Consider the following 111,449-nt stretch of genomic DNA (forward strand, 5'->3'; position numbering starts at 1 on the left):
TGCTGGTCCGCAACGCGGGCACCGTGCTCGACCACTCCACGATCTACGACCGCATCTGGGGCTACGACTTCGGTCCCGGCTCCAAGAACCTCGCCGTCTACGTCGGCTACCTGCGCCGCAAGCTCGACCAGCCGGGCGCCCCGCAGCTGATCCAGACCGTGCGCGGCGTGGGTTACGTGCTGCGGGCGGACTGAGTGGGCGCCTCCCCGCTCGGGCGCCGGCCCCGGCTGCTGTCGCTGCGGACGACGTTCGCGGTGTCCTTCGCGACGATCACCGCCGTGGTCACGGTCCTCGTCGGAGGGCTGTCCTACAACGCGGCGGCCCGGCTGGTCCGGGTGGACCAGGAGTCCGTCTTCGAACAGGCCGCGCGGGACCTGCGGGCCGAGGTGCGGCGGCTGCGGCTGTCGCCGGGCGACTTCTCCTCCTCCGCGCCCGGCCACGACATCGTGCGCCCCGCCCGCACCGACGTACAGGTCCTCGGGCCGGACGGCGCCGTCCTGGACCCGGCCGAGCCGCGGCTGCCGGTGACCGGCGCCGACCGGCGGGCCGCCGGAGCCGCCGAGGCCGGGCGGGTGGTCCAGCACGACGACGTCGACGTCGGCCCCGACGTCTTCCGGGTGGCGACCGTCTCCCTCGGCGGCGGCCGGGGCGCCGTGCAGGTGGCGCAGGAGTTCAGCGACACCGAGGACCTGCTGCGGGCCCTGCAGCGGCGGACGCTGGTCCTGATGGCGGCGGTGGTGCTCGCCGCGGGCCTGTTCGGCTGGTGGCTGGCCCGGCGCATCACCCGGCGTCTGGTGGTCCTCACCTCCGCCGCCGAGAACGTCGCCCGCACCCGCCGGCTCGGCGTCCCGGTCCCGGTCACCGGACCCGACGAGGTGGGGCGCCTCGGCCGCGCCTTCGACCTGATGCTGGGCCGCCTCGCCCAGTCGGAGGAGGACCAGCGGCGCCTGGTGCGGGACGCGGGGCACGAGCTGCGGACGCCGCTGACCTCGCTGCGGACCAACATCTCGCTGCTGCGCCGGATCGACGAACTCCCGCCCGCCGCCCGGGAGGAACTCGTCGCCGACCTGGGGCAGGAGGCCCGCGAGCTGACCGACCTGGTCAACGAACTGGTCGAGCTGGCGGCCGGCCAGTCCGCGGGCGAGCCCCCGCAGCCGGTCGACCTGGCGGACCTCGCGTACGACGTGGCGGCGCTGGCCCGGCGCCGCACCGGCCGCGAGATCGGCGTACGCGTCTGCGGCGAGACCGCGACCGACGCCCGGCCCGCCATGCTGACCCGCGCGCTCTCCAACTTGGTCGAGAACGCCGCGAAGTTCGACCCCGACGGCACCGGTCCCATCGAGGTGGCCGTCGCCGGACCCGCCCGGCCGGGCCCGATCCGTGTCGAGGTCCTCGACCGCGGCCCCGGTATCTCCGACGCCGACCTGACCCGCGTCTTCGACCGCTTCTACCGCGCCGCCGACGCCCGCTCCCGCCCCGGCTCGGGCCTCGGCCTGTCCATCGTGCGCGAGGTCGCCCTGGCCCACGGGGGCGCCCCGTTCGCGTACCGGCGGGACGGCGGCGGCTCGGTGATCGGCTTCACGGTGGTCCCGGCGCCGGCGGGTGGCGCGGAGGACGCGGCGGGGGGAGCGGACCGGCACTCGTAGGCCCACCGGGCACCCGTAGGCCCACTGCGCCGGAAGCGCTTCGGAAGCGGATCGTCGCTGGTGCCGGAAGCGGGTGCGCTGGTGCGCTGAGCCCATGTCGACGTCACCGGTGGCCGTGGGCCCCACCGCTGTCGCCGGCGCCGGCACCGGTGTCGCGGGTCCCGGTGCCGGCGCCGACGTCGGTGCTGGTGCCCGGCCGCGGAGAGGTGCGCAGAAAGGTGCCGAGGGCGGACAGGTCGGTGCGTTCGAGGTCGGCCGGGCGGATCACGACGCGCAGTTCGGGAGCGGTGGCGGGCTCCCGGCGGCAGTGCGCGGCGAAGCTTTCGACGATCATGAACAGCAGCTGGGTGCGGTCGAGTTCGACGATCCGGGCGAGCCCGGAGCCGATCAGGGGGATCGCGACCGGCTTGTACATGCCGTACCGGGCGACGGCCGGCCAGAGGGTGTCCAGGCTCGCCCGCAGGTCGGCCGGTCCCGAGCGGGCGACGAGGTCGTTGCCGAGCCGGGAGTAGGCCACGGCGAAGACCCGGCGGCCGTCCACCGTGAGCGGCACGGTGGTGCCGAGCGGATAGCGGACCCGGCGGCCGCGCGGCTTGTCCTGGGCCCGCTCCGTGCGCAGCGGTGTGAGCGCCCGCAGCCCGGCCTGGATCCGGTCGTCGAGGAGCTTGCGCTCGCCGCCGAACAGCCGCTGCACCAGCTGCCCCTGCACGCTGTCCCGGCTGATCACCAGGTCCTGTTCGGTGGCGGTGTCGAAGGTGTCGGTGAACCCGACCACCAGATTGGCGTCCTCCTGGTCGAAGAGGTCGCCGCGCACCACGACCAGGTCTCCGGCGCCGGGGAAGGGCTGACGCAGCAGTTCCTGCCCGTGCCGCTCCCGCAGCCGGGCCCGCAGCGAGCCGAGCAGCTCGGCGACGTCCGTGTCGTCCGGCCGCTCCCGGGCCATCTGCTGCGCGACCGGCAGGGCGAGGTCGTGCCGGCCCAGGTCCATCCGGCTGCGGATCAGCTGGCGTCGGGCCGTCTCGCGCAGCGCGAGCAGCCGGCGGACCAGCGGCCGGGCGAAGTCCTCGTCGCCCGCCTCGGCCAGGGGACGGCCGCGGACCAGGGCCAGCGCCGCCGCGAGCCGGTCGGCGGCCGACGCGGGCGCCGCGAGCAGCGCCGAGTTGACCAGGTCGGTGAACTCCGCGCAGTCCAGCTGCTCGGGCGTGAGCACCAGCCGGTACGCGGTCTCGGGGGCCGGTGCGGCCAGCAGCTGCTCGGTGCGCAGCACCCGGGCGCCGTCACCGGTCTGGGCGGGGTCGAGGGCGCGGCGCAGTTCGAGGACGCGCTTCTGCACCTCGTTGCGGTGCCGCCCGGACTGGTGCGGCTGCTCGCCGTTGACCGCCCACACGTCGCGGTGCAGCGTGCGGACCGGTACGGACTCTCCCTCCGCCGCCACCAGCCGGACCAGCAGCCGTGTCGTCAACGGCGTCAACCGGGCTGCTTCGCCGTCGACTTCGAGACCCGCCGGGCCCAGGACGCTCACACGGATGCGCGCCATACAAGTGGTCTCCACTCGTTTCGCCCTCTTCCGCCGAGTGGTCACGGGGGAGGTTTCGGCAGCGTATCAATTGTCCGTTTGGGGGAGCTGTGGATTCGGGCGGTTCGGGCGGTTCGGGTGGCGCACTGGACCGGGTGGACCTGACGGAGGCGGCGGCGGGCAAGGGTCGGCCCCCGGGACGCGTTCCGACGTGCGGGACGCGTCCCGGGGGCCGCCTGCGCCGGTCCCCCGAACGGCGCGCGGATCCGCCGGGCTACGGCCGGCGGTGGTAGGCGGACAGGTGCTGGAACGGGTAGGTGTGGCGCCAGTCCGAACCGGTGTCGTTGACCGTGCAGCCCGCCAGCTTCAGCCGTTCCACGATCTTGCCGAGCGCCGTCCCGGAGCCGTCGAAGCGGATGACGTTGCGCCCCGCGATGTCGGCGATCGGCCGCAGGCCGCCCACCTCGACGATCAGGGTGCGCTCGGGGTACGCCATCAGCACCATGCCCAGCTCGATCAGCACGTTCGGGCGCGGCTGGCACACGGGCCGGGTCTCGTACTCCGGCTCGTTGTGGCCCCGCAGGTCCCGGTGGAGGCTGACGACGTCGTCCGGGGTGAGCAGTACGAGCGCCGCCTGGGCCTGCGCCGGGGCGCCGGCGACCACGTCACCGAGAAAGGGGGACGCGTGGCCGGTCGCTCTGACCAGGTCCTCCCACTCCTTGGGGCGCAGGTCGAGCCGGCGCAGCAACTCGAACATCTCCCGCCGCACCTGGTCGTCCCGGCCGTGCACGACGAAGACGCTCCGGGCCCGTTCGGCGTCCGAGGGCATCGGCACCGCGCCGCGCCGGAGTCCGTCGGCGTACGGCTGCCCGGACGGTGCGGCGTGGACCGGGGAGCCGTCGCCGAAGGTCTGGGTGCCGCCGTTGCCGACGCTCTGATTGCCCCCGAAGTTGTTGGTGCTGCCCTGGCCGAAGTCGTTGCCTTGGAACTTCTGGGCGCTCATGCCGGTCGTGCCTCCCTGGTGATGCCGGAGTTGTTGCCGAAGGTCTGGGTGCCGTTGTTGCCGACGCTCTGGTTGCCGCCGAAGTTGTTGGTGCTGTTGGCCCCGAAGTTCTGCTGGAGGATGTTGGTCTGGTTCGCGTCGTGCTCGCGGGTGTCGACGTCGTGGTCGCGCAGGAAGTCACCGACGATCTGGAGCAGGTGGCGCTCGATGATCTGGATGTACTTGATCGCGTCCGTCTCCTGGAAGAAGTGGTGGAAGTCGTTGCCGGGCGCCAGTTCGCGGACGCTGGTGAGCGCGCCGCAGTCCACGGAGGTGAGCGCGTAGCGGCCGAGCCGGAACTCGCTGGTGTCGTTGGGCTGGCGCACCAGGGTCCGTACGGTGTCGGTGCCGAAGCGGCTGGGCAGCCGCTCGCGCAGCGGGTTGAAGACCAGCCGCAGCAGTTCGCCGGGCGCGCTGCGGGTCACGTCCCAGGCGATGCGCACCATCAGCCGGCCGTCGATGGTGGCGGGCAGCCGGTCGGCGAGGTGGAAGCTCTCCGGCACGGGTCCGAGTACGTAGGTGTAGAACTCGGTGTGCAGGGTGCTGCCCTTGATGTCGAAGCCGATGAACACCGAGGTGACCAGCTCCTGTTGCCAGGCGCCGATGCGGATGCACAGGTACTCGCGCCGGGCGTCGTAGTCCTCCCGCCAGTGCTCGTCGCCGTCGTCGGGGTCGGGCGCGTCCAGGAGTACGGCGACGGAGTCGCTGCCCTCGGCCGTCCGGACCGCCTTGGTGAACCTGCGCCGGTCGACGGAGAGCAGCTGGATCCGGTCGCTGGGCGCGGGCTTGTCGCGCAGCTCGGCGAGCATCTGCTCGCTGACGCGCCCGGTGATGTCCTCGACGGTGAACGGGATGATCGGCTTGCGCTCGGCCGGGGCGTGGTCTCCCGCGCCGTCCACCGGGCCGTGCTGGGCGGGGAAGTGCCCGTTGAGCAGGCCGCCCGGGCCGGTGAGCACACCGTTGCGGGACATCGGGGCGCCCAGCAGCAGCTCGGCGTTGGCCCAGCGGCGGATGGAGCTTCCGGCGCCGACGAACGGCTTGTAGCCGCCGTAGTAGACCGTGTCGGAGGCCTGCTGCCGGTTGATCTTGCCGACCAGCTCCGGGGTGAAGCGCGAGGTCATCGGGTAGGCGCCGTCGAATCCCGGGCGGTCTGCCACCGCCGGCGCGAGGTTCTCGGCGAGGGTCTGGAGGATGGCCAGGCGGCGCAGGAACATCGTGGCCCAGGCGACCCAGAAGAACAGCAGCGCCGCACCGAGGCCGCTCAGCACCCCCGTGACGAGCAGCAGCAGGACGACGGCGGTGCCCGCGCCGAGGGCCGCCAGCTGGTTGCGGCGCAGGTTGTGGGCGGCGAGGGCGTGCGCGAGCACGGGCGCGGCGTCGTAGCCGTAGGAGGGGGCCACCATCCGGTAGGAGTGGGTCAGCAGCTCCCGGATCACCGCCTTGCGGTAGACGGGGTCGAGGTAGGTGCCGGCGCAGAGCAGGCGGGTGACGTTGCTGGTCGCGTCCGGGGGCGGCGGGGCGGCGTGGGTGGTCATGGTCCTCAGTTCCCTTCCCGCATGTCCGCGGCGGTGATGACGCCGTCGCTCACCGTGTAGGTGCCCTCGAAGGTGGCCGACGTGCCGTCGGTGTCCCAGGCCACGACGGTGACCGACACCTCGTCGCCGGTCGTCGAGTTCACGGTGACGTCGTCGCGGTCGGTCGTCTCGAAGCCGGCGACGAAGTGGTCGTAGTCCGGGTCGAGGTTCTTGCCGCCCAGCTCCCAGGCGGTCGCGAAGTCGCGGTTGTTGATGGCCTCGAAGTACGCGGTCACCGTCGCCTCCGGCCCGTCCTCGCCGGTGAGCGCGGGGTCCTCGGAGGGGTCGTCCGTCGGGTCGTCGGTGGCGGTGCCGTCCGTGCCGTCGTCGTAGGTGCCGTCGTCGTAGGTGCCGTCGCCGTAGGGGTCGTACGGGTCGTCGGTCGTGCCGTCGCCCCACGGGTCGGTGCCGGCGCCGGTCGTGCCGCCGGAGCCGTCGGGGCTGGTGCCGTCGTCGTACGTGCCGTCGTCGTAGGTGTCGCTGTCGGAGGTCCCGTCGTCCGAGGTGTCGGAACCCCAGTCGGGCAGTGCTCCGCTGCCGTAGAAGTCGTCGGTGGCGGGGGCCCCGTCGTCGCGGCCGGTCGTGGCGAGCACGACGGCCAGCACGACTATGAGGACGAACGGGATCGCGATGACGGTCAGGGCCTGGTTGCGTACCTGGCCGGGCGTGAGTGCGAGTCCCGGTGCCGGGTAGGAACCACGGGCGCCGGGCGGAACGCGGGTATTACTCATCTGTCACCTCATTGCCGCCGGTATCCGGACGGGCGGATACGGCACGCGCCCCGAGTGGGCCGATGTGCCTTGTGCATCGACCGATCCGATCAGGGGCGGCGCTTCCGGATCCAGATTTCTGGCGTTCCGATGCGCTTCCGATCGGCTTCCGGTATGGGGCACGCGGGCGCTCCGACCTGGAGGGAATATACCCCTGGGGGGTATGGTTGACGCAGGTGACCGAGTTACGCCGAGGGAAGGGGAGACCGCCATGGATCACATGGCCCACCACGCGTCCTGGGGGACCGCCGCCAGGGCGACGCTGCACTGCCTGACCGGCTGTGCCGTCGGCGAGATCCTCGGCATGGTCATCGGCACCGCCCTGGCCTGGGGCAACGCGCCGACCATGGCGCTGGCGATCGCGCTCGCGTTCCTCTTCGGCTACTCCTTCACCCTGTTCTCGGTGGTGCGGTCCGGCCTGGACCTCAAGTCCGCGGTCAAGGTCGCGCTGGCCGCCGACACCGTCTCCATCGCGGTGATGGAACTGGTCGACAACGGGATCATCGCCCTCACGCCGGGCGCCATGGACGCCCACCTGTCGGACGGCCTGTTCTGGGGCGCCCTGCTCGGCGGGCTCGCCGTCGCCTTCGTGCTCACCACACCGGTCAACAAGTGGATGATCGGCCGCGGCAAGGGGCATGCCGTCGCGCACGCCCACGCCCATCACTGAGCCGCCCGCGCACGGCCGTCCGGCGGCGCGTCACAGGTCCGCCGCGTCCATCGCGTCCATCACGTCCGTCATGTCGAACGCGCCCGGGACGGCCGACGCGCCCGGGACGGCCGACGCGTCCAGGGCGGCCGACGCGTCCAGGGCGGCCGACGCGTCCGGCGGTTCGCCGTCGAGGCGCTGTTCGGCCCAGATGGTCTTGCCCTGGCGGCCGTGCCGGACGCCCCAGCGCGTGCTGAGCCGCATCACGATGTACAGGCCCCGGCCGCCCTCGTCACTGTCCCGGGCGTGGCGCACGTGGGGGCTGGCGCTGTTGGCGTCCGTGACCTCGGTCAGCAGCCGGCCCCGGTCGTGGATGAGCCGCAGCCGCACCGGGCCGTCGCCGTAGCGGATGGCGTTGGTGACGAGTTCGCTGACGACGAGTCCGGTGGTGAACGCCGACTCGTCGAGCCGCCAGGCGGCGAGCTGCCGGTCCACCAGCCGGCGGGCCGTGGACACGACGGAGGCGTCGGAGGGCAGCGTCCAGTCCGCGACCTGTTCCGCGGACAGCGCGAGGGTGCGGGCGAGCAACAGGACGGCGTCGGCGTGGCGGGAGGGGGCCATGTGGTAGACGGCGGTGTCGCACAGCTCCTGGAGCGGCTGGGTGGTGGAGGCGAGGATGTGTTCGAGGCGGCGGGGGCCCGAGGCGCGGTCGTGGCCGTCGCCGGCGAGCAGGCCGTTGGTGTAGTGGGCGAGCAGGCTGCCCGGTTCCAGCTCCACCACGGCCGGCGTGAACACGTGTCCGCCGCCCGCCCCCAGCGGCGGCCCCTGGGGGACGTCCACGGCCCGGGGGGACCCGTCGGGGTCGACGACCACCGGCGCGGGGTGTCCGGCGCGGACCATCGTGCACTGCCGGGAGACCGGGTTGTAGACGGTGACCGCGCAGGTCGCCACCTCGGTGCCCGCCCCCTTCGAGGCGTCCGCGAGCTGGGCGGCCACCTCGTCCAGGCGGGTCAGCAACTCGTCCGTCTCCAGGTCCTGGAGGGCGAGGGTGCGCAGGGCGAGGCGGAGCTGCCCCATGGTGGCCGCCGCCTCGATGCCGTGGCCGACGACGTCCCCGACGACGAGGGCCACGCGGGTGCCGGACAGGGGGACGACGTCGAACCAGTCGCCGCCCGCGCTCTCGGGCAGGTAGACGTGCGCGGTCTCCACCGCCGAGAGGTCGGGGATCCTGCCCGGCTGGAGCGTGCGCTGGAGGGCGGCGGCGACGGTGTGCTCGCGCCGGTAGCTGCACGCGTTGTCGAGGTGCACGGACGCGGTGAACGCGGCCTGCCGGGCCACGTCCAGATCGGCCTCCTCGAAGGGGTCGGTCCGGTGCCGGTACAGCGTCAGCAGCCCGAGCACGGTGTCCCGCGCCGTCAGCGGGGCCACGATCATGGAGTGCACGCCCGTCCTGAGCAGCGGCGCGAAGCCGTCCGGGTCGGCCGAGAGCCACGGTTCACCGGCCGAGACCCGCACCAGGCGGGCCCGCAGGTCGTTGAGGGCCTGCGTGTACGGGGTGGGGAAGGGGAAGCGCCGGCTTTCCTCCTGCTTCCTGCTCACGTCGGCGGTCGGGGGAGCGAAGGCCACGCGGCGCAGCGGCACCCCCGGCGGTGGGGGACCGGCCGGGCGGGCGGCTCCGGCGCCGCTGTCGTCCAGCAGGTCGACGGTGGCCGCGTCGGCGAAGGCGGGCACCAGCGCCCGTACCAGCTCGTCGGCGGTGGTCCGCTCCTCCAGCGTGGAGCCGACGCCCGCGTGCACCGCGCTCAGCACCGCGAGCCGGTCCGCGTCGGCCTGCCGCTCGGTCACGTCCTCGACCACGCAGACCAGCCCGGGCCGGCCGTCGCCGGGGGTGTCCAGCGGGAAGAGGGACACCTCCAGGGCGAGCATCCGGTGCGCGCCGGACAGGGAACGCCCGCGGAACAGCCGGCCCCGCAGCGGTTCGCCGGTCGCGAGCACCTCGTCGATCAGGGACCTCAGCTCGCCCGGCTCGAACCCCGACGCGAAGTCGTCGATGCCGTGCCCGAGGACGTCCTCGGCGGGCAGGTCCCGCACCGCGCGGCCGGTGGGGTTGTAGCGGGTGACCTTCAGCTCCGGGTCGAGGACGAACAGACCCTGGGGTGAGTTGGCGAACAGCGCGTTGAGCACCGCGGCGTCGCCGATGGGATCGCCTGTCACGCGAGCTCCCTTCGCGGGTCGGCTCCCTGGGCGGGTCGGCCCCTTGGCGGGTCTCCCCTCACCTTCTCGCATCGGCCGGGCGCGGCAACTCGGCCGGACCCGTCCCCCCGGCACCCCGTCACCACGTCTCCGAGTCATCGGGCGCCCCGGCCCGCACCCGCCCCGCCCGCCCAGCTCCCTCCGCCCCCGCCCGGCGCAGCCGCATCGCCACCAGCGGCAGCAGCAGTACGGAGATCATCGCGGCGCCGACCAGGGAAGCCGCCTCGTCGGAGCCGATGAGCCGCTGGTCCACCCCGATGGTCGTGATCGCCACCACCAGCGGCAGACACGTGGACGCGAACAGGGCCAGCGCGGCCCGGTCCGGCCGCCCGAGGTCCTTCGGCGCCAGCAGATACACCGGTACGCCGCGCACCAGCAGGACCAGCAGCAGGAATCCCGGTACGAGCAGCAGGGCGCCCGGGTCGTGGAGCAGCGCGTCCAGGTCGAACTCGATGCCGGTGACGACGTAGAAGAGCGGCACGAGGAAGCCGAACCCCATGGCCTCCACCTTGCCGAGGACCTCCCCGCTGCTGTCGGGCGCCGCCCGGTGCAGGACGAGGCGGGTGAGGACGCCGGCCGCGAAGGCACCCAGCAGCACGTCGAGCCCGAAGACCTCGGCGAGGCCCAGCATGCAGGCCAGCAGCAGCATCACGAACCGCACGGCGAACTGGGCGCTGCTGTGCAGGGTCCGTGCGGTCAGCCGGCCGAACCAGGGCGGGCGCGGACGCAGCGCCCAGAAGACGGCGAGGGCCGTGATCGCCCCGAACGCGGCCAGCAGCGCGGCCGACTCGGCCGGCCGGCGCCCGCTGAGCAGCAGCGCCACGGCGACCACGGGCCCGAACTCGCCGACCGCCCCGAACGCCGAGACCACGGTGCCGAACCGCCCGCGCAGCTCCCCGCGGTCCCGCAGTATCGGCAGTACGGTGCCCAGCGCCGTACTGGTCAGCGCGGTACCGATGACGAACGCCTCGAACACGTCCCCGCCGCTGATCAGAAAGGCCAGACCGATCCCGAGGACCAGCGACAGCAGCCAGGACCGCACGGACCGGCGCAGGGTGTCCCCGCGCACCGCCGCGAAGTCGATCTCGTACCCGGCCAGGAAGATCAGCATCGACAGCCCCAGATCGGCGAGCGTGTCGACGACCTCGTCGGGCCGCGCCCACCCGAGCACGTCAGGGCCGACCAGAATCCCCAGCCCGATCTCGAAGATCACCAACGGCACCCGCACCCGTCGCCCGCCGACGTACACGAGCAGCGGCGCCAGCACGGCGATGCCCATGATCAGCACGAGCGTGCCCGGATGGGTCATGTCTCCCTCACCGGCGGAGTGCGGAGGCCGCCCGCACGCGGCGGCCCTGTGCCACTCTCACCCGGGCCCGACGCCCGGACTACCGGATGTACGCCGTCGGGGGGACCTCCGCCTGGATCTATGCCGCCGGGGGAGCGGACTCCGGGAGGCGTCCTCGGAGGGTGGCGGCGAAGTCCTCGGCGCGGCGCAGCTGGACGCGCAGCTTCTCGACCTGCTCGGTGGCCGCCTGTTCGTACCCGCGGACGCGGTCCACCAGCGCCTCGCGCTCACCCGCGTCCAGCGAGTCGCCGCTGTCCAGGCGGTCGGTGGCGGAGAGCAGGTCGCGCATCTGGTCCAGGGTGAAGCCGAGCGGTTTCATCCGGCGGATGACCATGAGCCGGGCGACGTCCTGCTCGGTGTAGAGACGGAAGCCGCCCTGGGAGCGGGCGGAGGGGATGACCAGTCCGGTGTCCTCGTAGTGCCGGATGGTGCGCAGGGACAGCTCGGTCCGCTCGGCGACTTCACCGATCTGCATGTGCTTGTCGTCCACGCCCTGTGACCTGGCCCTTCGTGTCATGGCGGGCGGCGCCCGCCATGGACCTCGCCCATCTCTACCCTAACGTCAGGGTAGAGTTGTGGTCGGTGAGGGCGGCCCGACCGCCCCGCCACCGCTGCTTCCGGGACCGATGACGCCCCCGGCGAAGAGCCGATTCTCGCAGCCGCCCGGCCCCGCACGTCCTTCCCGTACACCCCGGTCCCGCCCGGGTGTGCCCGAGTACGACAGGTACGCATCTCCTTGTCTTCTGCTGCTGTCAGCCCCGCCGCGCGGCTGCGCGCCCTCAAGCCCGACTGGCTGAACGACCCCAGGGTCTGGCGCACCGAGGTCCTCGGCGGGCTGGTCGTCGCCCTGGCGCTGATCCCGGAGGCGATCTCCTTCTCGATCATCGCCGGGGTCGATCCGGCCATCGGACTGTTCGCGTCGTTCACGATGGCCGTGACGGTCTCCGTGGTCGGCGGACGCCGCGCGATGATCTCCGCCGCGACCGGTGCGGTCGCCCTGGTGATCGCGCCCGTGAACCGCGAACACGGCTTGGGACACCTGGTCGCCACCGTCATCCTGGCCGGCGTCTTCCAGGTCGTCCTCGGTGCCGTGGGCGTCGCCAAGCTCATGCGGTTCGTCCCCCGCTCGGTGATGACCGGCTTCGTCAACGCCCTCGCCGTCCTGATCTTCATGGCGCAGGTGCCGGAGATGCGCGACGTGCCCTGGCCGGTCTACCCCCTGATCATCGGCGGGCTCGCACTGATGGTGTTCTTCCCGAGGATCACCCGCGTCGTCCCGGCGCCCCTGGTCTCCATCGTGATCCTCACCGTGATCACCGTGGCCGCGGGGATCGCCGTGCCCACCGTCGGGGACAAGGGCGAACTGCCCTCCTCGCTCCCGGTGCCCGGCCTGCCGGACGTGCCCTTCACCCTGGACACCCTGACCACCATCGCCCCGTACGCCCTCGCCATGGCGCTGGTCGGCCTGATGGAGTCCCTGATGACCGCCAAACTGGTCGACGAGATCACCGACACCCGCTCCTCCAAGACCCGCGAGTCCATCGGCCAGGGTGTCGCCAACATCGTCACCGGTCTCTTCGGCGGCATGGGCGGCTGCGCCATGATCGGCCAGACGATGATCAACGTGAAGGTGTCCGGCGCCCGCACCCGCGTCTCCACGTTCCTCGCGGGCGCGTTCCTGATGGTGCTGTGCGTCGCCTTCGGCCCGGTCGTCTCCGACATCCCCATGGCCGCCCTGGTCGCCGTCATGGTCATGGTCGCCTTCGGCACCTTCGACTGGCACTCCGTCTCGCCGAAGACCCTCAAGCGGATGCCCGCGGGGGAGATCGCCGTCATGGCCCTCACCGTGGCCGTCGTGGTCGCCACCCACAACCTCGCGATCGGCGTCGTCGTCGGCACCGTCACGGCCATGGTCGTCTTCGCCCGGCGCGTGGCCCGACTCGCCCACGTCACCGCCGTCACCGACCCCGACGGGACCCAGGTCGTCTACGCCGTCACGGGCGAGCTCTTCTTCGCGTCGTCCAACGACCTCGTCCACCGCTTCGACTACGCGGGCGACCCCGACGACGTCGTCATCGACCTCTCCGCCGCCCACATCTGGGACGCCTCCTCGGTCGCCGCCCTCGACACCGTCGAGACCCGGTACGCCCGGCGCGGCAAGACCGTCCGGATCACCGGCCTGAACACCCCGAGCGCCGACCTGCACGGCAGGCTCACGGGCGAACTGACGGGCGGCCACTGACGGGAGACGGGCCCCGTTCGGGTTGGGCAGCCGCGGCCGGGCGGGGTTCACCGTGGAAGACCTGCTCGGCATGCCAGTCACGGTGAGCCGCAGCGACAGGGAGCGAGCCGGGTTGCGGCCCGATGAGCGGGCGGCCCGCGAGGGCTATGACGTGCTCGCGGGCGGCGGGGCTGTGACCGACGAAGCGTTGTGAGACCAGGATGCGGTGATCGTCTCCCACGCCGAAGACGCCCTTGTCGAAGAGCTTGTGGTGCAGCGCGCACAGGCACAGCCCGTTCCCGACCTCGTCGGGTCCGCCGAACGCCCACCACCGCACGTGGGCGGCTTCCAGCCCGACCGGTACCGCGCCGATCCTGCCGTCGTATCCGCAGAAGGCGCACCGGTACTCGTAGGCGGTGAGCACCAGCTCCCGCATCCGTGGGTCCCGCTGCCTGCGTACCGCCGAGACCCACCCGGCCTCCCTCGGCTCCAGCTCCAGGCCGACGGCTTCGCACAGTTCCCCGTGCAGGGAGGGTGGGAAGTGCAGGTCGAGCAGCAGTCGCGTGATTCTGCCGAGCAGGTCGGGTTCCCGTCGCAGGGCCGCTCTCAAGTCCGGCGCGAGCTGCCCGGTGGCGCCCGTCTCCCGGAGGTCCCGTACTCCGGTGCCGGGGCTGCCCGGTCCGCGATCGGTGCGGACGTCCCACACGCCGTCGCTGACCAGGTGGTGGAAGGGGTAGGCGGGTGTCGTCTTGTGGGGCGGGCCGTACTCGATCAGCAGGCGCTGCAGGTCCTGTTCCACGGCGGTGTAGCGCAGGCCGCCGTCCGCATCGTCCTGGAACCGGCCGAGTGCGTACAGGAGCAGCAGTGGCTTGTGCGGAGCGCGGGTGCCGCTCCTGGTCCACTGCCTCAGCTTCCCGATCCGCTCCAGCCAGTCCATGGGGCTGATGGTAGATCGGCTTCAAGTGCCGAAACCACCATCAACTCACGGCGTGATATTGGTGGTTGTTACGGTACGCGGGTGATCACTAAGAGCGCCCTCCGCCTCACCGCCACATGTCTGTTGGTCTTGATGGGCACCACAGGGTGCGCCGAGTCCGAGAGCAGCGCGCCGTCCGGTTCGTCTGCAGCGGCCTCGACGCCTCCCTCGGGTCCCGCGACGGCGGCAACCACCGCACCTGCCGTCGCGGAGCCGGCCACCACCGCGCGGGAGGCGGCGCAGCGGTTCGCGCAGGCTCTGACACGAGGAGACGCGACCCTGGCTTGCGGACTGGCCGACGCCCGGCTGCGTTCCTTTGCGTCCAACAGGGGAAGGTCCTGTGCCGAAGCACTCACCGAGCTTGCGGCGGACGACCGATACGTCTTCACCCAGACCACCTGCGTCAACTCGCCGAACAGCTACAAGACCGAGGGCGACCCCCAGGACACCGCGGAATCCGTCCGCGTCGACATCGACTGCGCGGAGGGATACACCTGGGTCCGTGTCGACCGGGTGGGTTCCATCTGGCGGGTCACAGAGATCAACGCTCCCTAAGGCAGTGAGACCCTGCCCGAGCGCACGTGCGCCACGTCAGCCGCCAATTGGGAGTGCCCGCGTGAGTGACCAGCACGACAAGCCGTTCCTCCAGGTCGTGGTCTGCGCGGCCGGGGTCGCCGCCGATGTCGGCCGGCTGATCACCGCGGCACAGGAGCGGCACTGGGATGTCGGCGTCGTCGCCACTCCGCAAGGACTTGGCTTCCTTGATGCGGAGGCGGTCGAGGCCCAGACCGGCCGTCCCATCCGCTCGGCCTGGCGATCACCGGGAGAGCCGCGCCCGAGTCGACCTGCGGATGCGATCGCGGTCGCCCCGGCCACCTTCAACACGGTCAACAAGTGGGCCGCCGGGATCTCGGACAACCTCGCGCTGGGCATCCTGTGCGAAGCGCCCGCCATGGGTGTTCCGGTCGCCGTGCTGCCGTATCTGAACTCGGCCCAGGCGGCGCACCCGGCATACCGCCAGAGCCTGGACCTGCTGCGCGCGATGGGCGTCCTCATCGGCTCCTACGAACCGCACCGGCCGAAGGCGGGCGGCGGCGCCGATCGCTACCGCTGGGAGGAAGTCCTGGAGCTGCTCGCTCCCGGGCTGTCCGCGCGGTCGTGATCCCGCCCGAATAGGGCGAAGCCCAAAAACCTCGCCCTAGCCAAGAAATCCCAGCTCAGGGCCACACCAGGCAATACGGCTGATGCCCCGCCTCATGCAGCCGGTGGGAGAAGTCCTGCCACTCGTGCAGCAACTGGTACACGTTGAACGCGTCCCGCGGCCCGCCCCGGTCCGGGACCGTCGACCAGATGAAGGCTGCCGCGCCGACCGCTTCCTCGCCGATGCCGCGCAGGGGGTCGACGACGGTCATGGGGAGTTTCACCACCGCGTAGTCGGGGTGGAGGACGACCAGTTCCAGCGGGGGGACCTTGTGCAGGGGCACGCCCTCGATGCCGGTGAGGACCATGGCGGCCATGGTCTCCGGCTTGATCTTGGTGAACATGCCGTTCATCCCGAGCTCGTCGCCGCCGAGTTCCTCGGGGCGCATCGAGATCGGGACGCGGGCCGCGGTCGCGCCGTCGGGCGCGCCGAAGTACTTGTAGGTCACCCCCACCCGACCACCATTCCTGCTCTCCGCCCCCGGCCGGTCGGCGTGCCGCGCGTCCCGGTCGGGGTCGCTCGGTGTGCCGTGTGTCTGACGTGCTTCGGACGCTTCCTCCGCCTCGCGTCGGTGCCTTCCCCGCCGGGCACGTCGAGGACCCAGGTCGTCGGTCCCCTCGCCCAGTCCGCCACCGCGATGCATATCTCCACCCGACTGCTTTTCTAGGACGCGTGGCCCCCGCCGCGCAACCCGATCATCGTGTCAGTGACCTCCCCCACGGCCGCTCGCCGAAACGTGCGGTGAAACATCTGTCCGTCACGAGTCCGCAGGACGGTCGGCAGCCGCGCCCGCGCCGCCTCATTGAGCTGCGTGGACGGGCTCCAGTCTGGCAGACGGCACGGCGATCGGGGCGGTTGTCTACCCTTGTCAAGGTCACCCTGGGCAACCAGAGGCCGGGCCGGGGCCGATCAGGGTCCGCGCATGGCCCGGGCCGGGGCCACGCAGAGTCCGATACGTCGGAGAAGGTCGAGAAGGTCGGAGAAGTCGCAGGTCATGAGCGAACTGGCATATCCATACGAAGCACCGGCCTCGCAGGCTCTGTTCGACCGCGCGGCGGCCGTCACACCCGGCGGCGTGAACTCCCCGGTGCGCGCCTTCCGTGCGGTCGGCGGCACGCCGCGGTTCATGGTGTCCGGCACCGGGCCGTACCTGACCGACGCGGACGGGCGGGAGTACGTCGACCTCGTCTGCTCCTGGGGTCCGATGATCCTCGGGCACGCCCACCCCGAGGTGATCGCCGCCGTGCAGGAGGCGGTCGCGCGCGGGACGTCGTTCGGCACGCCCGCCGAGGGTGAGGTCGCCCTCGCCGAGGCGATGGTCGAGCGGGTCGCGCCGCTGGAGGAGGTGCGGCTCGTGTCGAGTGGGACCGAGGCGACCATGTCGGCGATCCGGCTCGCCCGCGGGTTCACGCGGCGCACCAAGGTGATCAAGTTCGCCGGGTGTTACCACGGTCACGTCGACTCGCTGCTGGCCGCCGCCGGCTCCGGCGTCGCCACCTTCGCGCTCCCCGACACCCCCGGCGTCACCGGCGCCCAGGCGAGCGACACGATCGTGCTGCCGTACAACGACCTGGAGGCGGTGCATGCCGCCTTCGCCGCGCACCCCGGCGAGATCGCCTGCGTGATCACCGAGGCGTCCCCCGGCAACATGGGCGTCGTGCCGCCGCTGCCCGGGTTCAACCAGGGGCTGAAGGACGCCTGCGCCGCCAATGGCGCGCTGTTCGTCTCCGATGAAGTGATGACCGGGTTCCGGACCAGCCGCGCCGGGTGGTACGGCGTGGAAGGGGTCGTCCCCGACCTCATGACCTTCGGCAAGGTCATGGGCGGTGGGTTCCCCGCCGCGGCCTTCGGCGGGCGCGCCGACGTCATGGCGCACCTCGCCCCGGCCGGCCCCGTCTACCAGGCCGGCACCCTCTCCGGTAACCCCGTCGCCACCGCCGCCGGCCTCGCCCAGCTGCGGCTCCTCGACGACGCGGCGTACGACACGGTCGACGCCGTGTCGCAGCAGATCCAGGGGCTCGTCACCGAGGCGCTGAGCAAGGAAGGCGTCACGCACACGCTCCAGAACGCCTCCAACATGTTCTCCGTGTTCTTCACCGACCGGCCGGTCACCAACTACGAGGACGCGAAGGCGCAGGAGTCCTTCCGGTTCACCGCGTTCTTCCACTCGCTCCTCGCGCACGGCGTCTACCTGCCGCCGTCCTCCTTCGAGTCCTGGTTCGTCTCCACCGCCCACGACGAGCGGGCCGTCCAGCGCATCGCCGACGCCCTCCCGGCGGCGGCCCGCGCGGCCGCGGAGGCGACGGCATGAGCGAGACGAGCGAGACGCGCGACGACGACCTCACCGTCGTCCACGTGATGCGGCACGGCGAGGTCGAGAACCCCACCGGCGTCCTCTACGGACGGCTGCCCGGCTACCACCTCTCCGAGCTGGGCCGGCGCATGGCCGACCGGGTCGCCGACCACCTCGCCCCCCGCGACGTGACCTACGTCGTGGCCTCCCCGCTGGAGCGGGCGCAGGAGACGGCGACGCCGATCGCCAAGTCGCACGGCGTCGACCTCGACACCGACGCGCGGCTCATCGAGGCCGGCAACGTCTTCCAGGGCAAGACCTTCGGCATCGGGGACGGCGCGCTGCGCCGGCCCGGCAACTGGAAGCACGTGGTCAACCCGTTCCGGCCGTCCTGGGGCGAGCCGTACGTCGACCAGGTCGTCCGGATGAAGGGCGCGCTGGACGCGGCCCGCGACAAGGCCCGCGGCCACGAGGCCGTGATCGTCAGCCACCAGCTGCCGATCTGGATCCTGCGCTCGTACGTCGAGCGGCGGCGGCTGTGGCATGACCCGCGCAGGCGGCAGTGCACGCTGGCGTCCCTGACGACGTTCACGTACCGGGGCGACCGGATCGTCTCCGTCGGCTACACCGAACCCGCCCGCGACCTCGTCCCGGCCCACCTCCTCGCGGGCGCCAAGCCCGTCAAGGGGCAGGGCAAGGCGTACGGCGCCTGAGAGCCGTACGACACGTAGGAGCCCCCTAACGTAGGAGCCCCCTACTACCCGTACGACCCCGCGGGGTGTGACGCCTGTTACTGAACCCGCACAAATTTCCGGAACCCGCTCGTTCGTCGCGTCCTCTCACCTAGTGACCACCCAAGGACGCGACGAACGAGGTTGCGATGCGCACTTCCAACCGCACTCTCACCCGCAGGGGGATGCTCGGACTCGGCGCGGGCGCCGCGGCGGCCGTCGGGCTCGCGGGCTGCGGCTCCGGTTCCCACCAGTCGTCGGACGGCTCGCACCAGGCCGGTGACTCCGGGAAGCCCTCGCCTTCCGGCAGCGGCAAGGCCCCGGCGAAGCCGATCGGCGACGGCTCCACGTCGTACACCGGCAAGCAGCCGCACCAGCCGGACGCGCCGGTGCCGTTGGAGCCCGGCCAGACGCCCCCGCAGTTCGTCGTGTTCTCCTGGGACGGTGCCGGCGAGGTCGGCAACGGGCTCTTCCCGCGCTTCCTCGACCTCGCGCAGGAGCACGGCGCGCACATGACGTTCTTCCTCTCGGGCCTGTACCTGCTGCCCGAGTCGAAGAAGCGCCTCTACGACCCGCCGAACAACCCGCGCGGCGCCTCCGACATCGGCTACCTCACCGACGCCCACATCAAGGACACGCTGAAGAACGTCCACCGGGCCTGGCTGGACGGCCACGAGATAGGCACCCACTTCAACGGCCACTTCTGCGGTGGCGGCGGCTCGGTGGGCAACTGGACGTCCGCGCAGTGGCGCAGCGAGATCGACCAGGCCAAGTCCTTCGTCAAGGAGTGGCGGACCAACAGCGGCTGGACCGACCTGCCGTCCCTGCCCTTCGACTACGACAAGGAACTCGTCGGCGGCCGCACGCCCTGTCTGCTCGGCCAGGACAAGCTGCTGCCCACCGCCCGCGAGCTGGGCTGGCGCTACGACGCCTCCTCGCCCGGCGGCCGTCAGGTGTGGCCGGCGAAGAAGGACGGCGTCTGGGACTTCCCGCTGCAGCAGATACCGTTCCCCGGGCACTCCTTCGAGGTCCTGTCGATGGACTACAACATCCTCGCCAACCAGTCGGTCAACTCGACCAAGGCCCCCGCCCACAACTACCCGGGCTGGCGCGAACAGGCCACGAACGCGTACATATCGGGCTTCAAGCGGGCGTACGAGTCGAACCGGGCACCCTTCTTCATAGGCAACCACTTCGAGGAGTGGAACGGCGGCATCTACATGGACGCCGTCGAGAACGTCCTCAAGCACGTCGCGCGGGAGAAGGAGAAGGGCGAGGACATCCGGCTCGTCTCCTTCCGCCAGTTCACCGACTGGATGGACGTGCAGAACCCGGAGGTGCTGGCCAAGCTGCGCACCGTCGAGGTGGGCCAGCGGCCGGCCGGTGGCTGGAACGCCTTCCTCAAGGACGCGCCGGCCACTTCGGGAGCGCCCTCGAACGCCGCCTGAAATGCGGGTTTCCGCCCGTGAGGGGGGTGCGCAAGATCCTCGGAACGGACATGCGAAACTTTTCACATGAGTGCCGCCAGCCGCGCCCCCCTGCGCTCGAACCGCTCGAACCGCACGACCCGCACCGCCGCCCGTGTCCGTGGTCGCGCCGTCCTCGCCGTCGGCACCGCCGCCGCGGCGCTGCTCGTGTCCGCGTGCAGCTCCGGCGGCACCTCGGGCGGCGGCGGCCAGACGGGCTTCATCACCGGCTCGGACGGCATCGCCACCGCCAAGAAGGGTGAGCGCGCCGACGCCCCCGAGCTGTCCGGCAAGACCGTCGACGGCGGACAGGTCGACGTCGCCGACTTCAAGGGCAAGATCGTCGTCCTCAATGTCTGGGGTTCCTGGTGCGGGCCCTGCCGCGCCGAGGCCAAGAACCTGGAGACGGTCTACAAGGACACCAAGGACCAGGGCGTCCAGTTCGTCGGCATCAACACCCGCGACACCTCCACCGGTCCGGCCCGCGCCTTCGAGAAGGACTACGGGATCACGTACCCGAGCCTGTACGACCCGACCGGCAAGCTGATGCTCCGCTTCGAGAAGGGCACCCTCAACCCGCAGGCCATCCCCTCGACGCTCATCATCGACCGGGAGGGCAAGGTCGCCGCGCGCACGCTCCAGGCGCTCAGCGAGGAGAAGCTGCGCAAGATGCTCGACCCGTTCCTCACCGACGGATCCGCCGACTCCGGCAAGTCGGAGAAGTGACGTGTCCGCAGTGACCACGCTGGCCGCCGAGGGCTACAACGGCACGGTGCTCAACGGCGCCCTGCTGGTGGCCCTCCCCATCGCCCTGCTCGGCGGTCTCGTCTCCTTCTTCTCGCCCTGCGTCCTGCCCCTGGTCCCCGGCTACCTCTCCTACGTGACCGGGGTCACCGGCACCGACCTCGGCGAGGCCCGGCGCGGCCGGATGGTGGCCGGCGCCTCCCTCTTCGTCCTCGGCTTCACCGCCGTCTTCGTCTCCAGCGGGGCGCTGTTCGGCTACTTCGGCGCGACGCTCCAGGAGAACCGGGGCGTGCTGAGTACCATCCTGGGCGTGTTCATGATCCTCATGGGCGTGTTCTTCATGGGGCTGATGCCCTGGCTCACCCAGCGCGAGTTCCGCTTCCACAAGAAGCCCGTGAACGGCCTGGTCGGCGCCCCGGTACTCGGCGCCCTGTTCGGCATCGGCTGGACCCCCTGCATCGGCCCGACCCTCGCCTCCGTACTCGCGCTCTCCGCCGACCAGGGCACCGCCGGCCGGGGCGCCATACTGACCGTCGCCTACTGCCTCGGCCTCGGCGTCCCCTTCGTCCTCGCCGCGGTCGCCTTCCGCAAGGCGCTCGGCGCCTTCGGCTGGATCAAGCGGCACTATGTCTGGGTGATGCGCGTGGGCGGCGTCATGATGATCGCGACCGGCCTGCTGCTGGTCACCGGCGCGTGGGACAGCATCGTGCAGTCCATGCAGACCTGGTCCAACGGCTTCACTGTGGGGATCTGACCGATGAGCAAGACGACAACGGGCGACACCCCGACAGCCACCGAGGAAGGGGACCTCGGCGCCGCCGGCTCCCAGCTCTCCACCGCCCCCAAGGAGGAGGCCCCGAACCTCCCCTCGCTCGGCGTGATCGGCTGGGCCCGCTGGTTCTGGCGCCAGCTCACCTCGATGCGCGTCGCGCTGCTGCTGCTCCTGCTGCTGTCGCTGGGCGCGATCCCCGGGTCGCTGATCCCGCAGGACGGCGTCGACGCGATGAAGGTCGAGGAGTTCCGGCAGAACCACGACATCCTGGCGCCGGTCTACGACAAGCTCGGCCTCTTCCACGTCTACAGCTCGGTGTGGTTCTCCGCGATCTACATCCTGCTGTTCATCTCCCTCATCGGCTGCATCGTCCCGCGCACCTGGCAGTTCGTCGGCCAGCTCCGCGGCCGCCCGCCGGGCGCCCCGCGCCGCCTGGACCGGCTGCCCGCCTACACCAGCTGGCGCACCGGGGCCGAGCCCGAGGAGGTGCGCGAGGCCGCGCTGACGCTGCTGAAGAAGCGCCGCTTCCGCGCGCACGCCGTCGGCGACGCCGTCGCGGCCGAGAAGGGCTACCTGCGGGAGGTCGGCAACCTCGCCTTCCACATCGCGCTGATCGTGATGCTGATCGCCTTCGCGTGGGGCCAGCTGTTCAAGTACGAGGGCAACAAGCTGATCCTGGAGGGCGACGGCTTCGCCAACACCCTCACCCAGTACGACGACTTCAAGTCCGGGAACCTCTTCGACCAGGACCAGCTCGACCCGTTCAGCTTCTCCCTGAAGAACTTCCGCGGCACCTACGAGCCGACCGGCCCCAACCGCGGCACCCCGCGGATCTACGAGGCCCACGTCACCTACAGCGAGGGCGCCGACGGCGCCGAGAAGACCAAGACCATCAAGGTCAACAAGCCGCTGGAGATCGACGGCTCCAAGGTCTACCTCGTCAGCCACGGCTACGCGCCCGTCGTCACCGTCAAGGACGCCAAGGGCGACGTCGTGATGGACAAGCAGGCCGTGGCCCTGCTGCCGCTGGACTCCAACGTCACGTCCTCCGGCGCCATCAAGGTCATGGACGGCTACCGCAACGCGAAGGGCGAGAAGGAGCAGCTCGGCTTCAACGCGTTCTTCCTGCCGACCTACGGCGGCAAGGGCAGCACGATGCTCTCCACCTTCCCGGCGCTGATCAACCCGATGCTCGCGCTCTCCGCCTACCACGGCGACCTCGGTGTCGACGCGGGCTTCCCGCAGAGCATCTACCAGCTCGACAAGACCAACCTGAAGGAGTTCAAGGGCTCCGACGGCAAGCTGTTCAAGAAGCAGCTGAAGGTCGGCGAGACCATGACCCTCCCGAACGGCGCCGGCTCGGTCACCTTCAACGGCATCCACGAGTGGGCCGGCTTCCAGGTCACGCAGCAGCCCGGCAGCGGCTGGGCGCTCGGCGGCGCCGTCGTCGCCATCCTCGGTCTGGCCGGGTCCCTGTTCATCCAGCGCCGCCGGGTCTGGGTACGGGCCGTGCGCGGCGCCGACGGCGTCACGCTCGTCGAGATGGCGGGCCTCGGCCGCAGCGAGTCCGCGAAGGTCCCCGAGGAACTGGGCGACCTGGCGGGGGTCCTGTACGACCGGGCACCGGACGCGGGGGCGGAGCCGGACGGCTTGTCCGACTCCGACTCCGATTCCGCGTCTGCCGAAGGGGCTGAGAATTGAATCCTCTCCCCCGCGGAACAAGGGAGATTCCCGGCTCTCGCCGCCCGGTCGGCCAGCGGCCTTCCAGGTCTTCCACGATCAACGCCGGCCGGGTTGAAACCAGCCCGGTAACACGCACGCCATCCTGCTGCAGACTGCACCGCCCGACCGCTTGGTGCCGGGACATTCACCCGAAGGAGTGCTGAGAAAGTGACTCTCGCCGCCGCAACCGAGCTCGCCGCCGCGACCAACGAGAATCTCGCGAACGTCAGCAATACGCTGATCTACTCGTCGATGGCCGTCTACACCCTGGCCTTCTTCGCGTACATCGCCGAGTGGCTCTTCGGCAGCCGCAGCAAGGTCGGCCGTACCGCCGCCGCGCTCACCGCCACCAACGAGACCACGGCGGCCAAGGCGAAGACCGGACCGGCCGTCACCGTGAACAAGGCCGGCGGCACCGCCGTACTGGAGCGCCCCGAGGTCGTCGTCCGCGCCGCTTCCGGCTCCCGTGACGTGCCCGACGGTCCCGGCGCGCACGGCGGCACCGAGCAGGGCGACCTGTACGGGCGGATCGCCATCTCGCTCACCCTCCTCGCCTTCGCCATCGAGGCGGGCGGCGTCCTCACCCGTGCCCTGTCCGTGGAGCGGGCGCCGTGGGGCAACATGTACGAGTTCAACATCACGTTCACCACGACGGCCGTCGGCGTGTACCTGGTGCTGCTCGCCCTGAAGAAGAACGTCCGCTGGCTGGGCCTGCCCCTGATCACCACGGTCCTGCTCGACCTCGGCCTCGCCGTCACGGTCCTCTACACCGCCAGCGACCAGCTCGTCCCGGCCCTGCACTCGTACTGGCTGTACATCCACGTCTCCACGGCGATCTTCTGCGGCGCGGTCTTCTACGTGGGCGCGGTCTCCACGATCCTGTACCTCTTCAAGGACTCGTTCGAGAACAAGCTCGCCTCCGGCGGCACGCCCGGCCGCTTCGCCAACTCGGTCCTGGACCGGCTGCCCGCCGCCGCCTCCCTCGACAAGTTCGCCTACCGCGTCAACGCCGCCGTCTTCCCGCTGTGGACGTTCACGATCATCGCGGGCGCGATCTGGGCGGGCGACGCCTGGGGCCGCTACTGGGGCTGGGACCCCAAGGAGACCTGGTCCTTCATCACCTGGGTCGCCTACGCCTGCTACCTGCACGCCCGCGCCACCGCCGGCTGGAAGGGCCGCAAGGCCGCCTACCTGGCCCTGATCGCCTTCGGCTGCTGGCTGTTCAACTACTACGGCGTCAACATCTTCGTCTCCGGCAAGCACTCGTACGCGGACGTGGGCCTGGGCGCCCTTCAGTCGGTGGGCTTCTGAGCCAGGAGCCCCAGGCCCAGGCCGGGTTCCACGCCGGTCAGTTCGCAGGAGGCCGCCCACAGCCGGGCGGCCACGGCGGCGTCGGACATGTGGGCCGGGACGGGTTCGGAGCGCGGGGTGCCGCGCAGTCCGAAGACCCTCGGTCCCCACAGTTGCCCGCCCGCCACGTGCGGGTCGAGGACGGCCCGTACGACCGGCCACGCGCCGGCCTCCTTGCCCTGCACCAGCAGCGCGGCGGGCAGGCCGCGCAGCCGTTCCCCGGCGGTCCTGGTGTGGACCGGCGGACGGGCGGGCGTGAGGGAGTCCAGCGCGCCGCCGGGATGGGCCACCACGCTGGAGACGGTGCTGCCGACCGCCCGTAGACGCCGGTCGAGTGCGAAGCCGAAGGTCATCTGGGCCAGCTTGGACCGGCCGTAGGTGCGCGCCGGCCGGTAGTCCCGGGCGGACTCCAGGTCGTCCACGTCGAGCCGTTCCGACCGTGCCGCGAAGCTCCCCACGGTCACGATCCGGGCGGCCGGGGCGGCGGTCAGCAGCGGGGCCAGCCACCGGGTCAGCGCGAAGTGGCCGAGGTGATTGGTCCCGAACATCAGCTCGTGCCCGTCCCCGGTCTCCCGCCGGGGCGGGTCGTCCAGCGCGACCCCCGCGTTGTGGACGACGGCGTCGAGGCGTTCCACGTCCAGCCGCTCCACCGCGGACTCCAGCGACGGCAGGTCGGCGAGGTCCAGCCGGAGGTGCCGCACCCGGGCGTCGGGGACACGCGAACGGATCGAGTCCGCGGCGGCGCCGGCCTTCCCGGGATCGCGGCTGCCGAGCACCACGACGGCGCCGGTGGCGGCCAGTTGCTCCGCGACGAAGTAGCCGATGCCGGCATTGCCTCCGGTGACGAGGAAGGTGCTTCCCGTGGCGGGCGGCGGTCGGTGAACGTCCCACGGTCGGTTCCGGGGTGCGAAGGACATGAGCGCGGACTCCTTGTGCTCGGGCGGCGGCGCCGGGTGGTGACGCCGACTCCGCCAAGGTCACATCCGCGACCGACATGCCGCCGACAGATCTCCTACACCACGTGACCGTGCGGCCGGTTCGCCGTCGCCGTCGCCGGACGGGAGCGGGCCACGCCCGTGATGACGTCCCGCAGGCGCTCGACGTACAGCCGCAGGTTCTTGTGCGCCACGTCGGTGTCCGGGTAGCGGCTGGCGAACCAGAGGCCCTCGGGGAGCCGGGTGACCCACGCGCACACCTGGTCGCCGTACGAGACCCGGAGCAGGGCGTACGCCGACTGGTCCGGCCAGTGGCCGGCGCCGGGGACGTCGCGGGCGTCGACGTACGAGACGATCGAGTACAGGTCGGGCGAGGTCGGCCGGAAGTCCGTGCCGAGCAGGCGCAGCACCCGGTCGATCGGCATGCGGGACAGCCGCCGGTTGGCCTGGAGTTCGGCGCGTACGGTGCGCAGGGCGCTCGGGAAGTCGTGCGCCCGCGCCACCGGGACCTCGATCGGGGCGCCGCCCACGTACCAGCCCACGGACTCCGACCACTGGGAGCGGGAGCGGGTGTGGAAGGGGACGACGGTGCGGTAGACGGGCTCGCCGCCGATCTCGTGGACGATCAGGGCGGTGGCGGCCAGGACACCGACCAGGCTGCCGCCGTACGGGCGGCAGTACGCCTCGAAGGCGGCGGCGTCGGCCGCGTCCACCAACGGCTCGCGCAGCATCCGCTGTTCGGGCAGCGTGCCGCCCGGCTCGACCCCGAGCTCGACGGGGAAGGACGGCAGCCGCCCGTCGCACCGCCGGATGAACTCCCGCCAGCGGGCCACGATGTCGTGGGTACCGTCGATCCGGTCCGCGTCGGCCCGCTCGGCCTCGCAGAAGTCGACGTAGGAGCCGACGCGCGACCGCGGCACGGTCCGGCCCGCGACGCCGGCCGCGTACAGCTCGTGGACCTCGGCGGGGATGCGGTAGATGGAGTAGGCGTCGACGTTGCTGTGGTCGAAGGCCATGTAGACGCTGACGCCGTCGTCGCGGACGACCGCCGTGTAGATGAGGTTGGGCCAGCGCAGCGCGTCCGCGACCCGGTCGAAGCGGTCCTGGAGGTGGCGGGCGAGGCCGGTCGCGTCCGGGAAGTCACCGACGTCCTCGCGGTGCAGGGACACGGAGTCGGCGTCGAGGGTGAACCGCCGCATGTCGTCGCCGCTCTCGCCGCCCCACCGGAAGCCGCTGCGCAGGGTCTCGTGCCGCAGGGTCCAGGCGCGCAGCGCCTCCTGGAGCACGTCGAGGTCGACCGGGCCGGGGATGTCGAAGGCCGCGCCGAGCCAGGTCGGCACGAACAGCCCGTCCTCGCGCACCGATCGGGCCGTGCGGATGTGCGACTCCTGGATATAGGCGGGTGGTCGCGCATCCTCGGGCAGCGCCGCCGCGATGTCGAGCGTCCTGGGACTGAGCGTCCACTCGACGAGGCGCCCGGGCCGGATCTCGCAGCGGTGGATGTCGGTCATTCGCACGAGGGGTCTCCGTTCGCAGATGTAACAGACCCGACCAAGGGAATGCCGTCTCCACGACCGCGCACGCGCCGTGTCGCCACGGTTCAACGGAACGGATGGCCTTTCGAACGGCGGTGCGGCCGCCCGGGTGAGCATAATCCGGGGCATGTCGCTTCAGGGAACGGACACCTACCGGGACGACGGCACCCTGCCGGCGCTGGTTGCCCGGGCGGTTGCGGCGGCCCGTGCGCACGGCTTCGCCTTCTCGTGCCGGCCCGAACAGGGGCGCCTGCTCCACCTGCTGGCCGCGGGGGCGCCGCACGGCATCGCCGAGACGGGCACGGGCTGCGGCGTGGGCCTGGCGTGGCTGGCCTCCGGCGCCCGCCCGGGCGTCCGGCTGGTCAGCGTCGAACGCGACCCGGAGCGGGCCGGTGTCGCCGCGTCCGTGTTCCGGGACCACCCCCAGGTCGAGATCCTGCACGGCGACTGGCGGCGCGTCGAGGAACACGGCCCGTACGACCTGCTCGTGCTCGACGGCGGCGGCCAGGCCAAGGGCGACGGCGCGGCCGACCCCGACCGCCTCCTCACCCCCGGCGGCACGCTGGTGGTCGACGACTTCACCCCGGCCACCACCTGGCCACCCCTCTTCGACGGCGCCCCCGACCACCCCCGCCTGCACTGGCTCGACCACCCCGCCCTGCGCTCCACCGAACTCCGCCTCGCCCCGGACCTCGCGGTGATCGTCGGCACCCGGCTGCCGGGTCGTCAGGCCCGGCACTCCAGCACCGCGTAGTCGGCGAAGCAGCGGCGGTAGCGGGTGTGGCGGGTCTGCTGGGTGTGTGTGCGCTGCCACTCCTCGACGTCCGTCGGGGCGGGGCAGGGCCCGGACGTGGCGCCGCAGTCCGTGTCGTCGCCGGACACGCAGTACGCCTGGTACTCCGGCAGCGCGGACGAGTCCTGGACGATCGCGAACGGTACGTAACGGAACACCCGGCATCCGCCGTCGTGGTCCCGCCGCTGGTGCCGGGCGAGCAGCACATCCGCGTCGGTCTCCGCGCTCCCGTCGCCGACCGCGCGGGCGTGCGCGCGCAGTACCGCCAGCTCCGTGCAGGCCACGCAGCCGGGCACCGGCACGGGCGGTGGCGGCAGCGCGACCAGCGTCCGCGCCATCAAAGTGTCGGTGACCGAACGGTCGTTGACCGCCCGCACCGCGGCGCTCAGCCGCTCCTCGCGATCCATCGTGCAACCTCCGTGACTCTGGGTGTATCGAGAGTCGCGCAGGGGAATCGTCGGTATCAACGCCTGACGCGTGACACACGTCCATTGTCACGGAGGGGGAGGGGCACATTGGCGCGACGCAACGCCGGTGGCTCGGGCGCGAGTACGGCTGCCGTTTTCGGCGAGGTCCTCCGCCACTTCCGGGAGGCCGCGGCGCTCACCCAGGACGGCCTCGCGGCCCGCATCCCCTGCGACCGCTCGCACATCGCCCGGGTGGAGGCGGGGACGCGGGTGCCGCAAGACACGTTCGCGAAGACGTGCGACGAGTTGCTGGGCACGGGTGGGGTGTTGGCGCGGTTGTGGGGGCGGATCGACTGGTATCCGGAGGTGGAGCATCCGGACTGGTTCCGGCGGCGGGCCGAGATGGATGCGAAGGCGGTGTCGCTGCGGGAGTATCAGGAGCGAGTGATGCCAGGGCTGTTGCAGGCGCCGGGCTACGCGCACGCGCTGTTCTCGCAGATCGCGAGCGGTGAAGATGTAGAAGAGCGTGTCCGGGCCCGACTGAGCCGCCAACCGCGCTTTCTTGCTGGCGGCGGTCCCCTGTATATCGCCGTCCTGGACGAGAGCTGCCTGCGCAACGTGGTGGGGAGCCCAGAGGTCATGCGCGACCAGTGCGCACACCTGCTGAGCGTCGGGCTACGCCCCAACATCCGTATCCAGGTGGCTCCGGCGGGCCTCTTTGGGCTCGTCCGCCCCAGGGGCTCCATGTCGTTGATCGAACTGCGGGACGGGCGTTGGGTGTACTCGGAATCGCTCGACCGTGGCCATTTCAACAACGATCCGGCAGTCTACGCACGCCACAGCCAGACCTATGATGTGTTCAGGGCAGACATTCCGTCAGCCCGGGAGTCCGCCGCTCTGATCAGCGACGTTATGGAAGGGTACGAGCAGCATGGACGGGTTCGAGATCAGCGCGGCGACCTGGGTCAAGAGCAGCTACAGCGACAACAACGGCGGCAACTGCGTCGAAATCGCCCCCGGTTTCCCCGCCGTCGTCCCGGTCCGGGACAGCAAGAGCCCTGACGGCCCCGTCTTGGTCGTCACTCGTTCCGCCTGGGCGTCCTTCACCTCAACCCTGCTCTGACCGGAGCGGCATGGGAGTCTGCGATCTGAACGCGGCGACCTGGATCAAGAGCAGCTACAGCGGCGAGAACGGCGGCAACTGCGTCGAGGTGGCCCCCGGTTGTATGGACGTCGTCCCCGTCCGCGACAGCAAGAACCCTGACGGCCCCGTCCTGGTCGTCAGCCGGTCCGCCTGGGCCGCGTTCACCGGAACCCGCGTCTTCGAGTTCCGGGCCCACGGGCGGTAATTCCCAAAGGACGATGGGGAAGAAAGAACCTCACCAAGCCCCACCCCTCCCGCCCACGACGTCGACTCACTCGCCTGGGTGAACATCACCGGTTGGGCTGGATTTCGGAGCCCCCAACTCCCTTACGCTCAGCGCAACAACCGCTGACATATGTCGGCCCCCGCCGGGGACTAGCGATCCCCGCGAGGGCCTGACCACCGAGGAAGCGAACCCTTCCTGATGGATACCCAAGACCTTAGCGCGCCCCCGCGCGCACAGTCCGCCGTTGGCGCCAACCACCCCCGTTCGGGGGTCATCCACGACAACGTCCGCCACACCGCGAACTTCACCGTGGTCGGCAACCACCTCGCCCAGCACCCGGACCTCTCCCTGCTGGCGATCGGTCTGGGCCTGCACATTCAGTCCGTGCGCGGCGGCACCTCCGTGGACATCAAGAGCCTGGCCGCCCGCTTCAAGGAGGGCACGGTCCGCATCGCCGCCGCGCTGCGCGAGTTGGAGGCCCACGGCTACCTGCGGCGCGAGCGCAGGCGCGCGGCTGACGGCCGTATCGTCACCCGCACCGTCTCCTGCAACGATCCCCGGGCCCGGTAGCGGGCGGCAGCCACCGACTGCCCCGCCCGGCCGAAGACCCCGGTACGCCCCGAACGCAGGGCCGTCGTCCGCAAGGCGCTCCCCGCCGTACCGCAGCCGAGCTGCACCGCCCCCGCGCTGCTCCGGGCCGCCACCGACCTGCTCACCGACCTGCGGCGGCATGACTCCCGCCTGCTGCTTTCCGCGACCGACACGGCGCACCTGGCGCCCGGCGTCGCGGCCTGGCTGGAGCGCGACGTCCGCTCCACAGCCGTACGCCACGCCCTGACCGCCGGCCTGCCCGACGAGCCCCTGCACCGCCCGGCCGCCCTGCTGGCCCACCGCCTCGCGGCTCAGCTGCCGCCCCCGGCCCCGTTCCGCCCCGTGGCAGCCGCACCGCCGCCACCCCGATACCCGCTCCGGAACTGCGACGGCTGCGATCGAGGCTTCCGGGGCCCCGAACCCGGCCTGTGCCGAGACTGCCGAGCGGCGAAGTGCCCGGCCCCGCCCACTCCCTCCTCCCAGCGATGAACAGGCCGGTCATCCGCGTGCCCGCAACCTCCCGCCCCTTTCGCCCCGGGCGACTAACCTGGCCAGTGCACTCCCGGGAGGACATCATGAGCACTCAGGCCGATCACGGGCACGAGCTGGTTCCTCGCCCCGAGCAGACCCCCGACGCCTTGCGGGCAGCTCTCGCCGTCGTCGCGCCCGGCCGCCTCACGGAGATGCAGCAGTCGAAGGACGACGCCTTCGCGAAGGCCGTGGAATGGGAGTCCCTCAGCCCGGTGCGAAGCTGGGTCATGGCCTGGGCGAGAGACATTGAGATCGCCCGACGCCCCGACCTGTCCGCACGCCACGCCCGTGCCAAGAGCAGGCTGGAGGACGAGGACCCGGAGGCGGCGCAGAAGGCGTTGCGGGAGCTGAGCGATGTCCTCAGCGAGGCGATGCGGGCTGTAAGCACTTGAGCTGGCGCTGGGAGTACGTCTTCGGCGCGGAGGAAGCAGCGCGCAGCGCACCGCGGTCCTTCCTGGCGGGGGTGGAGAGCAGAGCGGACGAGCTGGTCAGAGCAGCGGAGGCACTGTACGTGCACGGGCGAGGACACGAAGGCACCGACCCCAAGGGCGGGGACATCATCGTCCCCGGTGGCATGTTCACGTACCAGACCGTCGTGCGAAGCGAGCGCGTTTTCGTCGTCCAGATCATCTACCTGGGCTTTTGAGTGAAGCGGTGAAATCCGCGACGAAGGCCGTGAACAGCGCCGTGCGCATCGTGGCGCCGCGAAGGTGGCCCTGGGCGTGGCAGGGGAGGCCACGGCCCAGGGCCGGTATGCGGAGGGCGGGGCTAGCGGGCGTTTGCTGCGTGGTGGGTGACCTTCTTGATGGCCTTGAGGGCGAGGTCGGGGCGGTCGGTGTGGATGTAGTGGCCGGTGCCCTTGGCGGTGGTGAGGTGGCTGTGGGTGGAGAGGGCGCGCCATTCGCGCTGGCCCTTGGTCCACATGCGCTCCAGGGCGGGGCCGTACTGGGGGACCTCGGCGTACTGGGACTCGTGCTTGAGGATCTCGACGGGGATGCGGCCCGCGGAGTGGACCCTGCCGTCGGCGATGACGAACTGCTCCGGGTTCTGGCCCTCGTTGACGGCGAGGGCGCCGGCGCGGACCTGGGCCGGGATGCCGGTGGCGTCGGCGGGGATGGTGCGGTTCATGTCGCGGGTGAGGTGGGGGACGGTGGCGTCGAGGAGGACGAGGCCCTTGACGCGGTCGGTGTGGTGGGGGGTGTAGCGGGCGGCGATGTAGCCGCCGAGGGAGTGGCCGGCCAGGACGACGGGGCGGTCGCCGGCGAGGCGGTCGAGGACCTTGGTGAGGAGCCTGCCGGTGTCGTCCATGGTCTGCAGGGTGCCCGGGGCGGGCTTGTCGCTGGCGCCCTCGCCGAGGCGGTCGTAGGAGCAGACGCGGTTCGTCCTGCTCACCGTCTTCTGGAGGGGGGCCATGTTGTCCAGGCCCTCGCCGCCGCCGGCCATCAGGAGGACGAGGGGCTCGTCGGCGTCGGTGGCGTTGCCAGAGCAGGAGACGTTGACCGTGTGGCCGTCGACGCGGAGCTTCTTCGTGCCGGTGAAGGCGGCTCCCGTCGAGGCCGCCTCGGTGTCGGTGGTGGCCTTGGCGTACTCCTCGTCGAGGACGAGTCCCGCACCGGCGACGGTGCAGACCACGGCGATGGCGGCGGTGGCCTTGGCGAGGGTGCGGAACATGGGGGCCTCCAGCAGGCATGGTGGGGGTGGGGCAGTGGGTGAGTGGGGGTCTTCTCCGTCGGCCTCGGTCGGCCTCCGGCGGCCCCGGTTCGGCCGGTCGTGCTCGGCGACTGGTGAAGACTCTAGGGACGCGACCGTCCGCGATCGTCACCCCGCGGTGGACACCTGCGTGTAGCTCCCCCGGGGGACAAGCCGCCCCGTCTACTCCCCGCCCGTGCTGATCGACCGCCAGATCCGGTCCGGCAGCACCCGCGCCGCCTCCTCCAGGTCCAGGTCCCGGATGCCGGCCACGTGGCGGCGGGCGACGGCCACGACCGGGCCCAGGACCAGGGACTCCAGTACGGGCTGGGGCAGCGGGGCCAGTTCCCCGGAGGCGATGTGCGGCTGGGCCCACGCCGCGAACGCCGACACGGCCGGCGCCTGCGCCTCCCGCGTCTCCTGCGCCCGGGGCATCATGCGCTCGTCGGCGTAGGGGGAGTGGAGGAGCAGGGCCGCGCCCGGGTGGTCGCGGACGAAGGCGAAGTACGCCTCCACCACCGCGCGGATCCCGGCCCGTGCGCCCTCCGTGGCGAGCAGCGCGGTGACCAACTGCCCCATCAGCCTGCCCGTCCAGCGTTCCGTGAGGGCCGTGAGCAGGCCGTCCAGGCTGCCGAAGTGGTGGTACAGGCTGCCGAGACTGACGCCGCTGGTCCGGGTGACGGCGGTGACGGTGACGCCCTGTTCGCCCGACTCCGTGTAGAGGCGCAGCGCGGCGTCCAGGAGCCGGTCGGAGGTGACCTCACCGCGGTGCTGCTTGGGGCTCATGGACAGGCCGTTCTCGTCGTCCCTGCTGGGGCTCGTTCTCGATGTGTTTCTAGAGTCAGTTTCTAGAAAGCACTTCCAATTCTACGTCCTCCTGGCTCAGACTGTCCCACGTCGGACGCGCGCGTCCGCCCGGATTCAGGAGGGGATCGGGCGGGCCGCGGGTCCGCGGTCGTCAGGACAACGGGGAGACGGGGCAGGCGTGTTGGAGCTGGACGGCAGCGGTGCCGAGCCACTGGAGGACGAGGACCCGCGGCGGATCGGGCCGATCCCGCTGATCGGACGCCTCGGCGCGGGCGGCATGGGCCGCGTCTACCTCGGCGTCCACGAGGGGCGGTACGCCGCCGTCAAGCAACTGCTGCCCTCGATCGTCGCCGAGGACAAGGACTTCCTGCGCCGCTTCGGACACGAGCTGGACAACCTCGCGCGCTTACCCGCCGAGGCGACCGCGCCGCTCCTCGCGGGCGACCGCACCGCCAGTCCGCCGTGGTTCGCCACCGCCTACGTCCCGGGGCTCACCCTGAACGAGGCCATCGACGTCCACGGGGGCCCGCTGCCCGCCGACGCGCTGTGGCTGCTGCTGCGCGAGGCCGCCTCGGGGCTGGCGGCGGTGCACGCGATGGACATGGTGCACCGGGACCTCAAGCCGTCCAACGTGATGCTCACCCTCGACGGCCTCACCCTCATCGACTTCGGGGTGGCCCGCGCCGCCGAGCAGAGCCGGCTCACCCGCACCGGCATGGTGGTCGGCACGCCCGCCTACATGTCGCCCGAACAGGCGTCGGGGGCCAGGAGTTCGTCCGGTGCCGTCGACGTTTTCGCGCTCGGCTCCGTCCTCGCCTACGCGGCGAGCGGCCGGCCGCCCTTCGGCGAGGAGTCCGGGCACGCGGTGCTCTACCGGATCGTGCACGAGGAACCCGACCTCGGCGCCGTGCGCGAGCTGGACCCGGACCTCGCCGATGTGGTCACGGCCTGCCTGGACAAGGATCACGAAGGGCGGCCGACCGCCGCCGAACTGGTCGGGATCGCCGACCGGCACGGGCCGTTCGCGCCGCCGCTGTGGCCGGAGTCCGTCACCGGGCCACTGGCCGCGCGGGCCGCCTTCGCCGGGACGGTCCCGGACGCGGCGGATCTTCCCGCCGAGGTGCCCGCGGAGGTGCCCGCCGAGGTGCCCGTCGTGCCGCCCGCCGTCGTCGTCGCCGCCGAGCCGGAGCGGCGCGAGCGCCGACGCCGTACGCGCGTCGTCTTCGCCGTGCTCCCGGTCGTGGTCGGCGCCGCGAGCACCATCGCCATCCAACTCCTGCCCCATGCCACGGACTCGGGCGCCGAGGCGGGCGCCGCTCCGACCTCCTCCGTCTCGGCGTCGGCCGACCCCGCGGACTCCCCTTCGAAGCCGGGGGAGAGCCCGACGGCCAGCACGTCGGCGTCGCCGTCGACGTCCGCCTCGTCCTCGTCGTCGTCCTCATCGTCCGGGGACAAGGGGGGAGACGGCGGGGCCGTCGGAGGGGGAGCGGGAGAGGGCCGTTCCGGCGCGACCGCCGGTACCGGTACCGGCACCGGCAGCGGCAGCAACGACGGGAACGGATCGGCCGGTTCAAGCGGCTCGGACGGCTCGGACGGTTCGGGTGGGTCCGGCAGCGCTGGCGGCTCGGGCGGCTCGGGCGGCTCGAACGGGTCGGCCGGATCCGGGTCCGACGACACGGACGACGCGTACCCGCCCGCCTCCGGCTACTTCGGCCTCAAGAACGGTGAGGAGGGCAAGTGCCTCATCCAGGTCCTCAACAGGGCCGACACCGGATTCTGCACGGACATGGCCGCCCACTGGACCTTCCGCGGCGCCGGGAACGGCGCGGTCAAGGTCGTCAACAAGTCGGGCTCCTGCCTGAGCGCCAACATGAAGGGCCAGGCCGTCTTCACCGGTGACTGCGCCACCAACAGCACCGCGCTCCTGTGGCGGACCGGCTCCGGCTCCACCCTGCGCAGCGTCTTCAGCGGAGGCTGCCTCGACCTGGCCTTCGGCCCGGGCGTCGACACCCAGACCTGCGGGTCCGGCGCGGCGTCCCAGAAATGGACGCGGAACTAGGGCCTTTCGTCCGGGTCAGGCCGCACCCGCTGCAGGGCGGCCGTTTCGACGACGGTGCGGACGAACGCGCGCACCTTCGGGGTGTTCCCCGTGGCCGGCCACAGGAGGCCGTACTCCACCGGCGGGGCGTCGCTGAAGGGGACGTAGGCGATGTCCGGGCGGGAGTAGTAGTGCGCCGCCCGTGCGGAGGTGGGGGAGACTCCCTTGCCCGCGCCGACCAGGGCGAGCACTTCCTGCCAGGCGGTGGTCGACGGTCCGCGCGGGATGGGCCGGCCCTTCGGTGTGCGGTGGGGGTAGTGGAAGTCGAGGACGTACTCGGGCTGTCCGGTGACGGTGATCATCGGGGCGTCGGCGAGGTCCTCCAGGGAGACGGTCTCCCGCTCGGCGAACGGGTGGCCGGCGGGGACGGCGAGGGCGCGGGGCTCGGAGAAGAGCACCGGGCCGTTGACGATGTCCGGCTCGTCGATGGGCAGCTCGATCAGCTGGAGGTCGCGGCTGCCGTCGCGCAACGGTCCGAGCGGGTCGTGCAGCTGGGAGTCCTGGATGTGGACCACGCAGTCGGGGTGACGGGCCCGGAAGATGTCGGCCGCCGCCACGACGAGGTTGCCGCACCACGCGGCGGAGTAGCCGACGCTGATTTCCCCGGTGATCTTCCGGCCGGCGGTGGCAGCGGTGGCCAGCGCTTCCTGGATCTGCCGATAGCCGGCGCCCAGGCCGTCTCTCAGCTGTTCCCCGACGGGTGTCAGCTGGACGTTGCGGCTGGTCCGCTTGAACAGTTCGGCGCCAATGGCACGTTCCTGTTTCTTGATGACCTGGCTGACGCGGGCGGGAGTGACGTGCAACCGGTCCGCCGTCCGGCCGAAATGCAGCTCCTCCGCCAAGGCCAGGAAGATCTGTATCTCCCGCAGCTCCACGCCCGCCGCCCCCGATTCGTGAATCCCTGTGTTAACCGACGTTGCACGATACGTCGTTGATGCGCCCGTCGACAGCGTTGATGCTTGACCGTGACGGCGGCGGGCAACGCGAAAGGAACTCAGCGGATGAACATCATCGCGTCGGCGGTGCTGCTGACCGTCGGCCACCCGGCGGCGTCGAGCCGGTTCTTCACCAGCCATCTGGGGTTCCGGGAGGTGCTGGTGGCCGACGATGCCATCCACCTTTCACGCGACGACGCGGCCACCGACCTTGTCGTGCGGCGGTGCGACCCCGGGTGCGACACGCAGCCGCATCCGGGGCAGCAGCCCGCCGCGCACGCCGAAGTGATGGTGTCCTTCACGGTCACCGACCTGGCGGCCGAACACGAGCGGCTGCGGCGGGAGGGCGCGCGGATCACGACGCCGTTGCGCCAGGAGCCGTGGGGTGAATGGGTGCTGCAACTCCTCGACCCCAACGGTGTAGTGATCCAGATCGTGGAGTGGGTGCCGCCCGTCGGCGCCTGACGGGCTCTCGCTCCACTCAACCCAATCCCCTTTCCTTCTCATCCTTTTCATCCTTCGAGTCATTCCTCGAGACATCCTTCGAACGGGAGGGCCCATGCTTTCTTCTGTCATGCCCACATCCATTCCGGGCAGCGAACCACACGCGCCCGCCGCTGTCTCCACCGTCGGCCTGCGCAAGTCGTACGGCGACAAGGTCGTGCTCGACGGGATCGATCTGCGCATCCCGGCCGGGTCCGTATTCGCGCTGCTCGGCCCGAACGGTGCCGGCAAGACCACCGTCGTGAAGATCCTGTCCACGCTCATCGCCGCCGACGGCGGGCAGGCCCAGGTCGCGGGCCACGACCTCGCCGAGGCACCCGCCGGGGTGCGGGCGGCAATCGGGGTCACCGGCCAGTTCTCGGCCGTGGACGGGCTGATCACCGGCGAGGAGAACATGCTCCTCATGGCGGACCTGCACCACCTGTCCAAGCCCGACGGACGGCGGGTCGCCGCCGAACTGCTGGAGCGGTTCGACCTGGTGGAGGCCGCCAAGAAGCCCGCCCAGAGCTACTCCGGCGGCATGAAGCGGCGTCTCGACATCGCCATGACGCTGGTCGGCGACCCCCGGATCATCTTCCTCGACGAGCCGACCACCGGCCTCGACCCGCGCAGCCGACACAACATGTGGCAGATCATCCGCGAGCTGGTCACGGGCGGCGTCACCGTCTTCCTGACCACCCAGTACCTGGAGGAGGCGGACGAACTCGCGGACCGTATCGCTGTGTTGAACGACGGCAAGATCGCCGCCGAGGGCACCGCCGAGGAGCTCAAGCGGCTCATCCCGGGCGGCCACGTCCAACTCCGCTTCGCCGACCCGTCCGCGTACCGGAGCGCCGTCGTCGCACTGCGCGACGTCACCCGGGACGACGAGGCGCTCGCGCTGCAGATCTCCAGCGACGGCAGCCAGCGCGCGCTGCGCTCCATCCTCGACCGGCTGGACTCGGCCGGTATCGAGGCCGACGAGCTGACCGTGCACACCCCCGACCTCGACGACGTGTTCTTCGCCCTCACCGGCCCCGCCAACGTCCCCAACCAGCCCATGGAGAACGCCCGATGAGCTCCCTCACTGACGTTGTGCGCGACTCGAACACCATGCTGCGGCGCAACCTGCTGCACGCGTGGCGCTACCCGTCCGGGACCCTGAACCTGCTGCTCACGCCGATCATGATGCTGCTGCTCTTCGTCTACATCTTCGGCGACGTGATGAGCGCCGGCATCGGTGGCGGCGGCGCGGACCGCTCCGACTACATCGCCTACATCGTCCCCGGCCTGCTGCTGATGACCGTCGGCAGCACCGTCATCGGGGCCGCGGTGTCCGTCTGCGTGGACATGACCCAGGGCCTCACCGCCCGCTTCCGCACCATGGCGATCTACCGGGGCTCTCTGCTCGTCGGGCATGTCGTCGGCGGCGTACTGCAGTGCCTGATGAGCGTGGTCCTCGTCGGCGCCGTCGGCGTGGCGATGGGCTTCCGGTCCACGGACGCCACGGCACTGGAGTGGATCGCGGCGTTCGGGCTGATCACGCTGTTCGCCCTGGCACTCACCTGGATCGCGGTCGGGATGGGCGCGGCCAGTCCGAACCCCGAGGCGGCCGGCAACATGGCCATGCCGCTGATCCTCCTGCCGCTCATCTCCAGCGCCTTCATCCCGGCCGACACCATGCCCGGCTGGTTCCGGCCGATCGCCGAGTACCAGCCGTTCACGCCCGCCATCGAGACGCTGCGCGGACTCCTTCTCGGAGCCGAGATCGGCAACAACTGGTGGATCGCCATTGCCTGGTGCCTCGGCCTCACGCTCCTCGGCTAGCGCTGGTCGACGGCACAGTTCAACCGCGGCCCCAAGTAGACGCCTTGAGCGCACGGCCGTCCCATCAGACAGGCCCTAGGACCCGTCCGACGGCCCACGGCGGGCGTCGTACGTGGCGACCGTCGTCCGGACGAAGGAGCGGATCAGCGGGTTCTGGTGGTCGGCCTCGCGCCAGGCCACCAGGACGCGGCTCGGCGGCAGTCCGGTCAGCGGCACCACGGTGAGCCCCTCACCGGGCTCGTGGCCGACGAGGGTCATCCCGACCGTGCCGTTCCAGAGCACGGCCTGCCGGCATTCCCGCACGGTGCGTACCACCGGACCGGGCCGCACCTCCCCGCCGTTCCAGTACGTCTGCCACTCGGGGTCGGTGCCCTCCGGGAAGCGGAACCAGCGGCGGTCGGCCAGTTCGCCCGGCGCCAGGGCGGCGCGGTGGGCGAGCGGATCGTCGGCGCGCAGCAGCGCCCCCACCGGGTCGGCGCGCAACTCGTACGTGGTCAGGCCGGTCCGGTCGAAGGGGCCGCGGGTCAGCGCCACGTCGACCAGGCCCGCGTGCAGCCCGCAGGTGGGGTCGGTCAGGTCGGTCTCCCGGATGGTGACCTCGACGTGGGGGTGGCGGCGGCGGTAGGCGTCGGCCAGCCGGACGACGTCCGGGTCGGTGCTGTCCCCGAGGATGCCGACGGTGAGGGCGGCGTCGCCGGCCGCGGCGGCCACGCGTGCGCGGACCCGGTCGGCCCGGTCCAGCAGCCCGCGCGCCTCGTCGAGCAGCACCGCGCCCGCGTCGGTGAGCGTGACGCCGGCGGAGGTCCGGTGGAAGAGCGTGGCGCCCAGCTCCGTCTCCAGGCCCTTGACCGCCCGGCTCAGCGGCGGCTGGCTCATGTGCAGCCGCACGGCCGCCCGGCCGAAGTGGAGTTCCTCGGCGACCGCCACGAAGTAGCGCAGCGTACGTAGCTCCATCCTGCGACGATACCCGTACGGTATCGAGGGCGCGGAACAGGTCTTGGACGGTCCCGGTCACCCGGCGGTGGAATCGGGGCATGACCGAAGAACCGCAGACCAGCGAGCCGGACACCGAGCCGGACACCGAACCGGCCACCGAACCGGCCACCGAGCCGGACCGGGACCCCGCCGTGTCGGTGGTCGGCCCCGACGACGGGGAGACCCTCGTCCTGGGCACCACCCGGATGCGCGTCCTGGAGGACGGCACCCACACCGGGCACCGCCTCGGCATGGCCGAGTCCGTACTCGCCCCGCACACCCCCGGACCGCCCCAGCACCGCCACGCCCGGCACGACGAGGGCTTCTACGTCATCTCCGGCACCGTGCGCTTCACCGTCGGGGACGAGGACCACGACGCCACGGCGGGCACGCTCGTGATGGTCCCGCCCGGCGCACCGCACACCTTCGCCAACGTCACCGGCGAACCGGCCGTCATGCTCAGCACCTTCACACCCGACCTGTACGTCCAGTACTTCCGGGACCTGCGGGACCTGTACGCCGACGGGCGCCACCCGACCCCGCAGGACGGCGTCCGGACCATGAGCCGGTACGCGACCGAGCCCGCCGCCGACTTCGCCCGGGGGACCGGGTCGTGAACGTCGCGTACTGGATCGTCGCCGGTCTGCTCGCCGCCTTCTACCTCTACGGGGGCGCGCTGAAGGTGATCCGCGACCGGGACGGTCTCCGGCCGATGATGGACTGGGTCGACAGTGTGCCGATGCCGGTCGTCCGGGCCGTCGGACTGGCCGAACTGCTCGGCGCGGCCGGACTGGTGCTCCCTCCGCTGACCGGCGTCGCGCCCTGGCTCGCCCTGGCCGCGGCGGTCGGCTTCGTGGTCCTCCAGATCGGCGCGACCGGGGTGCACCTGCGGCTCGGGGACCGTGAGGTTGCCCTCAACCTCACGCTGCTCGCCACCGCGGCCGTCACCGTCTGGCTCGCCACGACCTGGCTGTGACGGGGCGGGGCGGGGCGGGGGGCGGTGCGCATCAGCCGTGTGGTGGTGTGCGCCGGGCCGAGTCCATGAGCCGGTCCGCGAAGTCCGCGACGAGTTCCCGCAGTTCGTCGGGCCGATCGACGGCGAACGGGCGGTCCAGCGAGGCGAGCACACCGGGCAGCCAGTCGAGCCGCTCGGCCCGCATCTCGACCCGCGACCAGGTCTCCGGCTCCGACTCCGAACGGGCCCAGTCGCAAACGCCGCCGGGCCCCGGCGCCTGTGCCGCCACGATCGCCACGCTGCCCGGCAACCGGGTGCGGATCTCCTCGGCCGTCCCCTGGATCCACACCGTCACCGCGTGCCGGTAGGGGGCGGTGGCCAGTGCCGTCAGGACCCGCTCCGCCGGGTCGGGACCGGGCGGCGGTTCGAAGGAGCCGGACAGGATCCGCACCCCGGCGACGCGGTCCAGCCGGAACGTCCGGTCGGCACCGACCGAGAGGTCCCGTCCGGTCACGTACCACCGGCCGGCGTGCGCGACGAGCCCGTACGCGTACAGCGTGCGTTCGCCGTCCCCGCCCCGGCCGCCGGTGTACCGGATCGCCAACGGCCGGTGATGGCGTACCGCGTCGGCGACCGGGAGCAGGACCGCGGTCTCCGGGACGGCCGACTCGGCCGCCGGGGCCGTGAAGGCGACGGAGTCCAGTACGGCGTCCAGGCGGCGGCGCAGGCGCTCCGGCAGCACCCGCCGGATCTTCGCCGAGGCCGTCTCGCCCGCCGTGCCCGCCGCCGCGGTGAGCCCGGTCCGCCGCCCGGAGACCAGGCCCAGCAGTACGGCCAGCGCCTCGTCGTCGGTCAGCATCAGCGGCGGCATGCGGTGGCCGGGGGCGAGCCGGTAGCCGCCGTAGCGGCCGCGCACCGACTCCACGGGGACGTCGAGGTCGATGAGGTGGTCGACGTACCGGCGCACCGTGCGCTCGGCGACGCCGAGCCGTTCGGCGAGGTCGGTGACGGTCCGGACGCCTCCGGCCTGGAGGAGTTCCAGCAGGGTGAGCACGCGCGACACGGGACGGGACATACCTCCAAGTCTGCCGCCGATACGGGTCGGATTCCGTCCGGTATTGCTCCTAGCGTGAGGACGCAAGCAGCGAGTCGTAAGCAAGCGAGTCGTCAGCAACGATCGGCCAGGAGGCCCCCATGAACCTCGTCTCTCTCCGCGTCATCACGCACGACGTCGCCCGCCTCGTCGACTTCTACGAGCGCGTCACCGGCGTGCGCGCGACCTGGTCCACCGAGGACTTCGCCGAACTGCGCACCGCCTCCGGCACCCTCGCGATCGGCAGCACCCGTACCGTCCCGCTCTTCGCCCCCGGCTCCGCCCGCCCGGCGGATAACCGGAGCGTCATCATCGAGTTCCTCGTCGACGACGTGGACGCCGCGCACCGGAATCTGACCGGCTTCGTCACGGAGTTCGTCAAGGAGCCCACGACGATGCCCTGGGGCAACCGCGCGCTCCTCTTCCGCGACCCGGACGGCAACCTGGTCAACCTCTTCACCCCGGTCAGCCCGGCCGCCATCGAGAAGTTCGCCGACTCCGCCCGCTGACGGCCCCCCTATGCTGGACCGGCGACGGGGGTCAAGATCGCACGCCGGGAGGCATCTGTGTCAGCGCTGGAGCCGGACGACCCGCGCTCCGTCGGGGAGTACCGGTTGCTGAGCCGGCTGGGTGTGGGCGGCATGGGCCGGGTCTTCCTCGGGCGTTCTCCGGGCGGACGGCTGGTCGCGGTCAAGGTGGTGCACGCCGAGCTGCTGCGCAGGCCCGAGTTCCGCGACCGCTTCCGCCGCGAGGTCCAGGCCGCCCGGATGGTCAGCGGCGCCTTCACCGCGCCGGTCGTCGACGCCGACCCGGACGCGCCGCTGCCCTGGCTGGTCACCAGCTACATCGCCGGGCCGTCACTGGAGCGCGCGGTCGCCGAGCAGGGGCCCTTCGACCCGCGGGCGGTGCTCGCGCTGGCGGCCGGGCTGGCCGAGGCCCTGGTGTCGATCCACGCGGCGCACCTCGTCCACCGCGACCTCAAGCCCTCCAACGTCCTCCTCGCCGAGGACGGGCCGCGCGTCATCGACTTCGGCATCGTCCGCAGCGTCGACGCCGACTCCATCACCGGCACCGGGCACATGGCGGGCTCCCCGGGGTTCATGTCCCCCGAGCAGGTCAGCGGGGACGAGGTCACCTGGGCCAGCGACGTGTTCTGCCTGGGCGCGGTGCTGGCCTTCGCGGCGACCGGCGCCAACCCCTTCGGCGGCGGCCCCACCCCCGCGCTGCTCTACCGCGTGGTGCACAACGCCCCCGACGTGGACGCGGTGACCGACCCGGCCCTGCGCGCCCTGATCGCCGACTGCCTCGCCAAGGACCCGGCCCGCCGTCCCAGCCCGCGCGAGATCCTCGCCCGGATCGGCCCGCTGGGCGGCGAGAGCGCGACGGCTCTGCCGCACGCCCACCAGTGGACGCCGGCGGCCCGTCCGACCCGCGCGGACGCGGTACCCACCATGGTCGTCCCGCCTCCCGGGATGCCGGTGGCGCACCCGCACACCCGCGTCGACACCACGCCTCCGCCGCCGCCCGCACCGGCGGGCGCGCGCCCCACGGCGGCCGGTGGCGGTGGCCGCCGCAGCCGGCGGGCCTTCCTGCTCTCCGGCGCGGGCGCGGTCGCCGCGCTCGGCGTGGGCACCGGGTTCTGGCTCAACCGCCCCGCCGCCTCGGACGCCCCCGCGCCCGAGCCCACCCCCTCGCCCTCTACCGCCACCCCGCTGCCCCCGGGCCCGGTCGGGCGCTGGCCCCTCGACGAGGCCGACGGCGGGATCGCGCGGGACACGGCGGGCGGACACGACGGCACCGCGACCGGCGTCACGTGGCAGGCCGACGGGGGCGGGGCCGCCTTCGACGGGAACGGCAGCCAGATCGTCACCGACGGGCCGGTCCTGGAGACCGGCGAGGGCCGGAGCTTCACCGTCGCGGCCTGGGTCAGCCTGACCGCCGTACCGGGCACCTTCGCCACCGCCGTCAGCCAGGACAGCGACACCGCCAGCGGCTTCTACCTCCAGTACGCCAGCGAGGACGGCGGCTGGGCCTTCTCCCGTCCCGGCCTGCGCGCCGTCGGCCGCACCGCACCGGCCGCCGGCGTCTGGACCCACCTGACCGGAGTCTGCGACGGCCGGACCCGCAAGCTCCGCCTCTACGTCAACGGCGTCCAGGAGGCGGAGATCGACGACACCGGCGCGGCCCCCGCCACCGGTGCCTTCATGATCGGCCGGGCCTCCTACGACGGAACGGCCGCCGACTTCTTCCCCGGCGCCGTCCGGGACGTACGCGCCTTCGACCGGGCGCTGCCCCCGGCCGAGGTCGGCCAACTCGTGTGACAGGACTGATGCGTACTCACCATCGTTCCGCGAGGCGCCAGTTGGGCGTGCCGTGCTAAAGATGTAGCTCTCAATCAGTGGCCGAGAGGTCCCGCACGGGAGCGCGCGGCAGCCGGTGAACGGGGGAGAGTTGAGCGGGGAAGCCGGAGTCGGCCTCACGGGCAGTGGCGCCGAGCCGTTGGAGGACGACGACCCGCGCCGGATCGGACCGGTCCCGCTGCTGGGGCGGCTCGGGGCGGGCGGCATGGGCCGCGTCTACCTGGGCGTCCACGAGGGCCGGTACGCGGCCGTCAAGCAGGTCCTGACCTCGGTCGCCGGTGAGGACAAGGACTTCCTGCGCCGCTTCGGGCACGAACTGGACAACCTCGCCCGGCTGCCCGCCGGGGCCACCGCGCCGCTGCTCGCGGGTGACCGGGACGCCCGGCCGCCGTGGTTCGCCACCGCCTACGTGCCCGGCATCACCCTGCGCGAGGCCGTCGACCTGCACGGGCCGCTGCCCCCGGCGGCGCTGTGGCTCCTGCTCAGGGAGGCCGCCACCGGACTGGCGGCGGTGCACGCCCTGGACATGGTCCACCGCGACCTCAAGCCGTCCAACGCGATGCTCACCCTCGACGGCCTCACCCTCATCGACTTCGGCGTGGCCAGGGCCGCCGACCAGAGCCAGTTGACCAGGACCGGCATGGTGGTGGGCACGCCCGCCTACATGTCGCCCGAACAGGCCTCCGGGAAAAGGGCGTCGAGCGGCGTCGTGGACGTGTTCGCGCTGGGCTCGGTGATCGCGTACGCGGCGTCGGGCCGACCGCCCTTCGGTGACGAGTCCGGGCACGCCGTGCTCTACCGCATCGTGCACGAGGAGCCCGACCTCCAGCCGCTGCGCGAGCTGGACCCCGAACTCGCCGGTGTCGTCGCGGCCTGCCTCGACAAGGACCACGAGGGCCGGCCGACCGCCGCCGAGCTGGTCGAACGCGCCGCGCCCCACGCCCCGTCGGCGGCACCGCTGTGGCCCGCGGTCATCACCGAGCGGCTGGCCGAGCGCGCCGCCTTCGCGGCCCGCACCCCGGAACCGGCCGACCTGGCACTGCCCGCGACGGAACCGGAGCTGAGGCCGGAACACGGACCGGCGGCGGAATCGAAGACAGAGCCTAAGAAGGCGGAACCCGACGCGGAACCGGAGAACGCGGCACGCAAGCCCGAGCCGCCCCGCAAGGAGCGCCGCCGCCGCATCCTGCCCGTGTTCGTCCCCGTCGTGGTCGTCGTGGCGGGCGGCACCCTCGCCTTCCAACTCCTGCCCTACGTCACCGACTCCAGCGACGCCGCGGGGCCGAAGGGCCCCTCCTCGTCCGTCACGGCCTCCGCCCCCGCGTCCCCGTCGGGGACCGCCGCCGAAGGCTCCGCGAAGCCGTCGCCGTCCACCGCCGCGTCCTCCTCGAAGAAGCCGGAGCCCGGCGCGAAGGAGTCGGCGACCGCACCCGGGGCGGGCCCCGGCGCGGGCAACGGCAACACCGGCCCGAAGGGCGACGGCGGCTCGGGCACCGGCTCGGGCGGCGACGCCGACGGCGAGGGCAACAGCGGCAGCGGCGCCGGCGGGGGCGGGGGCGGCGGTTCCTCCTCCGGCGACGACACCGGGACCGACGCCCCGTCGACGGGCGGCACCGTCCTGCGCAACGGATCGACCGGGCACTGCGTCACCGCGTCGCAGGGCGGCGTCCGCCCCGGCTCCTGCACCGCCGACGCCGCCGTCTGGGACCTGCGCGGCACGTCCTCCGGCACCTACCGGATCGTCCACCGGGCGTCCGGCAACTGCCTGAGCAGCTACGGCGCGCTCCACAGCGGTGGCTGCAGCTCACAGAGCGGTCAGGAGTGGCGCCTCGGTTCGGGCGACTCCGTCGTCGCCACCAACACCGGCAAGTGCATGGAGGAGTCGACGGTGAGCGGCACGATCATGATGCAGACGTGCGACGGCTCGGCGCTCCAGCGCTGGACCCGGGGGTGAGGCGCGGGGCGTGACGGGTCACTTCCCGCCGCGCTCGCCGTCCGGCCGGTCGTCCTTGTCGGCGTCCCGGTCCTCGCCGCCGTTCCCGTCCGCGTCCCCGTCCGGGTCCAGGTCCTTCTGGTCGTCCTTCCCCAGGGACTTCAGGAAGTCGGGGTTGTCGTCCGGCGCGACCCACTGCCGCCGGCCGCCGCCCTGCCGGGGCGACGCACCCGCCGGCTGCCGCTTCTTGCCGGCGATGATCCAGGAGATGGACCCGACCAGCGGGAACACCAGCACGAGGATCGCCCACAGCGGCTTGGGCATGTGGCGGATGTCGGCGTCCTTGGTGCTGATGCAGTCGATGAACGCGTAGACGCTCAGGGCCAGTGGCACGAGGAACATCAGCACCCGGAGCATGGGCGTCTCCAGCGGAAGCGGGGGGTGGGGACGCGTCACGGGCCCCCAGGTACAGGGCCAGGGTAGCGGCTCGGGGATACTGGACGGCATGGCTTACGACGATCTTCGCTCCCTGCTCAGGGCGCTGGAGCGCGAGGGTGACCTCAAGCGCATCAAGGCCGAGGTGGACCCGTACCTGGAAGTCGGGGAGATCGTCGACCGGGTGAACAAGGCCGGCGGCCCCGCCCTCCTCTTCGAGAACGTGAAGGGCTCCGACATGCCCCTCGCGATGAACGTCTTCGGCACCGACCGCCGCCTGCTCAAGGCCCTCGGGCTCAAGTCGTACTCCGACATCTCCGACAAGATCGGCGGCCTGCTCCGTCCCGAGCTGCCGCAGGGCTTCGTCGGGATGCGCGAGGCGTTCGGGAAGCTGGGCACGATGACGCACGTGCCGCCGAAGAAGGTGAAGCCGGGCAGCGCGCCCGTCCAGGAGACCGTCCTCACCGGCGACGACGTCGACCTCGACCGGCTCCCCGCGCTCTTCACCTGGCCGGACGACGGCGGCTCCTTCTTCAACCTGGGCCTCACCCACACCAAGGACCCGGAGACGGGCGTCCGGAACCTGGGCCTGTACCGGCTCCAGCGCCACGACAAGCGCACCATCGGCATGCACTGGCAGATCCACAAGGACAGCCGGAACCACTACCAGGTGGCCGCCCGGCGCGGCGAGCGCCTGCCGGTCGCCATCGCCTTCGGCTGCCCGCCCGCCGTGACCTACGCCTCCACCGCCCCGCTCCCCGGCGACATCGACGAGTACCTGTTCGCCGGGTTCCTGCAGGGCAAGCGGGTCGAGATGGTCGACTGCAAGACGGTCCCGCTCCAGGTCCCCGCCCAGGCCGAGGTCGTCATCGAGGGCTGGCTGGAGCCCGGCGAGATGCTCCCCGAGGGCCCCTTCGGCGACCACACCGGCTTCTACACCCCGCAGGAGCCCTTCCCCGCCCTGAAGATCGACTGCGTGACGATGCGGAAGCGTCCGCTCCTCCAGTCGATCGTGGTCGGCCGCCCGCCGACGGAGGACGGCCCGCTGGGACGGGCGACGGAGCGCTTCTTCCTCCCGCTCCTCAAGATCATCGTCCCGGACATCGTGGACTACCACCTCCCCGAGGCCGGCGGCTTCCACAACTGCGCGATCGTCTCGATCGACAAGAAGTACCCCAAGCACGCCCAGAAGGTCATGCACGCCATCTGGGGCGCCCACATGATGTCCCTGACCAAGCTGATCGTGGTCGTGGACTCCGACTGCGACGTCCACGACCTGCACGAGGTCGCCTGGCGCGCGCTCGGCAACACCGACTACGGGCGCGACCTGACCGTCGTGGAAGGCCCGGTCGACCACCTCGACCACGCCTCCTACCAGCAGTTCTGGGGCGGCAAGGCGGGCATCGACGCGACGAAGAAGCTGCCCGAGGAGGGCTACACGCGCGACGGGGGCTGGCCGGACATGGTGCTGTCCGACCCGGAGACACACGATCGGGTGACGCGCCGCTGGAAGGAGTACGGGCTGTGAGCGGCGAAGCCATCCTTGGCGAGGGCAGCGCGAACCATGCTCCCCGCAAACGCGGGGGTGTTCCGGCGTTTCTGCGGCTGGTAATGATCGAACATTCGGTGTTCGCGCTGCCCTTCGCCTACATCGCCGCCCTGACCGCGATGTACGAGTGGGACGAGAACATCCACTGGGGCCGGCTGCTCCTGGTCACCGTCGCCATGGTCGGCCTGCGCACCTTCGCGATGGCGGTCAACCGGATCATCGACCGCGAGATCGACGCCCGCAACCCGCGCACCGCCCACCGCGAACTGGTCACCGGCGCGATGTCGGTCCGGCACGCGTGGACCGGCGCGCTGATCGCCCTGGTCGTCTTCCTGGGCGCGGCGGCCCTGCTCAACCCGCTCTGCCTCGCGCTCGCCCCCCTCGCGGTGATCCCGATGGTGGTCTACCCGTACGGCAAGCGGTTCACGAACTTCCCGCAGGCCATCCTCGGCCTCGCCCAGGCGATGGGGCCGATCGGCGGCTGGCTCGCCATCACCGGCAGCTGGTCCTGGGACGCGGTGATCCTCGGCCTCGCGGTCGGCATCTGGATCGGCGGCTTCGACCTGATCTACGCCTGCCAGGACGTGGAGACGGACCGCGAGGTCGGCGTGAAGTCGGTCCCGGCCCGCTTCGGCGTCCCGGCGGCCGTCTGGGGCGCCCGCGCCTGCCACGCGGTGACCACCGCGCTGTTCGTCTGGTACGCCCTCGCCACCGACGCCGGTGTTCTCTTCTGGCTCGGCCTGCTGATCGTCGCGGGCGCCTTCGTCTACGAGCACACCATCGTCCGGCCCACCGACCTGACCCGCCTCAACAGGGCGTTCTTCAGCGTCAACGGCTTCATCGGCATCGCCCTGTTCGTGTGCGCGCTGCTGGATCTGCTGGTGCGGGGCCTCACGGTCTGAAGACCACGAGCCTGCGACTAGGCTCGACATCATGAACCCAGGACAGACGCAGCGCGTGCCTTGGATCGTGGGGGTCTCCGGAGCATCCGGTACCCCCTACGCCGCCGCCGTGCTGCGCGCGCTGCTCGCCGCCGGCGAGAGCGTCGACCTGGTGGTCAGCCGGGCCTCGCGGCTCACCCTGCTCGACGAGACCGGCATCTCCTTCCGCGACGCCCACTGGCGGCACGACCTGCGCGAATGGCTGGCCCGCGGAGCCGACGGCAAGCCCGGCGCCTTCGACGTCGACCTGGGCGACGACCGGGTGCGGCACTGGAGCGCCGGCGACCTCGCGGCCGGGCCGTCCTCGGGGTCGTACCGGACGAAGGGCATGCTGATCGTGCCCGCGTCGACGGCGTGCGTGGCCGGGGTCGCGCTGGGGCTGTCGAAGGACCTGCTCCAGCGGTCGGCGAGCGTGACCCTGAAGGAGGGGCGCAAGCTGGTCGTGGCCGTACGCGAGACCCCGCTGGACGGCCGGACCCTGCGCCACCTGGTGACCCTGGACGACGCGGGAGCGGCCGTGGTGCCCGCGTCCCCCGCCTTCTACGCCGGGGCGACGCACATCCAGGACCTCGTGGACTTCGTCGCCGGACGCGTCCTGGACGCGGCCGGGGTCGGACACGATCTCTACCGCCGCTGGCGCGGCGACCTCGGTGGGGCCCGCCCCACCACCTGAGCACCAGCTCCCCCCCACACGTTGGTTACCCACATCTTCAGAACTCTTCAGTGGAAGGCTTCGATCGCATGGACGCGGTGGACAGGCAGCTCATCCAGGCCCTGAGGGAGAACGGCCGGGCCTCCTACGCGGAGCTGGGGCGCCTCGTCGGACTGTCGGGACCCAGCGTCACCGACCGCATCAACCGGCTGGAGGCGGCCGGCGTCATCACCGGCTACCGGGCGACCGTGGACTCCGCCTCGCTCGGTCTCGGCGTCATCGCCCTGATCGGCATCTCGCTCTCCGACGCCGCCGACCACGAGGACGTGGCGCAGCGGCTGAAGGACCTGAGCGAGATCGAGGACTGCTGGTTCATCGCCGGCGACGACTCCTACATGCTCAAGGTGCGGGCCACCGACGTGGACGGCCTGGAGAGCATCATCCGCCGGCTCTCGGGCACCAAGGGCGTCTCCCGCACCCGCACCACCATCGTGCTCTCCACGAAGTGGGAGAACCGGGTGGGCGAGCTGCCGGACGAGGTCTGACACCGAGGCCCGGCACCAGGGGCGTACGGTTTACGAGTCTGTCTCAGAAAGAGGTATCGCATGGACGCCGGGCTCAAGCGGGAGCTGGAGCAGAAGGTCCGCTCCGGGGAGCGGCTGACCCGCGAGGACGGCATCGCGCTGTACGAGTCGGACGATCTCGCCTGGCTCGGCGGCCTCGCGCACGAGGTGCGGACGCGGAAGAACGGCGACGTCGTCCACTTCAACGTCAACCGCCACCTCAACATGACCAACGTGTGCACCGCCTCCTGCGCGTACTGCTCCTTCCAGCGCAAGCCGGGGGAGAAGGACGCGTACACGATGCGCATCGAGGAGGCGGTGAAGCTCGCCAAGGCGATGGAGGGCGACAACCTCACCGAGCTGCACATCGTCAACGGCCTGCACCCGAACCTGCCGTGGCGCTACTACCCGCGCTCGCTGCGGGAGTTGAAGGCCGCGCTGCCGGACGTCTCGCTCAAGGCGTTCACCGCCACCGAGATCCATCACTTCGAGACCATCTCCGGGATGTCCGCCTCCGACATCCTCGACGAGCTGATCGACGCCGGTCTGGAGTCCCTGACCGGCGGCGGCGCCGAGATCTTCGACTGGGAGGTGCGGCAGCACATCGTCGACCACCGCACCCACTGGGAGGACTGGTCGCGCATCCACCGCCTGGCGCACGAGAAGGGTCTGAAGACCCCGTGCACCATGCTCTACGGCCACATCGAGGAACCGCGCCACCGCGTGGACCACGTGCTGCGCCTGCGCGAACTCCAGGACGAGACCGGCGGCTTCCAGGTCTTCATCCCGCTGCGCTACCAGCACGACTTCGTCGACATGAAGGACGGCAAGGTCCGCAACCGGCTCCAGGCGCGCACGCAGATGGCGACCGGCGCGGAGGCCCTGAAGACCTTCGCGGTCTCCCGTCTCCTCTTCGACAACGTCCCGCACGTCAAGGTCTTCTGGGTCATGCACGGCGTCCAGACGGCCCAGCTGGCGCTCCAGCACGGTGCGGACGACATGGACGGCTCGGTGGTCGAGTACAAGATCACCCACGACGCGGACGACTTCGGCACGCCGAACAAACTGACGCGGGAGGATCTGCTCGACCTGATCCGCGATGCGGGGTTCCGGCCGGTCGAGCGCAACACGCGTTACGAAGTCCTCCGGGAGTACGAGGGGCCCGACGCGGCACGTCGGGAGTCGCCGCAGCCGATGCGGGTGTGAGTTTCCGGTTGTTCTTCGGCTGCGGGTGAGTGGGGGCTGGTCGCGCAGTTCCCCGCGCCCCTAGAGGGACGTGCACTGGGCGCCCCTGTAAAGGGGCGCGGGGAACTGCGCGAGCAACCACACTCAACCCGCAGCTGCCGGTAATGGCTACCATGACCCCGTGTCCCTTACCTTCGCCTTCGATCCGCCCGTCACCCCCGACCTCCGCGACGGCGTACTCGACCTGTGGACCGACGTCACCAACGCCGGCGGCTCCGTGGGCTTCGTGCCGCCCGTGACGCGGGAGGACATCCGTCCCGAACTGCTCAAACACCTGACCGGCATGGCCGAGGGCCGCACCCGCCTCCTCGTCGGGCACGACGCGGAGGGGCAGGTGGCCGCCACCGCGTTCCTCGCCCTGAACACGCACCGGCTGATGGGCCACTGGCTGTGGCTCTACACGGTGATGGTCCACCCGCGCCACCAGGGCCGGGGCTACGGCCGGGACCTGATGACCGCCGCCGCGGACGCGGCCCGCACCGTCGACGGCATCGAGGCGATACGCCTCACCTGCCGCGGCGGCCTCGGCCTGGAGCGGTTCTACGAGTCCTGCGGCTACAAGGAGGTCGGCCGGGTGCCCGGCGCGATCCGGGTGGCCCCGGGCGACGACCGCGACGACATCTTCCTCCTCCTGCCGCTGGCCTGACTCCACCCCCCTGCGGGGCCCACGCCCCGGCATGCTTCACTGGGCAGTGCCTCTTTGTGCCAGAAACGGAAGAGTGGATTGAGATGCTCCGGTACACGCTGATGCGGCTCGGGATCTTCGTGGCCTGCCTCGTGGTCGTCTGGGGCCTCGTCTACGCCGGCGCGCTCCCGCGCGGCCTCGGTGACTCCAACGGCATGTGGGTCATCCTGCTCGCCCTGTTGATCTCCGCCCCCATCAGCTACGTCGCGCTGCGCAAGGAGCGGGACCGGGCCTCCGTACAGGTCGTCGGCCGGGTGGACCGCATGAAGGCCAACCTGGAGGCCAACCGCGGCCAGGAGGACCTCGCCGACGACTCCGCACGGGCGCAGGCGCGGACGCGGGAGCAGACCTCGTAACGTCCGTCACACCACGTGCACGCCCCGGTTTCCTAATTCACAGGAAACCGGGGCGCTTTGCGTTTTGCGGGCGATAGTGGACTCCAGCCTCTCAAAGAGAGGCTTTGAGTGTCCCAAAGCATGGGTGTTAAAGTCGTGTGCATGAAGCAAGCAGCCGCGCCCGCCACACCGCCGAGCCTCGGGCTCGTGGCGCGCCTGCACGTGGACCTCTGTCGGTGCGCGTCCGCGAACTGTCGCCCCTGACGTTCTCCCCCATCCGTCGTTCTCCACGTCAGTCCAGCGCGTCCGTCCCCGCGTCCCGTCCCCTTACGGAGCATGTCCGTGTCTTCAGCGTCCTCAGTCACGAAGTACTTCAAGGTGCCCTTCTGGGCCCAGATACTCGCCGGCCTCGTGCTCGGCGTCCTGCTGGGCTGGCTGGCCAGAAGCCAGGACATATCCTGGCTGGTCACCACCCTGGAGAAGGTCGGTGACACCTTCATCGGCCTGCTGAAGCTGGCCGTCGCACCGCTCGTCTTCTTCGCGATCCTGGTGTCGATCACCAACCTGCGGAAGGTCAACAACGCGGCCCGCCTGGCGTCCCGCACCCTCCTCTGGTTCATGATCACCTCGCTGATCGCGGTGGCCATCGGCCTCGTCATCGGCCTGGTCACCAACCCCGGCGCCGGCACCGGCCTCACCCCGGCCGACGGCGCCAAGCCCGAGAGCACCGGGTCCTGGATCGACTTCCTGACCGGCATCGTGCCGACCGACGTCATCACGCCGTTCACCGAACTGAACGTCCTCCAGATCGTCTTCATGGCCGCCGTCGCCGGCATCGCCGCCCTCCAGCTCGGCGAGAAGGCCCAGCCGATCCTGAACCTGAGCGAGTCGATCCTCGAACTCCTCCAGAAGGCCCTGTGGTGGGTCATCCGCCTCGCCCCGCTCGGCACCGTCGGCCTCATCGGCAACGCCATCGCCACCTACGGCTGGGACCTGATCGGCAAGTACGCCACCTTCACCGCCGACATCTACGTCGGCTGCGCCATCGTGATGTTCGTGGTCTACCCGACGCTGCTCGCCACCGTCGCCAAGGCCAACCCGATCCAGTTCTTCAAGGGCGCCTGGCCCGCGATCCAGCTGGCCTTCGTCTCCCGCTCCTCGGTCGGCACCATGCCGCTGACCCAGAAGGTCACCGAGCGCCTCGGCGTGCCGAAGGAGTACGCGTCCTTCGCGGTGCCGTTCGGCGCGACGACCAAGATGGACGGCTGCGCCGCGATCTACCCGGCGATCGCCGCGATCTTCGTCGCGCAGATCTTCGACATCCAGCTCGGTATCGGCGACTACCTGCTGATCGCCTTCGTCTCGGTGGTCGGCTCCGCTGCCACGGCGGGCCTCACCGGCGCCACGGTCATGCTGACCCTGACCCTCTCCACCCTGGGCCTGCCCATGGAGGGCGTCGGCCTGCTCCTCGCCATCGACCCGATCCTGGACATGATGCGCACCGCGACCAACGTCGCCGGCCAGGCGCTGGTCCCGGTCATCGTCTCGGCCCGCGAGGGCATCCTCGACCGCAAGGCCTACGACGAGGCGCATGCCTCGCCGATCGACGAGCCGGAGCGCGAGAAGCAGGCACCGGAGCCGGTCCCCGCCCCCGCCTGATCACTGGCTGATCCGACAGAAGACGCCCCGCGCCGGCACCCCGGCGCGGGGCGTCAGTCGTACCGTGCGAGCTTGACGGCGGAGACCAGCAGGATCACGGCCAGCAAGGGGATGAGCACCAGGTCCGGGAACACGCCCAGGAGCAACCCGCCCAGCACGGCGCCGACGACCGAGCCGGCGGCCATGACCAGGGTGAAGCGGAGGTTCGCCCCGAGTACCGCGAAGCTCCCGTCACGGCTGTAACGGGCGAACGCGACCAGCATCGTCGGCAGCGAGACCAGCAGGGAGAGGCTTCCGGCCGTCTTGATGTCCTCGCCGAAGAGCAGCACGATCGTCGGGATGAGCAGCTCGCCCCCGGCCACCCCCATGATCGCCGCGACCACCCCGATGCCGAACCCGGCCACGACCCCGCAGGGCACCTGGGCCCACAGCGGCAGCGAGAGCGTGTCCAGCGTGGTGGCGTGCGTGACCAGCAGGGCCGCCGCCATGAGCACCATCAGGGCCGCCAGCACCTTGTAGAGGGTGGCGCTGCGCATGCGCACCGCCCAGCTCGCCCCGGCCCAGGCTCCCAGGAGGCTGCCGGCCAGCAGGTTGATCGCCACGGGCCAGCGCGCGCCCACTTCGGCGGCCGGTACGGCCATCAGCCGGGCGGGCAGCGCGACCAGGACCACGACCAGGCTCATCGCCTTGTTCAGGATGACGGCGGAGAGCGCGGCGAATCCGAAGAGGCCGATCAGCAGCGGCAGGCGGAACTCCGCGCCGCCCAGACCGATCATCCCGCCCAGGGCGCCGATGGCCGCGCCCGCGCCGAACACCACGGGCGATGAGTGCGTCGAGCGGAGAGGGACGAGGTTCTGGTCACTGGTCATGGCGGGGATTCTGGCTGGTGGCCGCCCACGCCTGCGACGGCAGCGGCTCACCTTCGAGAGAAGACACGGGGCGGCCGGCCAAGGTTCGTCGGGACGTCCAAGCCGAGGCGGTGACGTCCTGATCACCGCCGCGCGGACCGTACGCTGATGCGCATGGGTGCCGGGAAGACCAAGCGGATGCCGCGTGCGGTGCGTGAGCAGCAGATGCTGGACGCCGCCGTGCGCGTCTTCGGACAGCGCGGGTACATGGCGGCGTCGATGGACGAGATCGCCGAACTGGCGGGTGTCTCCAAGCCGCTGGTGTACCTGTACCTGAACTCGAAGGACGACCTGTTCACCGCGTGCATCCGGCGCGAGGCCCGGGCCCTCACCGAGGCGGTCCGGGCCGGCGTGCGTCCGGGGCTGTCCGCCGACGGGCAACTGTGGTCGGGGCTGCGGGCGTTCTTCACCCACACTGCGCGGTACCCGGACGCGTGGCGGGTGCTGCACCTGCACGCCCGTACCCACGGTGAGCGGTTCGCGGCCGAGGTGGCGGCGATGCGCGAGGAGATCGTCGCGTTCGTGACGCAGCTCATCGCGGCGGCGGCGCGGGACGCGCACCGCGATCCGCATCTGCCCGAGGGCGAGGTCGCCGGGCTCGCCGAGGCGCTGGTCGGCGCCGCCGAGTCGCTCGCCGACTGGGCGGGCGCCACCGAGGGCGTCACCGCGAGGCAGGCGGCGGCGACCCTGATGAACTTCGCCTGGGCCGGGCTGGGCGACCTGATGGCGGGCCGCCCCTGGTCCGAGCCCGAGGACACCGGGCCGGAGCCGCTGGCTCAGGCCGCCGGGTAGGGCCCGGCCTCGCCGGACAGGTGCAGCCGTCGCCCCGAGTCGCCGCGCAGCTCGAACCGGCCCCCCTCGGCCCCGTACGTCACCGTCCCCGGCAGCAGCACCGGCGCCCGGAACTCCGCCCGCACCACCGCCGCGTCCGGTGTCCCGTGCTCGGCGAGACAGCGGGCCACCGTCCACATGCCGTGCGCGATGGCCCGGGGGAAGCCGAAGAGGCGGGCGGTGAGGGGGTGCAGGTGGATGGGGTTGCGGTCCCCGGAGGCGGCACCGTAGCGCCGTCCGACGTCACCGGCGAGGCGCCACTCGCGGTGGGTGGGGAGAGGCGCGGGGTTCGGAGGGCTGTCGCGGCCGGGCTCGGCCGGCGCCGGCGACCCGGGTTCCCGGCCGGAGGCCCCCGCACCCCCGTGCCGGGCCAGGTACGTGCTGCGTGACTCCCACACCACCTCCCCGTCGGCCCGGACCTCCGTCGCCACCGTGGCCTCGGTGCCGCGCCGGTGCGGTGCCAGGCCCTCGACGTACGCGGTGAGTTCGTACGCGGCGGTCGTCGGCATGGCGGCGTACCGGGTGAGGGTGATCGACGTGTGGACGAGCCCGAGGAGGGGCAGCGGGAAGTCCCGGCCGCTCATCAGGCGCATGGCCAGCGGGAAGCCCAGGACGTGCGGATACGTCACCGGAAGCGCGTCCGCCCCGGTGGGAAAGCCGCACACCCGCTCGTACGCCGCCAGCCGCGCCAGGTCCACGCGTAGGCCGGGCAGGACCAGCCGGGTGCGGGGGAAGTCCGCGTCCGGGCGGGGCCGCTTGAGGGGCGACAGCAGGGCGCCGCGGGCGAGCAGCGGCGCGAGGGCGGGCGGCCCGGTCAGGGTGCTGGTCGTGGGGTTCGCGGTGCTCATCACGCCCCCAGCAGGCTCTGGCCGCAGACCCGGACGACCTGGCCGTTGACCGCGCCGGAGGCCGGGTGGGCCAGCCAGGCGGTGGTCTCGGCGACGTCGGCCGGCAGGCCGCCCTGGGCGAGGGAGTTCATGCGCCGGCCCGCCTCGCGGATGAAGAGCGGGACGGCCGCGGTCATCCGCGTCTCGATGAACCCCGGCGCCACCGCGTTCACCGTCACCCCGTGCCCGGCCAGCGCGCGCGGCGCCAGTGAGCGGACCAGGCCGACGATCCCCGCCTTGCTCGCGCCGTAGTTGGTCTGGCCCGCGTTGCCCGCGAGCCCGGCGATGGAGGCCGTCGCCACGATCCGCCCGCCCCGGTTGACCGCGCCCGCGGCGAGCAGCGCGTCCGTGGTGCGCAGGACGCTCGCGAGGTTGACGTCGAGGACGGAACTCCAGCGGTCGGCGGGCATGTTGGCCAGGCGCCGGTCGCGGGTGATCCCGGCGTTGTGGACGAGGACGTCGAGCCCGCCGGGCACGGCGGCGGCGATGCGCTCGCCCGCGTCGCCGGCCGTGATGTCGAGCGCGAGGGCGGTGCCGCCGAGGCGTTCCGCGGCCCGGCGTGCCTCCTCCTCGGCCTGTGGGACGTCGAGGACGACGACCTGGGCGCCCTGTCCGGCCAGTGTCTCGGCGACGGCGGCGCCGATGCCGCGGGCGGCGCCGGTGACCAGCGCGGTGCGTCCGGCCAGCGGCAGCTCCCAGTCGTCCGGGGCAGCGGTCCCGGAGGCGGGTCCCACCTCGACCACTTGCCCGCTGACGTAGGCGGAGGCGGGGGAGAGGAGGAAGCGGAGGGTGGACTCGGCGGCGTGCGCGTCGGTCAGCCGCAGCAGATTGACCGTCCTGCCCCGCCCGATCTCCTTGCCGAGCGAGCGGGTGAAGCCCTCCAACGCCTGCTGGACGGCGGCCTGGTGATGGTCGGCCGGGTCGGGCTGCGTACCGAGCACCACCACCCGTCCGCTCGTCGCGACGGACCGTACGACGGGGTGCAGCGCGGCGTGCACCTCGGCGAGCGCGTCGACGTCCCGGACACCGGTGGCGTCGAGGACGACGGCGGCGGGGCGGCCGGTGCCGTCCGGGCCGAGGCCGGTGCGGGCGAGGACGGGCGCGAGGTCGAGGTCGGTCTTGCCGGCGGTGAGGTGCAGCAGGCCGCCGGAGAACGCGCCGCGTTCCAGCGCGGCGGGCCGCGGCAGCCCCAGTCGCCGGGTGAGGAAGCGGCCGGGCGCGGTGCCGGTGAAGCTGAGATAGCGGTCGGCCATGTCCTGTCTCCCCAAGCCCTCTGTCATACCCACATGTGCTTACTCTGGAGTAAGGTTACCGGAGGTAAGCCTACGTCACGGGTGAGGAGCAGGTCGAGATGAGCCCTCTGGCAGCGCAGCCCACGCGCCGCGTCGCGGTCATCGGCGGCGCCCGCGTCCCCTTCGCCCGCTCCGACGGGCCCTACGCCACCGCGTCCAACCAGGAGATGCTCACCGCGGCCCTCGACGGCCTGGTCGGCCGCTACGGCCTCCAGGAGCCCGGCGCCGTCGGCGAGTTCGTGGCCGGCGCGGTCCTCAAGCACAGCCGCGACTTCAACCTCGCCCGCGAGACGGTCCTCGGCTCGGCGCTCGACCCGCGCACCCCGGCGTACGACATCCAGCAGGCCTGCGGCACCGGGCTCCAGGCCGTGATCGCCGCCGCCAACAAGATCGCCCTCGGGCAGACCGAGTCGGCGGTCGCGGGCGGCGCGGACACGGCGAGCGACGCCCCGCTCGGCGTCAACGACCGCCTGCGCCGCATCCTGTTGGAGGCCCGCCGCGCGAAGTCCCTCGGCGGCCGGGCGAAGGCGCTGGCGAGGATCCGCCCCGGCCACCTGGTCCCCGACATCCCGCGCAACGCCGAGCCGCGCACCGGCCTGTCGATGGGCGAGCACGCCGCGGTCACCGCCCGGGTCTGGGGCATCGCCCGCGAGGACCAGGACGAACTGGCCGCGACCAGCCACCAGCGACTGGCGGCGGCCTACGAACGCGGCCTGTTCCGGGACCTCGTGGTCCCCTTCCGCGGCCTGGCCCGCGACCAGAACCTGCGCCCGGGCTCGACGGTGGAGAAACTGGCCGCGCTGAAGCCGGTGTTCGGACTCTCCGGCGCCGAACCGACCATGACGGCGGGCAACTCCACGCCCCTGACCGACGGCGCGGCCACCGTGCTGCTGGCGAGCGAGGAGTGGGCCGCGGCCCGGGGCCTCGAACCGCTGGCGTATCTGACGGCGTACGAGACGGCGGCCGTGGACTTCGTCGGCGGCGACGCGGCCGGCGGCGAGGACGGGCTGCTGATGGCCCCGGCGTACGCGGTCCCGCGCATGCTGGAGCGCGCGGGGCTGGGGATCGAGGACTTCGACCTCGTCGAGATCCACGAGGCGTTCGCCTCCCAGGTGCTGGCCACGCTGGCGGCCTGGGAGAAGCGCGGGCTGGCCCCGGTGGACCGGGCCCGGCTGAACGCGGCCGGCTCCTCCCTCGCCACCGGCCACCCCTTCGCCGCGACCGGCGCCCGCGTCGTCGCGACCCTGGCCACCCTGCTCGCCGAACGGGAGGGCCCGGGGCGCGGCCTGATCTCGGTCTGCGCGGCGGGCGGCCAGGGCGTGACGGCCATTCTGGAACGAACGGTACCTACCCGCAGGTAACCCCCGAGACTGCACACCCCCGGCGCCGGACCATCCCCGAACACGCACCAACTCCCCACGCGGGCCCCGTACGATCCCGAGACTGACCGCCGGTAACCCCCCGCTGCCCGGTACCGGCGATGAACGCCTCGGCGCGCGAGGCACGTACGTCATGCAGCAGAGCACCGACAGCAGAGCGGTCTCGCCGCTGCACGTCCCAGGAGCCGCCCGTGTCCACCCCGCTTCCCTCCTTCGCCGCATCCGCCGCCTACGCCGACTCGCCCGGCCCCACCCTGGTGGCGCCCGAGACGCGGCGGCTGGACGGCGCCGTACGGGAGGCCCACGTACCGCCGTTCGCCCCGCCGGTGCGCCGCGGGTCCCTCGCCGACCTGCCCTTCGACAACGCGGCGGCCGTCCCCGGCCAGGTAGTCCTCAGCCGCCGCTCCGCGGACGGCGACTGGTCCGACGTGACGGCGGCGGACTTCGCCGACCAGGTGCACGCCGTGGCCAAGGGCATGATCGCGGAGGGCCTGATGCCGGGCGACCGCATCGCGATCATGGCGCGGACGACGTACGAGTGGACCCTGCTGGACTTCGCCGCGTGGGCGGCCGGCCTGGTCACCGTCCCCGTCTACCCGACCTCCTCCCTCTTCCAGACCCGCTGGATCCTCCAGGACTCCGGCGCGGTCACCCTCGTCACCGAGACCACCGCGCAGGCCGCGGCCCTCGGCCCCGAGCTGGACCGCATCCCCGACCTCCAGCACCTGTGGGTCATGGAGAAGGGGCACGTCGAGCGGCTGGCGGAGCTGGGCGCGCAGGTGCCGGACGCGGAGGTCGAGGTACGGCGCGGCATGCTGGGCCCCAGCACCCTCGCCACCCTCATCTACACCTCCGGCACCACCGGCCGCCCCAAGGGCTGTGTGCTCACCCACGGCAACTTCTTCGCCGAGGTGGACAACGCGATCGAGCTGCTCTACCCCGTCTTCAAGGCGGAGACCGGCGAGGAGCCCTCGATCCTGCTCTTCCTGCCGATGTCCCACGTCTTCGGTCGCATGGTCGCCGTGGCCTGCGTCCGCGCCCGGGTCCGCCTCGGCCACGCGCCGAGCCTGAAGCCGGAGGACCTGCTCCCCGACCTCGCCGCCTTCCGCCCGACCTGCCTGCTGACCATCCCGTACATGCTGGAGAAGATCTACAACGGCGCCCGCGCCAAGGCCGAGTCCGGCGGCCGGGCCTCCGCCTTCGACCGCGCCGCCTCGGTGGCCGTGCGCTACGGCGAGGCCCGGGAGGCCCACCAGACCGGCACGGGCGGCGGCCCCGGCCGCGGCCTGAAGACCGCCCGCGCCTTCTACGACCCCCTCGTCTACCGCAAGATCCGCAACGCCATGGGCGGCCAGGTCAAGTACGCCATCTGCGGCGGCTCCCCGCTCGGCCGCCGGCTCGCCGCCTTCTACGCCGGCGCCGGCATCGAGATCTTCGAGGGCTACGGCCTCACCGAGACCACGGCCGCCGCCACCGTCACGCCCCCGCTCAAGCCGCGCCTCGGCACGGTCGGCTGGCCGCTGCCCGGCACCCGTATCCGCATCGCCGCCGACGGCGAGATCCTCGTCGCCGGCGAGCAGGTCCTGCACGGCTACTGGGAGCCACAGGCGGGCGGCGTCGTCCCGGCCGCCCCCGACGGCTGGTTCGCCACCGGCGACATCGGCAGCCTGGACGACGAGGGCTACCTGACGATCACCGGCCGCAAGAAGGAACTGCTGATCACCGCGGGCGGCAAGAGTGTGGCCCCCGCCCCGCTGGAGAACTGGCTGCGCTCCCACCCCCTCATCTCCCAGTGCATCGTCCTGGGCGACCGCCGCCCCTACGTCTCCGCCCTGTTCACCCTCGACCCCGACGGTGTCACCCACTGGCGCCGCATGAACGGCAAGCACCCGGTGCCGCCGGAGCTGCTCACCGACGACGAGGAGGTCCTGGCGGTCCTCCAGCGCGCGGTCGACGAGGCCAACAAGCTGGTCTCCCGCCCGGAGTCCATCCGCCGCTTCGCCGTCCTGCCGAGGGACTTCACGGAGTGGGAGGGCCACCTGACCCCCTCGATGAAGCTGCGCCGAGAGGTGATCATGCGGGACTTCGCGGGCGCGGTGGAGGGGCTGTACGACACGTAGGCCGCGCGTCCGCCCCAGGGCCTGTCCGGCGGATCATGCCGCAGACGCGGGGTCTGGCACGCCCGTCTGCGCTGATCAGGCGCCGCCACTTTCCTGCGACCTGATCCGCCGGACAGGCCCTAGCAGCGGGCGATCAGGCAGGCCTGCGGGACCTTCGCGGAGGTGTCCGCCTCCTGTACGCGCACCGTCCGCGACAGCACGGTGAACCCGGCCCGCTCCAGCAGCTCGGCCATCGCCTCCGGCCGCCGCCGCTCGAACTCCAGGGCGACCGGGTGGCCGAACGGGCGGTCGAGCAGGCTCGGCTCGTCGCCGACCTGGAAGCCGAGCAGCAGATGCCCGCCCGGGGCCAGCACGCGCCGGATCTCCCCGAAGAGGTCCGGCAGCCGCTCGGCCGGCGTGTGGATCGACGAGTACCAGGAGACGGCCCCCGCGAGCGCGCCGTCGGGCAGGTCCAGCTCCAGCATCGAACCCTGCTCGAACCGCAGCCCCGGGTTCTCGCGGCGCGCGATCGCGAGCATGGACGCGGACAGGTCAAGGCCGAAGACCCGCAGGCCCAGCGAGGCGAGGTGCGCGGTGACGCGACCGGGCCCGCAGCCGAGGTCGGCCACCTGTCCGTCCGGCCCCACCAGTTCGGCGAAGGCGGCCATCAGGGCGCGGTCGAGCGGGGTGCCGGCTCCGGTGGAGCGGTGGTGGTCGGCGTAGTCCTCGGCGATGGCGTCGTAGAACGTCCGGGTGGTGGTCACGAAGGCGGCGTCAGTCATGGCGGGACCCTAGTGGGAGGCACCGACAGTCGGCCCGGACGCCCGGAAAGGGCAGGAGCCCCGTCGCCGGAACGGCGCGGGGCTCCTTGGGTACTGCTGTCAATCAGACAGGAGTGACGTTCTCCGCCTGCGGGCCCTTCGGACCCTGCGTGACGTCGAAGGACACCTGCTGGTTCTCCTCAAGGGAACGGAATCCCTGAGCGTTGATCGCGGAGTAGTGGACGAAGACGTCCGGGCCGCCGCCTTCCTGGGCGATGAAACCAAAGCCCTTTTCGGCGTTGAACCACTTCACGGTTCCGGTAGCCATAAGCCCTCCTTGGGCCCAAAGGGTTGCCCTGCTCCAGAACCAGCAAATGTGAAGACGGGAATTCCGCACAACTGCATACGTCTGAGAACGACGAGAGCCCGCGGTCACATGCTCCGCAGGCTCTGTACTGCAAGGGAAACCAAACTGCAACTTGCTGTGAGCCTAGCACGCGGGCACCCCGGCGCAACAGAGGTCAAGATCACTTCACCCGGACGTTTGAACACCTCAGCCGTTCGGCTGACGCCGGGGGTCGGCGGCGGACGCATCCGAGGGGAGGTCTAGCCTCGCGATGTGGACAATTCTCGCACCCGGCCGCGCGTCGGCCACATCCAGTTCCTGAACTGCCTGCCCCTGTACTGGGGGCTCGCGAGAACAGGCACGCTCCTCGACTTCGAGCTGACGAAGGACACCCCGGAGAAGCTCAGCGAGCAGCTGGTGCGCGGTGATCTCGACATCGGTCCCGTCACGCTGGTCGAATTCCTCAAGAACGCCGACGACCTCGTCGCCTTCCCCGACATCGCCGTCGGGTGCGACGGGCCGGTGATGTCCTGCGTGATCGTCTCGCAGGTCCCGCTGGACCGCCTGGACGGTGCCCGGGTCGCCCTCGGCTCGACCTCACGCACCTCCGTACGCCTCGCCCAGCTGCTGCTGGCCGAGCGCTTCGGCGTCCAGCCCGACTACTACACGTGCCCGCCCGACCTGAGCCTGATGATGCAGGAGGCGGACGCGGCCGTCCTGATCGGTGACGCGGCCCTGCGCGCCAACATGATCGACGGCCCGCGCTACGGCCTCGACGTGCACGATCTCGGCGCGCTGTGGAAGGAGTGGACCGGCCTGCCGTTCGTCTTCGCGGTCTGGGCGGCGCGCCGGGACTACGCGGAGCGGGAGCCGGTGCTCACCCGCAAGGTGCACGAGGCGTTCCTCGCCTCCCGCAACCTCTCCCTGGAGGAGGTCGACAAGGTCGCCGAGCAGGCGGCCCGCTGGGAGGCGTTCGACGAGGAGACCCTCGCGAAGTACTTCACCACCCTCGACTTCCGCTTCGGCGCCCCGCAGCTGGAGGCGGTCACCGAGTTCGCCCGCCGGGTCGGCCCCACCACGGGCTTCCCGGCGGACGTGAACGTGGAGCTGCTGCGCCCCTGATCCGCACCGGACCCCCGAACGGGGCCGCCCACTACCCTGCTCCCAGGGACTGGCGTACCTGCTGACGGGGGAGGGGTGGACGCCATGCGGCCGCTCGAAGTCGACGAGCCCACCGTCGTGGGGCCCTACCGGCTGCTCGGCCGGCTGGGATCCGGCGGCATGGGCCGGGTCTACCTGGGCCGCAGCGCCGGTGGCCGCACGGTCGCCGTGAAGATCGTGCACCCGCACTTCGCGCTGGACGAGGAGTTCCGGGCCCGGTTCCGGCGCGAGGTGGACGCCGCGCGCAGGGTCGGCGGCGCCTGGACCGCGCCCGTACTGGACGCGGACCCCGAGGCCCGGGTGCCGTGGGTCGCCACGGCCTACGCGGCCGGTCCGTCCCTCACGGCGGCCGTCGCGGACGGCGGCCCGCTGCCCGTCCACTCGGTACGGGCGCTCGGCGCGGGCCTGGGCGAGGCGCTGGCCGCGGTGCACGAGCTGGGCCTCGTCCACCGGGACGTGAAGCCCTCCAACGTCCTGCTCACCCTCGACGGCCCCCTCCTGATCGACTTCGGCATCGCCCGCGCGACGGACGGCACGGCGTCCCTGACCTCCACCGGCGTCTCGGTCGGCTCGCCCGGCTACATGTCGCCCGAGCAGATCCTCGGCAAGGGCGTGACGGGCGCGGCGGACGTGTTCTCGCTGGGTGCCGTCCTCGCGTTCGCGGCGACGGGCACGCCGCCCTTCCCGGGGGACTCCTCGGCCGCGCTGCTCTACAAGGTCGTCCACGAGGAGCCGCGGCTCGACGCCCTGGACGGGGACCTGCGTGACCTGGTCGCGGCCTGCCTCGCCAAGGACCCGGCCGCCCGACCGGCCCCCGGCGAGGTCGCCCGGCGCCTGGCCCCCGAGGGCGCGGCCCGCCTGGTGACCGGCGGCTGGCTGCCGGGGACGCTGGTGGAGCGGGTCAGCCGGAGCGCCGTACAGCTGCTGAACCTGGAGGCGGCGGACGCGTCGTCGGCGGGGCCGGTGTCGGGGCCCGTGGGCTTCAGCAGCCCGTCGGTCGGAGCGCCGGACCCGAACGGCGGTGCGCCGGATCCCGGCGTCTTCGGGCCGGCGCCGGTGATGCCCACGCCGACGGTGGCGCCGTCGGTCCCGGCAGCGCACGTGCCGGGTCCGCGTGACGGCGACCGCCCTCCGTCTCCCGCTCCCGGCAAGCTGTCCGTCTCCGTCGCGGCGACCTCCACCCGCGAGGGCGAGGGGCGGCGCGGCCGCCGAGTCAGCTGCACGGTGGCCCTCGCGGTGGCCGGGGCGATGGCCGCGGTGACGGTCGGGTCGGTCTTCGTCCTCGAGCTGCTGCCGGGCGGCGGCAGCGACAACAACGCCGACGACGGCGGCCGGAACCCGTCGGCGACCGCGCCCTCGGAGCCAGGTTCCGACGGGGAAGCCCAGCCCGTCCCCGGCCGCTACTTGGGCACCTGGGAGGGCCAGGCCGTCGCGGTCGAGGGCAACCTGCCCCTCGGCACCTTCCGCCTGACCGTCCGCGAGGCCGCGGTCGGCGCCCAGCTGGGCACCCTGCGCCACACCGACATCTTCGGCGGCACCTGCGACGACGTACTGACCCTGAAGAAGGTGACCGAGAAGCAGGTCGTCGCGAGCGCCGTGGGCGCCAAGGGCAACCGCGACGTCTGCAACCAGGCCCGCCACACGGTCCGCCTCACCCCGGTCGGCGACGACCTCCAGTACGAGTCGGACAGCGAGGACTCGGGGCGGCCTAAGGCACGGTTGTCGAAGGTCGAGTAGGCGACGGGCATCCCCCGGTCTCGGTGGTCATGCCCCTGCAACTCCCTCGGTCACACCTGTCACTAATGTGTCTGCGACAGCGAACACCACCGCACGAGCCATGTGTTCGTCAACGCGTCACGACGGGGAAGGCCCGCCATGGAGACACTGCAATCGGACGACCCGCGGGAGCTGGGAAGTTACCGCATCCTGGGAAGACTCGGCGCCGGTGGCATGGGCCGCGTCTACCTCGCCCGATCGCCCGGCGGCCGTACCGTCGCAGTGAAGGTCGTCCGCCCCGACCTCGCGGCGGACACCGACTTCCGCGCACGTTTCCGGCACGAGGTGGAGATCGCGAAGGCGGTCTCCGGCCGGTTCACCGCCCCCGTCGTGGACTCCGACCCGGACGCCCCGCTGCCGTGGCTCGCCACGTCGTACGTCCTCGGCCCCGATCTGACGGACGTGGTCGCCGCCCACGGGGCGCTGCCCGAGCACACCGTCCGCGCGCTGGCGGCCGGGCTGGCCGCGGCACTGCAGGACATCCACGCGGCGGGACTGATCCACCGCGACCTCAAGCCCTCCAATGTCCTGCTGGCCGCCGACGGCCCCCGCCTCATCGACTTCGGCATCGCGCGGGCGGTGGACGGCAGCCGGATGACGCAGACCGGAGTGGTGGTCGGCTCGCCCGGTTACATGTCGCCGGAGCAGGCGATGGGCAAGGACGTCGGCACGGCGGGCGACGTCTTCTCACTCGGTTCCGTGCTCGCGTTCGCGGCCACCGGGCGGGGCGCCTTCGGGGACGGCACGGCCTCGCACGCTTCGCTGCTCTACCAGGTCGTGCACGGTGAGGCCGACCTGACGGACGTACCCGCGTCCCTGCTCGGGCTCATCCGCGCCTGCCTCATGAAGGACCCGGCACAGCGCCCGGCGCCGGGGGAGATCGTCACCGCCCTGGCCGGGCAGGGCATCGACGCCGCTCTGCACGACTGGCTGCCGTCGGCCGTCGCCTCGACCATCGCGACCCACGCCGCGGGCATCCTGGACCTGGAGGCGCCCGAGGCACCCCGGACCGCCCCGCAGGCCCAGGCCGCGGCCACCTTCGGCCCGGCGCCGACGATGCTGGACGGGACGTCTTCGACCGGACCGGCCGGGTACGGCACGCCGCCCGGCGGTACACCGGCGCCCGCGTACGGAACCCCCCTGCCCGGCACGGTCTCACTCGGAGCGGACGGGACACCCGCTCCCGCCCGGTCCCGTCGCCGGGTGCTGGGTATGGCGCTCGGCGGTGTCGCGGTCGTCGCGGCGGCCGGGGGCGGCGCTGCCTGGATGCTGGCGTCGGGTGACGACGGATCCGATGGCGCGACGGGTACTCCGGGCAAGGGCGGTTCGGCCCAGCCGGTGGACGAGACCTTCACTACGCCACCGGCGGGTGTCGCCCCTCAGCCGCTGTGGCACAAGTCGGCCGCGGAGGACAGCACCACGACGGGCGTACCCCTCCTCACGCACGACGGACTGCTCCTGGTCAGCGGGGATCCGCTCGTGGCCTACGACGTCAAGACAGGGAAGGCCCGCTGGACCAAGCCGGGCATCTGCCGGCCCGGAGCCCAGCTCCTCTTCCACGACGGCAAGGTGTTCCTCGCCGACGGGGACTACGACGGTGTCCTGGTCGCCTACGACGTCATGAAGGGCCAGGAGGTCTGGCGCAGCCGACTCGGCAAGAAGCTGTCGGTCGAGGACACGATCGCGATCGACGACAAGAACGTCTACGTCACGGCGACCGACTACGGCCAGTCGCAGAGTGCCACCAAGTACCGCACGGCCGTCGCGGCCATCAGCCACGCCACGGGAAAGCAGGCGTGGATCCAGCACCGGGACTGGGGCACCAAGGACTACGACGTCCAAGGCAGCGTGTCGGGCAAGTACCTGGTCTACGCCGACTCGAACCTCAACCTCACCGTGAGGGACACCGCCACCGGCGGTCAGCTGTGGACCAAGAAGATCGGTGAGGAGTGGACCTGGCGACCCACGGTCGCGAACGGCCTCGTCTTCCTGCCGGGCGACGAACTGACGGCCGTCGACGCGGACAAGGGCAGCACCGTCTGGACGCTGTCCCCGGCCGGCCGCCGCGGCTTCAACAACCCGACGGTCATCGACGGCGTCCTCTACACCAGCGACCACGACGACGGCGTATGGGCCGTGGACGTCAAGACCGGCAAGCGGACCTGGCTCTGCGACGAGCTGGACGTCGAGGGCCCGGAGACATTCCTGCGGGCAGGGGCGACACTGTACGGCGCCACCGGCTCTCTGGACGGCGGCATCGTCGCCCTGGAGGCCGGGACGGGCAAGTTCCGCTGGGCCTACAGCGACAGCAAGGGTGTGGGCGAGCCGTGGCAGGTCGCCCTCTCCGGAAACCGGCTGCTGGCGACGCACGGCCCTGAGATCTACGCCTTGCCGGCCGTCTAGCGAGCACGACGAGTCGCAGGAACCTCTCGGTCCTGCGGCCCGTCGTCCGTTCTGGGCGGCCGGTGCCCATCACATCGGCGTGGTGACCGTCAGATGCTCGCCGCTGCCGAGGTGCAGCATGCCCTTGCCCGGGGTGATCTGGCCGCCGACCATGCTCCGGTTCGTGCGGATGCCGATCAACTCTCCCGCGGAGCTGTCCTGCGGAGACAGCAGGATGCCGCGGCGGGCCTTCTTCATGTCGACCTGCCAACCGGAGAAGCCGTCGCAGATCTCCTCCTCGTCACCGGCGATGACGACGGCCAGGCCCTCCTCCACACCGCGTTCGACGATGCGCTTGAAGATGTCCTCGGCGTCGCAGTCGTCGTGCACCTCAGCGTCGTCGACCAGGACGACGATCGGCTGCTCGGGACTGGCCGACTCGATGAGCTCCTCCATCTCGTCCTCTTCGATGTCCCGGCCGGTGATGACCTTCAGGACGCCTTCCGTCCCCTCCAGTTCACGCAGCGGGGACGGGCGAGGTGCCGCCAGAATCACCCGTACGCCCTGGGCGAGGCAGGAGCGCGCGACGTTCAGCAGCACCGTGCTGCGCCCGGACTTCGCGGGCCCGCCGATCACGAATGCCGGGACACCCTGGGCGAGGTCGGGGCCGAAGGCGGTCAGTTCGTCGCCGCCGACACCCACCAGCGCCCACAGCGGAGAGGCGCTCGCCACCGGGTCGCGCATGGCCCAGGCATCGGCGAACGAGATCCGGCTGGGCAGGACGTCGACGCGGAACGGGCGGCGGGAGCGCGGCAGCCCGGTGTCCCGGGCGGTCGCCGCCTCGCCGATCGCCATGAGAGCGGCAGCCTGACCCTGGCCGGTGGTGTCCTCGGCGAGCAGGGCGAACTGGGTCTCGATCGCCGTACCGCTCGCGAAGCCGCGGCCGGGCGGGATCTCGTCGGGGATCTTGCGCGCGTTGATGTCCAGCAACGAGAAGTCGCCGCGGTCCGCGAGCCGCAGACCGTACTTGTCTTCGGTGAGGGAGGAGATCCGCCCCGTCAGCAGTTGACGGTCACCGGTGATCACCAGGTGCAGGCCGACGCTCGCGCCCTCGCGCATCATCGCCATCACCTGGTCGGTGAGGTCGCCGTGGTTGTACTCGCCGAGCGTGGGCAGCCAGCCCTCCCAGCGGTCCAGGAAGACCACGAGATGAGGCAGTCGCTCGTCCTCGGCCGCGGTGGCTCGCTGCTCCCCGATGTCGGCATAGCCCTTCTCCGCCAGCAGATCCTGCCGCCGGGTGAGTTCGCCGGTGAGCCGGTTGAAGAGCCGGATGACCCGCTCCTGCTGATTGCGGCTGACGACCGCGCCGCAGTGCGGCAGCCGAGTCAGTGCGTTCAGGGCGCCGTTGCCGCAGTCGATGCCGTACACGTGGACGTCGGCGCTCGACAGGGTGCGGGCCAGGGAGCCCGCGACGGTACGCAGCACCTGCGAGCGGCCGCTGCGCGGGCCACCGGCGATGAGCAGGTGCCCAAAGGTGGCGAAGTCGACGACCACCGGGCGGCGGGCCTGTTCGGCCGGCAGGTCCGCGATGCCGTAGGGAGCCGCCGGCAGCGCCCCCTGGCTGTGTACCTCGGGAATGTCGTCCAACAGCAGCGACTCGTTCAGGGCGGGCAGCCACGGAGAGTGCTGGGCCGGAATGCCGATGGCCTCATTGGCCTCCCGGATGGCGTCCACCAGGACCTTGAGATCGGTGATCTCGTCGTCCTCCCGCGCCTCGGACTTGGGCTTGGCGAGCCCGGCCCGTCCCAAATCCTGCCAGGAGAGCTGCCCGGCCCACGGGGCGAGTGCCGCCGGATCGGCGGCACCGGGGCGGCGGCCACCGACGCGGCCGGACTGGAAGGGGACGAGGGAGGCGTGGCCGAGACGGACGTACGCGCGGCCCGGCGTGCTCTTGGCGATGTGACCGGCATCGGGAGCGTCGATGACATCGGTCGACTCACCGGCGTCGGTCACCCGCAGGGCGATCCGCAGGTTGGTGTTGGCGCGGATCTCGGGCGATACGACACCACTCGGTCGCTGCGTGGCCAGCAGGAGGTGAATGCCGAGGGAGCGGCCTCGCTGGGCGATGTTGACGAGACCCGTCACGAAGTCGGGCAGGTCGCGCACCATGGACGCGAACTCGTCGATGACGATGAGCAGTCGGGGTATGGGTGCGTGGGACGGGTCACGGCGCACCAGGTCCTGGTAGTCCTCGATGTCCTTGGCATCGGCGGCGGCGAGGATGTGCTCGCGCCGCTTCAGCTCCGCGCCCAGCGATTCCAGGGCGCGTTCGACGAGGTGTGCGTCGAGGTCGGTGACCATGCCGACGGTGTGCGGGAGTTTGACGCAGTCCTTGAAGGCGGACCCGCCCTTGTAGTCGACCAGGACGAACGTCATGTTCTCGGGGGTGTTGGCGACGGCGAGCGCGGCCACGATGGTCTGGAGCAGCTCCGACTTACCTGAACCGGTCGTACCGGCGATGAGTCCGTGCGGGCCGTCGCGCCGGAGGTCGATGCCGAAGGGGCCGTCGTACGACTCACCGATGACCGCCATGGTGGACTGACCGCCCATGCGCCAGCGCGCGGCGACGTCGTCGTGCGTCGGGGGCTCCAGCTGGAGCACGTCGAGGAGCCGGCTCGAGGACGGGAGCGCGGAGTCCTCGGTCTCGCCGCTGATGTCGCGCAGGGGCGACAGCGCCCGGGACAGCCGGGCGCACCAGGCGGGGGAGACGAGGTCGGGCCGTACACCGGACCTGCGCCGGGCACCGGTCTGCTCGACGCGCAGTCGCAGTTCGGGTGCCCGCTCGGCGGCCTGCTGGGTGTCTTGGGCGCCTTGGTGCCAGGCATGGAAGGAAGGGAAGCCGCCGGCGGGGGCCTGAGGGGCGTTGCCGGGCTGAGCGGCGACGGTCTCGCTGTGGCGCAGCGGCTCGGCGACGACGAAAGCCTGGCACTCGCCGGGCAGGAAGCGCTCCTCCTCGTCCAGGCAGATCGCGTACATGGCGACCGCCGGCCCTTCCCGCAGCAGTCGTACGACGCCCGGCAGCGACCTCAGCCGACGCGACCCGTCCCATACGACGACGATGTCCGGGTCGGTGAAGGCGGGTCCGGCGCCACTGCGGTTGTTCTCCTTCAGGGCCTTCTGCCTGGCGTCGAGCAACTGCGTCAGCTCACCGACCCGGGCACTCACGGTCTCGGAGTCCGTCCCCACCATCACGTTGACGTCCTGGCCGTTCGCAGGGCGGGCGTGCGGGAGCCAGCGGACCCAGTCCCAGCGCGGCTGTGCGTGGTTCTCGGTGAGCACGTAGAACTGAACATCCATCGGGCTGTGCAGCACAGCGGTCTGCGCCACGGCCCATCGCGCGAGTGCCTGTGCCGAGTCGCCGGGCCCCGCGACTCCGATGACGCCCAGTTCCGCCAGAGGCAGCGCGACGGGCGAGTCCTCGATATCCCAGGTGACCTGACGCTTGTGGTCGTCCTGCTCCGGATCGTCCAGTACGACTTCGGACGGCACGCGGCCGGTGCCGACCCGAAGGAGTAGATGGTCGGCGTCCGTGCGCCGCCGCTCCCACAACCGGGTACGAGGGCCGGTGCCGAAAGCGAGCACAGCGGCGGGATCGGGGATGGCGCCGCGTCGCTCGAGCCGCTCCAGCCGCAACGCGTCCTGGGCGTCCTTCTCGATCCGTTCCTTGGTCTCCTTGTACTCCTTGACCTGCTGCGCATGGGACTTGCGCCCGTGCTTCTTGTCCATGAAGTAGTTGCCGAAGAGCATGACCGGGCTCAACAGCGCCATGATCATGTAGTACCAGCGCCCGAAGATCATGACGGACACGACCGCGCCGACCAGCGGGAACAGCGCCATCAGCCAGGGCAGCGGGCGGGCTTCGTAGTCCCTGGGCGGAGTAGGCAGCCGGAAGTGGGTCTCGCGCTCTGCCGGGCGCAGTCGCGGTGGCCGGTTGTAGTCGAGCCCGGCTCCGTCTTCCGACCATTTCAGGGCAGCGTTGGGGAGGGAGTAGCCGTCGATCTCCAGAAGCGTGTTGCCGAGGGCGAGTTGGGAGCCGAGGGGCCAGGAGCCGCCGTCGAAGTCGTCGCCGTCGAGGCGGGGGTGATTACTGTCGCGCCCCTTCTCCTCCTTCTCCCTGTCCTCCTCCTCCCCCTTCCGCTTCTTCCTCTTCTTCTTTTCCTCTTCGTTGTCCCCGGTGTTCTTCTTCTCGATGCCGTGAAGGGCGACGTCGCAGGTGCCGTCCATGGAGATGGACAAAGTGGCGGCGCGCGAGACGAGTTCGGGATCGTCGATGCGGATGTGTGCGGCGGGGCCGCTGCCGATGTCGTACCGGCCCACGCCCAGCCGGTGCACGACACCGGCGGCGGGACCGCCGGCCACGCGGAACTCCACGACACCGGTCGGCTCACCGGGAACGCAGCCGGCCGGATCGTGCAGGCTGACGACAGCGCCCTCGCGCAGCGGTGAGCCGACGATGTTGGCGTCGGGATCGAGGGGGTAGCCGTCGACGAAGGCCTGCGGTGTGCCGCCGGGGCCGGGACGCCCGCCGATGGGGATGATCTCCGCACCACCGGCAACACCGACATGGCGTGCCAGTTCCCGAGTGATGTCGCCGACCGACGACTCCGGATCGGCGTCGAGCACCACATCGGCGCTGGCTCCGCCGATCGGATCGACGACGGTCAGACTCAGGCGCACGTTCGTCCTCCTTGCTGGGCTGAGGCTTCCCCCGGAACGCTTAACACAGTGGAGTGACCATAGCCGCCGCACCTTGCCCCCGTGCAACGGGAGGCACAGGGCTTCACAGGCCCGGATGTGCACGGGTTCACGTTTCCGCCGCAGGGTATCCCTGTCGTCCCCAGAGCCTCACCCGTAGGATCTTTGCTCGTGCGGACGGCCCGTAGACGACCGGGCGGACCGCGTCAGTCACGCCACGGGGGAAGGCCCTGCGGCAACGGGAGGGAGAGCTGTCATGGCCAAGGACGCAGACCTTACATACGCCGAGATGGAGAAGAAGGCCACCGATCTCATCAAGGCGATGGGCGACATGGAAGACATGTTGAAGGCCATCGAGAAGGGTGTCGAGGAACTCGTCGCCAACGGCTTCACCACGCAGAAGGCCTCCGGTGCCTACGACGAGTCCATCAAGGACTTCACCAAGGGCGCGGCCAAGACCGTCAAGGGCCTGGAGGGACTCTCCAAGTTCCTGACCAACGCCAAGAAGGCGTACGAGGACCTGGACGAGCAGCTGGCGAAGACCGCGAAGGGCTGAGCCGCGGCACACGCGACACAGCCCGGTGTGACAGGACGCTAACGCCCTGTCACACCGGGCTGTTTGTGACGGACGCCAGCAGGCTGGCAGATCGACATGAGGGGGCGCCATGGCCGGCGGGAGCGATCAGCGGCTCGATCTTGAAGTGATCAAGGGGATGGGCAAAGGACTCGGCAATATCAAGAAGGCGTTCGACGGCCTGGAGGACCTGAGCGGCAAGTACGAGGACGACTTCGGGAACGGCGACCTGGCCGACATGTTCGAGGACTTCGCCGGCAACTGGGAGCTCAGCCGCAAGAGGCTGACCGAGGAGGTCGACGCGTTGGCCCAGATAGCCAAGGCCGCCGGCAAGGCGTACGAAGACATCGATCACCAACTGGCTCAGGCGCTTCGCGATGCCCAGGACCCGAAGAAGGCGAGCTGACTGATGGCGGGAAGGCCGCGCGACTGGCATCCGGTTGCGGACAGCGACCCCATTCCCGGAGACGCGGACCGCATGGCGTCCCTGGGCAAGCAACTACGCAAGACGGCGGATGAGCTCGACCAGCAGATCCGCAACCTGAAGGCCGTTGCAGAGGTGGACGCCTGGGACAGCAAGGCCGGCAAGGAATTCCGCGAGAAGGCCTCGGGAAACGTCAAAAAACTCGAGGCGGCATTCAAGAGATATGACACCGCTGCCACGGTGATCGGCACGCGGGTCGAGGAAGTGGGCGGCGGACACCAGGACAAGGTGACGGCCAGTCCGCGGAACTACGCCTCCGACCTCAACCGAGCCCAGGAGGTCGCCGACGCCGCGCTCAAGGAAGCGAAGGACGCCGAGGAGCGGAAGAGCGCGTCCCAGAAGAGCCTCGACAACCTTTCGGACAAGGGCGGGAGCAAAGGCGACGTCGACAAGGACCGCAAGGAACTTGAGGCGAAGAGGAATGCGGCCGGTGACGAGATCGACACGGCACGCGAGAAGATCAACGACGCGAAGCGGATCCGGGACGACGCCGCCAAGCGTGCCCGGGAGTCCTTGGACGCGGTCATCAACCATGACTCCCTCAAGGACGGGTTCTGGGAGACCCTGGTCGACGACATCGCGACGATCACATCCTGGGTCGCCACAGTATGTGGGATTCTATCGTTGCTCGTTGGCTGGATCCCGGTGATCGGGCAGGCTCTGGCCGGAGTACTGGGCGCGATAGCCATGATCGCCACACTCATCAACTTCATCGCCACACTTGTTCAGGTCGCTCAGGGCAACGCCGACTGGATGGACGTGGGGATGGCGGCCCTCGGCTTCCTCATGATGGGCGTGGGCAAGGGTTTCTCCAAGATCGCAGGAAAGTTCGCGAAGGGGACGCTGGGGCGGCTCGGCAAGGCCGGATCAGCGCGCACCGCGCGTCAGATGAGCCGGGCCAACAAGAACCTTCGCCGGTCGGCTTACAAGGACGTCAAGCTTGGAAAGGGTGACGTTCTTAAGTCGCTCAAGGAACCCTTCACGGAGCCCTTCTCCAAGGCCGCATGGGCGAAGAACCTGAAGACGCTGAAGCCGGGCGGCGGAAACTGGAGCGCGGCCAAGAACGAGTTGAGCCTGCGTGGTGACGGAAGTGCTCTCAAGGGAATCCCCAAATCCTTCTCCATGGCCGATCCCGGTGTCGCCTCCGACCTGAAATCAGTCAAAATGGGAACCGCGGCCTTGGGTGGCCAATTCGATGCCAACGCCGTCAACCAGATCTCCAAGACGGCCACCCGTCTGTCGGTCGTCGGGTCCGGTATTACGCTGGGCGGGTTGAGTCTGGACGGAAACCTCCAGAAAATGGTCGGAATCGGCTGAGACCCGTCCGTATCCGCACGAAAGGACCGATCATGACCGCACCGGACGATCCCGCTCCGCTGGATGAGACCTTCGAGTGCACCTTCGAGTTCCAGCCTGGCTGGGTGGATCTCACGCTGCGCGACGGGACCAAGGCCGAGGCCAAGGCACTGGCCACGGAGGTCGTGAACCGGCTCAATCCGCTCGGCCTTGAGATCGAGAAGAGCGCGGTCTTCGACGACATGGTCGAGCGGGCCGTGGACCTCAACGACGACGTGCCCACACTCGCGGCGGCGTACTACTCCGAGGCGGGGGAAGCCCTGGCCAACCTCATGGTCGACTCGTACGGCGACGAGGGCGTATCCCGTCCCGACGCGGACGACGTCGTCCCGCTGCTTCTGCAGTGGGGAAACGCGGAGGTCACGGGTGCACCCCAGATCACTCACCTCGAGTTGGCCGCGGGACCTGCCGTGCGCATCCAGGCGATGCTCAAGGTCAAGCGGATGCTCGGCTTCGGCCGCAAGCTGACCGAGTTCATCAAATACGCCGTCTTCCCGCCCGGCATGGAGAGTCTCATCGTCGTCACGGTGACCTGGGAGAAGATCGCCCTCACAGAACAGATCACCGAACTGGCCGACGAAGCGGTTCGGACCATGCGGATCACTCCGCTCTCGACGGGAGGCGCATCGACGTCCGCCGGTGGAGGCACGGCATGAAGACGGCCGACCAGTTCACCTCGCCGCCCGCGGACTACAACGTCGTCGTCCCGGACGGCTGGTTCCAGCTCTCACTCGACCCGGAGGATCGTGACCGCGGCATCGTGGCACTCGCCGAGTTGACGTTCCGCGGCCAGGACAACGCCCCGCATCTCAAGAAGCAGTTCATGCAGGACCTTCAGCGGAAGGCGAAGGACGCCTACCAGGTCGGCGGCACGGAGCTCTACCTCTCCACGATGGCCGTCGGCCCCGTGCCCTTGGCATCCTCACTCCTCATCAGTGTTCCTGGCCCCGGTGAGTGGCCCGAGACCTCCGACGCCGCGGCGCTGGCCGAGCACTTGGCGGACCGGCACCGCGACGAAGAGATCAGCGTGGTGGAACTGACGAATGCGGGCACGACCGTACGACACCGCCGCCGAGAAGCACCCGACCCCGCAAGGCAGTTGGGCAACACCCTGCCGACCACGACCCTGACCTACTACGTGCCGATTCCCGCCACCACTCGCTGGCTGCTGCTGAACTTCTCGACACCCGTCGATCAGCTTGCGGACCAGATGGTGGCGCTGTTCGACACCGTGGCGGGGACGCTGCACTGGGGGTGACCCGCGATGAGTGAGCCGGGGGGGGGAGAGAGAGACCACTGGCTCGAGCGGCGGTCATCTCGGTGGCGAGCGGGCGAGTGATGTCTGAGCAGCCTGGACGGGGTGGTGTGCCGGGCCATCCGCGCGAGCCGGTGGCACGCCCAGGGGGTATGCCACCGCACAGTGCTCACGTCGTACGCCGGGCTCGGCTGTACGCCGACGGACCGGACTTCTACCCGCCCAAAGACGTGTGGGGGATCGTGTAGAAGCGCCCAGCGGACCGCTGGGGTGTCCTGGTCTTCATGCGGGAGAAGGGGCAAGACCTCCTACATGTGCCCCCTCGTGGGGTGGCTTCCCGAGGCGAGAAGCATCGGTGCCCTTGACCTGCGACCGCACAAGACCTTGCCCCGTCACCCGCGAGGCTGACCGCCGCTGGAAGCTCCCGCCCCACCAGCGTGCTCTGGTTGGCCTGGTGTACTGCGCCGGCACGACACCCTCGCCCAGCTCGCGGCCGGGTTCGGCATCGTCGTCGGCACCGCCCACGCCTAAACGACAGCCGCCGTCATCCTGCTCGCCGACCGCGCCCCGGCCTGTTGTATGCCCTGCGCGAGGCGGATCCCGACTACGTCCTGCCCGACGGCACCCTGGCGGGGTGCCTCCGGGCGGCGACAGTCGGGCCGACTTCTCCCACAAGCACCGCCGACACAGGGTAAACGGGCGGCGGTGACCGACCCGGGCGGGCGACTGCTGTGGACCTCGCCAACGCTGCCCGGCCTCCAGCATGACCTCACGCGGGCCCGCGCCCACCGCATCATCCGGATCCGCGAGCGCCAGGGCATCGCGATCCTCGCCGACCGTGCCTACATGGGAGCCGGCCCCTGGCTGACACCCCTGAGGCACCCACCGAACCGAGACCTCACGCCGACCCAGCAAACCGTCAACCGCGCGCTGTCCACAGCACGGGCGCCGGTCGAGCGCGGCATCGCACGACTGAAGCTATGGCGGATCTTCCGCAGGTCCCCGAGCAGCCCGACCGGGATGTGCACCGGTTCACGTCTTCCTCTGCAGGGTATCCCTGTCGTCCCCAGAGCCTCACCCGTAGGATCTTTGCTCGTGCGGACGGCCCGTAGACGACCGGGCGGACCGCGTCAGTCACGCCACGGGGGAAGGCCCTGCGGCAACGGGAGGGAGAGCTGTCATGGCCAAGGACGCAGACCTTACATACGCCGAGATGGAGAAGAAGGCCACCGATCTCATCAAGGCGATGGGTGACATGGAAGACATGTTGAAGGCCATCGAGAAGGGTGTCGAGGAACTCGTCGCCAACGGCTTCACCACGCAGAAGGCCTCCGGTGCCTACGACGAGTCCATCAAGGACTTCACCAAGGGCGCGGCCAAGACCGTCAAGGGCCTGGAGGGACTCTCCAAGTTCCTGACCAACGCCAAGAAGGCGTACGAGGACCTGGACGAGCAGCTGGCGAAGACTGCCAAGGGCTAGTGCTGCCGGCGGCGGCCACTGCGCCGCCCGGGCGCGGTGGGGTGCATAAAGTGTCCTGCCGCGCCCGGGCATGTCGCCCACGACCTTGGCCTGATCAAGGAATCCCCGAGGAGGGGCCCATGGGGGAGCACGACCGCCTGCTGGTCGACTTCACACTTCTTGAGTCTTCGAAGAAAAATCTCAACGACATCAAGAGAGCCCTTAAAGATATCGAAAAACACCGCGCCGACATCCATGACATCTGGGGTCATGGCGGCATCGCCGGAAAGATGGACGAATTCGTCAACAACTGGGACAACTACCGGCGCGAACTCCTCGCAAATGTCGAGGACTTGGGTAAGCAAGTAGATACGTCACTCAAGAGCTTTGAGAAGCTGGACCTCGATCTCAAGAACGTGACCGAGAAGAAACAAGGAAAAAACGGGGGAAATTGACCGATGGGTACGGGTAAGGGCAGGCGTCGGCCGGCCGACTGGCATCCGCTTGCGGAGAAGGACCCGGTCCCCGGCGATCCGGAGGACATCCGCGACGAGGTCACCAGGATGAAGAACCTCGCCTCAACCCTACGTGACCAGGCTGCCATTCTGCGCCAGGCCGCCGACGGCGACGCCCTGAAGGGCAAGTACGCCGAGAAGATCCGGGAGAAGTCCGGCGACCTCGAGAAGCGCTTCCGCGAGACGGCGGGCCGCTACGAACGTGTCGTCGGCGACCTCGGCAAGTGGGCCAATGAGCTGGAGGGATTCCAGGAACGGGCCGACGGCATCCTCCGCGCCGCGAAGCAGGCCGACGAGGAACATGCTGCCGAGGTGAAGAAAAAGGAAGCCGAAGCCAAGAAGGACGGCGACAAGAAGCCGTCGGCAGAGGCCGACCCCAACAGTCATCTGTCCTCGTACCACAAGCAGCTCAACGAGGTCATCTCCGATCGCGACTCCCGCGCCCAGCGTTACGCAGAGAACATCGGCCGTGACATCTCCGACATCATCAAGGACAGCAAGTGGGAGAACTTCAAGGACTGGGTACACGAGCATGCGGACACGATCAAGTCCGTCGTTGACAAACTGAGTACCGCAGCGACCCTCATTGGTGCTATCGCCCTCCTCCTCACGCCCGTCGGATGGATGGCGACCCTCATCATGGTGACCGCCATCAGCCTCACGGCGATCGTCGGCGTCGGGCACACGATGCTGGCCCTCTCCGGTGACGGGAGCTGGACAGATGTCGCCATGGACGTCTTCGCGCTGGCGACGCTGGGATTCGGCAGCGTGGCGATGAAGGGCGTGAAGGCCGCGACGACAGCGCTCAAGAACACAAGCAGGGCGGGACGGTTCCAGCGGTACGCGAATCTACGCAAGCTGCTCGACAGGAACGTCATGCGATACGGCACCAACTCGGCCCGCGGTGCGAAAGCTGTGCGTGCGAAGGATGCGCTGCGCCAGATGGGGTCGAGGGAAACACGGCCTGGGTCCAACCCGCTCGAACGCCTGGTGGGCGGTGATAGGGAGGTCGTCAGCGCAACCAAGTTCGCCAAGGCCATGCGCGCCGAGTTCAGTGGGAATACCGATGTGGTGAAGGCGGCCGATGCGGTGGGCAAGGCTGCACTGAAGTTTAGGCTGAACTACGGCGCTGCCACCCTGGTGGACGTAGGCGACAAACTCGGAGAAAAGGGACCCTTCGGGGAGCAGTACGGTGACGCGAAGGATGTCCTGACGCGTGAAGTCGGGAGCCGTTGGTGACCACTCCAGAGTGCGAATCGACCGAAAGCAAAAGGGTGGGACGGCATTCAAATCGCAATCCGAGGGAGCGGAGATAGTGGCGACAATCCCGGCAAAGAGTCCACAGGAATCGCAGGCCATGAAGTTCCTTGCCGCGTGCACGCTGGCGCCGATTCTCTGTCTTGCCTTCCAGGATATCGGAAGTGAATACGCAGGAATCGACTGGCTCACCTACGGTTACGTGGCTTGGCCGATGATGATCGCGCCAGTACTGATGCTAATCCTGTTTTTCAGGAACCGAGAACTAATCCGCAATCCGCAGGTTGGCGCCAACTTCTCCCAGACGATCAAGATCGTTGCAGTCATGTACCTGGTCTGGAACATCATCGGAGCCATCGGCTACAGCTGGTTGGCTGTGATTCCGATGCTCTCCTGCCTGACGATCCTGGTGGCCGACCGGCAGCTCAAGAGGCGGGCCGGCGCATGAGCACGTCCGATTCGGAGCAACAGTCGCCCCGCGTCGAGGTGACCGCTCCCCGCGGCTATGAGCTCATCCTGCCGCCCGGTTGGGTCCGCATCCCCTTGCGTGAGGGCACGAAGGAAGCGCTGGAGAGGATCCTCTTCTCGCACATGGGGGAAGTCCCGGAGGGTATTCCCCGGGACGACGCGATGCGCTTTCGACTGGACGTGCGTCGCCAGTTGGAGAGGCAGGCGCGTACGGCCAGAAGAAACGGTGGCCTTGACCTCTACCTTCCGGTGCTGCCGCGCGGGGGCATCTTCCTCATGGCCTCTTTCATCGTCGCAGAGCTGCCGATCGGCCAAGCCCACGCGGTTCCTCACCAGGCAGTGATCACTCAACTGGCCAACGAGGACGTACCCGGTGGTACAGGGACAAAGGTTGACGTGGCAGGGGCATCCGCACTCCGCCGAGCGTATCGCTCCACTCCTGACGAGGAGAAGCTGAGTTCCGCACCCGAAGCCGTACAGCAGACCGCCCTGCCGACGTGGCGGGTCGACTATGTGATTCCCGTGCCGGACGATCCCGGTCGCTGGATCAGCATCAACTTCTCCACACCGGGTGACGGCGATCTCGACAGTGAATTCACCGGCGTGCTGGTCGAGTTGTTCGACGCGGTGGTCACCACGTTTAAATGGAGCTACGAGTGAGCTGGCTCAACGTCAAGCACGCCATGGACCTGTCCCCTTGGATTCGCATCCCGCTCATGTGGCCTGAACCGGGGCTTGAGGACGTCGAGGAGGCACAAACGCCTGAGGCGTGGGCCCGTTACTTTGCCGAGGGTCTCTGGGAGGATTTCGCGTCGGAGAAGCCAGAACCGGGCGAAGTCGGCCTGCTAACCAACATGCTGCTGATGTTCGCCATCAGGGCCCCCGCAGCCTTTCCCGACTTCGAGGTCTTCCTCCATCTCCCGCACCCACGGGAAATCCCACTCCCCGTGTACGTCGATCTGGTGGAGATCGAGGAAGGCGAGGACCGGGAAACGGCACTGCGTGCGCTGACCCACGCCGACGCGAGCTACACCGTCGAGCCCCCCATCGTCGAGGACTTCGACTCCCCGCATCTGGGAACCGGCTTGCGGGTACTGCGCTACTACCAGGACGAAGACAGCAACGAGGTGCACGTAGGCCTCCGCTACGCCTGGCGCTACGAGAAGGGCACGGAAGCCGCGGACGTCCTGATCATCCTGGCCGACCCTGACGCCGGCCGGATTCTCCGAGCTCTCGATGATATCGATGAATTCGCCCGCACCATTCGGATGAGTCCGGATGAGGAAGCAGATGCCTGGAATTCCTCAAGGGGTGGCATGTGAGCGCATAGGCATCCTGTCGATAGAGGGTAGTATGAGAAGTCATATTTCAGCCCGAATGTGACCGTATGTCGCAGGCGGGTAATGTCGGATCAGGCTGCCGACCTTACGCGTATCAAGGAGAGCGGCAGCGCTCTCTCCAAGATCCACCGCGACTTCAAGAACCGGGCGAACCCTGCGGAAGGGCTGATTTCGTCTGGACATCGACCCCGAGCGACGTGAGCGCTCGGTCGATGCCTTGGTGACCCGCCGGTTCGAGGGCATGGATAATGCCCCGCACATCAAACGGCAGCTGCGGCAGGACTTGCTTGAGCAGGGAACTGCTGCGTTCCACGAGGGCGGGATCGAGTTGTACCTCAGCTTGCAGCAAGCAGGGCCCTGGACGATTCCGGCCTCTCTCCTGATCACTTTTGTGCCGGCCCCGCCCAGCGGAACTGCCCCGAGCCTTGAGGCCATCGCGCCCCGATTGGCGTCCGACGGGCAGGCGGAAGTTGAGGCCGTCGAACTCGCCGCGGGAACAGCCGTACGCGTTCGCCGAGCAACAGGTGGGCCTGATCAGGCGCCGCCCGCCGGCCTGCCGGGGACAGCTGAGGAACGCTGCCGTCGGTCAGGCTCGACTACCAGCTGCCAGTGCCAGGAACCGGGGCCCACTTGCTCATGACCTTCTCCACGCCGTTGGTACAGATTGCCGACGCCATGGTTGATCTCTTCGACCCTGTAGCGGGATCGCTGACGTGGATGGGCGGTGACGGCACCGGTGAGTGACATCAGTGCCGTCGGCATTGTGACCTCAAACGACTGGGTGCCGCTCCCGATCGAGCCGTCGGACGATGTCCGGATTTGGTCAAAGGCCACTGCGGCGGAGCTTCGGGACCGCAGCAAGGCGGAGGGCTACGACCTCGACAAGGCGGCTCTGAGGAGGGATCTGCGGTCCCGGGCCGAGGACAGTCGCAGCCGCGAACCCTTCTACGCCTTTGCTCTCTACCCCGATGGTTTCGACTTCGCCCTCGCGATCCTGGAAGTCGACCTAATCCACCCCGACGACACAGTCCCGGAGATCACTCTCGACTGGCTGGCAGAGACCTTCAGCGCCGACGATTTCGGCCCCCCGAAGATCTCCCACACTGACCTGCCTATCGGCCCTGCGGTGCGCATCAGGCAGAACTTCGCCACCGACAGTCGTTCACGTCGCCGCCCGGGAACCCTCATGGAAACGCTGACATACGGGGTCCTGCCGACCGGCGCCGAGTCGGCGCTGATGCTGCTCATGTCGTGGACTGTGCCGGGCTTGGCTGAGGAGATGGAGGATGCCGCGGACAGTATTGCGGAGACGCTGACCGTGGGCTTCTAAGAAGAGCGGCTCCCGCTACGCCGCGGATCCCGAGTGGCCTGATGAGGGCGGGCCGCAACGGCTCGCCGCCGGCAGCGCTGTGCAGTTGCCCTGGCGGCTTCGGAATCTTGGCGATCCGGCACCAGGCGGCACACTCGGCCTGAATGCCGAGGCGGGAGCGCGCGACCCGCGTCAACTTTCCCCGGCCCCCGGCCCATCAGCGATTGACCGCCTGGATCTCCTGGACCGTCACAGCCTGCTCATTGCCGAAGGTGCCGTCCGGGAGCGTGCCGGCCTCGCCGTTGGAGCCTTCCCAGGCGATTTCCCAGGTAACGGTCGCCTTGAGGTCATACGTGCCTTCACCGGAGGACCGGAGGTATGTGACACCACAGGGCGGGGTCTCATCGGACTTGCCCTTGGCGTAGGGCTCACCGACGGAGCCGTCGGCACTGATGGTGCACTCGCCGGAGGCGGGGAATATGGTGGCGTCCCCGGTTCCCGGTTCCAGCTTCAGCGAGACGGGCTTGGCCGTCGTGGTGGCAGAGAGATTCCAACCGCCCACGTTGAGGGACGCGGTGACGGAAACCTCGTGGAAGTCGGCCTTGTCCAGCCAGGCCCAGGTCGGAAGGTTGACCTTTGTAGCCTCTTCGGGGGCGAGAGTGACCTCGGTGTCAGGGACCTGGAGTTGCTTGTATGCGAGCTTCGCCAGAGTCTCGCTGTCGATGGCCCCCTCTACGGGGGGATCGTCGCCGTTGTCGACCCAGAAGTCGGCTTGGCTGCACGCCAGGTAGTCATCTCCTTCGAGGCGGTCCCAGTCGTAGACCGTTCCCCAGAACATGCCTTCGCCGGACTTCTCCTTGTTGAAGTCCTTGTAGGGATCCCCTTCGACGTAGCGAGACTTCTCGGCGGCATACCCCTGTCCCGCGCCACTGAAGTGTCCGACGTTCCAGCGTCGCTTGAACTCCTTCTCATACTCCTCGGGCGTCCACTTCGGCTCGTACCAACAGGCAGGCGGGTCGTAGTCGCCGACGGCAGTCAGGGAACCCGTCGACTCGCCGCTGCCGTTCTTGGAGGTGTTGAACGTGACCTGCGAAGTGATGGTGCGCCCGCTTGCATCGCTGCTGGTGTCGGCCTCTCCTCGTGATCCGCCGAAGCCGATCTCCGCGTGGGCTGAACCCGTGGTTAGGAAGGTGCTGACAAAGAGTATTGCTGCGGGCAGCGCCAGCCTTCTGGTCGACATTACGGAATGCATTTCTCGTTCCCCCGCTTGGAAATGACCTTGGTTGTGACCCAGATCCCCTTGGAGTTCTGCTCCATTCGGCTGACGTAGTACACGTAGGAGTTGTCGGAGGGGGCGCTGCGGTCGACCTTGTTCGTCTTTCGGGACTTGTTGAACGCCTTACTCTCGTCCGCGCAGAGCGTGACCGCCGCCGTGGTCTTGCCGGACAGGTCCACAGTTGGCGCGTAGTAGCGCGTGGTACCGGTGATGGTCGCATCGTGGTCCACGAAGGTCTGCACCCATTGCGCAGCTCCCGCCAGCGCCTCGTCCTTGTAGTAGAAGGTGAGAGCAGGTGACTCGGTGGCTCCGTCTGTGATGGCCCGAGTGACCGCGGTCATCGAGTGTCCCGCGTCTGCGAGGACGGCGTCCTTGATGGCGTCGCCGGTCTTCCAGTCCTCGAAGACTTCCTTCACGTCAGCAGGCAGGGAGAGGTCAGGACGGCTGACATCAGCTCCGGCGCCTTGCGACGCCGGCGCCGATGTCGACGAGTCGCCGGTGTCAGCTCCAGCGATCTTGTCCTCGTCGTTGGACTTACCTCCCCCACTGCCGCAGGCCGTCAGCAGCAGGGCTGCTGACGCGGCAAGCGCGGCAGCAACGGGCAAAGAACGGCGCTTCACAGTGAACTCCCCGTGAGACAGAAGTGCGGTCGACGCTACTGACGGTATCTGTGAGGTTCCCGGTTTCGCCAGAGCGAACTACGCCGAGAATCGGGGCAATTCGGTGCCTATGCATGATCGTGGGTCGTGTCCTGTGGCCTGATTGTGCTCAAACGGGCGACCGCCCCGGACGGGTTGATTGTCGCGTCCGGGGCGGGGTGAGGGTTGGTGTGTGGTGTCTTCGTTGCTACCTCGGGCTCTCGCACCTCGGGCATGCGCACGGCGGGTACGCCGAGGAACAAGGGATCGGCTCGGAGGGGCCGCCTGCCTGGACCTCGACCCTGCGTCCTGAGTCGGTCACGGACCCTTCCGCGTCGACCCTGTAGACGCGGAGCGTGAGGCGGGAGCGGCGGCGGGCGGCGGAGTCGAGGATTCCGAGTGGGTCTGTCATCGGCGGGTACTGCGGAGCGCACTCCGGGCACGCGTAGACGTTGAAGCCGGGGCCTGTGGCGGCGTGGACCTCGTGGACCAGGACAGGTTCGTCCGTGGTGCGCTGGCAGCGGGCGCACATCCGCACGGTGGGGCGGGTCATCGGGTGGCCGCCGGTACTCGTACGCCGTGGATGTGCTTCGGGCCGACATCGATGCCGAGTGTCGCCAGATGGGCGGCGCGTCGGCGTTCGCGCTGATGCCGGCGTTCGGTCGGGTCCAGGACGTAGGGGCGCACGAGCCGGGAAGCGTTGCCGTCGAGGATCTCCGTGAAACGGGGTGGCGGTGCGGGGATGAATCGGAGGGGTGGCGTCGCGCCCAGGCGGTGGCGGCCCGGCGGGCTCGGCGTGAAGATGCTCAGCATCCACGCGAGGAAGCGGACGGTAAGGTCCAGCATGTTGGCGCTCCTTTGCAGCGTCGGCCATGCCCCGGGACGGTCTCCACCCGTCGCCGGGGTATTGTCACGGAGCTAAACGCTACAAAGTGCAGCTGGGCGGTGTATAGCGGTTAGGTGTGCTCCAGCGAAACGTGGTGCTGACCACTGTCGTACGTTGTTCGATATGACGCCGGATTCAGGGCAGTCGCCGATTGACCCGAACAAGATCGCCTACGTGTACATGCAGATGGCCGATCACATCGCCGAACGGATCTCCAGGGGAGAGCTGCGGCCTGGCGCCCGACTGCCGGGTGAGCGTGACCTTGCCGCGGAGTACGGAGTCGCGCATCTGACCGCTCGCCGGGCAACCCGAGAGCTGCGTGATCGTGGTCTGGTCGTCACTCTCCCCGCCAAGGGCACCTTCGTCGCGTATCCCCCCGAGACCGAAGAGGCGACGGACGGCGCTCCCGAGGAGTAGACGTGCCGGGGCGGTCGTCCTGATCGAGCGGGGTGCCGTCCCCGAGGGCTACAAGGTCGAGATCGATACGGGGACGTTCCCGAGGCGCGACGCGGGTTGAGTACGTGACCTCGGGCCGGCGCCCGCGTTCCCGCGGGCAGTTGCGGCGACGCGCGCTCGTTAGGGTGAGCCCCGGACACGCGAGGTGCGGCTGAGGGGCGAGGGGCTACGTGGCAGACGACATATCCGAGGATGGGGCCAGGGCCGCTGTTCGGCCGGAGCGACGCGGCATGGACGTGTGGTGGCGCGTGGACTGGGTCCGGTGGCTGCTGTTCAGTCTGGTGTGCGCCGGGGGCTCGTTGGGGCTCTCCTGGCTGGGGCCTGTCGTGCCGTTCCCGTCTGCGGTGCGGGGCGCAGGGGCGCTGCTTGCCATCCTGGTGCTCCCGCTTGCGTCGCTGCTCATTCCGTTGCTCACGTTGCGGCGGGTTCCTCGCAAGAAGAGGAAGCTCGCGTGGCAGCTCATCGTGCCGCTGACCGCCGGGATGGCCATGGGCTTCCTGGGGACCGACGCCGGTGGTCAGGTCGCCCTGGCGGACCGGGGTGCGTGGACCGAGGCGGTGGTCGTCGACATGGACGACAGCAGCACCAACCACTGCGACCTGCGCTCGGGCGACGGGCGGGAGATTTCGCCCTCGCTCTCGGAGGGTGACGGCTGCGAGGACTGGGTGGAGAAGGGCGACGAGCTGCGCGTCCGGTACGACCCCGAAGGCATCGCCAGCCCGACCACGGACAGGGACAGCAGCTCGAACGGAGGGTTGCTCGCGGTGCTCTTCGGGGCGGCGGTCGTGATGGGCACCTGGGGCGGAGTGCGGCAGAGCAGGTGGGACCGTGCGTACAACGGAGGGTGAGCAGGTGCCGGCCAAGGAGAAGGCGAGCGGGGAAGCTCGATTCCGGAAGCGGGACGTGTCCGGGCTGCTGTTGTACCTCGCGGTGGGCGGGCCGGCACTGTTCTTCGCCATTGGCGGCACGCGGTGGTTCTCGCGTCACGTCGCGCCGACTCTTTACGACATGCCTGGTGGGCCCTGGGCAGTCGGGGGCGTGCTGGGACTGCTCAGTCTTGTCGGGTGGGCCGGTGTTCTGCGGGGCCGGTTCGACGGCTTCGGCGGCGCGGCCCGCACGAGTGGGTTGCCGCGTGCGGTGGACATCGTGGTCCGAGTTGCGGGCGGTGTGGCCGCGATAGCGCCGATGGTGTTTCTGATCAGTGGCCTTCCGGGGAAGAACTGTCGATCGTACGAGCCGGGTTGTGCGTACATCCCCGGAGCAGGGCCGGCAGCGCTCGCGTATGTCGCCGTCGCGGGCGGAATGGGCTGGCTCTACTACCGTTGGCGCCGCGCCGTTACGGAAGAGCGCCGTGCGCGGGAGCGGGAGCGTTTGCGGAAGCTGCGCAAGAGGGGCAAGGGCAAGAGCCGCCGCGCTGCCGCCGGACGGTAGTCGGCTCGGGTGCCTCCTCCGACCGGCACCAGCAGGGGGAGCAGCCCCGAGCTCAATCGACAGGCGATGTCTCCCGCACCCTGTCCGCCAGCCGTGAGATCCCGTCGCCCAGCACCGACAGCAGGCTCCCCTCCGGCTCCTCGTACGGCATCCGGGTGCCCGCCGGGCCCGGCAGCGTCAGCATCCGCTCGCGCAGTTCGCGCGGTGCGGCGACGGCCGAGTCCAGGCAGAGGGGGCAGAGCGACAGCATGCGCCTGCGGTTGCCCTCCGCGGAGACTCGTACGTGGCGGCGGCCGGCCGAGGGGCCGTGGAGCGGGTTGACGCCGCAGCAGCGGTTGTTGGTGTCGCCCTCGAGGGCGTTGCGGGCCGCGCGGGCGAGGACGATGACCGCCAGGAGAGTCGCCGGGTCGGTGCTCGGGGAGCCCAGGCCGTCCACGTCGCCGCCGACGAGGAGCATGGCGGCGTCGAAACGGTCCCAGGCGGGAGCGATGCGGGACGCGGAGCCCTCACCCTCCGCGTCGGGCGCCTCGTCGACGGTCGTGAAGGCAAACGCGGCCGCCTCGAGTTCCGCACGCGCCGTACGGCGCAGATACGCCTCCGACGGCTCCGTCGGTGACACCAGGGGCAACCCCTCCGTCGGCAGCGGGGCCGGACTGCGCCGGCGCAGCACCGCGCCCACGATCCCCAGGACGCCCGCCACCAGGCCGAGCAGCAGCAGCGCCGCCACCACGCCGACGAACAGGCCCGGCCAGAAGTCGGTGGCGAAGAGCGGCGGGAGGCTGTTCTCCGCCTTGGGGCTGGGGGCGCGCATGGGGTCCCCGGAGGTGGTCGGCTCCTCGGTGCGCGGTGACTTGTCGAGGTACGTCATCAGCGCGTCGAGGCGCTCGCCCAAGAGGTGGTCGTCGGCCTCGTTCGCCCGGTCGTCGCCGTAGGCGATGGACTCGGGGAGGTCGAAGAGGAGGCGGAGACTTTCGAGGCGCAGGCCGTGGTTGACGGCGTCGATGTAGCCGGTCAGCGGGTCGGCGACGACGTACACGCCGTCTGCCTCGCCGACCCCGTCAGCCTTTCTGAGTTTTGCGCGCACCGCGGCCGCGAACAACTCCTCGTCGCCGGCGGACGCGTCCTCGGACAGGTGCGGCACGACGGTGACGTACACCGGGCCGCCGCCCTCCGAACGCCCGAACCGCTCGATGCGGTCGTGCAGCCGGGAGAGCTGGGCCGCGTCCAGGAGCTGCGGGCTCTCCGGGTCGACGTAGACCGGGTCGCGGGCCAGGCCCTCCGCGACCCGTTCAACGCGTGCTGTCATGTCGCCGGCGCTGGGCACCGGAGCGGCACTTCGTTTCGTCTGGTCGAAGACGAGCGGAGCGGTGAGGGCGATCGCGGTCGCGGTCGCGAGGGCGAGGCCCGGGGTGAGCAGGCGCCGCCACTTCGGGCGGGTCGCGGCGGGGCGGGGCGGCTTCGCTCGCGGGAAGCGGCGCCGCGCCCTCCGCACGCACGGCGCCAGCAGCAGGATCGTCAGCGGTACGCCGGTGAGCGCGATGCCCGTGACGAAGGACTGGTTCTGACGGTCGGACGGGCCGATGTACATCTCCTCGGGCTCGTAGCCGTCCCGGAGCTTCTCGCCGGCCGCGTCCGCCCGCGCCTCGGCCTTCTCTGGGCCCTGCGATACGACGTCCACGAAGCGTTCGAAGTTGCGCAGCGCGCCCGCGTCGAAGGGGAGCTCGTAGGCGGCGGTCCTTTGGGCGGCCTCTGCGGGGGCGCTTACGCCGTATGCCGCCGCCTTTCTCACTCCCGATTCGTCGAGGAGAACGTAGAGCCCGTCGCGCCCGAGCCTGTCGTGCACCGCGCCCAGCAGGTCCTCGCCGAAGCCGCTCTGGCTCGGCAGGACGAGTACGTACGTCGGTACACCGGTGCGCTCGGCCAGTCGGGCAAAGTCGGGCGCCATGGAGCGCGGGATCTCGCGGGGGAGCTGGTCGGTGACGTGGACCGGGTTCTCGCGGAGGCGCTCGGCCAGGTAGGCGGCCTGGGCGGGCGGCTGGTTCGCCGCGGACGCGTCGTCGGCCCGGGCCGGGACGGCCGCCAGGGTCGCCGAGGTGAGGAGCAGGACGGTGAGGCCGCAGAGGGTGAGCAGCAGGCGGATCACGCTGCTCGCGGTGTGGTCGGTCGGCGGCCGTCCAGCCTTCGTGAGTGTGGTCACCACTCGCACTCCCCGTGCCCCCGTCCCGGTCGTGGGTTTCGTGCCCGCGGCACTCTACTGACGGCTTCGCCGCCGTGAAAACGCGCTTCCTCAACCCAGCTTCGCGTTCTGGGCCTTCACCACGGTCGGCGAGAGCTTCGCGTCGCTCGGCCTGGCGTTGGCTATCGCCATGCCGTCGACCGAGAAGTACACGGCGAGCACGTCACCGCTGCGTGCGGCCTGGGTGTGCACGGTGTGTGTGACGCCCTGGAACGTCAGCGTCGACCGGAACGCGACGGATTCCTCACCGGCCTCCGCCACGGGCTTCTCGGCGGTTACGGAGTCGTACGTGCTCGTGTTGCCGTTCGCCTTGGCCGTGAAGCCGTCACCGCACGCGTCCACCGCCTTGGACAGGCCGGTCAGTTCGGACTTGGCCTGTCCCGACTCGTACGTCGCGAGCATCACGTACGTGAACGGATCGTTGAGACCCTTGGAGACGGAACGCGTGAGGTCGGCCTGCGGTTTGCCGAGGGGGAGCTGGTTCATGGCGTAGGCCAGCGGGGCGCAGACGGGCTTCTCGACCGTGACCTCCTGCTGGGACTTGGCGAAGGCGAACTCGCTGTTGTCGGAGTTCGACACATCCGCATCGGACACGTCCATGCCGGAGACGTCCGCCTTGGTGATCACCAACTGCTTCAGCCGTTCCTCAGCTGTCTCCTGCTTCTCCGCCGAAGCGGTCGCCGCCGGTTTCTCCGCCGAGTCCGCGTCCGAGCCGGAGTCCCCACCACACGCCGTGAGCGCGGCGAGGGAGAGCAGGGTCAGGGCGGAGAGGGTGGTGGTCTTCGTGGCGCGGTTCATCAGGGGCTCCTTGGTGGGGGGGAGAGAGAGGAAGAGATAAGGGCAGGTGGCTGCAGCTTCGGCGGCTAGGCCTCGTCCACCAGCTTCCGCAGTTCGAAGGAGAGTTCCGGCACCTGGGCGCCGGCCGCCTGTGCGTCCGCGATCGCCCGTACGTAGGTCAGCGCCTCCTGTCGCAGGCGCTCCTTCTCGTTGCCCTGGCGGCTGCCGACCAGCCAGGCGTACAGGGCCACGGGCACGAGGACGAGAGCGCCGTAGCCGACCGGCTCGCTCGACGTCGCGGCGTAGGCCGCGCCGCCACCGCCGAGCAGGATCAGCAGACAGCCCGCCTCGGTGTGCCAACCGCCCTCGTTGACCCTCCACTCGTACTCCGACACGGCGGCGGGCTTCGGCGGTACGGCGACGGGGGCGGGGGTGGGGGTCGCGGGGGCGAGGTTGTCAGCCTGCCGCATCTGGTCGGCCTCGGCGGAAGGCTCTACCGGCGGATACGACGGGACCGGCGCCGCCCCCTTCCCGCCCGCGGGCGACGACTTGCCCTCCAGCCACGGCGGGACGTGCGTCAGTGGGATGCCGTGTGCGCGGGCGATGCCCAAGGTCTCGCGGTAGCCGGCCAGCGTGGGGTGGTTCAGCGCGCGCTTCCAGCGGGTGTACGCGTATACGACCAGGGCCGTGCCGACCACGACGAGGCACCCCGAGGCGGCCAGTACCGCGATCAGGCGGTGCTCGCTCAGCGTGCGGATCATCGGAACGACGAACGGCAGGAGCAGGCCCACCGTCAGTGCGAGTATCCCGAGCCATGCGGACGGGTGCCGACGCTCCGCGTCCATCGCCCGCCGCCGCTCCGCGAGCAACGCGCTCACCGCGCCGTCGTCCATGTAGTCGACCTCGTGCCGGGCGCTCACGGCGCGTATCGCCTCCGCGGCCCGCGGGTCGGCGGCCAACGCCGCCCCGTTCACAGGAAGAAGGTCCATCGATGCCCCGGTGATCTCTCCGTGCTCGCCCCGTCACTGATCCGAGCGAAGATCATGGCACGGCCGCTCCGCTCCCTCGTGAGTGAATCGTGCAGGCATCATGGCTGCACCGTGACGAAGAGCACGCGGACGGCGTCCGCCGGTACCGCTCGTGGATTCGCGCGTGCACAGTTGAAGTGCCGTTTGTCGCGCGGTACTCAAGGGGGTTCCGTGGACGCGAAGTTGCAGATGAGTAACGGTGGACGGGGTGGGGAGACGGGGGGCGGGGACGCCTTGAGGGGCTTATGTGCGGCTGATACGGTGCGATGGCTTGACACCCGCCTCACTGCTGGCTATTCGCCCAGGTCGGACGGGTGCGTCAGGGGATGTCCCGGGACGCCACCGGTCGGGTGGACGCGGGCGGAGTGTCCGAATTTGCAGATGATTCTGCGTACTTGGGTCGTCATGGCTCGGGTGTGCATTCGGGTCTGTATTCGGGTGTGAATGTGACAGACAAATTCTTGGTCGTACGGGGAGCGGTTGCGTGAAGATCCAGGAGCGTACGGGGGCGGGCGCGGGGCGTTCCGCGGCTCCGGCTCAGCCGTCGGTCGGTGACCGGCTTCCCAGCCCTCCTCGCGAGCGCAAGCCCGCGCTCGCGGCGTTGGCGGTGCTGCTGATTCTGCTGGGCGCGCTCGGGGCGACGATGCTCGTGCTGCGGGTCGGGGACCGGGTCGAGGCGATCCAGGTGACGGCGGACATCAAGCCCGGTGAGTCCATCAACAAGGACAACATCAAGGTCGTCATGGTGAACGACGACTCCGGCGCCGACTTCGTGCCGTGGGACCAGCGCAAGGGTCTGATGAAGTTCCAGGCCAAGTCCACGATCTACAGCGGCACCGTGGTCGTGGGCCAGATGTTCGCCGCCAAGACCCAGATGGAGCAGGGCAAGGTCACGGTCGGCGCCTCCCTCAAGGAGGGCCAGTACCCGAAGGGCCTGTCCTCGGGCGACAACGTCGCCGTCTACCGCGTCGGCAGCAAGACCTCCGGCAGCGGCGACCAGGACGGCGCCTCCGGTTCGGCCGGTGCCGACAACTCCCTGCTCGTCGAGCGCGCGGTGGTCAAGGACGCCGAAGAGGCCGGGGGCGACACCATCACCAGCACCAACCTGCCCGTGACGCTGACCGTCGACGCCGCCGACGCCGCGGCCTTGACGCAGGCCGCGTCCGCCGGTGAGGTCGCCGTCGTTCTGATCCCCGGCAACTAGAAGGCGACCCCACATCCCATGGCCCTCATCGCATTGGCCGCCGACAAGGGTTCCCCCGGCGTCACCACCGCGGCCGTCGCCCTCGCGGCGGTCTGGCCGCGCCGTGTCCTGCTGGCCGAGACCGACCCGGCCGGCGGTGACCTGGTGTACCGGTCCGCCGCCGCGCACGGCGGTCCGCTGAACCCGAACACCGGCATGCTGTCGATCGCCGCCACCGCGCGCCGCGGCCTCGTACCCGACCAGCTCTGGGACCACGTACAGCCCCTCAGCGGCGGCCTCGAAGTCCTCGTCGGGCTCGGCATCTCCGAGCAGGCCGCCGGGCTCGCGGGCCTGTGGCCCACCCTCGGCCGGGCCTTCGCCTCCCTCGCCGACTCCCCGAACGCGCCCGCCGACGTCATCGCCGACTGCGGCCGCGTCAGCGGCGACACCCCCGTGGCGGAGCTGTTCCCGCACGCCGCGCTAGTCCTCCTCGTCTCCCGTACCGAGCCGGAGGCCATCGCCCGCGTGCGCGACCGGGCCGCCGCCCTGTCCAACAAGCTGCACGGCGGCCCGCGCGGCGCCGCGAACGCCGGTATGCCGCTGATCGGCGTCGTCCTCGTCGCCGACACGAACAACGCCGCCAAGCTGTCCGGCCAGGTCAACGACATGCTCGTGCACGCCCAGACCGGCGCGCGCGTGGTCGGCACGATCGCCGACGACCCGGCGGGAGCCGACCAGTTGGCCGGGCGCAGGCGCGGGCGGCTGGAGAAGTCGCTGCTCATCCGCTCGGCCCGCAAGGTCACGTCGGACCTGTACCAGCAGTTCGGCGCCGCCTGGTCGATGCCCACCGGACCCGGACCCGGACCCGGACCCGGGCCCACTGGACCCGCCGGACCCGCCGGCACCGGCATGTCCGGCCACGCGGGGGCCGGCCGATGACCGCTGTCGACCACTCGTTGGTCAAGCGGTTCCGGCAGGACGCCGGCGACCGCATCGCAGAGCAGCGCCGCCAGGACCAGGTCGGCGGCGTCACGCCGATGTCCACCGAGGACGAACGGCACTACGCGCGCGCGGTCATAGCCCAGATCCTGGAGGAGTACGCCCGCGCCGAGATCAACGCCGGGCGTACGCCGCTGGACGCGGAGACGGAGGAGGCGTACGCCGCCGCCGTGCACGCCGCGCTGTTCGGCGTCGGGCGGCTCCAGCCGCTCCTCGACGACCCCGAGGTCGAGAACATCGACATCAACGGCTGCGACCACGTCTTCGTCGGCTACTCCGACGGCCGCGAGGCGCGCGGCGAGCCGGTCGCCGAGACCGACGAGGAGCTCATCGAGCTGATCCAGATCCTCGGCGCCTACTCGGGTCTGTCGTCCCGCCCCTTCGACTCCGCCAACCCGCAGCTCGACCTGCGCCTGCCGGACGGTTCGCGTCTGTCGGCGGTCATGGACGTCGCCCGCCGCCCCGCGCTCTCCATCCGCCGCGCCCGCATGGGCAAGGTCTTCATCTCCGACCTGGTCGGCAACGGCACCCTCGCCCCCGAGCTGGGCCACTTCCTGGCCTGCGCGGTCCGCGCCCGCAAGAACATCATGATCGCGGGCGCGACCAACGCCGGAAAGACGACGCTGCTGCGCGCCCTCGCCAACGAGATCCCGCCGCACGAGCGGCTGATCACGGTGGAGCGCGCGCTGGAACTCGGCCTCGACACCTTCCCCGACCTGCACCCCAACGTGGTCGCGTTCGAGGAACGGCTGCCCAACTCCGAGGGCCAGGGCACCATCAGCATGGCGGAACTGGTCCGCCGCAGCCTCCGTATGAACCCCTCCCGCGTCATCGTCGGCGAGGTGCTCGGCGACGAGATCGTGACCATGCTGAACGCGATGTCGCAGGGCAACGACGGCTCGCTCTCCACGATCCACGCCAACAGCTCGCACGAGGTCTTCAACCGCATCTCCACGTACGCCCTCCAGGCGACGGAGCGGCTGCCGATCGAGGCCAGTCAGATGCTGGTGGCCGGTGCCGTGAACTTCGTCGTCTTCGTCCAGCGGCGCAACAACTTCCAGAGCGGCGGCCGTCTCCAGCGCGTGGTCACCTCGGTCCGCGAGGTGAACGGCGTCGACGGCCGCGTGCTGTCCAGCGAGGTGTTCGCCGAGGCGCCCGACGGCCAGGTCGTACCGCACGCACCCATAGCCTGCCTGGAGGAACTCATCGCCTACGGCTACCGGCCCAACGGAACGTGGGGGTGACGCGGAGATGGAGATGAACACCCTCGCGGCCCTCGACTCGCTCGGCTCCATGGGCGGCCTGTTCTCCACGACCGTCCTCTACTCGATCGGGTGCGGCGTCGCCGTCGGCGGCGGCCTCGCCCTGTTCCTCGTCGCCGTACGCGGACTGCCCGTCAAGCCCGAGCACGAGAAGCGGCAGGCGAGCGAGCGGGCCAACGAACTCATCCGCTGGGCGGGCCGGCGCGGCTCCCTCGCGGCCATCGTCGGTCTCGTCGTCCTGCTGCTCACCCGCTGGGCGGTGCTGGGCATCGCGGCCGGCGTCCTCGTCTTCTTCTGGGACCGCCTCTTCGGCGGTGCCGCCGAGGAACGCGCCGCCATGAAGCGGGTGGAGGCCCTCGCCTCCTGGACCGAGTCGCTGCGCGACACCATCGCCGGCGCGGTCGGCCTGGAGCAGGCCATCCCCGCCTCGGCCCGCGCCGCCGCCCCGGTCCTCCGCCCGCACCTGGACTCCCTGGTCGACCGGCTGCGCTCGCGCACCCCGCTGCCCGACGCGCTCCAGCACCTGGCCGACGAGATCAACGACGCGTCCGCCGACATCATCGTCGCGGCGCTGATCCTCAACGCCCGGCTGCGCGGCCCCGGTCTGCGGCAGGTCCTCGGCGCGCTCGCCAAGTCGGCGCGCGAGGAGGTCGACATGCGCCAGCGCGTGATGGCGCAGCGCGCGTCGACCCGCCGCTCGGTGCAGATCGTCGTCGCGGTGTCGGTGCTGTTCGTCCTCGGCCTGTCCGTCTTCAACCGTGACTTCGTCGAGCCGTACGGTTCGCCCGTCGGCCAGCTCGTGCTGGCCTGCGTGTGCGGGCTGTTCGCGCTGGGCTTCTGGTGGCTGCGCAAGCTGTCGACCATCGAGACGCCGGAGCGCTTCCTGGTCCGGGACGGTTCGGATGTGCAGTTCGTACGTCCCCGCACCCCGGGTCAGCAGGCCAACTCCAGTCTTCCGGGTCAGCCGGGGCAGCCCGCGCAGCGACTGCCGCAACCGGCACAGCCGTCGCAGGCGTCTGGGGACGAGGGGGTACGACGATGAACTTGACCATGCCGGTCCTGGTCGGCGCCGTCATCGGCCTGGGCATCTACGCCCTGGTCCGCGCCCTGATGCCGAGCAGACGCAGCCCGATCCAGCAGGTCGCCCGGATCGACGCGATGCGGGCGCGCGGGGCGGCGTACGGGTCGTCGCGGGCGGCGCAGGACACCAGCCGCCTCGGCTCGCTGCGGGCCCAGGTCGGCGCGCGCGTCGCCGAGCTGTACCTCCAGCAGGGCTGGGAGCAGCGCTCGCTGCGCGCGGACCTGGCGGTGCTGGACCGCAGCTGGGAGAAGTTCCTGGCGACGAAGGCGCTGCTGGCGGCGGGCGGTCTGTTCTTCGGCCCGCTCCTGTTCGCGATCGTGTGGACCCTCGGCTTCAACGACAGTCCGATCGTCCCGGTCTGGCTGGCCCTGCTCTGTGCGGCGATCTTCTTCTTCCTCCCCGACCTGGAGGTGCGCCGGGACGCGCAGGAGAAGCGCCGTGACCTGCGGCGCGTCATCGGCGCGTACCTGGACCTGGTCTCCATGAGCCTGGCCGGCGGACGCGGTCTGCCCGAGGCCCTGATGGCGGCGGCGGAGGTGTCGGACGGCTGGGCGACCCACCGCATCCGCAACGCCCTGGCCGACGCGCGCATCACCGGCACCAGCCAGTGGCAGGCGCTGGGCCAGCTCGGCGAGGACCTGGGCGTCGAGGAACTCAAGGACCTCTCCGCCTCGCTCGCCCTGGTGGCGGACGACGGCGCGAAGGTCCGGGAGTCCCTGGCCTCCCGCGCGGAGACCATGCGCCACCGCGAACTGTCCGAGATCGAGGGCAGCGCGGGCGAGAAGTCCCAGTCGATGCTCGTGGCGCAGCTCCTGCTGTGCGCCGGGTTCCTGGTGTTCCTGATCTATCCCGCGGCGATGCGGGTGTTCCAGGTGTGACGCCAGTGACGCCAGCCGCCAGGCCACTCCGGGCCGCTTCGCTCCCAGAACTGACACGAGAGGACAGACTCACCATGAACGGACGGAACTTCCGCACCGGCACCACCGGCATCGTGCCCGTGGACTTCCTGATCACCTTCCTGCGGGCCCGCGTGGACCGCGCCCGCTCCGGCGAACTGGACCGCGGCGCGTCCGCGGTCGAGTGGGTCATCATCTCCGCGGTCGTCGTCGCGATCGTCGGCGTGGTGGCCGCCATCATCAACGCCGCGCTCAGCGACGGCGCCAACAAGGTCGGCGACTGCATCAAGGGCGCGGACGCGGGCAAGACCTGCTGACCGGCCGACGTACGGCGCTGACGGGGACGATGTGACGGGACGGACGGGGACGGGGATGCCGGGTGCCGCGCGCGGCGTACTCGGCGTACTCGGCGGCGCCTTGGGCGGCGTACGCAGACGGGTGCGCCGCAGGGTGGAGACCGCGCGGGAGGCCGCGGCCACCCGTGGCGACGACTCCGGCATGACCGCGATCGAGTTCGTGCTGCTCACGCCGGTGCTGTTCTTCATGATCTTCGCGACGGTGCAGTTCGGGCTGTACTTCTTCGCCGACCACGTGGCGCAGGCGGCGGCCCAGGCTGGCGCGCGCAAGGCCCGCGCGACGGCCGACGCCCAGCCCGGCGGCTGGCGCGGCGAGGCCCAGGACGTGGTCGACAGCTACATCCGCCAACTCGGCCCGCAGCTGGTCCTGTCCCCGGACGTGAAGCTGCTCCAGCCGGAACAGGACACGGTGGGCGTGGAGATCACGGCTCGCATCCCGACGGTGTTCCCGGGCCTGGACCTGACGGTGCACGCGCAGTCGATGGGTCCGGTGGAACGCTTCGTGCAGGAGGGCGAGAACTAGATGAACCTCTCCAGCATCACGAAGAGCCGCCGCCGCCGGCCCGGGACGGACGCGGGCCTGTCCACCATCGAGGTGGTCATCCTGGCCCCGGTGATGATCCTCTTCATCCTGGTCCTGGTGGCCTTCGGCCAGTTGGTCGACGGCCGGGGCGCGCTCGACGGCGCGGCGCGGGACGCCGCCCGCGCGGGCTCGATCCAGAAGGACCACGGCACGGCCATCGCGGAGGCGAGGAAGGCGGCGGAGTCCAACCTCACGGACGTCTGCTCCGGCCCCGTCTCGGTCGTCCAGAAGAGCGCCGGCTTCGAACCGGACACCCTCTTCACGGTCGAGGTGAGCTGCGAGGTACGCGGCCTGGACTCGATCGGCCTGAACGTCCCGACGACCCTGTCGGCGACCTTCAGCTCCCCGCTGGACCCGTACCGGAGGACCGCGTGAGATCTCCCGTACGCGAGTGGCTCGCGGCCCGGCGCGCCCACCTGGACGACCGCGGCTCGGGCGCCGGCGCGGTCATCATCTTCGCCCTGGTCTTCCTCTCCCTCTCCGCCTTCGTCATCGACGGCGGCATGTCCATCTCGAAGCGCGAACGCGCCGCGGACATCGCCGAACAGGCCGCGCGCTACGCCGCCCAGGACATCGACCGCGAGGCCCTCTACGACGACGTGGGCGGCCCCGCCCCCATCAACTACGAGAACTGCGACGCCCGGGTCAAGGCCTTCGCCGCGGAGATGGACATGACCGGCGCGGACATCGCCGCGACCCACTGCGTCACGGCCGACGCGGCCCAGGTCGAGGTCGAGGTCCAGCTCACGTACTCCCCGGTCTTCACCGGCATGTTCTACGGCGGCGACGTGGTGGTCCACGGCCAGGCGGTGGCGGAGAACGAGGTGGGCTGACGCAACGCCGCCCCTTCTCCTCGCCACCCCCCCCCACACACACAAACGGAGGTACGACCCCCATGCGCACACGCACGCCCTCGACCACCGCCACCGCGGCAGCCGCCCTGACGACGGCCGTGGCCCTGCTCCTCTCCGGCTGCGGCGGCTCCGACTCCGAGCCCAAGGACTCGGGCAAGGACAAGATCGCGGGAGCGGACACGGGGGCTTCGGCGTCCGCGTCGCCGACGGCGGCCGATGACGGCATCGACCGTCCCGAGGTCAGCCTGCCGGAGGGCGACAGCCTGGTCTTCACCCCGGAGTCCACGGGAGACGCCAAGGCGGACGCCGTACTGAGGGACAACGCGGAGTACCTGCGCTCCGTCGACGAAGCGATCGGAAAACAGGACCCCAAGTCGGATTCGGTGGCCTTCTACAGCAAGGACTCGGCCTACCTCGGCTCGGTGGAGTGGATCACCGGCTTCGTCAAGGACGGCGTCACGGTGACGGGTACGGTCCGCTACTTCGATCGGCAGGTGACCTTCAGCAAGGACGGCTCGGCCGGGCTGACCTACTGCGCGGACGAGTCCAAGGGCTACACCAGGGACGTCAAGACCGACAAAATCAACGTGACCGAGGCGACCAAGGACTCTTACGTCCACTACAACGACCGCCTGCGGAAGAACGACAAGGGAGTCTGGCAGACGACCAAGAGCACCTCGGAACGCGGCAGCGAGGTGTGCCAGCCGTGAACCGTGCCGCCCGTCGCACAGCCCTCGGTACCGTCGTCGCGCTGCTGATCACCTCGCAGGCCGCGCCGCTGGCCTGGGCCGACCGCACCAACACGACGGGGAAGAGCAAGGACGCCGAGGGCGGTCGCAAGGGCCGCACCATGTACGTCCAGACCAAGGTCCAGACGAGCGTCAACGGCAGCAGCGCACCCAAGACCGGCACACTCTCGTCCGCCGACAGCAACTGGACGCCCCCGGCCTGCTGGTACGAGCCCGCCTTCTCGCCGAAGCAGATCGAGAAGACCGTCAAGTTGTGGCGGAGCATCGACGGCGTGCCCTTCATCGGCGGCGTCGGAGACTTCCTCGGCGACACCCTGGACCACCGGTACAAGGACGGCCACCCCTACGAGGACTACAACCTCGACAAGCAGGGCGAGGGCATGTTCTGGGCAGCCGCGGTCAACCCCAACCGCAAGGACGACCCCGAGGCCAGTGCCTGCGACAAGCCCCCCTTCTGGGTCGACAACGGCGACACCCCCGAGGAACCCCTCGCCCTGAGCCCCCAGGTCCTGGCCGAGTACGCCTACGACGAACTCCCGGTCCCGGACACGGAAATCAACCTGGCACCGGCCGGTGCGACGAAGGTGAACCTGCCCACCTGGATCTGGCTGGACAAGGCGAAGTTCAAGAAGATCTCGGTCACGGCGAGCCTCCCCGGCACGGGCCTCTCCGCGACCACCACCGCCGAACCCGTCTCCCTGCACATCGACCCGGGCACGAGCGACGCGCAAACTCACCCGGCCTCGGGCGACTGCGAGATCAACGCCGACGGCAGCATCGGCGAGCCGTACACAAAGGGCAAGGCCAACGACACCCCACCCTGCGGCGTCACCTACCTACGCGCATCCGGCTCCGACGGCCCATACCCTCTCCAGGCCACCGTCACCTGGAACATCACCTGGACGAGCACAACCGGCGAGGGCGGCGACCTCCCCGACGGCACGTTCGGGGCGACGCAGGACGTGACGGTGCAGGAGATTCAGTCGGTGAACCGCTGACACCGCGCGGAGAACCCGACAGGTTCGGACGTCGAACGCCCTACTTGTCGGCACCACCTTTCCCGCCCCGCTTGTCCTCTGTCTTCACGCCGTCGTTGACCTTCTTGGTCAGGTCGTCGTCGAGCTTCTTGAACTCGCGGACCACGGCGTCCGACATCTCGCCGAGCGCGTCGAGCTGCTGGGTGATGTCCTCGCGGCCGTCTTCCCAGTTGGACTCGAAGCTGTCGAGGGCGTCGTTGACGCTGCCGTCGCCGATGTCGTCCTTGTACGACTCGAAGAGCTTCTTGGTGTGGTTCAGCCGCGTCTTGAGCGACCGCAGCTGGCGCCCGTAGTCCTCCAGCTCGGTCAGCGGGATGGCGAGGTCGCTCTTGCCCATGCCCCGAAGTCCTCTCTGCGCGTCAGACGAAACGGAAGGTGCTGGTCACAGTGCTGGTTCCCGGGACCGAGAGGTACGTCTGCGCCAGCACCATACGAAGGGTACGGCTGTCGCCCTGCGCGACGGGCACGTCTCCACAGAGACCGGGGGATTCCCTCACGGCCTCCGGAGACACCGAGGGGAGCGTCGGGGTGCGTTGCGTCTGCCGGCCTACGTAGTCCGACCAGGCGAGTTGCCAGACCCCTGGAAGTGACCTTGCTGCGGCGTAGCTCGTTGATCGCGTCGTACAGGAAGGAGAGCTGATGGTCAGCTCGTCGCACGAGGCGTTGCACTGGGTCTTCCAGAAGGACCCGGCGCTGCTGACGAGAGCGTTCGAGAACGTGCTGCGCGTTCCGTTCCCAGAACCACGTGATTTCGCGGTCCTGAACACCGACGTGACGGAGATCGAGCCCGTCGAACGGCGGGTGGACACGCTGATGCGGGTGGAGACGGATGACGGGGCGTACCTCCTCGTCATCGAGGCGCAGGGGAAGAAGGACGAGGAGAAGCGGAGCAGTTGGCCGTACTACCTCTCGTATCTGTATGCGAAGTACCGCTGCGAGCCCGTCCTCGTCGTGATCACGCAGAGCAGTGCGACCGCGCGCTGGGCGGCGCAGCCCATCCGGCGTGGGCTGCCCGGCTGGGATTCGCTGACTGTACGGCCGTTGGTGATCGGTCCGGACAACGTGCCCGTGATCGCGAGTGAGCGGGATGCCGAGAGGGACGTTCCGCTTGCTGTTCTGTCGGCCATGACTCATGGGCGTGGTGCCAGAGCCGCCGCCATACTGGAGCCACTGGCATTCGCTCTGCGGACTGTCGATGCCGAGAGCGCGGCGGTTTTCGGGCAGCTCATCGAATCGTGCCTGGGTGATCCCCGTGCCAAGAACCTCTGGAGGGAACTGATGTCGGAGATCCGCTACTTCTTCACCAACCCGGTGGCCGAGAAGGTCCGTGAGGAAGGCCGGGAAGAGGGTCGGCTTGAGGATCGGGCCGGGATGACCCTCCGGATTTTGGAGTGGCGGGCCATCCCGGTGTCCGAGGCTGTGCGGGAGCGCGTGCTTGCCTGTTCGGATCTGGAGCAGCTCGAAGTGTGGGCCCGGCGTGCGGTGACCGCGGAGCGGGCCGAAGAGCTGTTCAGCGGTTGATGGACTGGATTTCCTGGAGGTTCATGTCCTGCGTCGCTCACCGTTCGGGGCGCGGGTAGCGGATGCCGCAGGGCGGGGTCTCGTCGGCGTCCGTGCCGGGCTCCAGATTGACCGTTGCACGGACCTCGGGTGTCTTCAGGGCGGGAGTGTTCGGGCCGTTCGGGAGGGGGCGGCCCGCGTCGACCCAGAACAAATGCGGCCACATCCCAGGAGCCACGGTCGGAGCTGCCGCTCGGCTCCTCGGCAGGCGGCACATTGGTGTTGTCCTCCGGACCCGCGGCGTGCGCCGTGCCGGCGGGCCACAGGACGGTCGCCACGGCCAGGGTCGACGCCCGGCGACGTGCGAGGCGCCTCGGCACTACCGCCTGCACTCCTTCACGCGCCCTTCCACCTCGATCTGCAGGACCTTCCAGATCTTCTGGGACGCCTGCGGAGGCTTCATCAGGAGACGGAACTCCTGGTAGTCGTTGAGGCTCGGCTCGGTGTGCTTGACCTTGTCGGTCTTGACGTTCTTGCCGAAGAACCTGCTCTGGTCCCGGCACATCGTGACGAGCACACCACCGGAGTCGCCGACATCATCGGTCCGGGACTTGTAGTAGCTGTCCGTGCCGGTGGCGGTCCATTCGTCATCCACCCAGGCCTGGGTCTGTGTCCTGGCGTACTTGGCGGCATCGCCGAGTGAGTAGAACCGGTAGGCCGGGTCCTCCGGGTCCTGAGCGGTGATGCCGTGGTTCAGGGCCAGGATGTAGTTCTTCGCGTTGTCGAGGGCCGCCGCGTGGCCGTCCTCGGACGGCTGGGCGAGGTCGAAGTCGACTTTCAGATCGCTCGGCAGGCTCACATCCGGCTGCTTCACATCCGCCCCGCCCGACGCCGACGCCGAAGCCGAAGGACTCCCACCCCCCGCCCCCTTGATGTCCTCCGGCGCGGAGTCGTCCCCGCCGCAGGCGGTCAAGAGGAGGGCCGTCGCGGCGGTGAAGGCGGCGGTGGTCACGGTGAGGGGTCTGCGGGCCACTGGTGTTCCCCCTGGGTAAGGCGTTGCGACAGGGAACGAAGTTATCAAGGGGCGTGCATAGCCTCAGGCCCGGTCGACCTCCAGCAGTGCATCCGTCGTGGCCTCGACTTCCACAGCGAGGCATCACCTCCACTGGCCCCGTCTGGTGGCGACGTCTGCCCCATCGATGGCGTTGGTTCGCTTGAGCTATTCCTCACCCCACCGGGGCCCAGCGTGAACCGCCCCGTCGGCCCGACGCCTTCGGGGTCGTCGGAGGGCGTGCATCGGCCGGAGATCACGCTCCCCAAGACCTTCCAGGCCAACTTCGAGACCTGGACGAACAGTGACCCGGAGCTCCAGGCGATCCTGAACGACGGTCGTGAGGAGTTGCGGTCGCAGTACGCAGCGGTCATCGAAGCGAACTCGGATTCCGAAGCGGTGGCCTTCTACAACTCGGAGGCCACCTTGCCGACCGCTCGTACCTGGATCAAGCAGTTCATCGACGACGGCGAGACCTTGATCGGTCAGGTCAGGGTCTTCGATCCGCAGGTCAGCATCGGGGACACCGGGTCCGGTGCGCTCCTTTACTGCGTCGACGAGCGGCAGGCGTCCACGAAGGACCGAAAGACCGGCGAAGTCACCGATACTCCTGACAAGCCCGGGAGCGTGGTGCAGTACCGACTCCGCCTGGACAAGACCTCGCAGGGTGTCTGGAAGGCGGCGTCCGTCAGAGTGGAACCCGGAGCATGCGGCTGACGAGGTTCGTGTCGAAGACGTGTTCACTGCTCACCAGCTCAAGGTCAACGCAGTTGATGGACTGGATTCCCTGCTTGACGCCGGTACGGCCGCGCTTGTGTCGAGCCCTCACTTCGCGCACTTCCCCCTCTCCGAGCGGACGGACGAGTTCTGCCACACCCCCTCGCTGCTCTTTCGCAGCGTGACCAGGTAGTAGACCTCGGGGTCCATGTCCGGGGGATTGCCTTCGACCTTGCCGGTCTTCCGGTGCTTGGTGCGTGCATCGCTCTCGTCGGTGCAGTAGGCGAGCGATGCCGTGGTGCCGTTGTCGAGCAGGGTCACCTTGGGGTCGAAGACCGGGAGCTTGCCGATGACCGTCACGTTCTTGTCCGTGTACGACTTGATCCACTTCTTGCTCTGCGCACGGCCGGACTCGGTGTCGTAGAAGGAGACGGCGCTGCTGTCGGGGTCATTGGCGATGATCGCTGCGTATCCCGCCCGCAGTTCCTCCTTGGCGTCGTGCAGGACGGCCTGCTGCTGGGCGTCGCTGCTTCTCCAGTCTGCGAAGGTCAGTTGGAAGCTGCTGGGCAGCTTGATCACCGGGCGTTCGACGCCGGATGGGGTCGGGTGGCTCCCCGCCTGCTTGATGTCGTCCGGCGACGAGCCGTCGCCGCTTTCGCCGCAGGCGGTCAGGAGTACGGCCGCCGTTGCGGTGAGGGTGGCGGCGGTCATGGTCAGGGCGCTGCGGGCCACAGGTGCTCCCCTCCGTTCAGCGGTTGATGGACTGGATTTCCTGGACGTTCATGTCCTGCGTCGTCTCGAAGGTGCCGTCCGGCAGGTCGCCCGTGGCGCCGCCGGTGCCCTGCCAGGAGATTTCCCAGGTGATCGACGCCTTGAGCTGGTACGGCTCGCCGTTCGAGGCGCGGAGGTAGCGGATGCCGCAGGGCGGGGTCTCGTCGGACTTGCCCTTCGTGTACGGCGTACCGATGGAGCCGTCGGCGTTGATCTCGCAGTCGCCGGAGGCGGGGAAGGTCTCCGCGTCGTCCGTGCCGGGTTCCAGGTGGAGGGCGACCGGCTTGGCGGTCGTTTCCGCCCACAGGCCCGTGTTGGGCAGTTCGGCGCGGACCTTGACGTCCTTGAAGGTGCCCTTGTCCAGCCAGACCCACGTGGGCAGGTTCACCGTGGACTTCGTCTGGGGCTTCAGCTCGACCTCGGTCTTGGGCACGTCGATCTGGTCGTACGCGTAGGCGGCGAGCGTCTCCGGGTCAGGGGCGTGTTCGTCGTCCGGGATGGTGCCGGCGTCCTGCCAGAACATGACGCGGCCGCAGTCCCAGGCCTTGGTGTCGTCCTCGTGGCCCTTTCGGACCACGCTGCGCCAGAACATCCCGTCCTTGCCGGTGTTGTAGTCCTTGTAGCCCTTGGCCATGGTGTTCTTGGACGAGTTGACGTCGAAGTTGTCCTGCTCCTCGCCCTCTTCGTAGTGGTCCACGAAGATTCCCGAGGTCCAGAACTCGTGGGCGTTCACCGCGCCCATTCCGCCGTTCTTCTTCAAATTCGCGACCGCGGACTTGAGTTCTTCCGGCGTGAACACCGGCTCGTACCAGCAGACAGGCGGCTCCCAGTTGGGGTCGACGGAGGTCAGGTCCTCCATGGAGCCGCTGCCGGTGCGGCCGTCCGGGTAGGTGACCTGAATCCGGGACTGGGAGACCGAGGCCAGCAGGGTGCGGCCGTTTGCCCCGCCCGGCTGCTCGTCGCCGCCTCCCGGTGCCGGTGTGGTGCCTCCCACGGGCTTGTCGGCATGGGCCGTGCCCGCGCCCCACAGCACGGAGCCCATGGCAAGCGCCACTGTCCACTTCGCACGGCCGGGAGCGATCAGCCTCGGCATTCAGCGGCCTTCCCCTCGACGGTGATCTGCTGAACCCGCCACACAGGGGAGTCCTGCTGGGGTGCCATGAGGAGGCTGAACTTCTGGTAACTGGCCAGGCTTTCCTCGGTCCGCTGGACCTTGCCGGTCTTCACTTCCTTGCCGTACGCCTTGGACTGGTCCTCGCAGAACGTGACGAGGATCGACTTGGCATTCTTCCCCTCGCCCACGGGGCTGGTTTCCGCCTGGTAGTACCGGTCTTCACCCGTAAGGGTCCAGCCGCCGTTCACGTACTCCTCGATCTGCGACTGGGCATAGCGGGCGGCACCGGCGGCAGAGTAGAAGCCGTACGCGGGATCCTTGGCGTTCTGCTCGGTGATGCCGTGGTTCAGGGCTCTGATGTAGTTCGCGGCGTCGTCCAGCGCGGCAGCGGCGTCCGCATCCGAGGGCTTCTCGAAGTCGAAGACCAGCTTCAGGTCCTTGGGCAGGCTCACATCCGGCCGCTTCACATCCGCCCCGCCCGACGCCGACGCCGAAGCCGAAGGGCTCCCGCCCCCCGCCCCCTTGATGTCCTCCGGCGAGGACTCGTCGCCCCCGCCGCACGCGGTCAGGAGCAGGGCTGCCGTCGCGGTGAAGGTGGCGGTGGTCATGGTGACGGCTCTGCGGGCCACGGTGTTCCCCCTGGGTAAGGCGTTGCGACAGGGAACGAAGTTATCAGCGCGCGGTGCAGGGGACCTGACCGGTTTCGGGGGATTGTGTGGGGGACGTGAAGGGGTGGGTGGTGGAAGGTGGCAGAAGGGGCGATACGGGGCGGAAGTTGACTCTTCCGTTTCCCTCGCACCTTCGACGCTGTCAGCGGCAGTCCATAAGATCTCTGTAGGCTCAGCACACCCCTCATACCAAACGCCTCCGCGGGCTTCGCCGCCCACGACCACGACCCAGGACTCCGCCCATGCCGCGACGCCGCACCTCAAGCTCCTCCAGCAGCTCGACGGCTCCCTCGGCTGCCCCGGCGGCGCCGAGGAACCGCACGCCTCAGCCGGTGCGGGTGCGGCGGCGGTCGTTCGGGGACTTCGTCAAGGCGTTCCTCGCCTTCGTCGTGCTGCTCGCGCTGGTCGCCGGGGTACCGCTCGCGCTGGCCGTGACGGTCGGCTGGCCGCTGCCCAACGGGGCGCCCGGCCTCGACTGGCTCCAGCGCGAGATCACCGTGCAGACCTTCCTGCGCATCCTCACCGTCATCGTCTGGCTCGCCTGGGCCCAGTTCACCGCCTGCGTGCTCGTCGAGGTCAAGGCCGCGCTGTCCGGCGTGGGGGTGCCGGGGCGGGTGCCGGGATCCGGGCCCAGCCAGCTGCTGGCCCGGCAGCTCGTCGCCGCCCTGCTGCTCGTCGGCGCCACCGCGGCGAGCCTCACACCGGGGCTCTCGCAGCTCGGCCAGAGCCTGGAGGGCAACCAGAAGCCGTCCGTCGCCGCCGCCCAGCAGACGCCCGGACTCTTCGCCCAGCAGCAGGAGCAGGCCGCCTCCACCGCCAACGCCCTCGCCGAGCAGGCCGGACAGGCGGGCCAGGCCGCGGCCCGTGCCGACGGCGGGGCGTCGGCCGCGAGCGGCGACACGAAGTACTACCGGATCCAGCCCCCCGAGGGGCGTCACCACGACTCCCTGTGGGAGGTCGCCGACCGGCACCTCGGCGACGGCCGCCGGTACAAGGAGATCTTCGAGCTCAACAAGGACCGCGTGCAGCCCGACGGGTCCAAGCTGTCCGAGGCGTCCCTCATCCGGCCCGGCTGGATCATGGAGATGCCCGGCGACGCCCGCGGCGGCGAGCTGGTCGAGATGCCCGACGAGGCGCCGAACGTCTCCGAGCAGGTGCAGCAGCAAATCAGCGACTACGCCCAGACAGGCGGCGACCACGCCCAGGGAAGTGGCGGGGCCCAGGGAGGCGGGGACGCCCACGTCTCGCTCCCCGAGCAGCGGCCCGCGCCCACCCCCGCGACGCCCGTCACCCCGGCGACCCCGGCGCCCGGCCCCGCCACCGGCGGGCAGCACGCCACCCCCGCCGCCGAGGAGTCCGGGCGCTCCTTCGGGCTCCCCGAGGCCCTGCTCGCCGCCCCGCTGCTCGCCGCCGGTCTGCTCGGCGCCCTCGGCCGCCGGCGCCGGCAGGCGCTGTGGCACTCGGCGCTCGGAGCCGTCGGCGGACGGCGCGGCATGGAGCCGCCCACCCCCACCGGCGACGCCCAGGACGCGCAGGACGCGCTGCTGGTCGGCGCCGACCCCGAGGGCGTACGCCTGCTGGACCGGTCGCTGCGCGGGCTCGCCGCCTCCCTCGCCGCCGAGTCGCGCGCCCTGCCCGTCGTCTACGCGGCCTGGATGGGCGGCAACGGCGACCTCCACCTGCAACTGGCCCAGCCCGCCGGGAAGCCGCCGACGCCCTGGCAGGTCGGGCAGGACCAGACCTTCTGGATGCTGGCCCGCGCCGACGCCGAGCGGTACGAGGACGCCGAGACGGCGGCCCCCTACCCGGGTCTCGTCAGCCTCGGCACCATGGACGACTCCCGGCTGCTGCTCAACCTGGAGGCCGTGCCCGGCCTCGTCTCGCTGAGCGGCGCCGAGGCCGACCGGGCCGCCGTGTTCGCGTCGGTCGCCGCCGAACTGGCCACCAACGGATGGTCGGACCGTATGACCATCACGCTGGTCGGGTTCGGCGACGACCTCACCCCGCTCGCGCCCAACCGGATACGGCACCTCGACGGCTTCGAGGACCTCTTCGAGACCATGTCCGCCGAGACCCGGCAGCGGCGCGGCGCACTCGGCGCCGCCGGGCACGACTCTGTGCTCACCGGCCGCACCGGGCCCGCCCAGCACACGCGTTGGGCGCCGCACCTCGTCCTGCTCGCCGCGCAGCCGTCCGACGAGGACGCCCTGCGGCTCGCCGAACTCGCCGCCGACGCCGGCCGCCTCGGCATCGGCTACCTCGTCGGCACCGAGGGCACCGACCTGCCCGGCGCCGCCTGGGAGATGGAGATCACCGGGGGCGGGAAGCTGCTCGCCCCGCTCCTCGGGCTCGAGCTGGAGGCCCAGTTGCTGCCGGTCGCGCAGCAGCGGGCCGTGGTCGAGCTGTTCACCGACGCCGACCCCGAGCGCGGGCCCGGCGGACCGGCCAACACCCCGCCGTTCCTCGTCGACATCAGCGAGCAGGGGCGGCCCGCGGTGTACGCGCGCCTCGTCGGGTCGTACGAGATCATCGGCCTGGACGCCCCCGACGGCGACCGCAGCGCCCAGCTCCACGAGGCGCTGGCGCTGCTCCTGCTGCACCGCGAGGGCGTCCACCCGCGCGTGCTGGCCTCCGCGCTGTGGCCGCGCGGTGTGACGGAGGACGTGCGCGACGCGCTGCTCGAGCGGCTGCGGGCCTGGCTGGGCACCGACCCCGACGGGACGCCGAGGCTCGGCACCGACGCCACCGGGCGGCTCACCCTCGCCAAGTCCGTCGTCTCCGACCTCGACGTGCTGCGCTCCCTCTACTACGAGGCCACGCAGGGCCGCGGTGTCGACAGCCGCCAGGTGCGCGGCCGGCTGCTCACCGACGCGCTGGTGCTGGTGCGCGGGCCGCTGCTCGCCGACCGTCCCGAGGGCCGCTACCGCTGGCTGACCCACGAGATCATCGACGCCCAGCTGCCGCTGCTGGTCGCGGACACCGGGCTCGCGCTCTCCGAGTTCCACCTGGAGCGCGGCCGCGCGGAGAAGGCCATCGAGGCGCTGAACGCCGCGCTGCGCACCGCCCCGGCCGACGAGCGCCTGTGGCACGAGCTGCTCCGCGCCACGCACGCCACCGAGGATGCCGACCGCCTGCGCGCCCTCGCCGCCGACCTCATCGGCCGCAGCGGGGCGCGCGGTCTGCCGCCGCGCACCGAGGCGCTGCTCGACGAACTGCTGCCGACCTGGCGCGACGGCGTCGCGGCAGCGGGCTGATCCGGGCGACCGGCGTGGTCCGGATGGACATCGGTATGGACCTCGGCCTCCTGGCCGTCCTCGTCGCCGCGCTCTGGGGCGCGGCGACGGGCGGGCTGCTGCCCCGGGCCGCCTACCGCTTCTCCGCCCCGTCGGGGGAGGCGTGGCGCGAGCGGTGCCCGCAGGGGCATCCGGTGCGCGGCTGGCTGGGGCGGGCCCGGTGCGGGCAGTGCCCGGCCGAAGAGCCGTCCTACGGCCACCGCGCCGCGTCCCTCGCCCTCGTCACCGCCCTCGTCTGCGCCGCCCTCGCCGCCGCCACCGGCACCCGGCCCGAGCTGGCCGTCTGGCTGCTGCTCGCGCCGCCCGGCGTGCTGCTGGCCGTCGTCGACCTCCGGGTACGGCGGCTGCCCGACCCCCTCACCCTGCCGCTGGCGGGCGCCGCCGTCGCCCTCCTGGGCCTCACCGCGCTGGTGCCCGAGCACGCGGGGGAGTGGACGACCGCCCTGCTGGGCGCCCTCGCCCTCGGCGCCGGCTACCTCGTGCTGTTCCTCATCAACCCGGCCGGCATGGGCTTCGGCGACGTGAAGCTGGCCCTCACCGCGGGTGCCGTCCTCGGCTGGTACGGCTGGCCTACGCTGATGCTGGGCACCTTCGCCGGGTTCCTGCTCGGCGCGTTCTACGGCGGCGCCCTCCTCGTCGCACGTCGCGCGGGCCGCAAGACGGCCATCCCGTTCGGTCCGTTCCTGATCGCGGGCGCCTTTCTCGGCGTACTGGCCGGGGCCTACGCGGCCTGAGCGCGGACGCCCGAAGGCCCTGGCGTACGCTGGTCAGGTCTGTCCACAACCCTTACGAACCTTGCGAAAGGGACGCCGGTGACCGAGAAGGCCGACCTTCAGCCCATCCTCGACCGCGCCGCCGCCGGTGGGCGGATCACCCCCGAAGAGGCGCTCGACCTCTACCGCGACGCCCCGCTGCACGCGCTGGGCGCCGCCGCCGACGCCGTACGCAGGCGCAGGTACGCCGGTACCGAGCACATCGCCACGTACATCATCGAGCGCAACATCAACTACACGAACGTGTGCGTCACCGCGTGCAAGTTCTGCGCCTTCTACGCGGCCCCCAAGGACACCAAGAAGGGCTGGAGCCGCGACCTCGACGACATCCTGCGCCGCTGCGCGGAGACCGTCGAGCTGGGCGGCACGCAGATCATGTTCCAGGGCGGCCACCACCCGGACTACGGCGTGGAGTACTACGAGAAGCACTTCGCGGCCATCAAGGCGGAGTTCCCGCAGCTCGTCATCCACAGCCTGGGGGCGAGCGAGGTCGAGCACATGGCGCGGATCTCGAAGGTCTCCGTGGAGGAGGCGATCCAGCGCATCCACACCGCCGGGCTCGACTCCTTCGCCGGCGCCGGTGCCGAACTGCTCCCCGCGCGCCCCCGCAAGGCCATCGCGCCGCTCAAGGAGTCCGGCGAGCGCTGGCTGGAGATCATGGAGATCGCGCACGGCCTCGGCGTGGAGTCGACGTCCACGATGCTGATGGGCACCGGCGAGACCAACGCCGAGCGCATCGAGCACCTGCGCATGATCCGGGACGTCCAGGACCGCACGGGCGGCTTCCGCGCCTTCATCCCGTACACCTACCAGCCCGAGAACAACCACCTGAAGGGCCGCACCCAGGCCACGCTCTTCGAGTACCTGCGGATGATCGCCATCGCCCGCCTGTTCATGGACAACATCGCCCACATCCAGGGCTCGTGGCTGACCACCGGCAAGGAGGTCGGCCAGCTCTCGCTGCACTACGGCGCCGACGACCTCGGGTCGATCATGCTGGAGGAGAACGTGGTGTCGTCGGCCGGCGCCAAGCACCGCTCCAACCGGCTGGAGATCATCGACCTGATCCGCAAGGCCGGACGTGTCCCGGCGCAGCGCGCCACGACGTACGAGCACCTGGTCGTGCACGACGACCCGGCCAACGACCCCGTCGACGAGCGCGTGGTGTCCCACATCTCGTCCACGGCCATCGAGGGCGGCACCGCCCACCCCGAGCTGAAGCTGCTCGCGCCCAACTGAGGCCGCCGTGCTGACGATTCACGCGGCCGACCAGGTACGCGTCACCTGGGACTCGGCCCCCGTCGAGGGCGGTGCCGTCGCCGTCGAGGGCTCCCGGATCGCCGCCGTGGGACCGCTCGCCGAACTGGCCGAGCGGTTCCCGGGCGCGCGGGTGCGGCGCTGGCCCGGCGTCCTCGGCCCGGCGCGCGTCCACGAGGGCCCGCTGCCGGACGCGCCCACCCCGCGTGAGCGGGTCCACGCCGTGCTGAAGCTGGGCGCGGTGGCGGTGCTGGCGGAGCACGCCGGTTCGCCCGGGCTGCGGGCGGCGGCCGAGCGGAACGACGTCGTGGTGCTGACCCGGCCGCGC

The 111,449-nt window shown here is 70.6% G+C and carries 111 protein-coding genes and 2 pseudogenes (2 of these 113 cut by a window edge); 77 read left to right on the forward strand and 36 right to left on the reverse strand.

All coding sequences use genetic code 11. From position 1 onward, the window contains the following. Both ACFC1X_RS08300 and ACFC1X_RS08305 read left to right on the forward strand, forming a co-directional pair. Positions 1-194, forward strand: partial view of a response regulator transcription factor gene (locus tag ACFC1X_RS08300; RefSeq protein WP_376349892.1) — the end only. The gene continues 580 nt to the left of window position 1, outside the view; the window shows 194 of its 774 coding nt (coding positions 581-774); its start codon lies off the left edge, out of view; it ends in the stop codon at positions 192-194. Then, positions 195-1,646 carry an ATP-binding protein gene (locus ACFC1X_RS08305; RefSeq protein WP_376349893.1) on the forward strand — a complete coding sequence of 484 codons (1,452 nt, stop codon included), beginning with the start codon at positions 195-197 and terminating at the stop codon, positions 1,644-1,646. A 103-nt stretch (positions 1,647-1,749) separates the two neighbouring features. On the opposite strand, the gene ACFC1X_RS08310 is transcribed toward ACFC1X_RS08305, so the two are convergent. The 4 genes from ACFC1X_RS08310 to ACFC1X_RS08325 all read right to left on the reverse strand — a co-directional run bounded on the left by ACFC1X_RS08310 (position 1,750) and on the right by ACFC1X_RS08325 (position 6,509). Beyond that, positions 1,750-3,183 carry a macro domain-containing protein gene (locus ACFC1X_RS08310; RefSeq protein ID WP_376349895.1) on the reverse strand — a complete coding sequence of 478 codons (1,434 nt, stop codon included), beginning with the start codon at positions 3,181-3,183 and terminating at the stop codon, positions 1,750-1,752. A gap of 253 nt (positions 3,184-3,436) precedes the next feature. Next, positions 3,437-4,165 (reverse strand): TIR domain-containing protein, encoded by a 729-nt coding sequence (locus tag ACFC1X_RS08315; protein WP_376349897.1) that lies wholly within the window; start codon positions 4,163-4,165, stop codon positions 3,437-3,439. Then, positions 4,162-5,739 carry a hypothetical protein gene (locus ACFC1X_RS08320; RefSeq protein ID WP_376349899.1) on the reverse strand — a complete coding sequence of 526 codons (1,578 nt, stop codon included), beginning with the start codon at positions 5,737-5,739 and terminating at the stop codon, positions 4,162-4,164. Before ACFC1X_RS08320 ends, ACFC1X_RS08315 begins: the two co-directional genes overlap by 4 nt. A gap of 5 nt (positions 5,740-5,744) precedes the next feature. Further along, on the reverse strand, positions 5,745-6,509 hold the full coding sequence (locus ACFC1X_RS08325; protein WP_376349901.1) for a hypothetical protein: 765 nt from the start codon (positions 6,507-6,509) through the stop codon (positions 5,745-5,747). 250 nt (positions 6,510-6,759) lie between these two features. On the opposite strand from ACFC1X_RS08325, the gene ACFC1X_RS08330 reads away from it, so the two are divergent. After that, positions 6,760-7,218 carry a DUF4396 domain-containing protein gene (locus ACFC1X_RS08330; RefSeq protein WP_376349903.1) on the forward strand — a complete coding sequence of 153 codons (459 nt, stop codon included), beginning with the start codon at positions 6,760-6,762 and terminating at the stop codon, positions 7,216-7,218. 30 nt (positions 7,219-7,248) lie between these two features. On the opposite strand, the gene ACFC1X_RS08335 is transcribed toward ACFC1X_RS08330, so the two are convergent. The 3 genes from ACFC1X_RS08335 to ACFC1X_RS08345 all read right to left on the reverse strand — a co-directional run bounded on the left by ACFC1X_RS08335 (position 7,249) and on the right by ACFC1X_RS08345 (position 11,288). Then, positions 7,249-9,411: a SpoIIE family protein phosphatase gene (locus tag ACFC1X_RS08335; protein WP_376349905.1), complete on the reverse strand. Its 2,163-nt coding sequence runs from the start codon at positions 9,409-9,411 to the stop codon at positions 7,249-7,251. 118 nt (positions 9,412-9,529) lie between these two features. Continuing rightward, positions 9,530-10,759 carry a cation:proton antiporter gene (locus ACFC1X_RS08340; protein ID WP_376349906.1) on the reverse strand — a complete coding sequence of 410 codons (1,230 nt, stop codon included), beginning with the start codon at positions 10,757-10,759 and terminating at the stop codon, positions 9,530-9,532. Between the two features lie 118 nt (positions 10,760-10,877). After that, the gene (locus tag ACFC1X_RS08345; RefSeq protein WP_376349907.1) at positions 10,878-11,288 is read right to left on the reverse strand and encodes a MerR family transcriptional regulator; all 411 of its coding nucleotides are present in this window, start codon (positions 11,286-11,288) and stop codon (positions 10,878-10,880) included. 246 nt (positions 11,289-11,534) lie between these two features. Here ACFC1X_RS08345 and ACFC1X_RS08350 point away from each other — a divergent pair, with 246 nt between their 5' ends. Further along, positions 11,535-13,040 (forward strand): SulP family inorganic anion transporter, encoded by a 1,506-nt coding sequence (locus ACFC1X_RS08350; protein ID WP_376349908.1) that lies wholly within the window; start codon positions 11,535-11,537, stop codon positions 13,038-13,040. Here the strand turns inward: ACFC1X_RS08350 and ACFC1X_RS08355 are convergent. Beyond that, positions 13,012-13,956 carry a phosphorothioated DNA-binding restriction endonuclease gene (locus ACFC1X_RS08355; RefSeq protein WP_376349910.1) on the reverse strand — a complete coding sequence of 315 codons (945 nt, stop codon included), beginning with the start codon at positions 13,954-13,956 and terminating at the stop codon, positions 13,012-13,014. The two genes, ACFC1X_RS08350 and ACFC1X_RS08355, sit on opposite strands and share 29 nt — an antisense overlap. Positions 13,957-14,037: 81 nt before the next feature. On the opposite strand from ACFC1X_RS08355, the gene ACFC1X_RS08360 reads away from it, so the two are divergent. Continuing rightward, the gene (locus ACFC1X_RS08360; RefSeq protein WP_376349912.1) at positions 14,038-14,550 is read left to right on the forward strand and encodes a hypothetical protein; all 513 of its coding nucleotides are present in this window, start codon (positions 14,038-14,040) and stop codon (positions 14,548-14,550) included. 61 nt (positions 14,551-14,611) lie between these two features. Continuing rightward, positions 14,612-15,157, forward strand: coding sequence for a flavoprotein (locus tag ACFC1X_RS08365; protein WP_376349913.1), 546 nt, complete (start codon positions 14,612-14,614; stop codon positions 15,155-15,157). A gap of 55 nt (positions 15,158-15,212) precedes the next feature. Here ACFC1X_RS08365 and ACFC1X_RS08370 read toward each other — a convergent pair whose 3' ends face one another. Then, positions 15,213-15,839, reverse strand: a complete 627-nt coding sequence (locus ACFC1X_RS08370) for a hypothetical protein (protein WP_376349915.1) — start codon at positions 15,837-15,839, stop codon at positions 15,213-15,215. Positions 15,840-16,190: 351 nt separating this feature from the next. On the opposite strand from ACFC1X_RS08370, the gene hemL reads away from it, so the two are divergent. From hemL to ccsB, 7 genes are all read left to right on the forward strand, one after another. Further along, the gene (hemL, locus tag ACFC1X_RS08375) at positions 16,191-17,507 is read left to right on the forward strand and encodes a glutamate-1-semialdehyde 2,1-aminomutase (protein WP_376349916.1); all 1,317 of its coding nucleotides are present in this window, start codon (positions 16,191-16,193) and stop codon (positions 17,505-17,507) included. Continuing rightward, positions 17,504-18,202 carry a histidine phosphatase family protein gene (locus tag ACFC1X_RS08380; RefSeq protein ID WP_376349917.1) on the forward strand — a complete coding sequence of 233 codons (699 nt, stop codon included), beginning with the start codon at positions 17,504-17,506 and terminating at the stop codon, positions 18,200-18,202. The genes hemL and ACFC1X_RS08380 overlap by 4 nt, the downstream gene beginning before the upstream one ends. A gap of 167 nt (positions 18,203-18,369) precedes the next feature. Further along, complete coding sequence (locus ACFC1X_RS08385; RefSeq protein ID WP_376349919.1) at positions 18,370-19,668, forward strand: hypothetical protein; 1,299 nt, start codon at positions 18,370-18,372, stop codon at positions 19,666-19,668. Positions 19,669-19,734: 66 nt separating this feature from the next. After that, positions 19,735-20,412, forward strand: coding sequence for a TlpA family protein disulfide reductase (locus tag ACFC1X_RS08390; RefSeq protein ID WP_376349921.1), 678 nt, complete (start codon positions 19,735-19,737; stop codon positions 20,410-20,412). A 1-nt stretch (position 20,413) separates the two neighbouring features. Then, positions 20,414-21,184: a cytochrome c biogenesis CcdA family protein gene (locus tag ACFC1X_RS08395; protein WP_376349924.1), complete on the forward strand. Its 771-nt coding sequence runs from the start codon at positions 20,414-20,416 to the stop codon at positions 21,182-21,184. Positions 21,185-21,187: 3 nt separating this feature from the next. Then, on the forward strand, positions 21,188-22,903 hold the full coding sequence (locus tag ACFC1X_RS08400) for a cytochrome c biogenesis protein ResB (protein ID WP_376349926.1): 1,716 nt from the start codon (positions 21,188-21,190) through the stop codon (positions 22,901-22,903). 189 nt (positions 22,904-23,092) lie between these two features. After that, positions 23,093-24,235, forward strand: coding sequence for a c-type cytochrome biogenesis protein CcsB (ccsB, locus tag ACFC1X_RS08405; protein ID WP_376349928.1), 1,143 nt, complete (start codon positions 23,093-23,095; stop codon positions 24,233-24,235). On the opposite strand, the gene ACFC1X_RS08410 is transcribed toward ccsB, so the two are convergent. Both ACFC1X_RS08410 and ACFC1X_RS08415 read right to left on the reverse strand, forming a co-directional pair. Continuing rightward, positions 24,217-25,191 (reverse strand): SDR family NAD(P)-dependent oxidoreductase, encoded by a 975-nt coding sequence (locus tag ACFC1X_RS08410; RefSeq protein WP_376349931.1) that lies wholly within the window; start codon positions 25,189-25,191, stop codon positions 24,217-24,219. The genes ccsB and ACFC1X_RS08410 overlap by 19 nt on opposite strands. Before the next feature lie 95 nt (positions 25,192-25,286). Next, entirely contained in the window at positions 25,287-26,726 is a 1,440-nt protein-coding gene (locus tag ACFC1X_RS08415; RefSeq protein ID WP_376349934.1) for a condensation domain-containing protein, read from the reverse strand. Between the two features lie 145 nt (positions 26,727-26,871). Here ACFC1X_RS08415 and ACFC1X_RS08420 point away from each other — a divergent pair, with 145 nt between their 5' ends. Continuing rightward, entirely contained in the window at positions 26,872-27,498 is a 627-nt protein-coding gene (locus tag ACFC1X_RS08420) for an O-methyltransferase (protein WP_376349936.1), read from the forward strand. Here the strand turns inward: ACFC1X_RS08420 and ACFC1X_RS08425 are convergent. Then, positions 27,471-27,944 (reverse strand): hypothetical protein, encoded by a 474-nt coding sequence (locus tag ACFC1X_RS08425; RefSeq protein WP_376349938.1) that lies wholly within the window; start codon positions 27,942-27,944, stop codon positions 27,471-27,473. The two genes, ACFC1X_RS08420 and ACFC1X_RS08425, sit on opposite strands and share 28 nt — an antisense overlap. Before the next feature lie 108 nt (positions 27,945-28,052). On the opposite strand from ACFC1X_RS08425, the gene ACFC1X_RS08430 reads away from it, so the two are divergent. The 6 genes and pseudogenes from ACFC1X_RS08430 (at position 28,053) to ACFC1X_RS08455 (ending at position 31,082) form a co-directional block, all read left to right on the forward strand. Further along, on the forward strand, positions 28,053-29,006 hold the full coding sequence (locus tag ACFC1X_RS08430; protein ID WP_376349940.1) for a Scr1 family TA system antitoxin-like transcriptional regulator: 954 nt from the start codon (positions 28,053-28,055) through the stop codon (positions 29,004-29,006). After that, entirely contained in the window at positions 28,954-29,067 is a 114-nt protein-coding gene (locus tag ACFC1X_RS08435; protein ID WP_376351000.1) for a DUF397 domain-containing protein, read from the forward strand. Before ACFC1X_RS08430 ends, ACFC1X_RS08435 begins: the two co-directional genes overlap by 53 nt. 10 nt (positions 29,068-29,077) lie before the next feature. Then, positions 29,078-29,293: a DUF397 domain-containing protein gene (locus ACFC1X_RS08440; RefSeq protein WP_376349943.1), complete on the forward strand. Its 216-nt coding sequence runs from the start codon at positions 29,078-29,080 to the stop codon at positions 29,291-29,293. 219 nt (positions 29,294-29,512) lie between these two features. Continuing rightward, positions 29,513-30,394: pseudogene (locus ACFC1X_RS08445) on the forward strand (helix-turn-helix domain-containing protein). Positions 30,395-30,480: 86 nt separating this feature from the next. Then, positions 30,481-30,828 carry a hypothetical protein gene (locus ACFC1X_RS08450; protein ID WP_376349946.1) on the forward strand — a complete coding sequence of 116 codons (348 nt, stop codon included), beginning with the start codon at positions 30,481-30,483 and terminating at the stop codon, positions 30,826-30,828. Beyond that, a complete protein-coding gene (locus ACFC1X_RS08455) occupies positions 30,825-31,082 on the forward strand; it encodes a hypothetical protein (RefSeq protein WP_376349948.1) in 258 nt (85 codons plus the stop codon). The genes ACFC1X_RS08450 and ACFC1X_RS08455 overlap by 4 nt, the downstream gene beginning before the upstream one ends. 122 nt (positions 31,083-31,204) lie before the next feature. On the opposite strand, the gene ACFC1X_RS08460 is transcribed toward ACFC1X_RS08455, so the two are convergent. Then, positions 31,205-32,107, reverse strand: coding sequence for an alpha/beta fold hydrolase (locus ACFC1X_RS08460; protein ID WP_376349949.1), 903 nt, complete (start codon positions 32,105-32,107; stop codon positions 31,205-31,207). A 201-nt stretch (positions 32,108-32,308) separates the two neighbouring features. Further along, the gene (locus ACFC1X_RS08465; RefSeq protein ID WP_376349952.1) at positions 32,309-32,911 is read right to left on the reverse strand and encodes a TetR/AcrR family transcriptional regulator; all 603 of its coding nucleotides are present in this window, start codon (positions 32,909-32,911) and stop codon (positions 32,309-32,311) included. A gap of 199 nt (positions 32,912-33,110) precedes the next feature. Here ACFC1X_RS08465 and ACFC1X_RS08470 point away from each other — a divergent pair, with 199 nt between their 5' ends. Next, complete coding sequence (locus tag ACFC1X_RS08470; RefSeq protein ID WP_376349955.1) at positions 33,111-34,991, forward strand: protein kinase; 1,881 nt, start codon at positions 33,111-33,113, stop codon at positions 34,989-34,991. Here the strand turns inward: ACFC1X_RS08470 and ACFC1X_RS08475 are convergent. Continuing rightward, entirely contained in the window at positions 34,988-35,905 is a 918-nt protein-coding gene (locus ACFC1X_RS08475) for a LysR substrate-binding domain-containing protein (protein ID WP_376349958.1), read from the reverse strand. The genes ACFC1X_RS08470 and ACFC1X_RS08475 overlap by 4 nt on opposite strands. A gap of 126 nt (positions 35,906-36,031) precedes the next feature. On the opposite strand from ACFC1X_RS08475, the gene ACFC1X_RS08480 reads away from it, so the two are divergent. From ACFC1X_RS08480 to ACFC1X_RS08490, 3 genes are all read left to right on the forward strand, one after another. Next, positions 36,032-36,430 (forward strand): VOC family protein, encoded by a 399-nt coding sequence (locus tag ACFC1X_RS08480; RefSeq protein ID WP_376349961.1) that lies wholly within the window; start codon positions 36,032-36,034, stop codon positions 36,428-36,430. Positions 36,431-36,539: 109 nt separating this feature from the next. After that, on the forward strand, positions 36,540-37,526 hold the full coding sequence (locus tag ACFC1X_RS08485; protein ID WP_376349963.1) for an ATP-binding cassette domain-containing protein: 987 nt from the start codon (positions 36,540-36,542) through the stop codon (positions 37,524-37,526). Beyond that, on the forward strand, positions 37,523-38,275 hold the full coding sequence (locus tag ACFC1X_RS08490; protein ID WP_376349966.1) for an ABC transporter permease: 753 nt from the start codon (positions 37,523-37,525) through the stop codon (positions 38,273-38,275). Before ACFC1X_RS08485 ends, ACFC1X_RS08490 begins: the two co-directional genes overlap by 4 nt. A gap of 75 nt (positions 38,276-38,350) precedes the next feature. Here the strand turns inward: ACFC1X_RS08490 and ACFC1X_RS08495 are convergent, their stop codons facing one another. After that, a complete protein-coding gene (locus ACFC1X_RS08495; RefSeq protein ID WP_376349968.1) occupies positions 38,351-39,229 on the reverse strand; it encodes a LysR family transcriptional regulator in 879 nt (292 codons plus the stop codon). 80 nt (positions 39,230-39,309) lie between these two features. Here ACFC1X_RS08495 and ACFC1X_RS08500 point away from each other — a divergent pair, with 80 nt between their 5' ends. Continuing rightward, positions 39,310-39,867, forward strand: coding sequence for a cupin domain-containing protein (locus ACFC1X_RS08500; protein WP_376349971.1), 558 nt, complete (start codon positions 39,310-39,312; stop codon positions 39,865-39,867). Further along, positions 39,864-40,226 carry a DoxX family protein gene (locus tag ACFC1X_RS08505; RefSeq protein ID WP_376349974.1) on the forward strand — a complete coding sequence of 121 codons (363 nt, stop codon included), beginning with the start codon at positions 39,864-39,866 and terminating at the stop codon, positions 40,224-40,226. Before ACFC1X_RS08500 ends, ACFC1X_RS08505 begins: the two co-directional genes overlap by 4 nt. Before the next feature lie 31 nt (positions 40,227-40,257). Here ACFC1X_RS08505 and ACFC1X_RS08510 read toward each other — a convergent pair whose 3' ends face one another. After that, positions 40,258-41,280 (reverse strand): helix-turn-helix transcriptional regulator, encoded by a 1,023-nt coding sequence (locus tag ACFC1X_RS08510; RefSeq protein WP_376349977.1) that lies wholly within the window; start codon positions 41,278-41,280, stop codon positions 40,258-40,260. Positions 41,281-41,399: 119 nt separating this feature from the next. Here ACFC1X_RS08510 and ACFC1X_RS08515 point away from each other — a divergent pair, with 119 nt between their 5' ends. The 3 genes from ACFC1X_RS08515 to ACFC1X_RS08525 all read left to right on the forward strand — a co-directional run bounded on the left by ACFC1X_RS08515 (position 41,400) and on the right by ACFC1X_RS08525 (position 45,612). Next, positions 41,400-41,807, forward strand: coding sequence for a VOC family protein (locus tag ACFC1X_RS08515; protein WP_376349979.1), 408 nt, complete (start codon positions 41,400-41,402; stop codon positions 41,805-41,807). Between the two features lie 57 nt (positions 41,808-41,864). Continuing rightward, on the forward strand, positions 41,865-43,619 hold the full coding sequence (locus tag ACFC1X_RS08520) for a LamG-like jellyroll fold domain-containing protein (protein ID WP_376349982.1): 1,755 nt from the start codon (positions 41,865-41,867) through the stop codon (positions 43,617-43,619). A 130-nt stretch (positions 43,620-43,749) separates the two neighbouring features. Next, positions 43,750-45,612, forward strand: coding sequence for a protein kinase (locus ACFC1X_RS08525; RefSeq protein WP_376349985.1), 1,863 nt, complete (start codon positions 43,750-43,752; stop codon positions 45,610-45,612). Positions 45,613-45,630: 18 nt separating this feature from the next. Here ACFC1X_RS08525 and ACFC1X_RS08530 read toward each other — a convergent pair whose 3' ends face one another. Beyond that, positions 45,631-46,008, reverse strand: coding sequence for a PLD nuclease N-terminal domain-containing protein (locus tag ACFC1X_RS08530; RefSeq protein ID WP_376351002.1), 378 nt, complete (start codon positions 46,006-46,008; stop codon positions 45,631-45,633). Between the two features lie 88 nt (positions 46,009-46,096). Between ACFC1X_RS08530 and ACFC1X_RS08535 the strand changes: the two genes are divergently transcribed. From ACFC1X_RS08535 to ACFC1X_RS08575, 9 genes are all read left to right on the forward strand, one after another. After that, on the forward strand, positions 46,097-47,554 hold the full coding sequence (locus ACFC1X_RS08535) for a menaquinone biosynthesis decarboxylase (protein WP_376349987.1): 1,458 nt from the start codon (positions 46,097-46,099) through the stop codon (positions 47,552-47,554). 11 nt (positions 47,555-47,565) lie between these two features. Continuing rightward, complete coding sequence (gene mqnP, locus ACFC1X_RS08540) at positions 47,566-48,477, forward strand: menaquinone biosynthesis prenyltransferase MqnP (RefSeq protein WP_376351005.1); 912 nt, start codon at positions 47,566-47,568, stop codon at positions 48,475-48,477. A 55-nt stretch (positions 48,478-48,532) separates the two neighbouring features. Further along, positions 48,533-49,189 carry a UbiX family flavin prenyltransferase gene (locus ACFC1X_RS08545; RefSeq protein WP_376351007.1) on the forward strand — a complete coding sequence of 219 codons (657 nt, stop codon included), beginning with the start codon at positions 48,533-48,535 and terminating at the stop codon, positions 49,187-49,189. A 68-nt stretch (positions 49,190-49,257) separates the two neighbouring features. Beyond that, positions 49,258-49,713 carry an Lrp/AsnC family transcriptional regulator gene (locus ACFC1X_RS08550; RefSeq protein ID WP_376349990.1) on the forward strand — a complete coding sequence of 152 codons (456 nt, stop codon included), beginning with the start codon at positions 49,258-49,260 and terminating at the stop codon, positions 49,711-49,713. A 60-nt stretch (positions 49,714-49,773) separates the two neighbouring features. Next, entirely contained in the window at positions 49,774-50,937 is a 1,164-nt protein-coding gene (gene mqnE, locus ACFC1X_RS08555; protein ID WP_376349993.1) for an aminofutalosine synthase MqnE, read from the forward strand. A gap of 160 nt (positions 50,938-51,097) precedes the next feature. Next, positions 51,098-51,622: a GNAT family N-acetyltransferase gene (locus ACFC1X_RS08560; RefSeq protein WP_161331362.1), complete on the forward strand. Its 525-nt coding sequence runs from the start codon at positions 51,098-51,100 to the stop codon at positions 51,620-51,622. Between the two features lie 83 nt (positions 51,623-51,705). Next, positions 51,706-52,017: a DUF4229 domain-containing protein gene (locus ACFC1X_RS08565; protein ID WP_122615617.1), complete on the forward strand. Its 312-nt coding sequence runs from the start codon at positions 51,706-51,708 to the stop codon at positions 52,015-52,017. Positions 52,018-52,158: 141 nt separating this feature from the next. Next, positions 52,159-52,260 (forward strand): putative leader peptide, encoded by a 102-nt coding sequence (locus ACFC1X_RS08570; RefSeq protein WP_312023977.1) that lies wholly within the window; start codon positions 52,159-52,161, stop codon positions 52,258-52,260. 72 nt (positions 52,261-52,332) lie between these two features. After that, positions 52,333-53,655 (forward strand): dicarboxylate/amino acid:cation symporter, encoded by a 1,323-nt coding sequence (locus tag ACFC1X_RS08575; protein ID WP_376349997.1) that lies wholly within the window; start codon positions 52,333-52,335, stop codon positions 53,653-53,655. Between the two features lie 53 nt (positions 53,656-53,708). Here ACFC1X_RS08575 and ACFC1X_RS08580 read toward each other — a convergent pair whose 3' ends face one another. Continuing rightward, a complete protein-coding gene (locus tag ACFC1X_RS08580) occupies positions 53,709-54,524 on the reverse strand; it encodes a sulfite exporter TauE/SafE family protein (protein ID WP_376349999.1) in 816 nt (271 codons plus the stop codon). 153 nt (positions 54,525-54,677) lie between these two features. Between ACFC1X_RS08580 and ACFC1X_RS08585 the strand changes: the two genes are divergently transcribed. Further along, complete coding sequence (locus ACFC1X_RS08585; protein WP_376350002.1) at positions 54,678-55,355, forward strand: TetR/AcrR family transcriptional regulator; 678 nt, start codon at positions 54,678-54,680, stop codon at positions 55,353-55,355. On the opposite strand, the gene ACFC1X_RS08590 is transcribed toward ACFC1X_RS08585, so the two are convergent. After that, positions 55,340-56,242, reverse strand: coding sequence for a MaoC family dehydratase (locus ACFC1X_RS08590; RefSeq protein WP_376350004.1), 903 nt, complete (start codon positions 56,240-56,242; stop codon positions 55,340-55,342). The genes ACFC1X_RS08585 and ACFC1X_RS08590 overlap by 16 nt on opposite strands. After that, positions 56,242-57,534: a 3-oxoacyl-ACP reductase gene (locus ACFC1X_RS08595; protein WP_376350006.1), complete on the reverse strand. Its 1,293-nt coding sequence runs from the start codon at positions 57,532-57,534 to the stop codon at positions 56,242-56,244. The genes ACFC1X_RS08590 and ACFC1X_RS08595 overlap by 1 nt, the downstream gene beginning before the upstream one ends. A 98-nt stretch (positions 57,535-57,632) precedes the next feature. On the opposite strand from ACFC1X_RS08595, the gene ACFC1X_RS08600 reads away from it, so the two are divergent. Further along, complete coding sequence (locus ACFC1X_RS08600; RefSeq protein WP_376350009.1) at positions 57,633-58,934, forward strand: acetyl-CoA C-acetyltransferase; 1,302 nt, start codon at positions 57,633-57,635, stop codon at positions 58,932-58,934. 209 nt (positions 58,935-59,143) lie between these two features. After that, positions 59,144-61,072 (forward strand): AMP-dependent synthetase/ligase, encoded by a 1,929-nt coding sequence (locus ACFC1X_RS08605; RefSeq protein WP_376350011.1) that lies wholly within the window; start codon positions 59,144-59,146, stop codon positions 61,070-61,072. A 119-nt stretch (positions 61,073-61,191) separates the two neighbouring features. On the opposite strand, the gene ACFC1X_RS08610 is transcribed toward ACFC1X_RS08605, so the two are convergent. Continuing rightward, positions 61,192-61,833 (reverse strand): class I SAM-dependent methyltransferase, encoded by a 642-nt coding sequence (locus ACFC1X_RS08610; RefSeq protein ID WP_376350014.1) that lies wholly within the window; start codon positions 61,831-61,833, stop codon positions 61,192-61,194. 103 nt (positions 61,834-61,936) lie between these two features. Continuing rightward, the gene (locus ACFC1X_RS08615; protein WP_003974443.1) at positions 61,937-62,140 is read right to left on the reverse strand and encodes a cold-shock protein; all 204 of its coding nucleotides are present in this window, start codon (positions 62,138-62,140) and stop codon (positions 61,937-61,939) included. Positions 62,141-62,431: 291 nt separating this feature from the next. Between ACFC1X_RS08615 and ACFC1X_RS08620 the strand changes: the two genes are divergently transcribed. From ACFC1X_RS08620 to ACFC1X_RS08630, 3 genes are all read left to right on the forward strand, one after another. Beyond that, positions 62,432-63,280, forward strand: coding sequence for a menaquinone biosynthetic enzyme MqnA/MqnD family protein (locus ACFC1X_RS08620; protein WP_122615625.1), 849 nt, complete (start codon positions 62,432-62,434; stop codon positions 63,278-63,280). An 84-nt stretch (positions 63,281-63,364) separates the two neighbouring features. After that, positions 63,365-65,056, forward strand: coding sequence for a protein kinase (locus ACFC1X_RS08625; protein ID WP_376350018.1), 1,692 nt, complete (start codon positions 63,365-63,367; stop codon positions 65,054-65,056). A gap of 138 nt (positions 65,057-65,194) precedes the next feature. Beyond that, positions 65,195-67,498: a PQQ-binding-like beta-propeller repeat protein gene (locus ACFC1X_RS08630; RefSeq protein WP_376350021.1), complete on the forward strand. Its 2,304-nt coding sequence runs from the start codon at positions 65,195-65,197 to the stop codon at positions 67,496-67,498. A gap of 69 nt (positions 67,499-67,567) precedes the next feature. Here the strand turns inward: ACFC1X_RS08630 and ACFC1X_RS08635 are convergent, their stop codons facing one another. Beyond that, positions 67,568-72,214 carry an FtsK/SpoIIIE domain-containing protein gene (locus ACFC1X_RS08635; RefSeq protein ID WP_376350024.1) on the reverse strand — a complete coding sequence of 1,549 codons (4,647 nt, stop codon included), beginning with the start codon at positions 72,212-72,214 and terminating at the stop codon, positions 67,568-67,570. 274 nt (positions 72,215-72,488) lie between these two features. On the opposite strand from ACFC1X_RS08635, the gene ACFC1X_RS08640 reads away from it, so the two are divergent. The 13 genes and pseudogenes from ACFC1X_RS08640 (at position 72,489) to ACFC1X_RS08700 (ending at position 82,270) form a co-directional block, all read left to right on the forward strand. Continuing rightward, positions 72,489-72,788 carry a WXG100 family type VII secretion target gene (locus tag ACFC1X_RS08640; RefSeq protein ID WP_261699441.1) on the forward strand — a complete coding sequence of 100 codons (300 nt, stop codon included), beginning with the start codon at positions 72,489-72,491 and terminating at the stop codon, positions 72,786-72,788. Positions 72,789-72,897: 109 nt separating this feature from the next. Then, entirely contained in the window at positions 72,898-73,212 is a 315-nt protein-coding gene (locus ACFC1X_RS08645; protein ID WP_376350027.1) for a hypothetical protein, read from the forward strand. Positions 73,213-73,215: 3 nt separating this feature from the next. Continuing rightward, entirely contained in the window at positions 73,216-74,607 is a 1,392-nt protein-coding gene (locus ACFC1X_RS08650) for a hypothetical protein (protein ID WP_376350030.1), read from the forward strand. Between the two features lie 32 nt (positions 74,608-74,639). Beyond that, positions 74,640-75,302 carry a hypothetical protein gene (locus ACFC1X_RS08655; protein ID WP_376350033.1) on the forward strand — a complete coding sequence of 221 codons (663 nt, stop codon included), beginning with the start codon at positions 74,640-74,642 and terminating at the stop codon, positions 75,300-75,302. Further along, a complete protein-coding gene (locus tag ACFC1X_RS08660; protein ID WP_376350036.1) occupies positions 75,299-75,904 on the forward strand; it encodes a hypothetical protein in 606 nt (201 codons plus the stop codon). The genes ACFC1X_RS08655 and ACFC1X_RS08660 overlap by 4 nt, the downstream gene beginning before the upstream one ends. 352 nt (positions 75,905-76,256) lie before the next feature. Next, positions 76,257-76,924 (forward strand): annotated as a pseudogene (locus ACFC1X_RS08665) (transposase family protein); the annotation flags it as partial. A gap of 157 nt (positions 76,925-77,081) precedes the next feature. Then, positions 77,082-77,381 carry a WXG100 family type VII secretion target gene (locus tag ACFC1X_RS08670; RefSeq protein ID WP_261699441.1) on the forward strand — a complete coding sequence of 100 codons (300 nt, stop codon included), beginning with the start codon at positions 77,082-77,084 and terminating at the stop codon, positions 77,379-77,381. Between the two features lie 119 nt (positions 77,382-77,500). After that, positions 77,501-77,815, forward strand: a complete 315-nt coding sequence (locus ACFC1X_RS08675; RefSeq protein WP_376350039.1) for a hypothetical protein — start codon at positions 77,501-77,503, stop codon at positions 77,813-77,815. Positions 77,816-77,818: 3 nt separating this feature from the next. Further along, positions 77,819-79,114 carry a putative T7SS-secreted protein gene (locus ACFC1X_RS08680; RefSeq protein WP_376350042.1) on the forward strand — a complete coding sequence of 432 codons (1,296 nt, stop codon included), beginning with the start codon at positions 77,819-77,821 and terminating at the stop codon, positions 79,112-79,114. A gap of 118 nt (positions 79,115-79,232) precedes the next feature. After that, on the forward strand, positions 79,233-79,580 hold the full coding sequence (locus ACFC1X_RS08685) for a hypothetical protein (protein WP_376350044.1): 348 nt from the start codon (positions 79,233-79,235) through the stop codon (positions 79,578-79,580). Then, positions 79,577-80,260 carry a hypothetical protein gene (locus ACFC1X_RS08690; protein WP_376350047.1) on the forward strand — a complete coding sequence of 228 codons (684 nt, stop codon included), beginning with the start codon at positions 79,577-79,579 and terminating at the stop codon, positions 80,258-80,260. The genes ACFC1X_RS08685 and ACFC1X_RS08690 overlap by 4 nt, the downstream gene beginning before the upstream one ends. Then, complete coding sequence (locus ACFC1X_RS08695) at positions 80,257-80,922, forward strand: hypothetical protein (RefSeq protein ID WP_376350050.1); 666 nt, start codon at positions 80,257-80,259, stop codon at positions 80,920-80,922. Before ACFC1X_RS08690 ends, ACFC1X_RS08695 begins: the two co-directional genes overlap by 4 nt. Before the next feature lie 754 nt (positions 80,923-81,676). Beyond that, positions 81,677-82,270: a hypothetical protein gene (locus tag ACFC1X_RS08700; RefSeq protein WP_376350053.1), complete on the forward strand. Its 594-nt coding sequence runs from the start codon at positions 81,677-81,679 to the stop codon at positions 82,268-82,270. Between the two features lie 196 nt (positions 82,271-82,466). Here the strand turns inward: ACFC1X_RS08700 and ACFC1X_RS08705 are convergent, their stop codons facing one another. The 3 genes from ACFC1X_RS08705 to ACFC1X_RS08715 form a co-directional block, all read right to left on the reverse strand. Continuing rightward, positions 82,467-83,489 (reverse strand): hypothetical protein, encoded by a 1,023-nt coding sequence (locus ACFC1X_RS08705; RefSeq protein ID WP_376350056.1) that lies wholly within the window; start codon positions 83,487-83,489, stop codon positions 82,467-82,469. Next, positions 83,489-84,145, reverse strand: coding sequence for a hypothetical protein (locus ACFC1X_RS08710; protein ID WP_376350059.1), 657 nt, complete (start codon positions 84,143-84,145; stop codon positions 83,489-83,491). The genes ACFC1X_RS08705 and ACFC1X_RS08710 overlap by 1 nt, the downstream gene beginning before the upstream one ends. Before the next feature lie 567 nt (positions 84,146-84,712). Further along, positions 84,713-85,009: a hypothetical protein gene (locus ACFC1X_RS08715; RefSeq protein WP_376350061.1), complete on the reverse strand. Its 297-nt coding sequence runs from the start codon at positions 85,007-85,009 to the stop codon at positions 84,713-84,715. A 163-nt stretch (positions 85,010-85,172) separates the two neighbouring features. Between ACFC1X_RS08715 and ACFC1X_RS08720 the strand changes: the two genes are divergently transcribed. From ACFC1X_RS08720 to ACFC1X_RS08730, 3 genes are all read left to right on the forward strand, one after another. Continuing rightward, on the forward strand, positions 85,173-85,466 hold the full coding sequence (locus ACFC1X_RS08720; protein ID WP_376350064.1) for a GntR family transcriptional regulator: 294 nt from the start codon (positions 85,173-85,175) through the stop codon (positions 85,464-85,466). Positions 85,467-85,735: 269 nt separating this feature from the next. Then, positions 85,736-86,353, forward strand: coding sequence for a hypothetical protein (locus ACFC1X_RS08725; protein WP_376350066.1), 618 nt, complete (start codon positions 85,736-85,738; stop codon positions 86,351-86,353). Continuing rightward, positions 86,334-86,936, forward strand: coding sequence for a hypothetical protein (locus ACFC1X_RS08730; protein ID WP_376350069.1), 603 nt, complete (start codon positions 86,334-86,336; stop codon positions 86,934-86,936). Before ACFC1X_RS08725 ends, ACFC1X_RS08730 begins: the two co-directional genes overlap by 20 nt. Before the next feature lie 52 nt (positions 86,937-86,988). On the opposite strand, the gene ACFC1X_RS08735 is transcribed toward ACFC1X_RS08730, so the two are convergent. The 3 genes from ACFC1X_RS08735 to ACFC1X_RS08745 form a co-directional block, all read right to left on the reverse strand. After that, positions 86,989-89,133 (reverse strand): hypothetical protein, encoded by a 2,145-nt coding sequence (locus tag ACFC1X_RS08735; RefSeq protein ID WP_376350072.1) that lies wholly within the window; start codon positions 89,131-89,133, stop codon positions 86,989-86,991. 90 nt (positions 89,134-89,223) lie between these two features. After that, a complete protein-coding gene (locus tag ACFC1X_RS08740; protein WP_376350075.1) occupies positions 89,224-89,970 on the reverse strand; it encodes a hypothetical protein in 747 nt (248 codons plus the stop codon). A gap of 65 nt (positions 89,971-90,035) precedes the next feature. Beyond that, the gene (locus tag ACFC1X_RS08745) at positions 90,036-90,938 is read right to left on the reverse strand and encodes a hypothetical protein (protein WP_376350078.1); all 903 of its coding nucleotides are present in this window, start codon (positions 90,936-90,938) and stop codon (positions 90,036-90,038) included. A gap of 523 nt (positions 90,939-91,461) precedes the next feature. Here ACFC1X_RS08745 and ACFC1X_RS08750 point away from each other — a divergent pair. The 11 genes from ACFC1X_RS08750 (at position 91,462) to ACFC1X_RS08800 (ending at position 99,938) form a co-directional block, all read left to right on the forward strand. Beyond that, positions 91,462-92,181 (forward strand): hypothetical protein, encoded by a 720-nt coding sequence (locus ACFC1X_RS08750; protein WP_376350081.1) that lies wholly within the window; start codon positions 91,462-91,464, stop codon positions 92,179-92,181. An 18-nt stretch (positions 92,182-92,199) separates the two neighbouring features. Continuing rightward, entirely contained in the window at positions 92,200-93,099 is a 900-nt protein-coding gene (locus ACFC1X_RS08755) for a hypothetical protein (protein ID WP_376350084.1), read from the forward strand. Continuing rightward, entirely contained in the window at positions 93,096-94,403 is a 1,308-nt protein-coding gene (locus tag ACFC1X_RS08760) for a CpaF family protein (RefSeq protein WP_376350087.1), read from the forward strand. Before ACFC1X_RS08755 ends, ACFC1X_RS08760 begins: the two co-directional genes overlap by 4 nt. 7 nt (positions 94,404-94,410) lie before the next feature. Further along, complete coding sequence (locus ACFC1X_RS08765; RefSeq protein ID WP_376350089.1) at positions 94,411-95,463, forward strand: type II secretion system F family protein; 1,053 nt, start codon at positions 94,411-94,413, stop codon at positions 95,461-95,463. Then, on the forward strand, positions 95,460-96,380 hold the full coding sequence (locus ACFC1X_RS08770) for a type II secretion system F family protein (protein ID WP_376350091.1): 921 nt from the start codon (positions 95,460-95,462) through the stop codon (positions 96,378-96,380). Before ACFC1X_RS08765 ends, ACFC1X_RS08770 begins: the two co-directional genes overlap by 4 nt. A 74-nt stretch (positions 96,381-96,454) precedes the next feature. After that, a complete protein-coding gene (locus ACFC1X_RS08775) occupies positions 96,455-96,715 on the forward strand; it encodes a hypothetical protein (protein WP_031035077.1) in 261 nt (86 codons plus the stop codon). Positions 96,716-96,770: 55 nt separating this feature from the next. Next, positions 96,771-97,277 carry a TadE family protein gene (locus tag ACFC1X_RS08780; RefSeq protein ID WP_376350095.1) on the forward strand — a complete coding sequence of 169 codons (507 nt, stop codon included), beginning with the start codon at positions 96,771-96,773 and terminating at the stop codon, positions 97,275-97,277. Further along, entirely contained in the window at positions 97,278-97,712 is a 435-nt protein-coding gene (locus ACFC1X_RS08785) for a TadE/TadG family type IV pilus assembly protein (protein WP_376350098.1), read from the forward strand. It abuts the gene before it with no gap. Beyond that, complete coding sequence (locus ACFC1X_RS08790; protein ID WP_361644047.1) at positions 97,709-98,170, forward strand: pilus assembly protein TadG-related protein; 462 nt, start codon at positions 97,709-97,711, stop codon at positions 98,168-98,170. Before ACFC1X_RS08785 ends, ACFC1X_RS08790 begins: the two co-directional genes overlap by 4 nt. A gap of 62 nt (positions 98,171-98,232) precedes the next feature. Next, entirely contained in the window at positions 98,233-98,901 is a 669-nt protein-coding gene (locus ACFC1X_RS08795; RefSeq protein ID WP_376350101.1) for a hypothetical protein, read from the forward strand. Next, entirely contained in the window at positions 98,898-99,938 is a 1,041-nt protein-coding gene (locus ACFC1X_RS08800; protein WP_376350103.1) for a hypothetical protein, read from the forward strand. Before ACFC1X_RS08795 ends, ACFC1X_RS08800 begins: the two co-directional genes overlap by 4 nt. Positions 99,939-99,978: 40 nt before the next feature. On the opposite strand, the gene ACFC1X_RS08805 is transcribed toward ACFC1X_RS08800, so the two are convergent. Beyond that, complete coding sequence (locus ACFC1X_RS08805; protein ID WP_376350106.1) at positions 99,979-100,314, reverse strand: hypothetical protein; 336 nt, start codon at positions 100,312-100,314, stop codon at positions 99,979-99,981. 302 nt (positions 100,315-100,616) lie between these two features. On the opposite strand from ACFC1X_RS08805, the gene ACFC1X_RS08810 reads away from it, so the two are divergent. Then, positions 100,617-101,498 (forward strand): hypothetical protein, encoded by an 882-nt coding sequence (locus ACFC1X_RS08810; protein ID WP_376350109.1) that lies wholly within the window; start codon positions 100,617-100,619, stop codon positions 101,496-101,498. A gap of 37 nt (positions 101,499-101,535) precedes the next feature. Here ACFC1X_RS08810 and ACFC1X_RS08815 read toward each other — a convergent pair whose 3' ends face one another. Next, positions 101,536-101,703 carry a hypothetical protein gene (locus ACFC1X_RS08815; protein ID WP_376350111.1) on the reverse strand — a complete coding sequence of 56 codons (168 nt, stop codon included), beginning with the start codon at positions 101,701-101,703 and terminating at the stop codon, positions 101,536-101,538. A 153-nt stretch (positions 101,704-101,856) separates the two neighbouring features. Then, positions 101,857-102,510: a hypothetical protein gene (locus ACFC1X_RS08820; protein ID WP_376350114.1), complete on the reverse strand. Its 654-nt coding sequence runs from the start codon at positions 102,508-102,510 to the stop codon at positions 101,857-101,859. 213 nt (positions 102,511-102,723) lie between these two features. On the opposite strand from ACFC1X_RS08820, the gene ACFC1X_RS08825 reads away from it, so the two are divergent. After that, the gene (locus tag ACFC1X_RS08825; protein WP_376350117.1) at positions 102,724-103,245 is read left to right on the forward strand and encodes a hypothetical protein; all 522 of its coding nucleotides are present in this window, start codon (positions 102,724-102,726) and stop codon (positions 103,243-103,245) included. A 108-nt stretch (positions 103,246-103,353) separates the two neighbouring features. On the opposite strand, the gene ACFC1X_RS08830 is transcribed toward ACFC1X_RS08825, so the two are convergent. From ACFC1X_RS08830 to ACFC1X_RS08840, 3 genes are read right to left on the reverse strand one after another with little or no spacing between them, the layout of a single operon-like run. Continuing rightward, on the reverse strand, positions 103,354-103,977 hold the full coding sequence (locus tag ACFC1X_RS08830; RefSeq protein WP_376350120.1) for a hypothetical protein: 624 nt from the start codon (positions 103,975-103,977) through the stop codon (positions 103,354-103,356). 16 nt (positions 103,978-103,993) lie between these two features. Continuing rightward, positions 103,994-105,058 (reverse strand): hypothetical protein, encoded by a 1,065-nt coding sequence (locus tag ACFC1X_RS08835; RefSeq protein WP_376350123.1) that lies wholly within the window; start codon positions 105,056-105,058, stop codon positions 103,994-103,996. 38 nt (positions 105,059-105,096) lie between these two features. Next, positions 105,097-105,738 (reverse strand): hypothetical protein, encoded by a 642-nt coding sequence (locus ACFC1X_RS08840; protein WP_376350125.1) that lies wholly within the window; start codon positions 105,736-105,738, stop codon positions 105,097-105,099. Between the two features lie 302 nt (positions 105,739-106,040). On the opposite strand from ACFC1X_RS08840, the gene ACFC1X_RS08845 reads away from it, so the two are divergent. The 4 genes from ACFC1X_RS08845 to ACFC1X_RS08860 all read left to right on the forward strand — a co-directional run. Beyond that, entirely contained in the window at positions 106,041-109,052 is a 3,012-nt protein-coding gene (locus tag ACFC1X_RS08845) for a BTAD domain-containing putative transcriptional regulator (RefSeq protein WP_376350128.1), read from the forward strand. Positions 109,053-109,087: 35 nt separating this feature from the next. After that, a complete protein-coding gene (locus ACFC1X_RS08850) occupies positions 109,088-109,825 on the forward strand; it encodes a prepilin peptidase (RefSeq protein ID WP_376350131.1) in 738 nt (245 codons plus the stop codon). 78 nt (positions 109,826-109,903) lie between these two features. Beyond that, positions 109,904-111,103 carry a cyclic dehypoxanthinyl futalosine synthase gene (gene mqnC, locus ACFC1X_RS08855; RefSeq protein WP_376350133.1) on the forward strand — a complete coding sequence of 400 codons (1,200 nt, stop codon included), beginning with the start codon at positions 109,904-109,906 and terminating at the stop codon, positions 111,101-111,103. Between the two features lie 7 nt (positions 111,104-111,110). Next, positions 111,111-111,449: the 5' portion of a hypothetical protein gene (locus ACFC1X_RS08860; protein ID WP_376350135.1), read on the forward strand. It continues 108 nt past the right edge of the window; the window shows 339 of its 447 coding nt (coding positions 1-339); its start codon is at positions 111,111-111,113; its stop codon lies beyond the right edge, outside the window.

It is taken from the genome of Streptomyces sp. NPDC056128, assembly GCF_042263835.1.
GTDB lineage: Bacteria > Actinomycetota > Actinomycetes > Streptomycetales > Streptomycetaceae > Streptomyces.

Excerpts from the sequence above, each read along its gene's own strand:
- ACFC1X_RS08600 (WP_376350009.1), top strand. The coding sequence starts at position 57,633 with ATGAGCCCTCTGGCAGCGCAGCCCACGCGCCGCGTCGCGGTCATCGGC.
- ACFC1X_RS08810 (WP_376350109.1), top strand. The coding sequence starts at position 100,617 with ATGGTCAGCTCGTCGCACGAGGCGTTGCACTGGGTCTTCCAGAAGGAC.
- ACFC1X_RS08775 (WP_031035077.1), top strand. The coding sequence starts at position 96,455 with ATGAACGGACGGAACTTCCGCACCGGCACCACCGGCATCGTGCCCGTG.
- ACFC1X_RS08515 (WP_376349979.1), top strand. The coding sequence starts at position 41,400 with ATGAACCTCGTCTCTCTCCGCGTCATCACGCACGACGTCGCCCGCCTC.
- ACFC1X_RS08390 (WP_376349921.1), top strand. The coding sequence starts at position 19,735 with ATGAGTGCCGCCAGCCGCGCCCCCCTGCGCTCGAACCGCTCGAACCGC.
- ACFC1X_RS08685 (WP_376350044.1), top strand. The coding sequence starts at position 79,233 with ATGAAGTTCCTTGCCGCGTGCACGCTGGCGCCGATTCTCTGTCTTGCC.
- ACFC1X_RS08615 (WP_003974443.1), bottom strand. The coding sequence starts at position 62,140 with ATGGCTACCGGAACCGTGAAGTGGTTCAACGCCGAAAAGGGCTTTGGT.
- ACFC1X_RS08315 (WP_376349897.1), bottom strand. The coding sequence starts at position 4,165 with ATGAGCGCCCAGAAGTTCCAAGGCAACGACTTCGGCCAGGGCAGCACC.
- ACFC1X_RS08630 (WP_376350021.1), top strand. The coding sequence starts at position 65,195 with ATGGAGACACTGCAATCGGACGACCCGCGGGAGCTGGGAAGTTACCGC.
- ACFC1X_RS08645 (WP_376350027.1), top strand. The coding sequence starts at position 72,898 with ATGGCCGGCGGGAGCGATCAGCGGCTCGATCTTGAAGTGATCAAGGGG.
- ACFC1X_RS08490 (WP_376349966.1), top strand. The coding sequence starts at position 37,523 with ATGAGCTCCCTCACTGACGTTGTGCGCGACTCGAACACCATGCTGCGG.
- mqnE (WP_376349993.1), top strand. The coding sequence starts at position 49,774 with ATGGACGCCGGGCTCAAGCGGGAGCTGGAGCAGAAGGTCCGCTCCGGG.
- ACFC1X_RS08690 (WP_376350047.1), top strand. The coding sequence starts at position 79,577 with ATGAGCACGTCCGATTCGGAGCAACAGTCGCCCCGCGTCGAGGTGACC.
- ACFC1X_RS08640 (WP_261699441.1), top strand. The coding sequence starts at position 72,489 with ATGGCCAAGGACGCAGACCTTACATACGCCGAGATGGAGAAGAAGGCC.
- ACFC1X_RS08715 (WP_376350061.1), bottom strand. The coding sequence starts at position 85,009 with ATGCTGGACCTTACCGTCCGCTTCCTCGCGTGGATGCTGAGCATCTTC.
- ACFC1X_RS08495 (WP_376349968.1), bottom strand. The coding sequence starts at position 39,229 with ATGGAGCTACGTACGCTGCGCTACTTCGTGGCGGTCGCCGAGGAACTC.
- ACFC1X_RS08705 (WP_376350056.1), bottom strand. The coding sequence starts at position 83,489 with ATGTCGACCAGAAGGCTGGCGCTGCCCGCAGCAATACTCTTTGTCAGC.
- ACFC1X_RS08725 (WP_376350066.1), top strand. The coding sequence starts at position 85,736 with ATGGACGTGTGGTGGCGCGTGGACTGGGTCCGGTGGCTGCTGTTCAGT.
- ACFC1X_RS08330 (WP_376349903.1), top strand. The coding sequence starts at position 6,760 with ATGGATCACATGGCCCACCACGCGTCCTGGGGGACCGCCGCCAGGGCG.
- ACFC1X_RS08465 (WP_376349952.1), bottom strand. The coding sequence starts at position 32,911 with ATGAGCCCCAAGCAGCACCGCGGTGAGGTCACCTCCGACCGGCTCCTG.
- ACFC1X_RS08460 (WP_376349949.1), bottom strand. The coding sequence starts at position 32,107 with ATGTTCCGCACCCTCGCCAAGGCCACCGCCGCCATCGCCGTGGTCTGC.
- ACFC1X_RS08845 (WP_376350128.1), top strand. The coding sequence starts at position 106,041 with ATGCCGCGACGCCGCACCTCAAGCTCCTCCAGCAGCTCGACGGCTCCC.
- ACFC1X_RS08745 (WP_376350078.1), bottom strand. The coding sequence starts at position 90,938 with ATGGACCTTCTTCCTGTGAACGGGGCGGCGTTGGCCGCCGACCCGCGG.
- ACFC1X_RS08580 (WP_376349999.1), bottom strand. The coding sequence starts at position 54,524 with ATGACCAGTGACCAGAACCTCGTCCCTCTCCGCTCGACGCACTCATCG.
- ACFC1X_RS08535 (WP_376349987.1), top strand. The coding sequence starts at position 46,097 with ATGGCTTACGACGATCTTCGCTCCCTGCTCAGGGCGCTGGAGCGCGAG.
- ACFC1X_RS08510 (WP_376349977.1), bottom strand. The coding sequence starts at position 41,280 with ATGTCCCGTCCCGTGTCGCGCGTGCTCACCCTGCTGGAACTCCTCCAG.
- ACFC1X_RS08420 (WP_376349936.1), top strand. The coding sequence starts at position 26,872 with ATGTCGCTTCAGGGAACGGACACCTACCGGGACGACGGCACCCTGCCG.
- ACFC1X_RS08660 (WP_376350036.1), top strand. The coding sequence starts at position 75,299 with ATGAAGACGGCCGACCAGTTCACCTCGCCGCCCGCGGACTACAACGTC.
- ACFC1X_RS08400 (WP_376349926.1), top strand. The coding sequence starts at position 21,188 with ATGAGCAAGACGACAACGGGCGACACCCCGACAGCCACCGAGGAAGGG.
- ACFC1X_RS08320 (WP_376349899.1), bottom strand. The coding sequence starts at position 5,739 with ATGACCACCCACGCCGCCCCGCCGCCCCCGGACGCGACCAGCAACGTC.
- ACFC1X_RS08740 (WP_376350075.1), bottom strand. The coding sequence starts at position 89,970 with ATGAACCGCGCCACGAAGACCACCACCCTCTCCGCCCTGACCCTGCTC.
- ACFC1X_RS08355 (WP_376349910.1), bottom strand. The coding sequence starts at position 13,956 with ATGGACTGGCTGGAGCGGATCGGGAAGCTGAGGCAGTGGACCAGGAGC.
- ACFC1X_RS08585 (WP_376350002.1), top strand. The coding sequence starts at position 54,678 with ATGGGTGCCGGGAAGACCAAGCGGATGCCGCGTGCGGTGCGTGAGCAG.
- ACFC1X_RS08500 (WP_376349971.1), top strand. The coding sequence starts at position 39,310 with ATGACCGAAGAACCGCAGACCAGCGAGCCGGACACCGAGCCGGACACC.
- ACFC1X_RS08680 (WP_376350042.1), top strand. The coding sequence starts at position 77,819 with ATGGGTACGGGTAAGGGCAGGCGTCGGCCGGCCGACTGGCATCCGCTT.
- ACFC1X_RS08380 (WP_376349917.1), top strand. The coding sequence starts at position 17,504 with ATGAGCGAGACGAGCGAGACGCGCGACGACGACCTCACCGTCGTCCAC.
- ACFC1X_RS08340 (WP_376349906.1), bottom strand. The coding sequence starts at position 10,759 with ATGACCCATCCGGGCACGCTCGTGCTGATCATGGGCATCGCCGTGCTG.
- ACFC1X_RS08625 (WP_376350018.1), top strand. The coding sequence starts at position 63,365 with ATGCGGCCGCTCGAAGTCGACGAGCCCACCGTCGTGGGGCCCTACCGG.
- ACFC1X_RS08675 (WP_376350039.1), top strand. The coding sequence starts at position 77,501 with ATGGGGGAGCACGACCGCCTGCTGGTCGACTTCACACTTCTTGAGTCT.
- ACFC1X_RS08530 (WP_376351002.1), bottom strand. The coding sequence starts at position 46,008 with ATGCTCCGGGTGCTGATGTTCCTCGTGCCACTGGCCCTGAGCGTCTAC.
- ACFC1X_RS08795 (WP_376350101.1), top strand. The coding sequence starts at position 98,233 with ATGCGCACACGCACGCCCTCGACCACCGCCACCGCGGCAGCCGCCCTG.
- ACFC1X_RS08835 (WP_376350123.1), bottom strand. The coding sequence starts at position 105,058 with ATGGGCTCCGTGCTGTGGGGCGCGGGCACGGCCCATGCCGACAAGCCC.
- ACFC1X_RS08550 (WP_376349990.1), top strand. The coding sequence starts at position 49,258 with ATGGACGCGGTGGACAGGCAGCTCATCCAGGCCCTGAGGGAGAACGGC.
- ACFC1X_RS08480 (WP_376349961.1), top strand. The coding sequence starts at position 36,032 with ATGAACATCATCGCGTCGGCGGTGCTGCTGACCGTCGGCCACCCGGCG.
- ACFC1X_RS08570 (WP_312023977.1), top strand. The coding sequence starts at position 52,159 with ATGAAGCAAGCAGCCGCGCCCGCCACACCGCCGAGCCTCGGGCTCGTG.
- ACFC1X_RS08760 (WP_376350087.1), top strand. The coding sequence starts at position 93,096 with ATGACCGCTGTCGACCACTCGTTGGTCAAGCGGTTCCGGCAGGACGCC.
- ACFC1X_RS08575 (WP_376349997.1), top strand. The coding sequence starts at position 52,333 with ATGTCCGTGTCTTCAGCGTCCTCAGTCACGAAGTACTTCAAGGTGCCC.
- ACFC1X_RS08370 (WP_376349915.1), bottom strand. The coding sequence starts at position 15,839 with ATGCATCGCGGTGGCGGACTGGGCGAGGGGACCGACGACCTGGGTCCT.
- ACFC1X_RS08770 (WP_376350091.1), top strand. The coding sequence starts at position 95,460 with ATGAACTTGACCATGCCGGTCCTGGTCGGCGCCGTCATCGGCCTGGGC.
- ACFC1X_RS08655 (WP_376350033.1), top strand. The coding sequence starts at position 74,640 with ATGACCGCACCGGACGATCCCGCTCCGCTGGATGAGACCTTCGAGTGC.
- ACFC1X_RS08325 (WP_376349901.1), bottom strand. The coding sequence starts at position 6,509 with ATGAGTAATACCCGCGTTCCGCCCGGCGCCCGTGGTTCCTACCCGGCA.
- ACFC1X_RS08485 (WP_376349963.1), top strand. The coding sequence starts at position 36,540 with ATGCCCACATCCATTCCGGGCAGCGAACCACACGCGCCCGCCGCTGTC.
- ACFC1X_RS08595 (WP_376350006.1), bottom strand. The coding sequence starts at position 57,534 with ATGGCCGACCGCTATCTCAGCTTCACCGGCACCGCGCCCGGCCGCTTC.
- ACFC1X_RS08720 (WP_376350064.1), top strand. The coding sequence starts at position 85,173 with ATGACGCCGGATTCAGGGCAGTCGCCGATTGACCCGAACAAGATCGCC.
- ACFC1X_RS08765 (WP_376350089.1), top strand. The coding sequence starts at position 94,411 with ATGGAGATGAACACCCTCGCGGCCCTCGACTCGCTCGGCTCCATGGGC.
- ACFC1X_RS08565 (WP_122615617.1), top strand. The coding sequence starts at position 51,706 with ATGCTCCGGTACACGCTGATGCGGCTCGGGATCTTCGTGGCCTGCCTC.
- ACFC1X_RS08850 (WP_376350131.1), top strand. The coding sequence starts at position 109,088 with ATGGACCTCGGCCTCCTGGCCGTCCTCGTCGCCGCGCTCTGGGGCGCG.
- ACFC1X_RS08425 (WP_376349938.1), bottom strand. The coding sequence starts at position 27,944 with ATGGATCGCGAGGAGCGGCTGAGCGCCGCGGTGCGGGCGGTCAACGAC.
- ACFC1X_RS08670 (WP_261699441.1), top strand. The coding sequence starts at position 77,082 with ATGGCCAAGGACGCAGACCTTACATACGCCGAGATGGAGAAGAAGGCC.
- ACFC1X_RS08410 (WP_376349931.1), bottom strand. The coding sequence starts at position 25,191 with ATGTCCTTCGCACCCCGGAACCGACCGTGGGACGTTCACCGACCGCCG.
- ACFC1X_RS08805 (WP_376350106.1), bottom strand. The coding sequence starts at position 100,314 with ATGGGCAAGAGCGACCTCGCCATCCCGCTGACCGAGCTGGAGGACTAC.
- ACFC1X_RS08385 (WP_376349919.1), top strand. The coding sequence starts at position 18,370 with ATGCGCACTTCCAACCGCACTCTCACCCGCAGGGGGATGCTCGGACTC.
- ACFC1X_RS08590 (WP_376350004.1), bottom strand. The coding sequence starts at position 56,242 with ATGAGCACCGCGAACCCCACGACCAGCACCCTGACCGGGCCGCCCGCC.
- ACFC1X_RS08610 (WP_376350014.1), bottom strand. The coding sequence starts at position 61,833 with ATGACTGACGCCGCCTTCGTGACCACCACCCGGACGTTCTACGACGCC.
- ACFC1X_RS08815 (WP_376350111.1), bottom strand. The coding sequence starts at position 101,703 with ATGTGGCCGCATTTGTTCTGGGTCGACGCGGGCCGCCCCCTCCCGAAC.
- ACFC1X_RS08650 (WP_376350030.1), top strand. The coding sequence starts at position 73,216 with ATGGCGGGAAGGCCGCGCGACTGGCATCCGGTTGCGGACAGCGACCCC.
- ACFC1X_RS08780 (WP_376350095.1), top strand. The coding sequence starts at position 96,771 with ATGCCGGGTGCCGCGCGCGGCGTACTCGGCGTACTCGGCGGCGCCTTG.
- ACFC1X_RS08785 (WP_376350098.1), top strand. The coding sequence starts at position 97,278 with ATGAACCTCTCCAGCATCACGAAGAGCCGCCGCCGCCGGCCCGGGACG.
- ACFC1X_RS08840 (WP_376350125.1), bottom strand. The coding sequence starts at position 105,738 with ATGACCACCGCCACCTTCACCGCGACGGCAGCCCTGCTCCTGACCGCG.
- ACFC1X_RS08450 (WP_376349946.1), top strand. The coding sequence starts at position 30,481 with ATGAGCACTCAGGCCGATCACGGGCACGAGCTGGTTCCTCGCCCCGAG.
- hemL (WP_376349916.1), top strand. The coding sequence starts at position 16,191 with ATGAGCGAACTGGCATATCCATACGAAGCACCGGCCTCGCAGGCTCTG.
- ACFC1X_RS08440 (WP_376349943.1), top strand. The coding sequence starts at position 29,078 with ATGGGAGTCTGCGATCTGAACGCGGCGACCTGGATCAAGAGCAGCTAC.
- ACFC1X_RS08310 (WP_376349895.1), bottom strand. The coding sequence starts at position 3,183 with ATGGCGCGCATCCGTGTGAGCGTCCTGGGCCCGGCGGGTCTCGAAGTC.
- ACFC1X_RS08755 (WP_376350084.1), top strand. The coding sequence starts at position 92,200 with ATGGCCCTCATCGCATTGGCCGCCGACAAGGGTTCCCCCGGCGTCACC.